The organism is Nocardiopsis sp. NPDC006198 (assembly GCF_040613895.1).
Taxonomy (GTDB): Bacteria; Actinomycetota; Actinomycetes; order Streptosporangiales; family Streptosporangiaceae; genus Nocardiopsis; species Nocardiopsis tropica.
The window spans coordinates 171,541-270,667 of record NZ_JBEXSY010000002.1 but is presented as its reverse complement, the minus strand read 5'-3'; the positions used below and the strand labels follow the sequence as shown (position 1 = coordinate 270,667).

Sequence of the window (99,127 nt, the reverse complement as noted above, 5' to 3'; positions counted from 1 at the left end):
GGCGGGGGGGTCGCGCGCGGGTTCCACCGCGGGCGCGACGTCCCCGGTCAGGCCCTCAGCGGCGTGAAGTCGCGCGAGGCGACGAACCCGGGCCGGCGCTCCCGCGCGGCGAACGGCTCGACCAGAGCGTTCTCCACACTGTTGAACACCACGAAGATGTTCGAGCGCGGGTACGGGGTGATGTTGTTCCCTGATCCGTGCATGCTGTTGCAGTCGAACCACAGCGCCGACCCGCTCGGGCCGGTGAACTGCTCGATCCCGTGGCGCCGGGCCAGCTCGGCGATGTCCTCCTCCTGCGGGACACCGACCTTCTGGGCCTTCAGCGAGGACCTGTAGTTGTCGTCCGGCGTGCGGCCCAGGCACGGGACGAACGTCCGGTGGGCGCCCGGCATGAGCATCAGCCCGCCGTTGAACGGGTGGTTGTCGGTCAACCCGATGGACATGCTGACGGCCGCCATGTCGGCCATGCCGTCCTCGGCGTGCCAGGTCTCGAAGTCCGAGTGCCAGTAGAAGCCGGTGCCCCGGAAGCCGGGCATGAAGTTGACCCGGCTCTGGTGCACGTAGACCTCGGAGCCGAGGATCTGGCGCGCCCTGTCGAGGATCCGGGGTTCCCGGATCAGACGGGCGATGCGATCGCTCAACAAGTGGGCGTCGAACACCGAGCGGACCTCCTCGGAGGCGGGCTCGATGATCGTGCGCTCGTCGGAGCGGATCGCCGGGTCGTCGGTCATCGCCTTGAGCTCGTCCATGCAGGCGCCGACCTCCTGGTCGGACAGCAGGTCCCGCTGGATGTGGAATCCGTTGCGGGCGTGTTCGGCGAGCTCTTCGGCGGAGGCCGGCCCCTCCTGTGCGCTGCCTCGGACGGTCGGTTCGTCGCTGGTGATCCACTTCCGGTCGGAACCGGACTCGACGCGTGTCGGATATCGATCTTGGATGTGGACGTCTACCAGGGTCATGGGACGCCTCTCCTTTCTCGGTGCCCGTCGTTTTCCTCGTCGGCGGACGGTTGCGGTCCGGGGCGCCTCGCGCCCGGCCACGGCCCCCGGGCCCGGCGGAACCGGATTCCGCCGCGGTCGGCCGGAGGCGCGCTCGGCGCGGTGTCGCGGGGCCGTCCGGGACTCCTGCGCGGTGCGGTTCCTCGTGGGGCGCCGACGCCGGCCTGGGCCGTCGACACCGTCGACCCCCTTCGGAGCCGGCGGTGGACGGTCCGTGGCCGTCGGCGCCCCGCAACGGGAACCGGGCCGCGCGGGCGCCCTCCGCCGGTCCGCAGTTCCACCCGCCGGATCAGGCCATGCCCGCCGGGAACGCCGATAATCATGCCGGAGGGTGTCGGTGGTTTCTCCCAGGGTGACCGGAAGATCCGATCACGGTGTCATGCCGCCTCTGCCGTATCGGCCCTGTTCGCGGGTGCCGTCCGGCACTGCCTGCGAATTCCTTCCCGGTGCCCGTCCGGACAGGCGCGCGGGGCCCGGCGCGCCCCTCGGGGCTGTGCCGATCCGTGTCCGGGGAGGGGGCGGGGCCGTGGGAAGGCCTGCCCGCCGTGCCGCCGGTGTCGGCGGGTCAGTTGACGGCGCGCTCGATGACGAGGTCGGCGTCGCGTCGCAGCTTGTCCACGGCCCGGGACAGGGTGCTCTTCACGGTGCCGAGCGTGACGCCCATCCGGGCGGCGATCTGCGCCTCGGTGAGGTCGTCGTAGTAGCGGAGGACGACCGTGGTGCGCTGGCGGTCGGGGAGGCGTTCGATGGCCCGCCCGACCACGTCGGCGAGGTCGCTGCGCCAGGTGGGGTCGTCCACGCGCTGCTCGGGGATGTCGTCGGTGGGGTAGACGTCCAGCCGTTTGCGGCGCCACTCGGAGATCTGCGTGTTGACCATCGCCCGGCGCACGTACCCGTCGCGGGCCTTCGGGTCGGCGATCCGCTCCCAGGAGAGGAAGGTCTTCACGAGGGCGGCCTGGAGCAGGTCCTCGGCGTCGGCGAGGTTGTTCGTGAGGGAGCGGGCCATCCGCAGCAGGGCGGGGCCGCGCTCGGCCACGTAGCGGCTGAACTCGTCGTACCTGGGGGTCCGGGTAGTTCCTGTCACGCCGACCACCGACTCTCACAGGTGCTGCGTGCTGCTTTGTCATGCTTTCTTCCCCTCACTGTCACACAGCGAACGCAAATCTCCGGGCACCTGTGCCCCATGTGCCGGCCAACGGCACGCCATGGAGGGCCGGTCCCGTCGGGCGGCGGCCCCGGGCCGGACCCCCGACACGCCGGGGCGCGGGGCCGGGGAAGGGCGGGACGGTGCGCAGACTCTTGGTCATTTTTGTGGATCTATCGGTGTGTATCGGGTCTATCTGCGACTTTGCAGCCACAAGCTGTACTCAAGCGGCTGCATGCGGTCATCATGGTGGATGGTCCGCATGGGGCACTGCCCCGGACGTACCGGCTTCCGGAAGGTCGCCGCGAGCAAGGTCCGGGACATGCGGACCACCCGAACAGGTGCGTGTCGGCGTGTGGCCGGTGGCCGGTGGTTCCGACCGGGACAATGGGCAGAGAGTGACGAGTCGGGTGACAAGGGGGCGCAGACGACATGTCAGTGATGACGGACAGCGGAAGGGACCGCAGAAGGTTCACCGCGGCGGTGCTCGGCCCCGAGACCGCGCTCGAACCCACACCGGTGGGCGACCGCGTCGTGCGCGGCGTGGTCGTCGGCGCCACCACGCACATGCTCTGCCTGGCCACACCCCGGGGCGAGGAGCGGTTCCTGTACGACCGCGCCACCGTGTTCTGGCGCGGGGGAGAGGTCCGGCCCGACGACCTGAGGGACGGCGACGACGCCGTGGTGCTCTGCTCACAGGACGGCCGCCTCGTCGCCGAACGCGTGTGGGCCCAGGCCGCCCGGGCGACCGGCGTCATCGTCGGCCGCGAGGGCGAGACCCTGGAGATCGACCCCGGCCACGGCCGTCCCCGCACGACCGTGGTCCTTCCCTACCGCACCTCGGGCCGCATCGCCGTCCGCCACCCGCGCCTGGAACCCGGCTACGTCTTCGACGCCGTCGGGGTCTGGCGCGAGGGGGCCGTGTGGGCCGCCCGACCGGCCACGACGCAGCCGCCCTACCCGCTCAGCGCCACACCGCCGAGGCCGCCCACACCCCGCCACTCCACCACGCTCAGCGGCATCGCCACCTGGTACGACCCCGCCTGGGGGCGCTCGTCCCACCTGGACCCGCGCGCCCGCGTCGACGGCGTCGCCTATCCGGCCCTCGACCCCGTCGGCCACGACGCGGACTGCGACCGGCGCACCTCCTGCGTGCCGCTTCCGCTGCTGTCCGCCGGTGCGACGCCGAACCTGCGCAACGACTGCACGAGGGACACGGCCGTGCTCCCCGTCGTGGACTGCGCCGCCGCCGACAGCTGGCTGTGCGACCTGTGCCCCGCCTGCGGGGGGCAGGGGGCGGGGCGGATCGCCTCCCTCACCATGACCGCGTTCGTCGCGCTCGGGGGGCTTCTGGAGGACGGCTGCTTCAACGCGACCATGACGGTCCACAACGGGGAGGGATGACCATGCTGCCGGAGATCGTGGAGGCGTTCCGCGAGGTCCAGCTGCCGCTGCTGGCGGTGCTGCTCCTGCTCGGCGCCGCGAGCAAGACCACCGGGCAGGCCGCCGGCTCGGGACTGGCCGTCCTGGTGCCCGAGCGCCTGCGACGCCCGGCCACCGTCGGGACCGGGCTCCTGGAGGTCGCGCTCGCCGTCGGGCTGCTGGCCCTCACCGGCCTCCCGGGCGACGCCGTGCGCCTGCTCACCGCCGTCGTGTTCGCCGCGTCGGTGGTGGTCCTGGTCCTGGCGCGCAGGCGCGACCCGGAGGCGGGCTGCGGCTGCTTCGGCGGGCTGAGCCGCGCGCCCATCGGTTGGCGCACGCTCACCCGGGCCGGGCTCCTGTCCGCCGCCGCCCTGGCCACGCCGGGCCTGGAGCCCGCCGGGTGGCAGGTGGCCCTCGCCCCCACCGCGCTGCACGGCTGGGTCCTGGGCGCGGAACTGCTGCTCCTCGCGGCTCTCAGCCCCGAGCTGCGCGAGGTGGCGGCCCGGACCCTCCACCGGGAGCCGTGCGAGCTGCGCGAGGTCCCGATGCGCCGTACGGTGCGCAGACTGCGCCGCAGCGACGTGTGGCGCACCAACGAGAACGTGATGATCAAGGCCGAGCCCGACGACGTGTGGAGGCACGGCTGCTGGCGGTTCCTGCGCTACGACGGGATGCGCCACGGGCGGCGTGTGGACGTCGTGTACGCGGTCAGGATCGGCGGGCGCCGCCGTACCGGCGTGCGCGCGGTGCTCGTCGACCGGGGGAGCGGTGCGGTGGTCGCCTCCTTCGGCGCCGTGACCGGCCTCGAACTGGTCGGGCCGCCGCGCAGGCTTCCCCGGCCGCGCCAGGCGGCCAGGCGGGACGCCGAGCGGCACGACGCGGCCCGGGCCGCGGAGACGCTCCGGGCGGCGCGTGAGCACCCGGCCAGGATGATGCCCGACCACTCGCGCGACGCCGACACCGGCCAGCCGGTGTGACGGGTTCCCGCACGGGACCGGCCCCCGCCGGACCGGTTCCGTGCGGCCCCGCGGGGAACCGGGTGTCCGGGCGCCGGCGCGCCGCCCGCCGGGGCCGGGCCGGACAACGGGATCCCGGGCGGGCCGCCGCGGTGCGGCCGGGGCCCTCAGCCCAGCATCCGGTCCTGGCGTTCCACGGCGGCCTCGCTGAACTCGACGAGCATCTCCTCGTAGTCCTCCAGCGCGCCCTGGCCGAGGATCGACGTGGTGCCCACCAGGCCGCCGTTGCGGTACATGATGCTGAACATGCGGCTGTCCTCCTCCGCGGAGCTCACCTCGATGGCGTAGGCGCGGGACTCGTCGCCGATCTCCGGGACCTCCTCCAGGTCGCTCACCCCGTAGTCGGACGTGGTCCCGTCCTCGTAGGTGGCGGTGTACGCGGCGCAGCTCTCCGGCGGCCTCGCGGCGAGCGCCTCGGCGGCGGTGCCCTCGTCCAGCTGGACCAGCATGTGCGACACCGCGCCCTCGGACCACTCGTAGGCGGCCACGGAGGCGGGCGCCCCCTGCACCCCGTCCAGGTCCCCCCAGCGGTTCGAGGCGTCCAGGCACTCGGGCTTGTCCAGCTCGGTGGTGGCCCGGACCTCGGCGCTGTACCGCACTGTGACAAGCTCGGAGTAGGTGCCGCTCTCACTGCCCTCGGGCACGAGGGTGGCGTCGCGGACGTGCAGCGGGTGCGCGTCGTACAGGGCGGCGGCGGCCTCGGCGTTGGGATCGTCTCCCCCCTCGGCCCCGCCGCCGCACGCACTGAGCATGACCACCACGGGTAGGACCATGGGAAGAGCCAATGGCCGGACGTGTGCCCGCCCTCCCCGCGGGCGGGGGTTCTGACCAGCCGGAATCCGAGCTGAGCCGGCGGGACAGGGACGCAAACGCATGGTGCTATCTCCTCGTTTGTGCGATATTTCCGCTGGGTGCGGTGATCGGCCCGGGCGCGAGATCGCTGAGCGTGTCGCGGGGTTAGCACAAAGTATTGAGGAAGGACAATGGTGTCGGAGTCGAAATCGCCATATCTGCGGTCGGTGCTGGAGAGCATCCCCCCGTACAAGCCGGGCAGGAAGGTCGTCGGCCCCGAAGGCCGGTCCGTCAAGCTCTCCTCCAACGAGAGCCCCTACGGCCCCCTCCCCTCGGTGCGTGAGGCCGTCGCGCGGGCGGCCGCCGAGCTGAACCGCTACCCCGACCCGGGCGCCGAGGAGCTCACCTCCCGTCTCGCGCGGCGCCTGAACGTCCCCGAGGAGCACCTCGCCCTCGGCGCGGGCTCCGTCGGCATGCTCCAGCAGCTCCTGGAGGCGGTCGGCGAGCCCGGGGCCGAGGTCGTCTACGCCTGGCGGTCCTTCGAGGCCTACCCGCTGCTCGCCGGGCTCGCCGGGGTCACCCCCGTGCAGGTTCCGCTGAAGGACGAGGCGCACGACCTCGACGCCATGGCGGACGCGGTCACCCCGGCCACCCGCATGGTGATCGTCTGCAACCCCAACAACCCGACCGGCACCACGGTCCGCGAGGACGAGCTGACCGCCTTCCTGGACCGGATCCCGGACAGCGTGCTGGTGATCCTGGACGAGGCGTACCTGGAGTACGTGCGCGACCCCCGCGTGCCCGACGGCGTCGACCTCTACCGGGACCGGCCCAACGTCGCCGTGCTGCGCACGTTCTCCAAGGCCTACGGCCTGGCCGCGGTGCGCCTGGGCTACCTGGTCGGCCACCCGCCGGTGGTCGACGCGGTCCGCAAGACCCTCGTCCCGTTCGCCGTGAACCACATCGCCCAGGCCGCGGGGATCGCCTCCCTCGACGCCGAGGACGAGCTCATGGAGCGGGTGGCGGCCACCGTCGCGGAGCGCGACCGCGTCCGCGACGCGCTCGTCGCCTCCGGGTGGACCGTGCCGCCGACCGAGGCCAACTTCGTGTGGCTGCGGCTGGACGGGGACACGCTCGACTTCGCCGCCGCGTGCGCGGAGGCGGGCGTCTCGGTGCGCCCGTTCGCGGGCGAGGGCGCCCGCGTGAGCCTCGGCACCCCTGAGGAGAACGACGCGTTCCTGGCCGTGGCCACCTCCTACGCCGAGCGCCGCTAGGGAACGCGCGGGGGTGCCCGGGCGGCGGTGCCCGTCCGGCCGGTCGGGGTGTCCGGCGCACCGGCCGCACGGGCGCCCGGCTGGCCGGTGCGCGGCCCCCGGGAGCGGGGGCCGCCTCGTCGTCCATGCGCGGGAGTCTGGCAGCGGGGAGCGGGGTTGTCACCGGATTATCCACAGGCTGTGGACGGGGGTGGCGGGGGCGGGCCGGAGAGGGATAGCGTCGATTCGGGGGACCCGCGGTTCCCCGTGGCCGCTGTGCGGCGCCCCCGTGTTCCACGCTCCCACCGGGCCGTTCCGCGGGCAACGCCCCTCCACGGCCTGTGGAGAACCCGGCCGGGCCGCTTCCGGCGGATCCCGTACGCGGTCCGCCACGTCTCCGGAAAACCTGGTCGGCCCGCTGTCTGTCACCGCGAACCTGGCCGCCCGGTCGCCCCAGAGGCCTTCACAGGCCCCGACCGGCTCGCCCCGGGGCTTGTTCCCCACAGGCCCCCGCGGACACCCCACAGAGTGGTCCCGGACTGCTCCGCAGCCCCTCGCGGCTGGGGCCGGACCCTCACACGGTCGCCCCCGCAGTACCGGGCCCTCGCCCGGTCGCCCGTCCCCGCCCCCCGAGTGGTCGCCCCCGCAGCACCTCGGCAGCACGCGGCGGGGGCGGTCCCGTTGGGAACCGCCCCCGCCCGCGTACGTGTGGCGCCTGTCCGCCCACCGCCTACTTGCCCGCCGCGTCCTTGTCCAGCTTCTCCACGATCAGCCTGTAGAGCTGGCGCGGGCGGCCGGGCTGGAGGGTGCGGTTGGGGGGCAGCGGCCATGCCAGCCCCTCCTCGACGAGGGTGCGCAGCAGCCGGCGCGCGGTCCGGGAGGTGACGCCGAGCATGCGCCCGGCGTTCTCCGCGTCGACGACCAGCGGGCCGTCCTCCTCGGCGATCTTCTCCGAGAGCCGAATCAACGTCTCGCGGCCCTTGGTGCGCAGCGGTTCGGAGGACTGCCGTGCGGGCGCGCGCTGGGCGGGGACCAGGGAACGACCCTCGCGGTCCACCGCGAAGCTCTGACGGGACGCCTGGGCGCGGTTCAGGGCGGCCCGGGCGTGCGCCTCGGCGTCCTGGGTGGTGCGCCCCATGCCGATCCCGACCTCGATCGCGATCCCCAGCTCCGCCTTGATGCGCTCCACGAACGGCGGCTGCCGGAACCCCTCGGTCGCGGTCACGAGCGATCCCCGCGTGGCGGTCACCATGAACGAATGGTCGTCCAGGCGGTGGGCCGTGGCGTTGATCCGGTGGGCCTCCTGGAGGAGGAGCCGGTGCAGCGACAGCCGCAGCTCCTCGCGCCAGTACCGGGGGGTCGACCGCCGGGACGAGTCCCGCAGCGTGGGCACGTCCACCACCACGACGCCCAGCTGGGCCTCCTCCAGCCGGTGGTGCGCCCCCAGCAGACCCGCGGTCTGGAGGGCGCTGCGCACGCCGGCGTTGGTGGGCCGCAACCGGATCACGGGGACGCCGATGGCCTCCAGCCGCTCGGCGACGCCGCGCACGCAGGTGATCGCCATGCGGGTGGCCTTGCGCCGCCACAGCCCCTCGTGGAAGGACGTGAGCTGCGCGGTGTTCGTGAGCTCCTCGTGCACGTGGATGCCGTCCACGGGCAGGTCGACCTCGGAGTAGGCCTCGACCACGTCGGCGCGGCTGAGCACGTCGAGGCTGGCTCTGGTCGGGTCGTACCGGTCGTCCAGGGTCGCCCGGAGCAGGGCCTCGTGCAGGCTGGCCCCGCCGAGCGGCACGAAGGTGGCGGGCATCGTGAGAACCCCGGCCTTGCGCGCGAACTCGTACGGGACAGGGCTGGCGAACAGGTAGGCGTCGATCGCCGAACCCAGCCTGACGACCTTGTCCGTCGCCTCTTGCTCATCTCGGTACGCGGCTGCGATGAGTCTGGCGTTGAGGGGCCCGGTGGACCCCGGGCCCATGAGCATGACCCGTTCGACCACCTCATGGGGCCCTATGACGCCGATCGTCAAATCGCCAGTACGCTGGGCACTCACCTCGGGTTGCTCCCCGCTACCATTCCACGCTCTTCACTATGTGCGCCCACTGGTTTCCCGACCCGATCTCTGTCACGGCATGATTGCCGAGATCGTACCCATTGTGCGGGGCCAAAGAAGATCGTTTTCGATATCAACGCCGAAAGCCCGGGTGGGAGGCAAGCCCCCACCCCGGCTTGAACTGCGCTTTCGGCTCCCTACGAGACGACGACGCGCTCCACGTCCGCGCCGAGAGCAGCGAGCCTCGCCGCGAACTGGGAGTGACCGCGGTCAACCAGGTATCCGGGCGCCACGATTGTCTCACCTTCCGCGACCAGTCCGGCGAGGACCAGGGCCGCACCGGTGCGCAGGTCGTGGGCGATGACCTCGGCCCCGCGCAGGTTGGTCGGCCCGTGCACGATGGCGCGGGTGCCCTCGACCTCGATCTTCGCGCCCATCTTGTTGAGCTCGTCGGCCAGGGCGAACCGGCCGTCGTAGATGGCCTCGTGGATGTAGCTCTCGCCCTCGGCCAGGGTGGCCAGGGCCATCAGCGGCGACTGGAGGTCGGTCGCGAAGCCCGGGAACGGCGAGGTGACGGCGTTGATCGGGCGCAGCGGCACGGAGGGGTCCCTCTGCACGTGCAGGACCGCGCCCTCCTGGGAGAAGCCCACGCCCATCTGCTCGAGCTTCCAGCGGGCCACGCCCAGGTGGTCCAGGTGGGCGCCCACCAGGCTGACCTCGCCACCGGTGGCGGCGACGGTCATCGCGAACACGCCGGCGTCGATGCGGTCCGACATGATCGTGTGCTCGACAGCCGTGAGCTCCTCGACGCCCTCGACCGTGATGAGCCCGGTGCCGCCACCGCTGATCCTGGCGCCCATGGCGCTCAGGAAGTTGATGACGTCGATGACCTCGGGCTCGAGGGCCGCGTGCTCGATCACCGTGGTGCCCGGCGCCAGGACGGCGGCCATGAGCAGGTTCTCGGTACCGGTGTGGGACGGCGTGTCCAGGTAGAGGCGGCCACCGCGGAGGTTGCTGGCCTCCACGTTGATGTGGTTGCGCTCGAGGTCCTCGGTGACCTCCGCGCCCAGGCGCGCGAAGCCCCGGTAGTGGAAGTCGAGGTTGCGGCTGCCCAGGTTGCAACCGCCGACGCCCTCGATGCGGGCGCGGCCGGTGCGGTGCATCAGCGCGGGAACGAAGAGCACGGAGCCGCGGAAGCGGGCCGCGATCTCGGCGGGCAGGACGGCGCGCTCGGGGTCGTTGAGACGGGACGCGTCGATGACGACGGTGCGCTCGGCCTCGTGGAACTCGACCTTGGCGCCCACGTGTTCGGCGAGCTCAAGCGCGCGGTAGACGTCCTCGATGACGGGCACGTTCCGCAGCACGGTACGGCCCTTGGCCGCGAGTAGAGCGGCCCCGATCATCGGCAGGACGGCGTTCTTCGCGCCTTGGATGAACGCCGTTCCACTGAGGGGGCGTCCGCCGCGGACGCGGTAACGAACCTCCTGGCCCATGCTCATGTGCTCCTTTGTGAGGCAGATGTGAAAAAAGGTCACCCTCGTCGGGTTTCGCCTGTATGCGTTTTAGACGCGGGTTTCCCCTGGAACGTTGCGACCATCTTGCGCGTGACCTGCGCGGCCGGTGAAGCCGGTGCTCGCGACGACTCTATAGCACCCACCCGCGTGTACCGGCACAGAACGTGGTATACCCGCCGGACGTGGATGGGGACCGGTCAAACAGCCAAAGAGGTATTCGGCCCAAGGGAAAGACCAGGGATGCCGCGCGCGTGGCAGGACGCCGGCGGGACGCCGCGCACAACGTGACCACCATACGTGGTCCCCGACGCGAAACGACTGCCCCGTGCGCCGAATCACTACCGGTTCCCGGCGTGGAGACCGGGCTTCCGGCCGGTCAGGCGCTCATGGATCTCCGTGTAGCGGTCCAGCGTGCGTTCCACCACGTGCTCCGGAAGCGCGGGCGGCGGGGTCTCCGAGGCCCGGTCCCAGCCCGACTCGGGCGAGGCCAGCCAGTCCCGCAGGACCTGCTTGTCGAAGGAGGTCTGCGGGCGTCCGGGGGCCCACTCGTCCGCCGGCCAGTACCGGGAGGAGTCGGGGGTGAACACCTCGTCGGCCAGCACCAGGGCGCCGTCGGCGTCCCGGCCGAACTCGAACTTGGTGTCGGCGAGGATGACGCCGCGCTCCCGCGCCAGCTCCCGGCCGCGCCGGTACACGCGCAGGGTGAGGTCGCGCAGCTCGGCGGCGAGGGCGGCTCCGTGCCGGTCGGCCACGACCTCGAACGACACGTTCTCGTCGTGGTCGCCGACCTCGGCCTTGGTGGCCGGGGTGAAGACCGGCTCGGGAAGCTCGGAGCCGTCGACGAGGCCGTCGGGGAGGGCGACGCCGCACACCGTGCCGTCGACCCGGTACTCGGCGAGGCCGGAACCGGTCAGGTAGCCGCGCGCCACGCACTCCACCGGCACCATGTCCAACCGACGGCACACCAGTGTCCTCCCGTCCCAGTCGGCGGGCGCTCCCGCCGGTGGGACGTCGGACAGGACGTGGTTGGGCACCAGGTCCCCCAGCTGGTCGAACCACCACAGGGACAGCTGGGTGAGCAGGCGCCCCTTGCCCGGGATCTCGGTGGGCAGCACCCAGTCGTACGCCGACACGCGGTCGCTGGCCACCATCACCAGGCTGCCGTCCGCCGCCGCGTACAGGTCGCGCACCTTGCCGGTGTGCAGGTGGGTGAGCCCCTCGACCCGGACGGGCTCGGGGGTGACGACGAAGCCGCTCATGTGGGTTCTCCGGTCCTTGCTACAGCTCGGCGGCGGCGCGCTCGGCGATGTCGGTGCGGTGGAACGAGCCGCGGAGCTCGATCCGCGACGCGGCCTCGTACGCCCGCTCGCGCGCCTGGCGGAGGTCGGCGCCGGTGCCGACCACGTTGAGGACACGGCCCCCGCTCGCCTTGACGCCGTCGGTGCCCTCCCACGCGGTGCCGGCGTGCAGCACGTACGCGCCCTCCAGCGCGTTGGCCGCGTCCAGGCCGCCGATCAGGTCGCCCTTGACCGGGTCGCCCGGGTAGTTCTCCGCGGCGACCACGACGGTGACCGCCGCGCCCGGCTTCCACTGGAGGGAGCCGATGCCGCCCAGCCCGGCCGTGTCGGTGGCCTGGAGGACCGCGCCGATCGGGGTGGCGAGCCGGTCCAGGACCACCTGCGTCTCCGGGTCGCCGAACCGCGCGTTGAACTCGACCACGCGCGGGCCGCCCGACGTGAGCGCCAGACCCACGTAGAGGAGGCCCTGGTAGCGCGTGCCGCGCCGGTTCATCTCCGCGAGGGTCGGCCGCACGACCGACTCCATCACCTCGTCCACGAGGCCCTGCGGCGCCCACGGCAGCGGGGCGTAGGCGCCCATGCCGCCGGTGTTGGGGCCCCGGTCGCCGTCGTAGGCGCGCTTGAAGTCCTGCGCGGGCAGCAGCGGCAGCGCGTGCACACCGTCGCTCAGCACGAAGAGGGACACCTCGGGGCCGTCGAGGAACTCCTCGATGACCACGCGGCCGCACTCCCGGGCGTGCCGCTCGGCGAGGGCGCGGTCGTCCGTCACCACGACGCCCTTGCCCGCGGCGAGGCCGTCGTCCTTGACCACGTACGGGGCGCCGAACTCGTCGAGGGCGTCGGAGACCTGGCCCGCGGACCGGCACACGCGCGCCTTGGCGGTGGGCACCCCCGCCGCCTCCATGACCTCCTTGGCGAACGCCTTGGAGCCTTCCAGCTTCGCGGCCGCCCGGTCGGGCCCGAACACGGGGATGCCGCGGTCGCGCAGGGCGTCGGCCACACCGGCGACCAGCGGGGCCTCCGGGCCGATGACGACCAGCTCGGCGCGGATGCGCGCGGCCAGCTCCGTCACGGCGAGACCGTCGGTCACGTTGATGACGTGGTTCTCGGCCAGCTCGGAGATGCCCGGGTTGCCGGGCGCACTGTGGATGCCGGTGACACCCGGGTCCAGGGAGAGGGCGCGGACGAGGGCGTGCTCGCGGCCTCCGCCGCCGAGAACGAGGGCTTTCACTGCAGGGGGCCTCTTCGTGTTGAAGGCGGACGGGCGGGGGTCAGACCAGGGAGCGCAGCTGGAGGGTCTCGTCGCGTCCGGGACCGACGCCGATGGCGGAGACGGGTGCTCCGGCCATCTCCTCCAGGGTACGCACGTAGACCTGTGCGTTCTTGGGGAGTTCGTCGAACTCGCGGACTCCGGTGATGTCCTCGGACCAGCCGTCGAGGTACTCGTAGACCGGCACCGCGTGGTGGAAGTCGGTCTGGGTCATCGGGATCTCGTCGTGGCGGACCCCGTCGACCTCGTAGGCGACGCACACGGGGATGCGCTCCAGACCGGTGAGCACGTCGAGCTTGGTGAGGAAGAAGTCGGTGATGCCGTTGATGCGGGTGGCGTAGCGCGCGATGGGGGCGTCGAACCAGCCGCAGCGGCGGTTGCGCCCGGTGGTCACGCCGTACTCGCCGCCCTGGGTCCGCAGCCACTCGCCCTGCTCGTCGAGCAGCTCCGTGGGGAAGGGGCCCGAGCCGACACGGGTCGTGTAGGCCTTGAGGATGCCCACGACCTTGGTGATGCGGGTGGGGCCGATGCCCGAACCGGCGGCCGCGCCGCCCGAGGTGGGGGAGGAGGAGGTCACGAAGGGGTAGGTGCCGTGGTCGATGTCCAGCAGCGTGCCCTGGGAGCCCTCCAGGTAGACGGTCTTGCCCTCGTCGAGCGCCTTGTTGAGGATCAGCGAGGTGTCGGCGACGTACGGGCGCAGCCGCTCGGCGTAGCCGAGGTACTCCTCGATGATCGGCTCGGCCTCCAGGCCGCGCCGGTTGTACACCTTGGTGAGCAGCTGGTTCTTGTCGTGCAGGGCCAGCTCGATCTTCTTGCGCAGGATCGAGGGGTCGAACATGTCCTGGACGCGCACGCCCTGGCGGGAGACCTTGTCGGCGTAGGTCGGGCCGATGCCGCGACCGGTGGTGCCGATCTTGCCCTTGCCGAGGAAGCGCTCGCTGACCTTGTCGAGGGCCCGGTGGTAGGGCATGATCAGGTGCGCGTTGGCGGAGATGAGCAGGCGGGACGTGTCCACGCCGCGCTCGTCGAGGCCGCGGAGCTCCTCCAGGAGGACGCCCGGGTCGATGACGACGCCGTTGGCGATGACCGGCACCACGTTGGGGGAGAGGATCCCGGACGGGAGCAGGTGGAGGGCGTACTTCTTGTCGCCGATGACCACCGTGTGGCCGGCGTTGTTGCCGCCCTGGTACCGCACCACGTAGTCCACGCGGTCGCCGACGAGGTCGGTCGCCTTGCCCTTGCCCTCGTCGCCCCACTGGGCACCCACGAGCGTGATCGCCGGCATCTGGATCTCTACCTTTTCGCTCGACACCTGACCGGGGTTCCCACCCCGAACATGGATGAACCCCTGGCGCAAGGCAGCGACAGGGGCCGTTGCGTATTGAGCGTACACGACCTGCGCATCCGGGTTAAGTGGGGCGCCGGGGCGTCTGTGCCACACCGGCCCGGGGCGCTCGGGGAGAGGGCGGGAGCCGTCCGGGACCCGGTCCCGGGCTCGCGCGTGGAGGGCGGCAGGTCCGGCCCGCGTCGGGGAGCGGGCCGGACCCCTGTGCGGGACCCGGGGCAGGCCGGGGCCCGCGGGGCCCTCAGCCGGAGGCGGGCACCGAGAGGACCCGCGGCAGGCTGGTGAAGCTCTCCGACCCCTGTCCGCCGGCCGGCCCCCGGCGGGAGATCTCCAGGAGCGCCGACGGCAGGGTGGCGTCCACCCCCGACTCCTTCGAGGTGGCCACGACGTGCTCGACGCCTGCCGCCGCCATGGAGAGCCGATCGGCGTCGCCGGTGTGCCGGTCCTCGTCGATCCGGGGGGAGCAGAAGCGGAACACGGCCTCCGGGGAGGCCGTGGTCGCGACGGATCGGGGCAGGAACTCCTCGGCGGTGATCCCGACTGGCGCCGGCTGGTGTTCGAGAGGCTGCGGGACCACGGCATCGCCGGGGACGACGCAGCGGATCTGGCGTACACCGTGATCAGCGCCGTGGAGGGCGCCGAGATGGCGGCGCAGGTGGCGCGGGACGAGGCTCCGCCGCGGATCGCCTGAGCCCGTCTGGCCCGGCTGATCGGCCTCTACGCGTCCGGCCCGCGGGCCTGAGCGGGGTGTGGCCGACGGCCCCGGGGCCCGCGCGCGGAACCCGGGACCGTCGGGGCGTCAGCCGTTGAGGACCTTGTCGGCCTCGGCGCTGGAGTCGCGCAGGAAGTCGGCGCAGCGCTCCGCCTCCTCGGCGTCCCCGATCTGCTCGGAGGCCTTGCCCAGGGCGTGCAGGGCGCGCAGGAAGCCCTGGTTGGGCTCGTGCTCCCACGGGACGGGGCCGTGGCCCTTCCAGCCCGAGCGGCGCAGCTGGTCCAGCCCCCGGTGGTAGCCGGTGCGGGCGTACGCGTAGGCGGCCACGGGCTGCCCGTCGGCCAGGGCCAGCTCGGCCAGGCGCGCCCACGCGGCCGAGTACTCGGGGAAGCGTCCGGCGACCGGCGTGGGGTCGTCGGCTCCGGCCAGGGCCTCACGGGCCTCGGGGTTGTCGGCCAGACGGGTCTCGGGCGGCTCGTTGAGCAGGTTCCGGTGCAGGTTCATGACCCCATCCTGCCACCGGGTCCGCACCCCTCACGGTGCCTCCCGCGACATCGCGCGTCCGTCCCCCGGCCCCCGCCCTTCGGGGGCGCCCCGGCCGCCGGGGCGCCCGGGGCCGTCCGCGGGCTGGACCCCCCGGGGCGGCGGGACCGGAGCCGCAGGGGTCCGGGCGGACCGCGGACGCCGTACCGCCGGATCCGGGGGAGGGGCGCGGCGCCCGGCGGTCGTGCGGCCGCCGGGAACCGCGCGCGGGCGCGCCCGCCGCAGCGGCGGGCGCCGGGTCCCCTACTTCATCTTGTTGCCGGCGGACTTCAGCTGCCGCGCGGCCTCGGCGACGCGGTCGGCCATGCCGGCCTCGCCCGCCTTGCCGTAGGAGCGCGGGTCGTAGGCCTTCTTGTTGCCGATCTCGCCGTCGATCTTCAGCACGCCGTCGTAGTTCTTGAGGATGTGGTCGACCACCGGACGCGTGTACGCGTACTGGGTGTCGGTGTCGATGTTCATCTTGACGACGCCGTAGCCGATGGCCTCGTGGATCTCCTCGATGGTGGAGCCCGAGCCGCCGTGGAAGACGAAGTCGAAGGCCTTGTCCTTGCCGTGCTTCTCGGCGACGGCCTCCTGCGCCTTCTTGAGCACCTCCGGGCGCAGCTTGACGAAGCCGGGCTTGTAGGAGCCGTGCACGTTGCCGAAGGTCAGGGCGGTCAGGTAGTAGCCCTTCTCGCCCAGGCCCAGCACCTCGGCGGTGCGCAGGGCGTCGGCCGGCGTGGTGTAGAGCTTCTCGTTGATCTCGCCGACGATGCCGTCCTCCTCGCCGCCGACGACGCCGACCTCGATCTCCAGGATCGTGCGGGCCGCCTCGGACGACGCCAGCAGCTCCTCGGCGATCCGGAGGTTCTCCTCCAGTTCGACGGCCGACCCGTCCCACATGTGGGACTGGAACAGCGGCTCCTGGCCCTTGGCGACGCGCTCCTTGGAGATCTCCAGGAGCGGGCGGACGAAGCCGTCGAGCTTGTTCTCGGGGCAGTGGTCGGTGTGCAGGGCGACGTTCACCGGGTACTTGTCGGCCACGACGCGGGCGAACTCGGCGAAGGCGACCGAACCGGTGACCATGTCCTTGATCGAGGCGCCGGAGAGGAACTCCGCTCCGCCCGTGGAAATCTGGACGATGCCGTCGCTCTCCGCCTCGGCGAAGCCGCGCAGGGCGGCGTGCAGCGTCTGGCTGGAGGTCACGTTGATCGCCGGGTAGGCGAAGCCCTGGGACTTCGCGCGGCTCAGCATCTCGGTGTAGACCTCGGGACTGGCGATGGGCATGGCTTGACTCTCCCTGGATTCGGCCTGGAGCGAGCGGCCGCCGGTATCGCTCCGGCGGCACCCCACGTGCGTTCCCGGTGGAGGCCGGCGAGCGGGGGAAGGCCCATGGGGCGGGCCGCGCTTCCGGACGTGTCCACCAGGTGTCACCCAAGTATCCCGAATCCACGGAGCCCTTGAAAAGGTCTAGACCAAATTGTCCGGAGTTCCCGGTGTCGTCGCAGCTGACGGCGCAGGCGTTCCCGGTTCTCCGGCCCCGGTGTGAAAAGTTGTGCATTTCGCGGGCGAACGTGAACGCATCATGGGAACCCCTGGGCAGAGGGCCGATCACTGTCGCTTTTTGTCGTGATACGCGCTACATTCAACGCCGTGGGAAGGCATAGGAATGACCCTCGCGGCGTTGGCCAGGTGATGGCCATCGTCGGGGCTGTCCTGCTCCTGGTCACGCTCCTGGCCCTCGGCGGATTCTTCTTGTACCGCTCCCTCCCGGGCAACGGCGCCAGTGTGAGCGCCAACGCCTCGGGAACGGCGGCGGAGTCGGAGGAACCGGAGAACATGGGTGTGCTGCACATCCGTGTGACCGGTGAGTCCAGCGACGTCTTCGTCCGCATCCCCGGAGGCGACGTCCTCCTCGACCAGGAGGTCACCCAGGGCCAGTCGGTCAACTACGCGAGCGCCGAGGGCGGCCTGGAGGTCACCATCGGCGACCCCTCCGCCGTCGAGGTCTTCGTCCACGGGAACCGGCGCGACATCGCCGACCGCGAACCCGGCCACAGCTTCACGATCGACGGTTAGACGGCCGCGCGCCGCACCGGCGCGGAGTGACGGGCCCGACCGGGCCCCGCCCCCGCGGAGGCGGCCCCGGCCGGAACCGCGCCCACGGGCCGGACCGCTACACGTCCAGGTCGGACACGCCGTACACGGCCCGGTAGTCCAGGCCCTCCTCCGTGATCCGCCCGCGGGCGCCCCGGTCCAGGATCAGCGCGACCGCGACCACCTCGGCGCCCTCCTCGCGCAGGGCCTCCACCGCGGTCATCACCGAGCCGCCCGTGGTCGAGGTGTCCTCCAGGGCGAGCACGCGCCGCCCCCGCACGTCGGGGCCCTCGATCCGCTTCTGCAGGCCGTGCGCCTTGCCCGCCTTGCGGACCACGAACGCGTCCAGCCTGCGGCCGCGCGCGTGCGCGGCGTGCACCATCGCCGCGGCGACCGGGTCCGCGCCCAGCGTCAGGCCGCCCACCGCGTCGAACTCCAGGTCCGCGACGTTGTCCAGCATGACCGAGCCGACCAGCGGCGCGGCCTCCCCGTCCAGGGTGATCCGCCGCAGGTCGACGTAGTAGTCCGCCTCCAGGCCCGAGGACAGGGTCACCTTCCCGCGCACGACCGCCTTATCGTTGATCAGACGCAGGAGTTCATCACGTTCGCTCATGACCAGTGAGCCTAGAACACCCGGTCGGGCGGTCCGGACCGCGGCGGCCGGGACGGAGGGACGACCATGCCACAGCACGAGACCGTCCGGGTCGAGACGACGGTCGACACGAGGGACGGCGCCGAACGGCTGGCACGGTCGGTGGTCGACCGCCGGCTCGCCGCGTGCGCGCAGGTGGGCGGGCCCGTCACCAGCTTCTACCGCTGGGAGGGCGAGGTCCGGAGCGACGAGGAGTGGACCGTGGTCGCCAAGACCTCGGCGGACCGGCTCGACGAGCTCACCGCCCACATCGTCGGCGTCCACCCCTACGACGTCCCCGAGGTGGTCGCCGTGCCGGTGGCGGGCGGCAACCCCTCCTACCTGGCGTGGGTGCGCGACGAGACCGCGGGCCGCACCGCGTGATCGCCGTCCTCCTCCCCCCGACCCTCGGCGCCGCCACCCGGCTGCCCGACCTCCACCGGCGGCTGCCCGAGGTCGGGGCGGGCGCCGTCCGCCCCGAGGTGGGCGGGGACGAACTGCCGCCGCACGCGGCGCGCTACGTCGCGCGGGCCAGCCTGGAGATCAACCGGCTGGTCGCGACGGACGCGCCGACCGCCCTCGTCGCCGAGGGGGACGCCGGGCCCCTGCTGGGCGCGGTGGGAGCGGCGCAGCGGGCCGCCCACCGGCCGGTGTTCGGCTACGTGCTGGTGGACGCGTTCCTGCCCCAGCCGGGCAGCGCCGACAGGGCCGGCCTCATGCGCTCGCAGAGCCCCGAGGGCGGCGCGGTCCCGCCCGGCGCCGACTCCGGCGCTCCCCTGCCCGGCGAGCCGCCCGCCTACCGGACCGAGCTGCTGCCGGTGGCGGCCGACTGGCCGGACGCCCCGTGCGCCTACCTGCTCACCGACCCGGCCTTCGCGCACGTGGCGCGGCTCGCGGGCATGCGCGGCTGGACCGTGCGCGAGACGGACCCCGACGGGGCCGCCGCGGCCCTGGCGGAACTCCTCGTCGGGCTGCGCGGCATGTCCTGAGGCCGTGCCCGCTGTGACCGCCGCGCCCCCGCCGGGACCCCGGGACCGGGGCCGGCGGAAGGCCGGGCGGCACGGCCGGAGCACGGGCCGGACACGCCCTCCGGCGGGGCTCCGGTCAGGTGCCGACGGCCGCGGCCGCCCGCAGGTCGGCGGCGAGCGAGGCCACGATCCCGGTGAGCATGCCCGCGCCGGTGACCGCACCGCTCACGAGGGGCACCCACCCCGGGTACCCGGCGAACACCATCGCCAGCCCGGCGAGGCCGAGGACCGACATGTAGGCGGCGGTGAACACGAGGGACCGGGCCCGCCAGCGGCGGGCCAGCGGGAAGAAGTGCAGTCCGACCACGAGGGCGATCCAGGCCACGTTGGCCTGCATCGGCGCGTCCAGGGCCCTCAGCGCCTGGATCCCGCCGACCAGCGCGACGGCCTCGACGGCCAGGACGGCGCCGAAGAACCCGTCGAACCGCATCCGCGGCGCGTCGGGGCCCGGGTCGGCGGCCGGCCGTCGGCCGATCGCGACGACCAGGGCGAGGACGGCGACCACCGCGGCCACGGCGAGGACGCGGAGGACGAGCGCCACCGCGGGGGGCAGCGGCGGCCCGGTGTTCGCGAGGACGAACGCCAGCCCGAATCCGGCACCGATGAGGGGCCCTGCGAATCGTGTCATTGCGAGAACCTACAGCGCTGGACGGCGGCAGCTCCTCCCTTTTCGCCCATGGAGGAGCGAAACGGGTGCTAACCCCCCCAGGGAGCGGGACCGCCGCGCGGGAACGCCGCGGCCGGGCAGGGAAGCGTGCTCCCGACCCGGCCGCGGCGTTCCCGCGCCGGGGGCGTCAGGCCCGGTCCGGGATCGGCGCCTCCCGCACCGCCGTCTGGATCAGCCGCCCCGTGTCGCCGCGGGTCACCCACTTGCCGCGGCCGGGGGGCTGGGGCGCGGCGTACACCCGGGGCAGCAGCTGGCCCTCGCTCCGGTCGCCCGACATCACCAGGGCGCTCGTCCCGATCTCGCGCATCGCCTGCACCAGCGGGTCGTACATGCCGCGTCCGGCGCCCGCCACCCGGCGCGCCACCACGAAGTGCAGGCCGATGTCGCGGCCGTTCGGCACGAACGGCACGAACGGGGCCAGCGGCTTCTGGCCCGCCGTGGTGAGCACGTCGTAGTCGTCCGCGAGCACCACGATGCGCGGCCCCTTGAACGACCCCGGCTCGAGGGAGTCGACGTCCCCGTCCTCGGGCAGACGGCCCTCCACCTCCTTGGCCACGCCGCCCGCCAGGCCGGCGCACACGCGCGGGCTGCTCGCGTAGCCGCCCATGTACTCCTCGGGGACCACGTTGCGCAGGGTGCGGCGCGGGTCCATGACCGCGAACACGACCTCGTCCGACGAGTACCTCTCCACCAGGCTCTCGGCGATGAGCCGCAGGAGGTTGGTCTTGCCGCACTCGCCGTCGCCCAGGACGAGCAGGTTCTGGTCGCGGTCGAACAGGTCCAGCAGGACCGGCTCCAGGGCGCGCTCGTCCACGCCGATCGGCACCAGGCGGGGCTCCGACTCGACCGTCGGCAGCGTGCGGGCCGACAGCCGGTGCGGCAGGATGCGCACCTTGGGCGCCCGCTTGCCGCGCCAGGCCTGGTCGACGGCCCGGACGGTCTTCTCCACGACCTCGCCCAGGTTGTCGCCGTCCGCCACCCCGTCGATGCGGGGGAGCGCCACCTGGCCGAAGAGCTCGGCGTCCGTGAGGACGCGCCCGGGGGTCTTCGCGCTGATCGTCTCCGAGAGCTTGCGGTCGATCGTGGAGTCCGACGAGTCGTTCAGGTGCAGCTCCACCTTCTGCCCGAAGTTGGACTGGGCGGCGATCCGGACGTCGTTCCAGCGCAGCATGCCCGCGACCACGTGGACGCCGAACCCGCCGCCGCGCTGCAGCAGGTCGGTGACCTTCGGGTCGATGTCCTCGAAGTCCTTGCGCAGCGCCCCGAAACCGTCGATGCAGAACACCACGTCGGCGCTGGCCAGTTCCGGCACCTCGCCCCGGGCGTGCATGCGGCGCAGCTGGGCGACGGAGTCGATCCCCCGGTCGCGGAACACCGCCTGCCGGTGCTCCAGCATCCCCTGGATCTCCTCGACGGTACGGCGGACGCGCTCGCTGTCGGTGCGCACCGCCACCCCGCCCACGTGCGGGAGCGACGCCAGGGACTGGAGGCCGCCGCCCATCAGGTCCAGGCAGTACACGGCCACCTGGTCCGGCGTGTGGGTGAGCGCGAGCGACAGCACGAGGGTGCGCAGCAGGGTCGTCTTGCCGCTCTGCGGGCCCCCGATGACGGCCGCGTGGCCGCCGGACGCCGTCAGGTCGAGCTTCCACACGCCCTGCCACTGCTTGGTGGCGTCGTCCAGGACGCCGACCGGGACGTGCATCGGCTCGTGGGTCCCGGGCAGCCGCAGCCCCCGCTCGCCCTCCACCGGAGCGCCCGCCACCGTGTCCAGCGTGGTCGCGGACGGCAGCGGGGGCAGCCAGATCTCCCGGGTCCGCTCCCCGTGGCGGCCGAACTGTCCGACCATCACGTCCAGCAGGGTCGGCCCGACCGTCCGGGACGGCATCGGCGTGTCCTCGCCGGGGGCCTGGGCCGCCGCCGGGTCCTGCCCGCCGTCGCTGTTGTACGCCGTGTACGGGCGCACCGACGGGGTGCCCTCCGAGACCTCCTCCTCGGCGACCGGCCCCCGGTAGGCGCCGGACACGTATCCGGCCTTGAACCGCTGGTAGACGCTGGTGTCGACCTTCAGGTAGCCGAACCCCGGCAGCGAGGGCAGGTGGAACGCGTCCGGGGTGTTGAGGACGGTGCGGCTCTCCTCCTCGGAGAAGGTGCGCAGCCCCAGGCGGTAGGACAGGTAGGTGTCCAGGCCGCGCAGCTTGCCGCCCTCGATGCGCTGGCTGGACAGCAGCAGGTGCACGCCGATGCTCCGGCCGATCCGGCCGATGGACAGGAACAGCTCGATGAAGTCGGGGCGCGCGGTCAGCAGCTCGCCGAACTCGTCGATGATCACCAGCAGGTGCGGCAGCGGCGGCAAGCTCGGGTCGTGCTCCCGCTTGTACGTGTAGTCGCCGATGTTGGACACGTTCCCGGCGTCGCGGAGCATCTGCTGGCGGCGCTGCACCTCGCCGGACAGGCTCGCGTACACGCGCTCGATGAGCGCCGCGTCGTCCTCCAGGTTGGTGATCACCCCGGCGACGTGCGGCATGTCCTCGAACGGGGCGAACGTGGCGCCGCCCTTGTAGTCGACCAGGACCATGCTCACCCGCTCGGGCGGGTGGGAGGCGGCCAGCGCCAGCACGAGGGTGCGGAGCATCTCGCTCTTGCCGGAGCCGGTGGCGCCCACGCACAGCCCGTGCGGGCCCATGCCCAGCTGCGCGGACTCCTTGAGGTCGAGGATCACGGGCTGGCCCATGTCGTCCACGCCGATCGGGACGCGCAGGAACGCCCGCTCGCTGCGCGGCGCCCACAGGCGCTGCACGTCGACGGCGCCGGGGTCCTGCACGCCCATCATCGCGGGGAAGTCGACGCTGCCGCCCTCCTGGGCGGTCTCCTCGATCGACTCCGGGGACAGGCGGAGCGGGGCCAGCATGCGGGCCAGGCCCGTCAGGGTCGCGGCGGAGACGTCGTCGACGGTGCCGCTGGTGACCACGGGGTCGGCGCCGCGCAGCTCCTCGATCCGGACCTGGTCGCCGTCGACGCTGATCCTCAGGTTCACGTCGCCGGGCTCGTCGACCTGGCGGGACACCAGGTGCAGGACGGTGACGCCGAGGTCGGCCGGGTCCACGGCCTCGTCCGGCCGCACGAGCTCGGCGGCCACCTCGCCGTGGGTGTCGTGGACGACCAGCAGGCGCCGCATCATCCGGTACGCCTCGCGCTTGCCCATGCCCCTGCGGACCTCCGACGCGAAGTCGGTGCGCGAGCGCAGCTCGTCGGCGATGAGGCCGCCGAGCTTGGCGGGGGTCGGGGCGATGAGGCGGACGGCGGCGCCGCCCTCGCGCCGCCGCGGGTCCAGGACCTGGGGCAGCCACGGCAGCCAGGACCAGTCGTCGGCGTTCTCGGCCGGGTAGGACACGGCGAGTCCGGCGTCCTCGGGGGCGTGGAACGCCCCGAACTGGGCGGCGAGCGCTCTGACCAGGCGCATCACGTCCTCGCGCTCCCCGATGACACTGACGTTCCCGGCCATGTCCAGGGGCAGGGTGAGCGGCATCTCGGGGACGGACTCGAACCGGCGGATGGCCGCCTGCGCCTCGGAGAGCATGAACGGGTCGGTGGGGGTGAGGGCGGTCCCCTGCTCGGCGAGGCGGAGGGGGCGGCCCTCCGTCAGCCCGCTGCCCACGCGCACCCGGAGGAAGTCGCGGTGCCTGCGGCGGCGCTCCCACAGCCGGGTGGGGTCGCGGACGACGTCGTACAGGGCCTCGGGGGGCGGGTCGAGAAGGCGGGCGTGCGCGCGGGTGCGCTGCTCCCATCCGCCGAGCTCCTCCCGCAGTTCCTCCAGGTACTGGAGGTACAGCTCGCGCTGGTTGCGGCGCTGCCGGGCGACCTGCCCGCGCCGGGAGAACAGCATGGCCAGGGCGGCGAGGAGGGCGACGACCAGGACGACGCCGCCCAGCGCCATGAACGCCGGGTTGCGCATGACCATCATGATCGTCAGCGACGCCATCATGCCGACCATGGGCAGGATGGTCATGAGCGGGTTGCCCTGGGCCTTGCCGTCGGGGAGGGTCGGCGGGGCCTCCACCTCGTGAGGGTCCTGGGCCGGAGTGGGATGGACGGTCCGTGTCGGCCGGTGGACGACGCGAAGGCTCATCGGCTTTCCTCTCGGCGCAGGGGTGGGAGGACGAGGGCGCGGGGGAGGGGTGCCCGTTCCCGGGAGAACCCTACCGAAGCCGGACCTCGGGGGGCCTTGCGGTGCGCACGGGCACGAAGCGCCCCCCGGGCCGGGTGTCGCACACCGACCCCCGGGAGGGGAACCGGACGGCCGACGGCCGCCCCGGGAGCCCCCCGGAGGACGCGTCCCGGTGGACCGGGCGCCACTGGGTGGGATACCGGGGGCGCCCGCATGGTTCACGCCCCGCGGCCTCCGGGCGCCGCCGGCCCCGTACGCGGCCCCGGGGAGGGGAGCGCGCGGAGCCGCGCCCGTCACGCGTGCGGCGCGCACCGGCCGGGTCAGGAGGAGGGTGCGTCGGACGGGCGGAGGTGGTCCATGAGGGCGCGGAAGCGGTCCCACGAGTCGGGCTCGGTGCCGTCCCCGATCCGGTACCAGACGGCGGGCGTCATCGGCGGACCGAAGGGCACGCCCCTGACGGGGGCGGAGAGGGCCCGGTCCGTGCCCATCGAGGAGACGCCGTCGACGCCGACGGCCAGCCCCACCGGGACCGGCAGGCCGGACCAGCGGGGGGCGTAGGTGAGGTCCGCGCGCCCGAGGAGCCGCTGCACGGTCAGGCTGCGCAGTGCCTCGTTCGCGGACAGCTCCTTGACCATGGCGTTCAGGGCGGAGAAGTCCGGCTCCTCTCCGCCGGGCCGGCCCACCGCGAGGGTGACGCTCTCCCGGACCCCGTCGGGGACCGTGCTCACGCGCAGGGTCCCGGTGAACGGGAGGGCGCCCTCCTCGCGCACGCTCTCCGGCCGGCCCGTGAAGGTCAGCCAGGTGGCGCCGGGGGCGCGCCGGCGGCACAGGTCGGTGACGCGGCCCCGGTCCCAGGCGTGCGCGAGGGGCTCGCTGGTGCCCCAGAGGGCGGGGGAGGACGAGGCGAGGTGTCCGGCGACCAGTTCGACGGCCCCGCCCAGCCGGAGGCTCACGGTGGCGGGGTGGACCATCTGGAAGTCGACCAGCAGCTGCGTGCCCGGGACGCCGTCGGCCTCGGACCAGCGGAAGTCCGCATGGGGCAGGGGAGCGGTACCGGGGTCGGCGGGACCGTCCACGACGAACGCCGACACCGGGTCCCACACGAGGGGGACCCCGGAGAAGCCGTCGTGGTGGCCCCCGTCGCCGTTGCGCACCACCCAGCGCGCGGTGCGGTCGGTGAGCAGGGAGCGCAGCGAGTGGGTGATGCGGCTGTGCGCGGGGGTGACGACCTGGAGGTGGCGGCCCTCGCGGCCGTGCCGGGCGGTCGCGTCGACGAGCCAACCGCTCATGGGGACCAGGGGGCGGTCCTGCACCACCACGAACGCCTTCTCCGTCAGGACGGTGACGGCGGGGTGGTCGGTGGAGCCGGTCAGGACGTCCTCGCGCCCCGGCAGCCGGGGCTCGGGGACCCACACCGCGCCGCCGTGCCGCTCGACCAGGTGCTCGGCGAACCGGCGCACCAGCGCCGCGGTGTCGACGTCCGCGAGCTCGGCGCCGCGCGCCTCCACCCAGTAGGGCTGGGCGGGCAGCTCGTCGCTGATCCCGTCGGTGAGGAGGCGGTCCGCCTCGGCGGACAGGGCCAGCCGCTGGGCGGCCTGCATGGCGGCGACGAGCCTGCCGGAGTCGTCGCGCAGCTCGATGACGGCGCCCTCGGAGACGGAGCGCACGCGCAGGTCGGGCCCGGCCGCGACCAGGGCGTCGATGAGGCTGCGCCGGGCGGGGGCCTCGGCCAGCAGGGCGACCACGTCGTGACTCAAGAGGGCTCCTTCGGGAGTGTCACCTGGCGCGGGAAACCCTACCGAACCGGGTGCGGGGCACCGGTCGAGGCCGTTCCGGGGCCGGTGCGGCACGGCGGGCGGGTCCCGGGGCGGTCGCCGGGCCGCCGGGCGGGGACCGGCGCGCACCCGGGGCCGGGGCGCGGGACCACGGGTGACGGCTCCGACGGCGGCGGTTCCGCCGGACGGGGACCGGCCCCGGAGAGGGGGCGGGCCCCGTCCCGGAGAGGGGAGGCGGGGGAGCCGCGGCACGGGGCGCTGGCCGGTTGTGGCCACGCGCCGCCGGTGGGCCCCCGGGCGGTGCCCGGGCGGGGCGCCCCGGGTGCCCGGCCCCGGGCGTCCCGGCCGTTCACCGCGGACGGAGGGGACGGACCCGGCCTCCCCCGGGCCGCGGCGGCGACCCGCACCGCCCCGCGGGGTCCGGGGGACGGGAGGGGTTTTCCCGAGGCGGAATTCGCGGCGGACGTATCCGCTCCGACCTGCGGCCCCGGCCATCCCCCGTTCGGAGCGGAGCCGGTGGCCGCGCCGGGGGCGGGTCAGGCCCCCGACCCGCCCGGGACGCCCGCCACCTGCCCGGACCCCTCCGGCGCGACCGCTTCCGCGCACACGGCCCGCGCGGCCCGGAGGCCCAGGACGGGGCTTCCCGTCCACAGGTCGCGGAGTACGCCTATTTCTTCGTCAGGGGTCGCTTGTACTATTCAGATTCCCCCCACAGGGGTGATCGAGTCCATTGTCCGGTTCCGGGACTCTCCCTCCGAACCACGGGCACTCCGCGTGCATCCTCCCCTTCGGGAGGCGACCGCCTCGCGAGGTCCCCCGAGGAAAGCAGGTGAACAGTTGTCACGCTGGGAAGTCGGCGAAAGCACTCTGAACACGCTGGCCCAGAACACCGGCGGCGCCGGTGACGAGCTGAGCAGCCTCATCCAGCAGCTCATCCAGGCCGCGGAACCGCTCGCAGGAAAGTTCGACGGCGCGGGCAAGGCGGCCTTCGACTCCTTCAAGTTGCAGGCCGACAGCATCACCGCCGACCTGCGCGCCGGCCTCGGCTCCATCCAGGAGGGGCAGGGCGGCATGAACACGGCCTTCACCACCGGTGCCGACACCATGGCCGACGACGCCAACCAGAACATGGGCGCGGCCAACTTCGACGCGGCCAAGTTCCGCTGACCGTCCCCGAGGAGTCCGCATGAGCAACAACGCCTACGACATCGGAGCCTCCCAGGAGGCCCAGACCAACATCACCACCATCACCAACCGGCTCGAAACGCTGATCGGCGAGCGCGACACCGACGTCAGCGCGGCCATGGCCGAGTTCGAGGCCACCGGGGTCTCCGAGGAGTACAGCGCCAAGGAACTCAAGTGGCACAACGCCGGCAACGAGGTCCGTGAGATCATCCGGCTGGTGCGCACCACGCTGGAGACCAACGACGGCACCGCACAGGAGACCCTGAGCCGCGCCAACGCCGCGGTGCAGAACATCTGACCGGTCCCGGGCGGGGCGGGAATCACACGAGAGGCAACGGGGGGCACGGTTGGCACGCGACTACGACAGTCAGCTGCTGGAGTCCGTCGCCGTGCGCCGACAGCGCCTCCGGGAGGCGGTCCTCTTCGGGGGGCAGCGCACCCGGCGCCGCCTGGACGAGAACTTCGGCAAGGTGGCGATCAGTGCCTGCCTCGCCGCCGTCATCTGCGGCGGCACCGTCGGCTGGTCGTTCGTCAGCACCCAGCTCAGCACCCAGAGGGTCGAGCAGGAGCAGGAGGCGTCCGGCCCGGCGAACAACGCCGTCCCTCCCGTCCCCGGCGACTGGGTCGGCGCCCAGGTCACCCTCGACCGGGCCCGGGAGGAGCTGGACGCCGCCGGGGTCCCCCGGAGCCTGTACGTGCTCCCCGGGGACCCCCGCCCCGAGCCCGAGACCGTCGACAGCTACTACGTGATCACCCAGGACGAGGAGGGCTACCTGGCCGCGGCCGTCATCGACTTCGACCAGGGCCGTCCCGGCATGGAGTTCACGACCGAGGACCAGGCGGCGCGCTGGCTCTACCAGGAGCTGGCCACCACCGAGCCCGATCCCGCCCCCCTCACGCAGGCGGAGGAGGCCGAGACGGCGGAGGCCACGGCGGAGCTGGTCACCGAGGTCCGCGAGAGCCTGGAGGAGCGCAGCGGCGGCTCCTACCTGCACGGCCTGGAGGTCGGCGACGTGGTCGACGCCTTCGGCCAGGAGAGCGGGCGGTACCTGTTCCCCGACGGGACGCCGTTCGAGGAGCGCGGCCTGCCCGCGTACGCCCGCACCGGCGCGGACGGCGGGGAGCTGTACCACCGCTACCGGGTCATCCACCCCTTCCAGGTGAGCGCCACCGCCGCGCCGGCGCACGAGGGCCTGCCCGGCGGCGGGATCCGCTTCACGCTCGACACGGCCGGTTTCTCCGAGGTCCCCCCCGCGCCCACGGTCCGCTGGCTCGTCGGCAACGGCTACCTCGAACGCATCGCCGTGGACGACGTACCCGCCTGACCCCGGAAGGCCCGGGCCCTCCCCGGACCCGGGCCCGAAAACGGTGGCGGACCGCCACCCGAGACGCGAGAGCAGGATTGGAAGGCAATGACCGCTTGGAGCCGGGTGACGCTCGTCGGTGAGGAGCGCAGGGTCGACGCCGTCCTACCCGCCGGCGAACCGGTGGGCGCGCTCATGCCGGAAGTCCTCGACCTCCTCGGCGACCAGGTGGAGAACCCCGCGAAGCTGCGCCACCTCGTCACCGCCTCCGGGATCGTCCTGGACGGCGACACCACCCTCGCCGACCGGCAGGTCGCGGACGGGGCGGTGCTGCGGCTCGTCCGGGCGGAGGAGCCGGTGCCCGCGCCCGTGGTGCACGAGGTCCCCGAGGCGGTGTCCATGGCACTGGACGGCCACCAGGGGCGCTGGAGCCCCGAGGCGGCCCGGTGGACCGCGACGCTGGCGCTGGTCGTCCTCTCCCTCGGGGCGGGATGGGTGCTCCAGGGGTACTTCTCCGGGGCCGGCGGCATCACCGGACTGGCTGTGGTCGCCGCACTCCTCGTCGCGGTCGGCGCGGCGGTCGGCCCCACGTGGCGCGAACCCCTGGGCACGGCGCTGGCGATCAGCGGCGCGGCGGTCGGCGGCCTGGCCCTGTGGCTGGCCTGCGACGCGTTCGGATGGCCCGAGTGGGCCCGCTGGGGCGGCGCCGCCGCCCTGCTGGCGGGCCTGGTCCTGCTCCTCGGACTCACCTCCTCCCTGGGCCGCGGCGGGCTGACCGGCGGCGGGGTCGGGCTCGCCCTGGCCGCCGTGTGGTCGGCGGGGGCCGCGTTCGGGCTGCCCGCCCACCAGGTCGCCGCGATCATGACCGTGGCCTGCGTGGTCCTGCTGAGCCTGCTCCTGCGGCTGGCGCTGACGTTCTCCGGGCTCGCCGTGCTGGACGACCGGCGCAGCTCCGGTGACGCGGTGGCGCGCGGCGACGTCCTCACCTCGGTGGCCGGGGCCCACCGGAGCCTGGTGATCGCCACCGTCTCGGTCGCGGCGGCCACGGCGACGGCGGGCGTCGGGCTGGCCACCAGCTTCGACTGGTGGACGGCCGGACTGTCGGTGGTCCTGGCGCTGGTGGTGGCCAGCCGTGCCCGGCTGTTCCCCCTGGTGGCCCAGAAGTCGGCACTCATCGGCGCGAGCCTGGTGGTACTGGTGAGTTTCCTGTTCGCGTGGGCCGACGCCGTGCCGTGGGGCGTGTGGCCCGCGCTGGGCATCGCAGTCGCGGTCGCGGCGATTCCGGCCGTGGTCCTGTCCGTCGAGCAGCCCGAGCACGTTCGCGCCAGACTCCGCGGGGTCACGAGCAGGTTCGAGGCGATCGCCGTCGTCGTCCTGGTGCCGTTGGCGATCGGCGCGTTCGGCACCTACCAGCGACTCCTCACGACCTTCTGAGCGGGGGACGATGAACGCTTCACAGACCCACCTCGCGGGGAACCCCGCCGCGCCCCCCGTCCCGGCGGCCGGCGCGGGGCGCGCGGCCCCGGCCCGGCCCGTGCCCGCCGACGGCCTGGTGCGCAGGATCGGACGCACGGTCCTGCGGCCGTTCCGGCCGGTGGACGAGGTCGCGGAGGCCATCGAGCTGGGACGGCGGTTGCAGCGCGCCACCTCGACGGGGCGCCGCATCCTCGTCGACGACCTCGGGACGGGCGCGGACGCGGCGGTGGTCACCGCCCTCGTCGCCCGCGCGCTGGCCCACTTCCGCCACGACCGGGTGCTGGCGGTGGACGCCACCGGGCGGGCGCCGTCCATGGCCGACCGCCTGGGAGCGGGCGAGCCGGGCGACCTGGAGGGGGTCGACCCCGCCACCTTCGAGTCGGTGTGCGCCAGCCTCGGCGAGGTCGGCGAGAACCTGTGGACGGTGGGCGCAGCGCCGGACCGGGCGGACGCCTACTCCTCGGGGCTCCTGCCGATCTCCCGGTTCTTCGGGGTGACACTCGTGGCGGGCCGTGCCGACGGCGCCTTCCCGGCGGCCGTCGGCGCGGGCGCCCACTCCCGGGTGCGGGTGGTCCGGGCCACGCGCGAGTCCGCGCTGAGGGTCGGACGCGAACTCGACTCGCTGGCCGCGACCAGGCCGGACGAGGTGGGGCGCACCGTGGTGGTCGTCTTCGACGAGCGCAGGCGCGAGGACCCGGCGTTCGACGTGGCGCGCACGACCGGGATCATCGCCGAGAGCGGCGCCGCCGTGGTGGTCGTGCCGCACGACCGGCACCTCGCGCAGGGAGCGGCGGTGCTCCCGCGGCTGATCGGCGAGGCCACCCACCGGACGGTCCAGCTCGTCGCCGCCGAGGCCCTGGGCCGCGCCGTCGACGGGGCCGCGCCCGCCCGCGCACGCACGGAAGGGGAGTAGGCCGTGAACCAGCACCACGGGTCCGATCCCGGACAGGACACCCCTCCCCGGGGGAATCCGGGCCGGGACGACCCGCGTCCGGCACCGCACGAAGGAGCGGACGGCCCCCCGGACGCCCCGCCGCACCACCCCGACCGGGACGCCCCGCCGCACGGCGCCCCCTCCCGGGGGGACGCGCCCGCGGGCGCCGCCGCGCCGCCCCCGCAGGAAGGGCCCGGACAGCAGGGCGGCGGCGGTGCGCAGCCGCCCCGGCCCGCTCCGTGGTTCCCCGAGGAACCCGGACAGGACCCGCCGCACGGAGGCGTGTACCCGCCGCCGGGGCCGTTCCCCCCGACCCCCTACGCGGTGGAGGCGCCGCGTCCCCACGAACCCACCGGTCCCAACCGGACGCCGTGGGCGGACCCCTCCGGCCCGCAGGTCCCTCCGGCCCCGCCGCAGCAGCCGCGGGCCTTCGCCCAGGACTCGATGGCCGAGGCGTTCCTGTCGGGCGCCCCGATACCCACCCCTCCGGCGCAGCCGCCGCCCGCGCCCCCGCAGGGGCCCGGGCCGCGGCCCGACGCGGTTCCGGGGCCCGGTTCCGGTCCGCAGCGCCCCTGGGAGGGCCCGCCCCCGGGGCCGCAGCAGCCGCCGTCCGGGCCCCAGCAGCCGGTGCGCCCGCAGTCCGGGCCCCAGCAGCCGGCGGGTCGGCCGACGTCGGGTCCGCAGCGGCCGTATCCCGGTCCGCAGGCTCCTTCAGGGCCGCAGTCGCCGTATCCCGGTGCGGGGGCGCCCTCGGGTCCGCAGCAGCCGGCGGGTCGGCCGACGTCGGGTCCGCAGCGGCCTTATCCCGGTGCGGGGATGCCCTCGGGTCCTCAGCCCCCGGCCCGGGAGCGTCCGACCTCGGGGCCGCAGTCTCCGTATCCCGGTGCGGGGGCGCCCTCGGGTCCGCAGCGGCCGGTGGAGCGACCGCTCTCGGGTCCGCAGCAGCCGTACTCCGAACCGCAGGCCCCCTCAGGTCCTCAGCAGCCGGTGGAGCGACCGCTGTCGGGTCCGCAGCGGCCGTATCCCGGGCCGCAGGCCCCCTCGGGTCCGCAGCCGCCGATGTGGCCGCAGCCCCACCGGGGCCCGGTCCCGGGCGGTCCCGCGCACCACGCGTCGGCTCCGGCCCGGACCCCGCCTGTCCGGACCCCGCCCGACAAGACCCCGCCTGCCCAGACCCCGGAGCCGCCCCGGCACGCACCCCCCGGGGGCCGCCAGGAGGTGCCCCCGGCCCGTGCCTGGTTCGGCACGCGGGAACCCGCGGAGGCGCCGGTTCCCCGGCCCGACGCCGGAGGCTCCCGCGCGCCCCGCGAGGTCGGGCCGCCGCGCCCCGCCGACCCGCCGACCGTCGTCGGCGAGGACTCGGAGGGGACCGACCCCGACGCGGAGGAGACGGACGTCTTCCTCATCCTCGGAGCCGACCGCCGTGCCCGCAAGGAGAAGGACGAGGAGCCCGCCGGAACCCCCTCCGGCCCCGGCACGGCGTCCCCGGAACGCGGTCCGCGGGCGCGGACCGAGCCGTCCTCCGACGCGCCCCCCGCCCCCGCGGGCCCGGTGCCCGCGGAGGAGACCCTCCTGTACCGGGGCGCCTCCCTGCTCGGCGAGGACGGACCCTTTTCCGCCCCGGCGCGGACCGACGGCCCCGGAGAGGCCGCCGGTCCCGCCTCCGCCGCTCCGGAGGAGCCCTCGGCCCCGGCCCCCGCAGGCGTGGCCGGTGCCGGCGCCGACCAGGTCGGCGCCCGGGATCGGGACGGCACCGGGGCAGCAGCCGATCCCGTGCGGGACCCGGAACGGCCCGGGGGCGGAGCCGCCGCGGAGGCCGCCCGCGCTCCGGAGGGCACCGGTGACGGATCCGCCGTGGCGGCCCCCGCCCAGGCTCCGACCGCGGACCCGGCGGCTCCCGCGGCCCCGGCCGTCCCCGAGTCCTTCGACCCCGCTCCGCCGTTCCCCGTGACCGAGGTCCGCCCGGGGGCCGCCGGCCCCCTGGAGGTGACCGGCTTCCTGGACATCCCGGCCGCCCCCTACACGGAGGGCTGGCGGTCCGAACCGCTCGAACGCCCCGATCCCTCCGAGCGGTTCGAGGGGCTGGCGGGGTTCGAGCAGGCGCACGAACCCGCGACGCCCGAACGGTCCGCGTGGTCCACGGTCGCCGAGGCACCCGCACAGGAGGGGCCGCCGGAGGCCCGTCCCGCGGACGTCCTTCCGGAGGAGGCACGTCCGGGCCCGGCGGCCGGGTCCGAGCAGCCCGCGGCGGCCGGTCCCACGGGCCTCGAGTCCTGGATCGAGGCGGCGGGCACGGCAGGCGCCGTGGGACCCACGGTGACCGAGGTGGCCGCGATGGCGGCCGTGGCCGCGAGCGACGGGCACGTCCCCGTCCCCGGTGGGTTCGAGCAGCGGATCGCCGCCGTGAGGCCCGTTCCCGCGTCCGCCTGGAAGCGCGCTGTCTTCGGTGCGACGGGGGGACGCCTCAACCTCGGGTGAGCGCGGTGCCGGACGGGCGCGGGGCCGGACGCCCACGGCGAGGGGGCGCGTCCGCCTCCCCTTGCGGACGCGCCCCCGGGGAGGCCGGAACACGGCGCTCCCCCTTCCGCCGAGCGGTCCCGGCCGGCTCTCCCGTGTACCGGGGAACCCGGGACCGTCGCCCGGCGGGCGGCCGGCCGGTCGCGTTCGTCCCCTCGGCGAATCCGCGCCCCGTCCGGCCACCGTCCGGCGCCGGGCCCTCCGCTCGGGGGCCTCACGGCGCCGGACGGCGTCACCCGGTCATCCGGGCCTCCCCAGACCCTCGACCAGCGCCAGTGCCTCCCGGTGCGTGGGCGGCAGTGCCACCGACCACACGCCGGCGCCGTGCTCCCAGCCGATGCCCCGGCGCAGCTCGTCCAACCGCGGGTCCAGGTCGTCGGCCTCGGCCGCGACGACCCCGATCCGGCCCCGGCCGATCAGGCACACGGACTCGCCCCGGGTGAAGAACCGGGACAGCTCGTAACCGAGGACGATCAGCCGGGCGGCGCGTCGCCACGGGTCGATCCCGGGGTCCAGCGACACGACCGCCAGCCGGTGGCCCGAGGCGGGGGACGGGCCGCCGTCCGCTCCCCGGTACAGCTCGCCGAGCCTGGTCCGCAGGTACTCCTGGGTGGCCAGACCGGTCAGCGGGTCCTGACAGGTCTCCCGCCCCCGTCCCGCGTCGGCCCACCCCTCGGCCATGGCGCGCACCAGTTCGATCGGCGGGCTCCGCCACCCCGCCAGCGCCGTGAACGCCGCGAGGTCGTCCAGGCTCTGGCCGATCCCCACCCCGGAGCGTGCGCGGGCCTCGCCCAGCCGGGCGCACGGTCCGGCCAGGTCCGTCCCGGTGGCGAAGGCCTCGCAGACGGCGTCGACGGCGGGGGTCCACCAGTCGTCCGGCGGCTCCCAGCCCGCCTCCCGGCTCCGGCGCCCCCACGGGGCGCGCAGGCGCCGGGTGCCGACACCGCGGTCCCACGTCCCGGTTCCCGTTTCGGCATCACCCATGGTGTGTGGCTCCTGATCCTCGGTCCGCCCGGGTGAGCGGCGGGGGCCCGTGCCCCCGCACCGGGTCCCCGCCGCTCGCCCTCACCCTGATTACCGGGATCGGTGGCGGCCATGACGCGGATGCGGGATATTTTTTTCGAGTACGTGTTCTTCCGACGCCGAACCAGCGTTCTTCCTGGCTTGTGGCGGGATCAGATGAGAGGACGTTCGGTGTCCGACGCCGACAGAAATCACACAGAGACACTCGTCGGTGACGCTGAGATCATCAGGCGGGTGCGTGGCGGCGACACCGCCGCCTACGCGACTCTGTACGAGCGGCACGCGGCGTCGGCGCGCGGACTGGCCAGGCAGCTGTTGCGCGGGGAGGCCGAGGCGGAGGACGCCGTCGCCGAGGCGTTCACCCGGGTGCTCAGCGTCATCCGGAGGGGCAAGGGCCCCGAGGACTCCTTCCGCCCCTACCTGCTCACCGCGGTGCGCAACGCCGCGTACGACCGGGGGCGGGGGGAGAAGCGCCAGGTCGTCACGGACGACATGGAGAGCCTCGTCCCGGGCCAGCCGTTCGTGGATCCGGCGCTGGAGGGGCTGGAGAGATCACTGATCGCCCGTGCCTTCCTCTCCCTGCCGGAGCGGTGGCAGGCCGTCCTCTGGCACACCGAGATCGAGGGCACCAAGCCGGCCGAGGCCGCGCCCCTGCTCGGCATGAACCCGAACGGGGTCGCCGCCCTCGCCTACCGGGCCCGGGAGGGGCTCCGGCAGGCCTACCTCCAGATGCACCTGGCCGGCGGCGCGGCCGCGGAGGCGTGCCGCCCGACCCTGGGGCTCCTCGGCGGTTACGTCCGGGGCGGCCTGTCCAAACGGGACACCGCCAAGGTCGACACGCACATGGACGGCTGCGCGGACTGCCGTGAAGTGTACGCGGAGCTGATGGACGTCAACGTCGGCCTGCGCGGGGTCGTCCTCCCGCTGGTGGTCGGCTCCGGGGCGGCGGGCTACCTCGCCCTCACCCCGGGCGGCGCGGCCACGGGAGCCTGGTGGGGCCGGATGTCGCGCCGCCAGCAGCAGGCGGCGGCCGGCGGCGCCGCCGCCGCGGGCATGGCGGTCGCGGTCGCGCTCGCCCTGACCGGCGGGGAGGTTCCGATGGGTCCCGAGGACCCGCCCCCGGTGGCGGCCCCGCAGGAGGAACCCGTTCCCGCGCCCGCGCCGGGGGACCCGGCCGCCCCCGACACGCCTCCGGGCCCGCCCCCCGCCGCCCCGCCCGCGGACGCCCCGCCCCCCGCCGCGCCGGGGGGGACGGCGGCCCCGGACCGGCCCGCGCCCCCGGAGGTCCCGGAGTCCCCGGCGGAGCCGGCCGTGCCCCCGGCGGACGTCCCCGAGGAGGAGGTGGCCGAGGACGCCCCCGAACCGCTGTTCGCGGCGGGCATCGACCCCGTCGGCGCGCTCCTCCCGGGCAGCGAGGGGATCGTGGTCCTGGACGTCCGCAACATCGGCGCGTCCACGGTCGAGGACGTCATCGCGGTGATCACGCTGCCGCCGGGGGTCGAGATGGTCTCCTCCGGCGGCGCCGGCAGCTCCGTCCCCATGGCGACCGGGAACGGCGACTGGAGCTGCTCGTCGGGCAGCGGCGGCGGCCGCTGCGCGCAACCGCGGATGGCGTCCGGGCAGAACAGCACCCAGTTCCTGGACGTGCGCGTGGACGCCGGGGCCGACGTCGGCGTGCCCGCGTCCGTGACGGTGTCCTCCGGAGGCGTGGCCGCCAGTGCGACCGGGGAGCGCGGGGTCTCCTCCGAGGGGGTGGCCGCGCGCTACGCGACGGCCGGGCGGGTGCGGACCGAGAGCGTCGGCAACGCGCTGATGACCTGTGTCGAGCCGGAGCGGGACCACGGGGGGCACTGGCCGTGGCCGTGGCCCTGGCGGCCCGGGAACCCCGGCGTCCCCGGCGCCGGCCCCGGGACAGGGGGGACCCCGGGCGCCGACGGGCGCACCGCTCCGGAGGCCGACGCGGACCTGGCCCGCGCACCGCGGGGGCCGCTGCCCGCGGAGCCCGGCACGGAGGCGTCCCCGGGGGAAGAGGGGTCCCGGGGGGAGGAGGAGACCTCCGAGGACGATGCGGAGGGAGAGGACGGCGGCGCCCCTGACGGAGCCGGCGCCCTGCCGGACGGCGTGTCGCCCACGGCCCCGGAGCGGGACCCGAATCCGGAGGACGCGGACCCGGAGGTCGCGGACCCGGAGGACCCGGACGGCGGCCCCGGGCCCGTCCCGGAACCGGAACCGGGTCCGGACCCGTCCTCCGGGGCCGGGCCGGAGGCGCCGGACGGCCCCTGTGCCGACGCCCGCCTGAGGGAGGGGGAGCACCGCGACAACGACAACTGGGTGATGGCTCCCCTCGAGGGCGATCCGGACGCCACCACCTCGGCGAGCGCCGCGACCTGGGAACTCCCCGAGGGCGGCGCGGTCCGCTGGGCGGGGCTGTACTTCTCGGCCGCGGGCGCCCCCGACGCCCCCGCGGCCCGGGTCAGGGGGCCGGGCATGACGTCCTACCGGACCGTGGCCGCCACCGACACGAAGGTCGCGGACCTGCCCGGATACCCCGCCTACCAGGCGTTCGCCGAGGTCACCGACCTGGTGAGGGCCCAGGGCGGCGGCGAGTGGTGGGTGGGCGACGTGCCGGCCCGGGAGGGCCGGGGCGTCTACGCCGGGTGGAGCCTGGTGGTGGTCCTGGAGGACCCGGGCATCGGCTCCTACAACCAGGCGATGGTGCTCGACGACACCGGGGCGGTCTTCCGGAGCCGCACGGGGATGTCGTTCCCGGTGTCGGGTCTGCTCCCCGCCGCGGTGCCCTCCCACGTGGACGTGGTGGCCTGGGAGGGCGACGCCGACCTGCGGGGGGACCGGGTGACGGTGGACGGCCGCGCGGTCGCCCCGAGCGGCGGGTACGGGGAGGAGGACAACGCCTTCGCGAGTTCCGCGCGCGGAGCCGTGGGGGACCCCTTCACCTTCGGTACCGACGTCGTACGATTCGACCCAGTACTCGGCAGGGAAACGGATATCCGAATCCTCTCCGAACAGGACGCGGTGCTGGTCGGCGTCGTGGCGCTGACCGCCCCGATGCGTACCTGAAGTCCGGTATTCGCGACGGGTTTCCCGGCAGGCCCGGGCGGCCGGAAAAGCCCGCCCCTCAACGGGATCTCGCCTGTGTGTAGTGGGTCCATAACTTTCCGTATTCAAAGAGGGCACGCAAAACCAGACAGACTTGGCTAGGCTGTGCCCCGGTCATGGATATGGCCCCAGAGTCAAAAGGGAAGGGGGCGGTGTCACGTGGACCGCTGCGCGTTGTTCGTTGACGCGGGATACCTTCTCGCGGACGGCGCGATGGCCGTGCACGGAACCCGCAACCGGGACTCCGTCTCCTGGGACTACTCCGGACTCGTCCAGTTCCTCAACGAGGTCGCACGGGACCGCACCGGTCTTCCGCTGCTGCGTTGCTACTGGTACGAGGCCGTCGCCGACGAGCGGCGCTCCCAGGAGCAGGACGGCATCGCCGACATCCCCGGCGTCAAGTTCCGTGCCGCGAGGATACGGCCCGGCCGCCGCGAGGGCGTGGAGAGCTATGTCCAGCGCGACATCACCACGCTGGCACGCACCGGCGTCCTGTGCGACGCAGTCCTGGTCAGCGGTGACGAGGACATGGCTTCCGTCGTCGCCGACGTCCAGGACATGGGCGTGCGCGTCACCGTCGTGCACGTGTCCGTCGAGGGCAACTGGACCATCTCCCGGGCCCTGCGCCGGGAGTGCGACGACCTCATCGAGATCGGGGCGGGCCACCTGCGCCCGCACGTCAACCTCCTCTCCAGCAGCGGCTCCTCCCAGGAGACCGCGGCCAAGACCACGACGCCGTTCGCCAACGGCCGGGCCCGTTCCGCGCCCGAGACGCCGCGGCAGCCCGTCGCGGCCCAGCCCGGCGGCGCCCGGGTCGACCCGGTGGGATCCTCCAGCGGCGGCCTGGAGGCGATGTTCGCGGGGACCGGGGGCCAGCCCGTCCCCCAGGGCAGCGCCATGGACCAGCTGCGCGCCATGCGGAGGTCCCTCGCGCAGCAGCGCGGCGGGGACCACCTCGTCGGACCGGGGGGCGACGGCGGCCAGCAGCCGGGCGGCATCGACGCCAACGGATTCCCGTCCGGCGGGCAGACCCCGCCCGGCACGGGCGGCGGCTCCTACCCCGGCCATTCGGTGACCGGGGGCCACCCCGCCCACAACGGGCAGCAGGGCTATCCCGTCACCGACGGGCACCCGTCGATGCGCGGCGCGGACCCGAGCGGCTACGGCATGCCCGGGAGGCCGGCCTCCGGATCGGGGCCGATGACCGGAGCGCAGCCCTCCTTCAACGGCACGGGACCCCAGCAGTCCTTCGCCGCGGGGACGGGGCCGCAGCGCTCCTTCGCGTCGGACGGCCAACCCGGCCACGCGCCACCTCCGAGAAGCGCCCCACCCCAGGACCCACGGCAGGACCCGCGCCAGGACCCGCGCTACGGGGGTGGGGACGGCTCCGGGTTCGGGGGAGCGGCCGACGCAAACCCTACCTATGGGACCAGTACGGAAACTGACACCGCTCACCGCGGTGGGGCAGCCTCCCCCTACGGGGGGCCGCCACCTACTGGTCCCGAACCCGCCAGCCGGTTCAGCGCCGGCGGCTACCAGGAATCCCGTCCCAGTCCTGGATATCCACAGCAGACACGTCCCGCCGCGCATACCGTTGACGAAGCGGTGCATGTCGCGCACAAGGAAGGGAACGACTTCGCGGAGTCGATCGCTCGCGAGGCGCCCGCCCTGTGGGTTGAGGCCGTACTCGCCCGCAGGCCCAGGATGCCCTCCGACCTGGAGGCGCGCCTGCTCCAGGGCTCCTCGCTGCCGATCGACCACCTGTTGCGTGACGAGGTCCGTGACGGACTGCGCCAGGGGTTCTGGCAGGCCCTGGAGCGGGCCAGGTCCTGACAGGGCGCGCGGGAGTGCGAGTAGGGGATGGGGGCGATGCGGTTGACCCACGTGACGACGGCAGAACTCGACCGTTGGGAATTCCACGCTGTCCGGTCCGGTGAGCACGGACGGGTCGCCGCCCAACTCCTGGACCTGGCCAACCGGGTCGACGCGGGGAGCGAGGTCTCGCGCGCGGAGCTGTTCGTGCGCGCGGGGGAGCAGTGGGAGATCGCCCAGGAGTTCGAGCGCGCCTGCTCGGCCTACCAGAGGGCGATCGACGACGGCGGGGCCACGGTGATCGACGCCCGCGCGCTCAGCGCCGGGGCACTCCTGCAACTGGACGAGGTCGACCAGGCCTACGCCCACCTCAAACGCCTGGAGGGCGAGGATCCGCCCGGACTCCAGACGTTCATCCACGTCGCGGAGGCACTGTACGCGCACGACGACCTGGAGGGCGCCGAGCGGTGGGCGACGGTCGGCGCGCACCGGTTCCTCGACCGGGCCTCCTCGCCCTACGTCCGCGACCTCCTGGTGGAGCTCCTGCGCATCCGGTTCCGCATCCGCACCGACCTGGGGCTGTCCGAGGACCGGCTGGACCGCAGACTCGACGAGGAGTGACCCCGGCCGTCCGGGCCGGGGCGCTCCGGCCCGGACCCGGAGGAGTGAGCTTTCCGACGTGCGGGCGCGCCGCCGACACGCCCGGGGCGGTGGAGGCACGGATCTCCGCCCGGCCGCTCCGGTCCGGGGTCGGCCGCCGCGGACACGGCCGTGTGGTCAGCGGCACCGGTTCGCCGGGCGCCGCCCGAACCGCCTCGGAAGCGGCGTTCCGGGCGTTCGGCCGCCCCTCGGGGGGCGCTCCCGGTCCCGGGGAGCCCCGGCGACGATCTAGGCTGTGTCCGGTCGCCTCCCAGCTGCCCCGACGAGGCGCGACATCCCCCCGAACCGGGTGCCCGAGGCCCTCTCATACCACGGCCCACGCGTGTGTTCGACGATCGTCGAAGAATCCGAGAAATCGATGACACGCCATCATCTTGCGGTGTTCCAACGCAGGGCCCCCTAGATGTAGTATCTGTCCCGCTGGTGGTTCACCCCTCGGGGTGAGGCAAGAGGGAACCCGGTGCGAAGCCGGGGCTGCCCCGCAGCGGTAAGTGGGAACGAAGCCGTCACAGGCACTGGGGACCCCCGAAGGCCCCGGGAAGCGACGGTGCGTAGGCCGCCCACGAGCCCGAAGACCTGCCACCGGTGCGCACGTGAACGTGCGCCGACGACGGGGCTTCGAGGGTGAGCCGCCGCGACCCACCGGTCGGACGACCGCACGCACCCGGTGCGTCGGTCCCCCGGTGCGTGCCGCGCACCTTGCCCATCGTGTCCCCTCCCCGCCGGGACTCTTCTACCGAGGTTGGAGCCGCTGTATGACCCTTGACGTCGAGGCCGTGCCCGTATCCGTTCGGCCCGAGCCGACCAACGAGGGCGCGCCCCCCGCCGCCGTCGACCGGATCGAGCACGTCGTGACCGAGGCCTGTGCGAGGCTCACCGGTGTTTCGGCGGAGAAGGTCCTCACCGAGGCCCGCCGCGGCTTCTACCCCGGCATCCCCGACTCCGAGGTCGAGCTCGCCCTGGTCATGGCCGCCCGCAGCTTCGTGGAGGTCGACCCGGACTACTCGTTCGTGGCCGCCCGCCTGCTGCTGGACAAGCTGCGCCGCGAGGCCCTCACCTTCATCAGCGGCGCCCCCGACGCCGCCGGGCAGTCCGAGATGGGCGAGCGCTACGCCGCCTACCTGGCCGCCTACGTCAGCCGCGGCATCGACCTGGGCCAGCTCGACCCGGCGCTCGCCGGGTTCGACCTGGAGCGACTGGGCGCCGCCCTGCGCCCCGAGCGCGACGAGCAGTTCACCTTCCTCGGCATCCAGACCCTCTACGACCGCTACTTCCTGCACAGCGACGAGGTCCGCTACGAGCTGCCGCAGGCGTTCTTCATGCGCGTCGCCATGGGGCTGGCCCTCAACGAGGACGACCGCGAGGCCCGCGCCATCGAGTTCTACGAGCTGCTGTCCTCGTTCGACTTCATGGCCTCCACGCCCACCCTGTTCAACGCCGGCACGGTGCGCGCGCAGCTGTCCTCCTGCTTCCTCACCACCGTCGGCGACGACCTCCAGGCCATCTTCCACGGCATCAGCAACAACGCGATGCTGTCCAAGTACTCGGGCGGGCTCGGCAACGACTGGACCCCGGTGCGCGGCCTCGGCTCGCACATCCGCGGCACCAACGGCAAGAGCCAGGGCGTCGTCCCGTTCCTGAAGATCGCCAACGACACCGCCGTCGCGGTCAACCAGGGCGGCAAGCGCAAGGGCGCCGTGTGCGCCTACCTGGAGACCTGGCACATCGACATCGAGGAGTTCCTCGACCTCCGCAAGAACACCGGCGACGACCGCCGCCGCACCCACGACATGAACACCGCGAACTGGGTTCCGGACCTGTTCATGCAGCGTGTGGAGCAGGGCGGCAGCTGGACCCTGTTCTCGCCGGACGAGGTCCCCGACCTGCACGACAAGTACGGCACCGACTTCGCCGAGGCCTACGAGAAGTACGAGGCCGCCGCCGAGGAGGGCCGGATCAAGGTCGCCAAGAAGATCCCCGCGGTCGACCTCTGGCGTCGCATGCTGACCATGCTGTTCGAGACCGGGCACCCCTGGATCACCTTCAAGGACCCGTCCAACCTGCGCTCGCCGCAGCAGCACGTCGGCGTCGTGCACTCCTCCAACCTGTGCACCGAGATCACGCTGAACACCAGCGCCGACGAGGTCGCCGTCTGCAACCTGGGCTCGGTCAACCTGGCCCAGCACGTGGGCCCCGACGGCCTGGACGCCGAGCGCCTGCGCCGCACCGTCCGCACCGCCGTGCGCATGCTCGACAACGTCATCGACGTGAACTTCTACACGATCCCCGAGGCGCGCCGCGCGAACATGCGCCACCGCCCCGTGGGCCTCGGCCTGATGGGCTTCCAGGACGCCCTGTTCAAGCTGCGCACCCCGTTCGCCTCCGAGGGCGCGGTGACGTTCGCCGACGAGAGCATGGAGCTGATCAGCTACTACGCCATCGAGGCGTCCATGGAGCTGGCCTCCGAGCGCGGCGCCTACGAGTCCTTCGAGGGCTCGCTGTGGAGCCGGGGCGTCCTGCCGATCGACTCGCTGCGCCTCCTCGCCGACTCCCGCGGCGGCGACCTGGACATGGACCGGGGCGAGACCCTCGACTGGGACTCGCTGCGCGAGCGCGTGAGGTCCACCGGGATGCGCAACTCCAACGTGATGGCGATCGCGCCCACCGCGACCATCGCCAACATCACCGGTGTCGGCCAGTCGATCGAGCCGCTCTACCGGAACCTGTACGTCAAGTCGAACATGTCCGGCGACTTCACCGTCGTCAACCCGTACCTGGTCCGGGACCTCAAGGCGCGCGGCCTGTGGGACGACGACATGGTCTCGGCGCTGAAGATGCACGACGGCAGCCTCGGCGCCATCGACCGCGTCCCGGACGACCTCAAGGCGCTGTACGCGACCGCGTTCGAGGTCGACCCCGAGTGGCTGGTGGACGCGGGATCGCGCCGCCAGAAGTGGATCGACCAGGCCCAGTCCCTGAACCTGTACATGGCGGCCCCGAGCGGCAGGAAGCTCGACACCCTGTACCGCCGCGCGTGGCGCTCCGGTCTCAAGACCACCTACTACCTGCGTTCGCAGAGCGCCACGCACGTGGAGAAGAGCACGCTCAAGGGCACCGACGGCCGCCTCAACTCGGTCGCCGCGACCCCGAGCGCCCCGGCGCCCGCCCCCGTCCCCGTCCCCGAGCCGGTCGCGGCGCCCGCCGCCGTGAACACCGAGATCGAGGACGAGTTCGAGATCGTCGACGGCCAGGCCTGCTCCATCGACGACCCCGAGTGCGAGGCCTGCCAGTAGGGCGTGAGGCCCGGGGCCGCCCGCCGGCGGCCCCGGGCCGGTCCGGCCGCCCCGCCGGACCGTGCCCGCGGCGACGCCGCGTCCCGCTCCCGACAACGACTTTCCGGCCCGGCCGGAGAACGGAAGAACCCCAGCATGACCGCAGTCTCCGAGAACAACGCCGGCGCCACCAGCGGCCTCGGTGAGATCGAGCGCGACGCCGAGCGCGTCAACGTCGACGACAAGGCGATGATCAACGCCCGCGCCGACGTCAACCAGCTGCTCCCGCTCAAGTACACGTGGGCGTGGGAGAAGTACCTCGCGGGCTGCAACAACCACTGGATGCCCACCGAGGTCGCCATGCAGGCCGACATCGCGCTGTGGAAGTCCAAGGACGGGCTGACCGAGGACGAGCGCCTGATGCTCAAGCGCAACCTCGGCTTCTTCGCGACCGCCGAGTCGCTGGTGGCCAACAACATCGTCCTGGCCGTGTACCGCCAGCTCACCAACCCGGAGTGCCGCCAGTACCTGCTGCGCCAGGCCTTCGAGGAGGCGGTGCACACCCACACCTTCCAGTACATCTGCGAGAGCCTGGGTCTGGACGAGGGCGAGCTCTTCAACATGTACCGGGAGGTCCCGTCGATCACGGCGAAGGACGCCTGGGCGCTCAAGTACACCCAGAACCTGGAGAACCCGGAGTTCCGCACCGGCACGCCGGAGGCCGACCAGGCGTTCCTGCGCGACCTGGTGGCGTTCTACGTGATCTTCGAGGGCATGTGGTTCTACACCGGCTTCGCGCAGATCCTGTCGCTGGGCCGCCGCAACAAGATGATCGGCATCGCGGAGCAGTACCAGTACATCCTGCGCGACGAGTCGATCCACCTGAACTTCGGCATCGACGTGATCAACCAGATCAAGATCGAGAACCCGCACCTGTGGAGCGAGGAGTTCCAGGGCGAGGTCCGGCGGATGCTGGCGGAGGCGTGCGAGCTGGAGGTGGCGTACGGCCGCGAGACCATGCCGCGCGGCGTGCTCGGCCTCAACTCGGAGCTGTGCGAGAAGTACATGCACTTCATCACCGACCGCCGCGCCGAGCAGATCGGCCTGGCCCCCATCTTCGGGGAGACGGAGAACCCGTTCCCGTGGATGAGCGAGATGATGGACCTCCAGAAGGAGAAGAACTTCTTCGAGACCCGCGTCATCGAGTACCAGACCGGCAGCGGCCTGGACTGGGACTGACGGTGTCCCGGCCCGCGTGAGGCGGGCCGGACGGGGCTCTCCTCCCGGGAGGCGGACACGGCCTCCCCCCGGGGCGGCCCGGATCGAGGCGCGCGATCCGGGCCGCTTTCGCGTGCGGGGGGTGTGTCCCGGGCCCCGGCCGGAGGCGCCGGGACCCGGCCCTCAGCCCTTGGCGGTCCAGGTCATCCGGACGTTGAAGGTGGCCTCGCCGGTCCCCTTGACCACCACGACGTCCGCCTCGGCGCTCACGGTCACACCGAATTCGACCTCCGTCTCCGAGGGCGCCAGCGAGGAGGAGGAGAGCTCCTCCAGTTGCGCCGACACGGCCTCGGCGATCTTCCTGATGCGGAGCAGGACGGAGTCGAGCCTTTTGTCCCCGGTGGCCTTTCCCGGGGTCCGTGAGACGGGGGCGGCCCCCTCCTTGCGGACGGGGGCGGACTCGATGCTGATCACGGTGCCGTCGTCGGTGACGAAGTCGATCACTTTGTTCACATTGGCCTCACGCATTCTCCGAAGGGGCTTGCCATTCCTCTTGATGTCCACAGAAAGTAAAATAAGAGGAGATGTCCGGCAACGATGATATTCCGCTGCCGTCCGCGCGGAGGAAACGGTGGGACGTACCAGTTATGACCGGGCGAAACGACGCAAGCGCCACCTGGCGGGACGGGCGTGACGGCACCGGATGGCGCAAGTCGTCGAGGTCGGGACCCGGCGCCGACTGCTGCGAGGCCTCCCTGGGGGAACCGGGCCGCGTGTGCCTCCGCGACTCCCACCGCCCCGGCGGGGACGTCCTGCGGTTCCGGTCCCGCGAGTGGCTGTCCCTGGTCTCGTCCGTGCGCTGAGCGGCCCCCTGCGCCCCGCGGCCCCGGGCGTGTGCCGGGGCCGCCCCCTCCTCAGTCCCGCACGGGGAAGATGTCGGTGTCCAGCCGGGTGAAGGACGCCATCGTGGCCACGAAGCGGTGCTCGGGCCCGAACCGCGAGGTGTAGTGCTCGCGCAGGGCCTCCCACTCCTCCCCGACGTCCTCGCCCAGCGCCCGCCGGCTGATCAGCAGGTTGCGCCGGGCCGTGGTCAGGAAGACGTGGTGCTCCCCCAGGGCCTCCCGGCACAGCTCCACGCTCGCGGCGTCCTGGGCGCGGGCCTCCTTGAGCCTGCCCAGGGCGAACAGGTCGTTGCCCAGGTTGACCTCGACGGCGGTGAGGGTGACGTCCGCGTCGGGGAAGCGCTCGCGGATCTCTGCCATGGCGGTGCGGTCCAGCTCGTACGCCCGCTCGTACTCGCCCAGCACGCGGAACACGATCGCCGCGTTGGCCCTGGAGGCCCAGGGGAAGAGGTGGCGTGAGGGGAACCTGTCGTCCATGTGTACCAGGAGGTCCTCGACCAGCCGGCGGGCCTCCTCCAGGCGGTTGGCGAAGGCCAGGTTCACCATGTGGATGCTGTTGAGGTGCAGCGTCGGCGGGGCGTGCGGCCCGTAGCGCGCGACGTTGACCTCGCGCGCCTGCTCGGTCAGCTCCAGCGCCAGGGTGTGGTCGCCGAGCCGGCGGTGGATGACGGAGAGGAAGACCGGTATCTCCGAGGTGTGGGTGCTGGCGTTGGCCTCGGTGACCTCGAACCGCCTCCGGCAGTCCACCAGCGTCTCCCGGGCCTCCTCCAGGTACCCGAGGGCCATGAGGCCGAGGCCGATCGACAACCGCGTCCGCAGCGTCGGGATGCCGTCCGGCCCGAACACGTACTTGCGCTGTTCGAGGGTGCGCCGGTCCAGCTCCAGGGCCTGCCGGAAGCGGCCGAGGCGGCGCAGGCAGCCGCCGATGTCGTGGGCGATGACCAGGGTGTTCTCGTCGTCCTCGGCGAAGAGCATGGTCCTCGTCCGGTGGATGTCCTCGAACATGGCCAGGGCCCTGGCGTAGTGCCCGAGGTTGCTGAGCGCGATGGCCCGCGCCCGGTGGGCCTCCAGGGCCTCCTCGCTCTCCGGGCCCTCCAGCTGGGCCTGCTCCGCGTACATCCGCTCCGCCTCGGCGAGGGCGATCTCGTTGTCGCCGCGGATCCGGAGGATCCTGGTGCGCAGCAGCTGGATCTGGAACCTCTGCGCGGTGTCGTCGTACCAGGCCTCGATGGCCCGGTCCGCCAGGGCGAGCGCGGCGTCGCCGTTCCCGGTCTCCACCAGGTAGACGATCACGTTGCCCACCAGGCCGCGGACCTGCGGGTCGTGGCTGCGCCACGCCTCGGAGGCGTCCACGTGGGTGTACAGCAGCTGGTACTCGGGCCAGTTCTGCGGGAGCTCGGGGCCGAGGGGGTCGCTCTGCGCCAGCAGCCGGTGGGCCAGGTCGCGGTAGCGCACCCGCTCCTCGTCGCCGAGGGTGCTCTGCACGACGGTCTGGAAGGTGACGTGCAGCTGGAACGTGTGGTTGGTCCGGTCGAACTCGGCGAGGCTGTGCCTGCTCACGTAGCGCAGGACCCTCGTCAGGACCATCTCGTTGCCGAGGATCTGTGACAGGTCCGGGTTGGGGCTCAGCCCGCGGGCGCGGTGGAACAGCGTGCGCGAGAGGGAGCGCGGGGCGAAGAACGAGCAGAGCTGGACGAACTCCCTGACCATCCGCTTGAGGGCGCGGTCGGGCCCCGTGCCGCGCCGGAGGTCGTCGAGCTGCATGTTCCAGGCCGCCGCCAGGGGCAGGGGGTACAGGTCCTCCGGCTCCACGTGGGTGACGAGTTCGTCGAACTTGTCCTGGAGCAGGTGGAGGAACTCCTCCACGCTCATCAGGGAGTCGCGCAGGTAGGCGCCGACCTGCGCGAGCGCGAGGGGGAGGTGCTCCAGCCGCTCGGCGATGCGCAGGGCCGTCGCGTCGTCGTCCAGGCCGTGGGGGCAGACCTTGCGGAGCAGGGCGACGCTCTCCCGCGCGCTCAGGCTGGGGACGATCGAGCCCTCGCTGCGCCCGCTGGGGATCCAGCTCTGGTCGCGGGAGGTGATGATGACGTCCCCGGGGCCGTTCGAGGGGAGGACCTCCTCCCCCAGCTGGTCGAGCTCGGAGACGTCGTCGAAGACGAGGAGCCAGCGCCCCACCCCGGGGTCGCCCTCCAGGACCTCCCGTACCTGCTGGGCGACCTGCTCCAGGTTCCCGGTGTCGTCGCCCAGGCCCAGGTACCGGGCCAGGCGCAGGTAGGACTGCTGGACGTCCGAGGCGCTGTTGGCGGCGAACCACCAGATCAGGTCGTACTCGTCCCGGTGCCGGTGCACGTACTCGGTGGCGATCTGGGTCTTGCCGATGCCGCCGCCGCCCGCCAGCAGGTAGACCCCGCCGACGGAGTCCTCCAACAGGTCGTGGACGTGTTCGAGGATCTTCTCCCGCCCGGTGAAGTTCAGGTTGTGCGGCGGGACGCCGCGGAGCTTGGCGAGCGGCTTCTGCCGCGAACGGCGCAGCCTCGAACTGCCCAGGGCCAGGGGCTCCGAGCCGGCGGACTCCGTCGCGGGGGTGTGGGGGTCGGTCACGGTCGGGCTCGGTTCCTCTCGGGGGGCGGTGGTCTGCGGGCGGGGCGCGTCCCCGTGCCGGGGGGCGGGGCCGCCGGGGGAGCGCGCCCCGTCCGGGGGTGTGCTGCGGGCCGCCGGGGCGCCCGTCGGAGCGGCCTCGCGGGCGGGCTCCTCCCCCAGGGCGACGCGGAGCTGGTCCGCGAACCTGCGGTACTCGCCCGGCATCTCGGAGAGCGCGGGCAGCACGGCGCGGGCCAGGTCCTCCTCGCCGTCGAGCGGGGGGTCCTGGGGGGCGCCGGTCTCGATCCGGGACAGCCACTGGTAGAGCCTGGCCGCGTCCTTGAACTCGATCCCGAGGGAGTAGAACACCGACCGCATCACGCTGAGGTCGCCGAAGCCGCCCAGGAGGTCCCTGCGGACCCCCGGAAGGAACTCCAGGGCCGCGGCGGCGGGGTCGTCGAGGTCCCCCAGGGGCACGGCCGGGTCCATCAGCTCGCTGCCGAAAACCTCGGCGATCTCGGTGACGGCCGCGCGCGGGTCGCGGGGCGCGTGCGGGATGTTGTTCTGGATCAGCTCGGCCACCCTGAGGTTGACCGGGGCCTGGGCCAGCCGCACGGCGAGGTCGCGTGCTCCGCGCGAGGCGTGGGAGAGGAAGCGCGACACGGGATCGGGGTCCCAGGGGGCGGAGCCCGGGGGCCGGGCGCCGTCGGCGGGGAGCACGGCCGCGTCGGCCTCCCAGGCGCCGGCCCCGCCGCTCACGACCGCGCTCCACGCGGTGAGGGCGTCCGGGCCGAACTCCAGCACGGGGAGCACGGCGGCGTCCGCGGGGAGGCCGCCGTCCCCGGCGCCGGCCGCCGCCCCCGTGAACTCCCAGGAGGAGGGCGGGACGGGGGACGGCCCGGTCATGCGCATCGGCCCGGGCGCGAGCGGCCCCCCGGACCAGACGGAGCGGTCCAGGAGGTGGAGGAGGACGGTCGGCAGGCGGGAGGCGAGCGAGGCGGCCCAGGAGCGCAGCCTCGGGCCGCGCCATCCGCGGTCCTGCGTGTCGGTGACGAGGACGGCGACCGCGGCGTCCGGGGGGAGGTGGGACTCCAGGGGCCACGGTGGATCGTGTTCACCCCTGGTGTGCGTGGGGTTGCCGGGGTGGAAGCGGACGACCGTGCACCCGGCCCGCCCGGCGCCCTCGACCAGCGCGGCCACGCTGTCGCGGTGCAGCTCCATGAGGGGGGACGAGTCGACGAGAACGACCGGGCGGGACGAGCCACCTGTCAGAGTGCTGAGTGCGTTCTGGTACCTGTGGGACAAATCGTCCATTATGTCGTCTTTTTCCCCTTGTGGGGAACTTCAAAGGAGGGGTCGGCGGGCCCCTCTTCTGAACTCCTCCTGGAAATGTCCTTCCTCCGATTCTGCCACGCCGCCGTCGGGGGCGGTGCCGTGCGGCGCGTCCCGATCGCCCGGGAAATCGGAACGGACCCCCGATGTGCGTGTTCGGGAGGGTTCACGGGTCGGTATCGCCTCCGCTTCCAGACGATTTCGGCCGAACGGCACGGGCATAAAGGATGGAGTGGAATGGTCGGCACGGTGGCTCTCCCCGGCTCGGTCAGTCCGGCACGTCACGGGAGGCCGCCGCCCGCGGGGACGGCACCGCGCCCGTCCCGTCCCCTCCCGCCCGGGGGAGCGCCGAACCCCCGTCGAGGACGGCCCGCGCGAGCACGTCCCCGTAGTCGTCCTGGAACAGGGAGACGTCGCGGAAGTCGGGGTAGTCCTGCGACTTGTCGCGGAGGAGACGGGGGAGGGCGGTGATCCTCACCCGGGACCGGGGCTCCCGTTCGAGCAGCTCGTTCACGAAGTCGAACACGGCCTTCTTGGGGCCCTTGACGATGGTGGGGACCCCCATGTTGACGGCGGAGTCGTAGACGTGTTCGGCGTCGCCGGTCTCGGAGTCCACGGCGCACACGGTCAGGTGCGACCTCGACAGGGCGTCCGCGACCTCGCTCACCTTCTTCTCCCACGTGAGGAGGACGTTGCGGTCCCCCACCAGGGCCTCCTCCCGCTGCTTCTCCGAGCGCAGGAGCCACCGGCCGGGAGGGGTCCCCAGGTAGCTCGGGTCCACGTGCCGCTCGCGTATGTGGTAGACGATCTCGTACCTCGACGCCAGCCGGGAGGGGAACTGCACCTCGCTGGTGCCGGTGGCCTGTCCCAGGCGCAGGTACAGCAGGTTCCTCGGGAGGAAGACGCGCAGCCGCAGGGACTCCTCGTTCGGGGTGACCAGCCTGCGCATGACCACGTCGCTCATGAGGTCGCCGATCTCGTCGCAGATCTCCGGCTCGCTGACCAGCCTCGTGTCCTGGTGCAGCGGACGGCCGTCCGCCTCGCCCCGCCGGGCGAAGCCGTGCGAGAGCTTGAAGCCGCCGGTCACCGGCTCCAGGTCGAAGAACACCATCGTGTCGGGCTCGTCGGGGACGGGCTCGGGGGCGGGGCGTTCCGCGGGGGAGGGCTCCTCGGGCCCGCGCAGGCGCTCGCCCCGGTCCGCGGCCAGGGCCTCCGCCCACTCACGGCCCAGGACGGAGGCCTCGTCCCGGATCCACTGCCAGACCATCGGCGGGACCGGCCTGTGAGGGGAGACCTCCCGGTAGACGTGGTGGACCCAGGCCACCCGTAACGGCGGTCTCCCCGCCCCCGGCACCAGGTCCCACAGCGCGGTGAGGACCCGCCAGGCGGTGGTGGCGGCCCCCTGCTGCCTGACCCGGCGCATCTCCCGGGGCTCCAGCAGCCTCTCCGGCGGGACCGCCTCCAGGGGGATCGAGTCCAGGAGGTCGTGCAGGCGGTCGTAGGTCCGCCTCCCGCACAGCGACTCGTCCGCGAGGCGCTGGGCCGATACGGTCTCGCCCCCGGCCCGCTCCCCCGCGATCTCCTCCACGGGCAGGATGAAGGCGATCCCCGAGGGCTCGCCGGGGCGCCCCCACTCGTAGTGGTGGTTCATCTGCACGAGTCCCACCAGCTCACCGGTCTCGGTCCGGACGGCGCATCCGCTGAACCCGCCGATGATCCGGGACGACCGCGAGGGAGGCGTCTCCACCTGGTGCGTGACGCCGTTGGGGCCGCCCCTGCCGTGGTAGGTCACCGAGGCCTGGAGCGACCGCATGTCCGCCGGGTACCCCGTCGTGTACAGGGCCTGCCCCGGCTCCAGGCCCCCGCAGCCGCTGAGCACCGGGAAGTCGGTGTCCGGCAGCCCCGGGCCGCTCAGGCGCAGCAGGGCCAGGTCGCGGCTCTGCGGCCCCGCCGCCCACAGGTCGGTCGCGACCTCCGCCTCCCACACCCGCCCGTCGAACGAGCGCAGGCGCACCGTGGTGCCCGCTCCCGGGTGGTCCTCCGGGTCCCCGTCGCGGCCGAGCGCCGTGTTGACGACGTGCGCGCACGTCACCAGCAGGCCGGGGGACAGCAGGACGGCGCCGCCCACGGCCTCGTCCTCGTAGAGCACCCGCATCTGCCAGGCCGGTTCGTTCGGCTGGAGGCCGCGGGGTGAAAGGGGGGTGTCCACTGTCGGGGGGACCTCTCTCGAATTCCGTTGTGCCCGGAACCGTTCCCCCGAGGGGCGACTGTGAACCAGGGGGCGAAGGCCCGGAGCCGGGCGCCGCCCGGGCCCCGCCGGCGGGCCGGACACGCGGACGACCGCCCGCGGGGAGGCGCCCCGCGAGCAGGGGCGCGGGCCGGACCCGGCACGGCTGCCGGAGAGCGGCCGGCGCCGCGGGCGGCGCCCCCCCCCGGCGGTCGCGGACCCTGAAGGACCGGGGACAAGCCTAAGCTGACCGTGTGGACCCTCCCACCGATCCCGCGGCCGAGGCGGTCTTCCGCCCGGTGCCGTCGGGCAGAGCCCTGGAGGCCACCGTCGACCGGCTGCTGTGTGCGATCCGGCTCGGCGTGGTCCCCGCCGGAGCCCGCTTCCCCGCCGAGCGCGACCTCGCCGCCAGGCTGGGCGTCGGCCGCGTCACCCTGCGCGAGGCCCTGCGCCTGCTCCAGGACCGGGGGTACGTCGAGGCGCGCAGGGGGCGCAGCGGCGGAACGTTCGTCCGCGGTGTCCCGCCCCGCCCCACGCCCGGCCAGGCCCTGCGCGGCCTCGCGGCCACGGGCGCCGGGCTGGACGACCTGCTCGCCCTCCGCCGGGTGGTGGAGACCGGGGTCGTGGTCCGGCTCGCCGAGACCGGCCTGACCGCCGAGCAGGAGCGCCTGCTGTCGGTCGGCCTCGCCGCCGCGGAGCGGGCCGACCGGGCCGACTACCGCCGCCTCGACACCGTCCTGCACGTCACCCTGGCCCGCCTGACCGGTTCCGAGGAGCTCACCGCCGTCCTGACGGACGTGCGGATGCGGGTCAACGGGCTCATGGACACGGCACCGCCCACAGAGGAGGGGATCGCGCTCAGCAACGCCCAGCACGGGGAGATCGCGCGCGCCGTCCGCACCCGCGACCCGGAGGCGGCCCGGCGCGCCCTGGGCGAGCACCTCGCCGCCGTGGAGTCGGGGCTCCGCACGCGGTTCAGTTGAACCCGCCGGGGCGGCCTCGAACCCCCGCGGGTCCCCGGACGGCCCCGCCGCCCCACGGTGGCTCGCGCTCCTCCTGTCCGATCGGACAAACGGCGGGCGTCCCGCATGGCCGCTCGGACAAACAGCGCCCTCCGAGGACTCGGCGCGGTCTCGAAGCGGTGTGGTTCACCGCACAGCCGTTGTGACCCGTGCAACGGGGGGTAGTGATCGCGAGCAATGTCCGTAAACAGCGCGTAAAGGCAACAGTCGCGCGCGCAAGGGAAGGGAGGAGCCGGTCTTGAGCGAATCGATGCTCTGGTCGATCGGAACCTTCGCGGTCTACCTCGCCGGCATGGTCGCCATCGGCCTCTGGGCCTACAAGCGGACCGTCTCGCAGTCCGACTTCGTGCTCGGGGGCCGCCAGCTCAACAGCTGGGTGGCCGCCCTCAGCGCCAACGCCAGCGACTTCAGCGGATGGCTGCTGCTCGGCCTGCCGGGCGCCATCTACGTCTCCGGCCTGGGGGAGGCGTGGATCGCCGTGGGCCTGGCCTGCGGTTTCGCGGGGAGCTGGGTCCTCCTCGCCCCCCGGCTCCGGGTGTACACGGAGCGGGTCACCGACGCCCGCGCGGGCGGCGACTCCGACTCGCTGACGCTGTCCTCGTTCCTGGAGAACCGCTTCAACGACCCCACCCGCCTGCTGCGCGGGGTCTCGGCGATCCTCATCATCGTCTTCTACTTCTTCTACGTCGCCTCCGGCCTGGTCGCCATGGCTGCCCTGTTCGACCAGGTCTTCGGCCTCTCCCCGGCCCCCGGCATCGCCATCGGCGTCGGCATCGTGGTGCTCTACACCGTCCTCGGCGGCTTCCTCGCGGTCTCCTACACCGACGTCGTGCAGGCCGCGATGATGTGGCTGGCGCTGCTGGTGGTCCCCGTCATGGCGGTCACCGCGCTCGGCGGTCTCGGCGGCCTGGCCGAAGGCGTGTCCGCCAGGAGCGACGGCCTCCTGTCCGCCGTCGGCGGGGTCTCCCTCGACGCCGACCTCGGCCGGTGGGCCTCCACGGAGACCCTCGGCTGGGTCGTCATCCTCTCCGGGCTCGCCTGGGGCCTGGGCTACTTCGGACAGCCCCACATCCTCTCCCGCTACATGGGCATCCGGTCGGTCAGGGACATCCCGAAGGCCGCCGCCATCAGCGTCACCTGGGCGGTCAGCGCCATGGCCATGGCCGTGGCGATCGGCTTCATCGGCATCGCCTACTTCGACACCCCCCTCGGCAACCCCGAGCAGGTCTTCCCGCTCCTCATCGAGTCGCTGAGCCACCCGCTGGTCGCCGGACTCCTGCTCGCCGCCATCCTCGCCGCCGTCATGAGCACGGCCGACTCGCAGCTGCTGGTCGCGGCGTCCGCGCTCACCGAGGACGGCTACAAGGCCTTCGTGAACAGGGACGCCGACCCGAGGGCGCTGCTGTGGATCAGCCGCGTCACCGTCGTGGTCGTCGCCCTGGCCGCCGCGGCGATCGCGCTGTGGGGCAACCAGTCGGTGATGGACCTGGTCGGCTACGCGTGGGCCGGTTTCGGCGCCGGCTTCGGGCCGATCCTCGTGCTCTCCGTTTTCTGGAAGAGGATGACCTGGGCCGGGGCGCTCGCGGGGATGATCGCGGGCGGCGTCACCGCGATCCTCTGGGACGTCGTCGACACCGCCTACCTCGGCATCGGCCTGTACGCGATGGTTCCCGCCGTCGCCCTCAGCCTCGTCGCGATCTTCGTGTTCAACGGACTGGCGAAGGTCAGCACGCAGATGGAGGAGGACTTCGACCGGGTCGAGGCCGAACTCCGCGCGGCCGGGTCCGGCCCCGGGGCCGAGAAGGCCGCCGGGGTCTGACCCCCCTCCGCGCCGGGGCCGCACCCCGGCGCGGAGGGCCCGCGCCGGGGGCACGGGCCCGCGCCGCACCCGGTGCGGGCCCGCCCTGCCTGGCGCACCGGACCCGGAGAGCGGTAGAACGGTGACATGTCGTCACCGACGGAACATCCAGCCGCATGGGCTCGGACCGACGTCCCCGAGGGGCTCGGTCTGGGCACACTCCTCCCCGAGCCCGACGGCTACCGCCTGGAGGCGGGGGAGACCGTGGTCGAGGGCGAGGAGCGGTTCTTCACCCGCTTCACCGTCCGCACCGACCTCGCCTGGGCGACCCGGGAGGTGCGCACCGAGGTCGTGAGCGGCCGGGGCACGGCCGCGGTCGCCCTCGCCGCCCAGGGCGGCCACTGGTTCGACGACAAGGGGAACCCCCTCCCCGGCCTGGTCGGCTGCCTGGACGTGGACGTCGCCGCCACACCGCTGACCAACACCCTCCCGATCCGCAGGCTGGGCCTGCGGCCCGGCGAGTACCGGGACATCCAGGTCGTCTGGATCGACATCCCCTCCCTGCGTGTGCGCCGGGTCCGGCAGCGCTACACGCGCCACGCGGCCGAGGGGGGACTGGAGCGCTACACCTACCGGGACCCCCTGCACGGCGAGTACCGCCTCTCGGTGGACGGGCACGGCGTGGTGGTCGACTACGAGCGCTTCGCCCGGCGGCTGCGCGCGGACGACTGAGCCCGCGCGGCTCCCGCAGGCCCTCCCCGCCCCGGTCCTCCGCCCCGGTCCTCCGCCGCGGGCGCCGCCGCGATCGCGGCGGCCCGGGGCCGGTTCCTTCCGCGGTCGGCGAGGCCCCGGCTGCGCGGCCCGCCGCCCCGCGCGCGATAATCGGCGGGAACACGCACGAGACCCACGGGGGAGAGCTGTGACCGACACCGAGCTGAGCCGGGCCCGCCGCGAGATCATCCTCGACCTGGACGTGCCCGAGGACTTCGACGTGCGCGCCGAGATCGAACGGCGCGTGACCTTCCTCTCCGAACTGCTGGCCACCACCGGCGCCACCGCCCTCGTCCTGGGCATCAGCGGCGGCGTCGACTCGCTGACGGCCGGTCTTCTGTGCCGCCTGGCCGTGGACCGTGCGCGGGAGGCCGGGCACACCGCCGAGTACGTCGCCATGCGCCTCCCCTACGGCGCGCAGAAGGACGAGGAGGACGCCGCGCGCTCCGTCGACCTCACCGCGCCGGACCGCTGCCTCACCGTGGACGTCAAGCCCGCCAGCGACGCCATGGCGGCCTCCCTCGCCGGGTCCGGGCTCGCCTACACCGAGGCCTCCGAGGACTTCGTCCTGGGCAACGTCAAGGCCAGGCAGAGGATGATCGCCCAGTACGCCGTCGCCGGCGGCCTGCGCGGCCTGGTGATCGGCACCGACCACGCGGCCGAGGCCGTCACGGGGTTCTTCACCAAGTACGGCGACGGCGGCGTGGACGTCGTCCCGCTGACCGGTCTGACCAAGCGCCGGGTGCGCGCGGTCGCCGCGGAGCTCGGCGCCCCGGACGACCTGGTGTCGAAGGTCCCCACCGCCGACCTGGAGACCCTGTCGCCGCAGAAGCCGGACGAGGAGGCGCTAGGTCTGACCTACGACCAGATCGACGACTTCCTGGAGGGGCTGCCGGTGCCCGAGCACGTGGAGACCACGCTGGTCGACCGGTACCGCGCCACCGCGCACAAGCGCGCGCTGCCCACCGCTCCCCAGGGGCGCTGACCACGGAGGTCGGTGACACCCGCCCCTCCCGTCACAGGCGAAGAGGGCCTCCGGCGCCGGTGAGGACGGCGACGTCCACGACCGGGCCGGAAGGCCCTCGACGCCCCACGCCGCCCACGCCGACGCCCGCCCCCGCACCAGCGGGGCCGGACACGCTGAGGCGTTCACGGGGTGGCCGCACCACGAGAACCACCACCGGTTCCACACCGCCCTCGCCGGCCCTCCCGCTTTCCGTGTCCCCGACCTCTCGGGTCGGTACGCCCGGGACGCGGGCCGCGGGTGCTCCCGGTGGTCTCGGCGCCCGCGCCGATCGCCGCGAGCGGCCGCCGGACGCGGTCCCTCGCGTCCGGGCTCCACTACCCTGCCGGGCGCTCCCGCGCGGTGGTGCGGGCACCACCTTTTCGGGGAGTGCGAACCGCCGGTTCAAAAGGGGCGTCAGATCCATCGCGACCACCCGCCTGTTCCGCCTAAGGTCGTAACAACGCGCGTCACCGATCTGCCGACACCGACGCGGGCCCGCCGTAGGGCGCGTTGGAGAACGCGTTGCCACCCCCTGATCCCGGTCGACTCCGACCACTGGGAACACGCTGTGCCCAGGGGGTCCGTGCACGGGAAGACCTAGGAGCGACATGACCGTGACCGTCGAGAACGAGGGCGGGGGCTTGCTGTCCGCGCCCCCGCCCGGCACCGTCCACGCGGCCTCACCCGCCGCCGACCAGCGGGTCCCCCGGCCCGGAGCGGGGCGTGACAGGTTTCTCGACGTCATCAGGCTCCTCGTCATGGCCCTCGTGGTCATGCAGCACTGGTGGCTCCCGGTCCTGGCCCAAGACCAGGGCGTCCTGGAGGCGGGAAGCGTCCTGGAGACCGAGGGCGGCTTCGCCCTCACGTGGGTCGTCCAGGTCATGCCGCTGATCTTCTTCGTCGGCGGGGCCGCGAACCTCATCAGCTGGCGCTCGGCCTCGGACAAGGGGGTCCCGGCCTCGACCTGGTACGCGCGCAGACTGCGCCGCCTCGCCTGGCCCGTGGTGCCGCTCGCGATCGTGTGGATCACCGCCTCCCACCTGCTGGTGCTGAGCGGCGCCCCCGCGGAGTCGGTCCTGGTGGGCTCGGGCGCGGCGGGCATGGTCCTGTGGTTCCTGGCGGTGTACGTGCTGGTCGTGGTGGCGACCCCGGTGCTGTTCGCCGCGCAGGAGAGGTTCGGGTGGTGGGTGCCGGCGGCGCTGCTCGCCGGCGCGGTCGCCGTCGACGCCGTCCGGTACGGGACCGGTGCGGACTGGGTCGGTTACCTGAACATCGCGTTCGTGTGGCTGGGCATCCACCAGCTCGGCTTCCGCTACGCGACGGGGGCGATCCGCCTCCGCTACGCGGCGATGATGGCCGTGGGCGGCGGCGTCGCCGCGCTGGCCCTGGTGCTGTTCGGGCCGTACTCGGTGAACATGACGGGCGTGTTCGCCGCCGAGACCTCGAACGTGTCCCCGCCGACCCTGGTGCTCGGCTCCCTGGGCGTCCTCCAGATCGGCGTCGCGGTGCTGCTGCGGGAGAGGATCAGCGCGTGGTCGGACCGCCCCGGGCCCGCGCGGATGCTGGACCGGGTCTGCCCGCAGCTGATGACGGTCTACCTGTGGCACATGATCCCGGTCAGCGTGGTCGCGGGGGTCCTGGTGTTCGGCCTGGGGATCGACACCCCGGCGCCGCTGACGGGCACGTGGCTGCTGTGGGGCGTGCTGGGCCTGGCGGTCCTGCTGCCGATGATCGCGCCGCTGGCGCACTGGGCGGTGCGGTTCGAGAACCCGCCGAAGGCGCTGAGCGGCTCCCCCGGCATGCTGCGGGTCCTGGTCGCGGCCGCGCTGATCGGCGGCGGGATGCTGATACTGACGGTGTCGGGCCTGGGCGTGGGCCTGGTGCCCCTGCTCGGGCTGCTGGCGGTCCTGTCGGGCCTGATGCTGACGCGGGCGCCCGTACGGGTCTGACGTCCTGCGCCCCTCCGGCGCGGCCCCGGTCCCCGCGCGGGGACCGGGGCCGCCGTCGTCGACGGGGACGCGGGTCCGGTCCCGTTCCCCGCCCACCCGACCGTCGGGCGCCCCGCCCCGGGCCCGGTGGGGTCGGGGCGGTCCGTCCCAGCCCCACGGCCCGCGCCGCGCCGGCGTCCGGAGCTCCCCTCCGGCGCCTCGCCCGGGCCCGGTGGTGGCGACGCGCCGGAGCGGGTAGACCGGACAGCATGGACCCGACACGCATCGCCTTCGAACGGCGCGGGCGCGGTCGCCCGCTGGTTCTGCTCCACGGCCTGGGCGACCGGCGCCAGAGCTGGAAGGTCGTCATGACCCGGCTCGCCCGGGACTACCAGGTCATCTGTGTGGACCTGCCCGGCTTCGGCTCGACCCCCGCGCCGGGGGCCGACGAGCCCTACGACGTCCTGAGCATGACCGAGGACGTCCGCGCCCTGTGCGAACTGCACGGTTGGGAGCGCCCGCACCTGGCCGGGAACTCCCTCGGGGGATCGATCGCCCTGGAACTGGGGGCCCGTGGGCTGGCGGGGTCGGTGACGGTGTTCTCCCCGGCAGGGTTCTCCGACAGCCTCGCCCGGTGGGGGATGCGCGCGGTAGGCGTCGCCGCCGACCTGGCGACCCGGATCCCGACGCCGGTCAAGGAGCGCCTCGCCAACACCGCGCCCGCCCGGGCCGCCGCGCGGATCGCCCTGCGGGGCGACCCCTCCTCGCCCGAGGCCAAGGCCACCCGCTTCAGCGTGCAGGGGCTCGAACCGGGAGCCCCCTACGTGCGGATGGTCCCGCGCATCGCCGAGTACCACTTCGCGGCGCGGCCCATCGACTGTCCCGTGACCATTGCCTGGGGGGACCGCGACCGGACCCTGCTGCCGTCCAGCGCGGTGCACGCCCACGAGCGGGTGCCGAACGCGCGCATGGTCTCCCTGATCGGCAGCGGGCACATCCCCATGGCCGACGACCCCGTCACGGTCGCCGAGCACATCCGCTGGACCTGCCGCTCGGCCGACCTGGGGGGTCGGCGGGCCGCCCGCGGGCGAGCCCTTCCGCCGTCCGCCGGCCGGTGAGCGGATCCCCGGGCGGGGACGGTCCCGGGAGCCGGATCCGCCGTCCGCCCGGGGGACCCCGCCCGTCCGGACGGAGCGCCCGGAGTCCCGCCCGTCCGGTCCGTCCCCGGCACACCGGACCCCGTGGGTACCGGGAGCCCGGCGCTCCGCGCGCGTTCGCGCCGGGCCGTCCCGGCGGCGCGCGACCGGGGCCCGGTTCGCCGGGCCCTGGGCTACCGCCGCGTCGACCTCGCGGGATAGCGTGGTCCGGCGTACCGACGAGGAGGCAGTGGATTGACAGCATCGACACACCGCGCCCCGGGGCATCCCGAGTGGCTGCGGGAGGAGGAGCGGAGGCTGTGCGCCTTCGCCGCGGGCTCCGCGGTGCCCGACGGCTTCGGCTGGTTGGACGCGCGCGGCGGGGTGGAGCGGGACCGGCCGGTCGCCACCTGGATCACCGCGCGGATGACGCACGTGTTCTCCCTGGCCCACCTCCGCGGTGACGCGGACGCCGGCCGGCTCGCCGACCACGGGGTGGCCGCACTCGCGAACGGGCCGCTGCGCGACGGGGAGCTGGGCGGGTGGTTCGACCGGGTTCCGGAGGGGCGCCCTGCCGGGGACGCGTCCCGGGAGCGCTCCCACGCAGAGGGCGGGGAGCCGGGGGCCGACCTTCCGCGCAAGTCCGCCTACGAGCACGCGTTCGTGGTCCTGGCGGCCTCCACCGCCACCGCCGCGGGCCGCCCCGGCGCCCGCGACCTGCTCGACGAGGCGCTGCGGGTCATGGACGCCCGCTTCTGGGAGGAGACGGCGGGGGCCGTCCGGGAGAGCTGGGACGCCGGGTGGAAGGCCACCGAGGAGTACCGGGGCGCCAACAGCAACATGCACTGCGTCGAGGCGTTCCTCGCCGCCGCCGACGCCACCGGCGACACCCTCTGGACGCGGCGCGCGCTCGCCGTCGCGGAGCGGCTGGTCCACGGTGTGGCCGCCGCCCACGACTGGCGCCTGCCCGAGCACTTCACCCCCGGCTGGGAGCCCGTCCCGGACTACAACCGGGACCGGCCGGACCACCCCTTCCGCCCCTTCGGGAGCACCACCGGCCACCTGCTCGAATGGGCGCGGCTGCTGGTCCACCTGGAGATCGCGCTCACCCGGGCGGGCGAGGACGTCCCCGACTGGCTGACCCCCGACGCCCGGAGCCTGTTCTCCCACGCCGTCCGGCGCGGGTGGGGGGTCGACGGCGAGGACGGTTTCGTCTACACCCTCGACTGGCAGGACGGCCCGGTCGTGCGCGAGCGCATGCACTGGGTGGTGGCCGAGGCGACGATGGCCGCCTGGGCGCTGGCCCGGCACACGGGCGACGGCGAGTACACCCTCCTCTACGACCGCTGGTGGGACTACGCCGCCAGGTTCCACCTGGACGGCGAGCACGGCAGCTGGCACCACGAACTCGATCCGGCCAACCGGCCGGCGGGAAGCGTCTGGGCGGGCAAGCCCGACGTCTACCACGCCTACCAGGCGACCCTTCTGCCCCAGATCGGGTTGTCGACCTCCCTCGCGGACGCGATCCCCGCGACGTCCGCCCCGGCCCCCGGAGAAGACGAGTGACCGCGCGAAGCACGGACGGCACGAGGGCGGCGGGCGCACCCGCGCGCCTCGTCGTGATCGGTGAGAACGTCATGGACCTGCTGCCCACCGGCCACGGCGCCGGCGTGCTGCGTGCCTCCCCGGGAGGGGGTCCCGCCAACACGGCCGTCGCGGCGGCCCGGCTCGGCACCCCGACCCGCCTGCTCGCCCGGATCGGCTCGGACGGCTTCGGCGCGATGATCCGTGAGCGGCTGCTCGGCGAGGGCCTGGACCCCGCCGGCCTCCTGGCGGCGGAGGAGCCGTCGGCCCTGGCCCTCGCCTCGCTCGGTCCGGACGGGTCGGCCCGCTACGACTTCCGCATGGACGACGCCGCCGACTGGCACTGGCGCGCGGGCGAACTCCCGGAGGAGCTGGAGCCGCAGGTGCGCGCCCTGCACGCCGCGTCGATCGCCCTGTTCCGCGAGCCGGGGGCCTCCCGGATCGAGTCGCTGCTGCGCCGCGAGCACGGGAGGGGGCGGGTGACGCTCACCCTGGACCCCAACATCCGGCCGGACGTCATCGGCGACCCGGCGACCGCGCGCGCCCTGGCCCTGCGGCACTGCGCGCAGGCGCACGTGGTCAAGGCCAGCGACGAGGACCTGGCGTTCCTGTACCCGGACCTGTCGCCGTCGCGGGCGGCCCTCGCCCTCGCCGCCCTCGGCCCGTCGCTGGTCGTGGCGACCCTCGGCGGCGAGGGGGCCCTCGCGGTCTCCCACGGTGTGGAGGCGGCAGTCGGGGCGCCCGAGGTCGAGGTGGTGGACACGGTCGGCGCGGGCGACTCGTTCATGGGAGCGCTGCTGACCTGGCTGGACCGCCGCGACCTGCTGGGCGACGGCCCCCGGGCCCGTCTGGCGGGGACGACCCGGGTGGATCTGGAGGAGATGCTGCGGTTCGCGGCGTCCGCCGCCGCGGTCACGGTGACCCGTGAGGGCGCCGACCCGCCGGTCCTCGCGGACCTGGCGGACCCCGCGGGGGACGCCGTCTGAACAGCGGGGCCGCCGGACGTCCGGCGGCCCCGCGCCGGGGTCAGAGGCCCTCGCGCGTCCCGCGGACGACGTGGTCGACCACGTCGGTGAGGTACCCCCGCCGGGCGTACGCGGAGCGCTGGCGGGCCGCCCCCGTCCCGGCCTCCCGGGCCCGGTCGAGCAGCGCCGACACCAGGTCGGCGTCGCCGTTGGCGCCCAGGCCGGGGAGCGCCGCGTTCCACAGCCGTTCGAGGGCGTAGGCCCCCGGCAGGCACTCGCCGGTGAGCGGGTCGGGGACACTGCCCTCCAGGCCGTCCCGGGCGGCGCGCCACATGGCGGCGCGCAGGGTCTGGTCGGTGATCTCCGGCGCGGGCCTGCCGTGGTGGACGTCGGCGAGCGCGCGGGTGGCCAGGCCGCGGGCGAGGACGGCGAACAGCAGCGCCTCCTCGGCGGTCGCGGCCACGTCCCCCACCCGGATCTCCAGGGTGGGCAGGTGGTCGGACAGGCGGACGTCCCAGTAGACCATGTGCCTGTCCAGGATCGCTCCGGCGGAGGACAGCGCCCGCACCGCCCGCTCGTGCTCGGCCAGTGAGCGCAGCATGGGGGGCGGCCCGGCGGAGGGCAGCCGGTTCCAGGTGATGGACCGCCAGCTCGCGTAGCCGGTGTCGACCCCCGCGTGGAAGGGCGAGTTCGCGGACAGCGCCACCAGGAAGGGGAGCCAGCGCCGCAGGTGGTCGCTCACCGCCACGGCGGTCTCGCGGTCGGGGATGCCCACGTGCACGTGGCAACCGCACACGATGTGGGAGGTGCGTAGTGCTCCCGCGTGCGCGGCGATGTCGGCGTAGCGGGGGCCGTCGCTCACGAGGGCGGCCGAGGTGTCGCCGATGACGGCGGTGCCCGTGGCCGCCACGGCGAGCCCGGCCTCGTCGGCGGAGCGCGCCAGTTCGCCGCGGGCCGCGCGGAGGAACCGCAGGGCGTCGTCGGCGGTCTCGCACACGGGGCTGTTGGCCTCGACCTGGACGCGGCTGAACTCCCCGGACAGGCGTTCGTCCGGCATGCGGGTGCGGGACAGGAGCTCGGGCGCCCGGGAGAGGATCCGGCGGGTGCGCGGATCGACGACGAAGAACTCCTCCTCGACACCGAACGTGGGACTTCTCGCGGTGGTGCGGGTGTGGGTGGATGCCGGTAACCACTGGCCGTGTGCTGTCGTGGAGCGGTTCTCCATGGGCGTCGGTCCCTCCTGCTGTCCGGGGGTGTCCCGGACTGGATATCCCGTGCAGGGCGGCCGCGACAGTGTCCCGAAGAAGACAAAGAGCTATCCGTTGTTTCGTTTGTCCTCTTTGTCGGGATCGCGGGTGTGGCGTTGCGCGCGCGTTACGGATTTATAACCGCCCCTGGAGTCGGTGAATCCCCGACGGGGCTCCGGACCGCCGTGCGGAGTGAGAGACATCACTCTCCCGGGGGTGTGGAAACGCAGGTGGGTGCTGGGGCACCCCCGGGAACACCCGCCCCCCGGTTCCCCGCGGGAGGCGTCCCGGGCCCGCGGGAGCCGCCGCGTGCGACTCGGTGCGGGCATCGGTGAAACGACCAGTGTGGACCTTCGCACCTGCCGTGACGGGGGGCCGCTGTGCGAATGTGAGCACGTGGAAGGCAGCGAACCCGAACCCCCGAACACCCGCCTCCGTGGCCGTGACACGGAGACGCGGGCCCTCGCCGACGCCCTGGGCGGCGCCAGGTCCGGACGGGGCACGGCCCTGCTCGTCTCCGGCGGTCCGGGCAGGGGGAAGACGGCCCTCCTCGACCACGCCCGCGGCGCCGCCGGTGGTTTCACCGTGCTCCACGCGGGGGGTATCTCCGACGAGGCGGGCCTCCCCTTCTCCGGACTCCAACGCCTGCTCCGCCCCCTCGGCGCCGAGGTCGACGGGCTCCCCGAGCCCTGGCGCCCGCTCCTCCGGGAGGCCCTCACCCGCGGCGCGGTGGCCGACGCCGACCGGCTCGCCCTCTACACGGCGCTGCCCGAACTCCTGTCCCGCACGGCCGCCGGGCGCGGCCGGCCGCTGCTGATCTGCGTGGACGACGCCGACCGGCTGGACGCCCCCTCGCTGGACGCGCTGTCCTTCACGGCCCGCCGGCTCGGCGGCACCCCGGTCGCCGCCCTGTTCACCGCGCGCGAGGGACACGGCAAGCCCGCGGGGGCGCGCCTGCCCGAGACCATGGGCGAGCCCACCCCCGACGCGCTCGTGCCCGGCATCGCCGAACTCCTCCTCGCCCCTCTGGAGGAGCGGGCGGTGCACGACATCCTCACCGACAGCGCCCCCGTCACCCTCGCCTCCGCCGTCCGCTCCTCCCTCGTCCGCGCCGCCCACGGCAACCCGGCCGCCGTCCTCGGCTACCTGCGCGGACTGGCCCCGGCGCAGCTCCTCGGCGAGGAGCCGCTGCCCGACCCGCCCCGCCTGCCCGGCCGCCTGCGCGGCGACTTCCTCGCCCCCTACCGCGACCTGCCCGAGCGGGCCCGCCACCTCCTCCTGCTCGCCGCGCTCAGCACCGCGCCCCGCGTCCACCTGCTGCTCACCGCCTCCGGCGGGGCCGACACGACCATCACCGACCTCGAACCCGCGGAGGAGCGGGGCCTGGTCCGGGTGGAGGGCGACGCCGTCGTCTTCACGGACCCCCTGACCCGCGAGGCGATCGCCCAGGACACCCCCGCCGGGCGGCTGCGCGACGCCCACCGGGCGCTGGCCGGGGCGGTGGACCCGGAGCGGGCGCCCGTGGAGTTCTCCCTGCACGCCGCCGCGGGTACGAGCGCCCCCGACGCGGACCTGTTCGAGGCGGTGTCCGCCGCCGCCCGCCGGGCCAAGCGCCTGGAGGGCCGCCTCGCCGCCTCCCACGCGTTCGAGCGCGCCGCCTGGCTGTCACCGGACTCCGACGAGCGCGCCTGCCGCCTGACCACCGCCTCCTACGAGGCCTACATGGCGGGCCGCACCGAACGCGCCACCCGCCTGCTGTCGCAGGCGCGCCCCCTCGCGGTCTCCGACCGGCGCCGCGTCACCGTCGACTTCATCGACGCCCAGATCGCCATGCGCGGCGAGAACGCCCTCGACGTGGCCGAGCGGCTGTACACCGTCGGGCGCGAGCTCATCCCGCACGACCGCTTCCTGGCCCTGCGGGCGCTGGTCCGCTCCGCCGACTCCGCCTCCCTGGCCGGCGACGCCGGACGCCACGCCCGCGCCGCCGAGCTGGCGGTCTCCCTGGTCCGCACCGACGACCCGGCGCCGATGCGCCTGCTGTCGGCCTTCCTGGAGGGGTGCGTGATCTCCTTCCGGGGCGACTACCCGGGGTCCACGCCCCTGCTGCGCGAGGCCACCGGGCTGGCGGAGATCGCCAAGCCCTCCGAGCTGATCTGGGCGGGCATCACCGGGCTCCGGCTGGCCGACGCGCCCTTCGTGCGCGCGGCGACCTCCCGGGCGGCGGAGGTCGGCCGGGCGCGCGGCGAACAGGCCACCCTCCCCGCCGCTCTGGGGTTCCTGGTCTTCTCCGAGTTCTGGAGCGGCCGGTTCCCGTCCGCGGCCGGTACCGCGCTCACCGGCCTCAGGGTGTCCCGCGAGAGCGGGCAGACCATCTGGGCCACCCAGCACCTGGCGTCGCTGGCCATGATCGCGGCCATCCAGGGCGACGTGGACACCTGCCGGATCCGCGCCCGCGCGGTCGCCTCCCAGGCGGGCGAGAACAGCCTCGGGCTGGCGGCGGCCCTGGCGGCGTGGGCGCTCGCCGTACTGGAGCTGTCCCGGGGCAACGCGGCGGAGGCGTTCTTCCGGCTGCGCTCCCTCGTGCACTCCGCCCCCGGCCACGGCCACCCCACCATGCGGCTGCTGACCGCCCCGCACTTCGTGGAGGCCGCGGTCAGGATGGGCGAGACGGAGTGGGCCCGCACGTCCCTGGCCGGGTACCGGCGCTGGGCCGAGTCGGTGGGGAGCCCGAGCGCGCTGGCCCTGGCCGCACGCGGTTCCGGGCTCCTGGCCACGGGCGACGAGGCGGCCGACCACTTCGAGAACGCCCTGGCCCTGCACCGGGCGTGCGGGGACGACGACGTCGAGCACGCCCGCACCCAGCTGCTGTTCGGCGCCTTCCTCCGCAGGGCGCGCCTGCCCGGCCGGGCCCGCGAGCACCTGAACAACGCGGTGGAGACCTTCGAGCGCTTCGGCGCGAGGCTGTGGGTACGGCAGACCCGTGCCGAGCTGCGCGCCATCGGCACCGCCGCGTCCGGACCCGACCCCGGGCCGCACGCGGCCGGCGAGCTGACCGCGCAACAGCAGCAGATCGCCCGCCTGGTCGCCGAGGGGGCCACCAACCGCGAGGTGGCCGCGCACATGTTCATCAGTCCGCGCACGGTCGAGCACCACCTGCGCGGCATCTTCCGCAAGCTCAACATCAGGTCCCGCGTGGACCTGGCCCGCCTGTTCAACTGACCCTCCGGTCCGACGGCCCCCGGGCCGCCGGACACCCCTGCCATACCAACTGGTCGGTACGGGTTTTCGGTCGGCAACCGCGAGAAAGGCAGCCATGACAACGACCGCAGCGGACCATCTCCTGAGAGCGGACGGGGTGACCGTGCGCTTCGGAGGCCTCACCGCACTCGACGACGTCGGGCTCCAGGTCGCGCCGGGGTCCGTCGTCGGCCTCATCGGCCCCAACGGCGCGGGCAAGACCACCCTGTTCAACGTCCTCTCCGGCGTGCTGCGGCCCACCGCCGGCACCATCACCTGGAAGGGGGCCCCGCCGCCCGGCCGCAGGCCCCACCACCTCGCCCGCGCCGGCATCGCCCGCACCTTCCAGGGCCTCAACCTCTTCCCGATGATGACGGTCCTGGACAACGTCGTCGCCGGAGCCGACCGCCTCGCCGCCGGAGGGGCGTTCTCCCTGATCAGCGGTCTCGGACGGCACCACCGCGACGAGAGGGAGCTGCGCGCCCGCGCCCTCGCCGCCCTGGAGGGGTTCGGGATCGCCGAGCACGCGCACCGGCTCCCCGGCACCCTCCCCTACGGCCTGCAGAAGCAGGTCGCCCTGGCCCGCGCCTGCGTCGGCGAACCCGAACTCCTCCTCCTGGACGAACCCGCCAGCGGGCTGTCCGGGACGCAGATCGACGCCCTCGCCGAGCAGATCCGCGGCTTCAGCCGGGACATGGCCGTGGTCCTGGTCGAACACCACATGGACCTGGTCATGCGCGTCTGCGACCGCATCGTCGTCCTCGACTTCGGCCGGGTCATCTCCACGGGGACGCCGGAGGAGGTCCAGGCCGACCCCCTCGTCACCCGGGCCTACCTCGGCGCCTCCGACGACGCCGCCCCCGGCCACACGAACGGAGCCCCCCGATGACCGCGGCACCCCTTCTCACCGTCGAGGGGCTCAGCGCCTCCTACGGCGCCGTCCGGGCCCTCGACGGCGTCTCCCTCGCCATCCCCGCCGGCGGCATCTGCGCCGTGCTCGGCGCCAACGGCGCGGGCAAGACCACGCTGCTGCGGACCGTCACCGGCCTCCACCCCTCCTCGTCCGGCCGGGTCCTCCTCGACGGGGGCGACATCACCCGGCTCCCCGCGGAGAAGGCCATCACCCGCGGCCTCGCCCACGTCCCCGAGGGGGGCGGCGTCATCGCCGAGCTCACCGTCGAGGAGAACCTGCGCCTGGGCGGGCTGTGGCGGTCCGACCGCCGGGACAGGAGCACGTTCACCGAGGTCATGGAGCTCTTCCCGCCCCTGGCCGAACGGCGCGGCAAGACCGCGAGCACCCTCTCCGGCGGCGAGCGCCAGATGCTCGCCATCGGCCGCGCCCTCATGGGCAGGCCGCGGATCCTGCTCCTGGACGAGCCCTCGCTCGGGCTGGCGCCCCTGGTCACGCGGCAGATCTTCGGCCTCCTGCGCGACCTCCGGGACCGCACCGGGCTCACCGTCGTCCTCGTCGAGCAGAACGCCGCCGGGGCGCTGGCGGTCACCGACACCGGGTTCGTGCTCAACCAGGGGCGGGTCGTCGCCGAGGGCGCCTCCTCCGAACTGCTCTCCGACGACCGCACGCGCCACGCCTACCTGGGCTTCTGAGGAGCACCCCCATGACCCACTTCATCAACCTGACCCTCAACGGGTTGGCGACCGGGGCGGCCTACGCGGCACTGGCGCTGTCCCTCGTGATCATCTACCAGGCCACGCGCCTGGTGAACTTCGCCCAGCCCGCGCTCGCCCTGGTCGCGGTCTACACCGCCTACACCGTCACCGGGATCACCGGCTCCTACTGGCTCGGGTTCGCGGCCGCGCTGACGGCCGGGCTGGTCGCCGGGGCGGCGGTCGAGCGGTTCGTCATCAGGCCCATCGCCCGCGTCTCCCAGCTCAACGCCATCATCGTCACCCTCGGACTCCTCCTGGTCGTCCAGGGCCTGGTGGGCATGGTCTGGGGCAACGAGCAGCACGGGTTCCGGTACGCGTTCAGCTACGTGGGCCGCTTCGCCCCGTCCAGCGTGTTCGCCCTCGTGTCCGTCGGCGCCGTCGCCCTCCTGCTGTTCGCCCTCTACCGGTTCACCCCGCTCGGCCTGCGCATGCGGGCCGCCGCCTTCCACCCCGAGGCCGCCCGGCTCAGCGGCGTGCGGGTCGGCCTGATGCTCACCGCGGGGTGGGCCATCGCCTCCTGCATCGGGGCCCTCGCGGGCATGCTCGCCGGACCTCCGTTCATCTCCCCGAACGTGTTCGACGTCGTGTTCGTCTACGGCATCACCGCCGCCGTCATCGGCGGCCTGGACAACCCGTTCGGCGCCGTCGTCGGCGGGCTGCTCATCGGCCTCGGCATGTCCTACGTGTCCGGGTACGCCGGCCCCGAGCTGGCCACCCTCACGGCCCTCGCCATCGTCGTCGTCGTCCTGAGCGTGCGTCCCGACGGCATCCTGTCCCGTCCGACCGCGCGGAAGGTGTAGCCATGTCCTCGCCCACCGGAAAGAGCGCGGAACGCGCCACCGGCCCCGGCGCCCACGCCGCGGGAAGCCCCGACACGCCCCGCGGCCGGAGTCGGCGGACACTGCCCTCGCCGCTGCGCCACCTCCTGTTCGCGGCGCTCGGCCTCGCTGCGGTGACGGGCCTGCTGTTCGTCACCGGGGACCTCACCGCGCTGCGCCTGGCTGCCGTCGGCTACACCATGCTCGCCGTCGCGGGCCTGCAGCTGCTCGTCGGGGGCAGCGGCCAGGTGTCGCTCGGCCACGGGGCGTTCATGATGATCGGCGCCTACACGATGACGCTGCTCGTCCTCCACCAGCCGATGCTGCCCATCGCCGCGAACCTGCTGATCATCGTCGCCGTGTCGGCGGTCGCGGGCATCGCGGTCGGCGCGGCCACCGCCCGCCTCCACGGCCCCTACCTCGCCGGGGCCACCCTGATCCTGGCGGTCGGGCTGCCCGGGCTGACCCACCGCTACCACGAGTTCCTCGGCGGCAGCAACGGGCTCAACATCCGCACCGCCGGGGCGCCCCCGTTCCTCCAGGGGGTCTTCACCGACAGCGAGTGGAAGGCGCTCGTCGTGTGGACCACCGTCGTCATCGGCCTCGCCGTGCTCGCCACCATCTCCTCCGGCCGCCTGGGCCGCCGCATGCGCTCCCTGCGCGACGACGAGACGGCCGCCGCCATGGCGGGCGTCCCCGTCGGGAAGACCAAGGTGGTCGCGTTCGTCATCGCCTCCGCCGCGGGAGGCCTCGGCGGAGGGCTGCAGGCCTACGTGCTCGGCACCGCCACCCCCAGCAGCTTCACCCTCGTGCTCTCCCTGACCCTGCTCGCCGCCCTGGTGTTCGGCGGCATCGGCAGCCTGTGGGGCGCGCTCTGGGCGGCGGTCACCGTCGTCTACCTCCAGATCTGGGCCACCGACCTGGCCCGCTCCCTCGAACTCGGCAGGAACGTCGAGAACAACCTCCCGGTCGTGTTCTTCGGGATCGTCCTCATCCTCGTCCTGCGCTTCTGGCCCCTGGGGCTCCACGGCGCGCTCACACGCCTGGGCGCCCGGCTGCGGCCCCCCACGACCCGCTGATCCCTCCACCCCCCATCGAAGGAGAACCACCATGCGAAGAGGAACACCGGGCGTACTCGCCGCCGTCCTCGCGCTGACGGTCATGGCGACCGCCTGCACGGGCGCGGGCGAGGTCGCCGACGGCGGCGAGGTCGACCTGGACGTGTCGACCGGCGTCACCGACGACAGCATCGTCCTCGGCTCCCACCAGCCCCTGACCGGACCCGCCGCCCCCGGATACCTGGCGGTCTCCCAGGGGGCGAGGGCCGTGTTCGACTACGTCAACGCCCAGGGCGGCATCCACGGGCGCCAGATCGACTACCGGGTGGAGGACGACGCCTACGACCCGGCGCAGACCATCGACGTCACCCGCCAGCTGGTCCTGGAGGACGAGATCTTCGCGATGGTGGGCGGGCTGGGCACGCCCACGCACGGCGGCGTCATCGACTACCTCAACGACGAGGGCGTCCCCGACATCTTCCCGTCGTCCGGGGCCCTGGCCTGGAACAACACCGAGGAGCACCCGCTCACGTACGGCTGGCAGACCGACTACACGAAGGAGGCGAAGATCCAGGGCCAGTACATCAGCGAGAACTTCTCCGGCCAGAGCGTCGGCTACCTGTACCAGAACGACGACATCGGGGAGGACTCCCAGGCGGGCCTGGACCAGTACCTCGCCGACGAGGTCGTCGCCCGCGAGCACTACGAGTCCGAGGTGTCCGACCTCAGCGCCCAGGTCGCCGAGTTCGAGCGCACCGAGGCCGAGGTGGTCGTCTGCTCCTGCATCCCGGCGTTCGTCGCCCTCGCCATGCTGGAGGCGGCGAGCATCGGCTACGAGCCGCAGTGGGTCATCTCCAGCATCGGCGGGGACACCGCGACCCTCCAGGGCCTGCTCGCCGAGTTCACCCAGGACACGGACGCCGAGGACGTCCCTGCCGACGCGTTCCTGGACGGCGCCCTCGTCACCAGCTACATGCCGCGCGTCGAGGACCAGGAGGACGAGTGGGCCCAGTTCTTCCTGGAGGTCTACGGGGAGTACGGCGAAGGCGAGACCGTCACCAACACCCACGTGTTCGGCATGACCCAGGCCGTCATGGTGGCCCAGGTCCTCAGGTCGGCCGGCCAGGACCTCACCCGCCAGTCGCTCGTCGACGCGATGGAGGCCCAGGAGTGGCAGGGGCCGGGCCTCCTGCCCTTCTCCTCCAGCGGCGGCGACCACGGCGGACACCAGGGCGTGTACGTCGTCCAGTACCGGGCCGGCGGCACCATCGAGATGGTCCAGGGCCCCCGCGTGACCGACCGTGAGGGCGGCGGCATCGAGGAGACCGACTTCGAGCGGCTGCCCCCGGAGGAGCTGGACTTCCACGACTGACCGCGGTCGGGACCGGTAGGACAGGGCGGTGGCCCGGAGGGAAGTCCCTCCGGGCCACCGCCTGTGTGTTCTCCGCCGTCCGGGCCACGGGCCCGGCCCGGGTCAGGACCCGTGCGGGCAGGAGTCCCGGTAGTCGGAGAAGTCCGTGCCGAACCCGGTGTCGGGCGCCGGGCACAGGAACTGCTCGTACCGCTCGTCCTCGTCCACGAACCGCTTCAGCCAGGAGATGCTGTACTTCGCGATCGCGGTGTTGGACATGTTGGGCGCGAAGTGGGAGGCGCCCCGCAGCTCCAGGTAGGCCCTGTCCAGGTTGCCGGGCAGGCTCTCGTAGAACGGGATGGAGTGGGTCCGCACCGAAGCGACGCTGTCGTTCTCGGCGCCGATGACCAGCGTCGGGACCTCCATGTCGGACCAGCTCTTCTGGGTGTGCCAGGGGGTCAGCGGGATCGCCGCACGCAGTTCGGGCCGGTCGTCGGCGACCGCGAGCGTGCCGCCGCCGCCCATGGAGTGGCCCATCACCGCCAGGCGGTCGCCGTCCACGCGGTCGGCCACGTCGCTGTCCTCGACCAGGTAGTCCAGGGCCGCGTCCAGCTGGCGGCCCCGGCTGTCGGGCTGGTCGTAGCGGGTCGTGGTGTCGATGGTGAACACCACGAACCCCTGGGAGGCGATCCGGTGCCCGTACCAGGACATCGAGGACTGCCCGGCGGTGTAGCCCGGGGCGATGACCACGCCGCCGAACGTGCCCTCGCTGGTGTCGGTCGGGTAGTAGATCGTGCCGCCGCCGAAACCGCTCACCAGGGAGGACACGGTGTCGGTGTCGGTGTCGAAGTGGCCCCGGACGGCGGTGACGCTCCGCTCGGTGGGGTCCGGGCCGCGCTCGTACTCACTGGCGGCCTGGGCGGGGGAGGCGAGACCGCCGGAGAGGCCCGCGACCAGTGCGAGGGCCATCGCCGACCGGGCGGCGAACCGGGCCGTCCGGGAGCGCGGACGGCCGGAGTCCTCCCGGAGTTCGGGGGAGGGGGGATTCATTGTCAGCACGTCGTTTTCCTTTTCTCGTGCAGCGGGAATCCGCGAGTCCTGGGGCGGACGCGGATCGGAGAACCATCAGGAAAGGAGATGTGCTCGGACGGGGGGTCCGGCCAGCTCCTACCGCGCCCTCTACGAAACCCGATAGGGGGTCGGGAAATCGAATGGGACCTGGTTCCGGGGAAATGTTTCTCCGTTAATTCACTATGAAGTCGACAGTGTGAACGTGCATCCGTTGGATCACCAGTGCCTGGGTCGGGGCAGGTCGGGCGGGGGGCGCCCGGTTCCGGGGCGCGCACGGCCGCCGCCGGGGGCGGTCCCCGGTGTTTTGCACGACCGCGTCCCGGGCAGGGCGGTGGGCACCGAGAACCAACGAGGATCGGGGAGTGAGGACAGTGCCTGGTGCGAAGGAACTCCCGGCGACCCTGAAGCGGTCACCGAAGAAGGCCCAGGACACCTGGATCAAGGCGCACGACTCCGCGGTGGAGGAGTACGGCGAAGGGGAGCGCGCCCACCGGGTGGCGATCGCGGCGCTCAAGCACAAGTTCGAGAAGCAGGGCGACCACTGGGTGCCCAAGCAGCGGTCGGGACCCTCCGACGCACAGGCCGCCAACCCGAAGGCCGGGCGCAACAGGGGCGGCAAGGACCTGCCCACCGCCGGCGGGGTGGACGCCAACGCCACGAAGGACCACCTCTACGGCCGGGCCAAGGAGCTGGGCATCCAGGGCCGCTCGTCCATGACCAAGCCCCAGCTCGTCGAGGCGCTCCGCAAGGAGAGCAACCGGCGGACCTCGGGCTCCGGGAAGAGCGGGTCCTCGAAGTCCCGCCGCTCCTGACACACCGCACCACCCGTACCACCCGCACCGCGGGCGGGCGGCCGTGCGCGCCGCGCGCCCGCGGGCCACACCTGGAGGCGAGATGGCCCAGAACGTCGCCGACCACCTGCTGCGCCGTCTGTCCGACTGGGGCGTCACCGAGATCTTCGGCTATCCCGGTGACGGCATCAACGGACTCGTGGCGCAGATGGGGCGCACGGAGGGGGCGCCGCGGTTCGTGCAGAGCAGGCACGAGGAGATGTCCGCCTTCGAGGCGGTGGGCTACGCCAAGTTCGGCGGCAGGTTCGGGGTCTGCCTGGCGACCGGGGGGCCGGGGGCGGTCCACCTGCTCAACGGGCTCTACGACGCCAAGCTCGACCACGTGCCCGTCGTGGCGATCGTGGGGCAGACGGCGCGCAGCGCCATGGGCGGCAGCTACCAGCAGGAGGTGGACCTCCACAGCCTGTTCAAGGACGTCGCCGGGGCCTACGTCCAGACGGTGACGGTGCCCGAGCAGCTGCCCAACGTGCTGGACCGCGCGATCCGCACCGCGCTCGCGGAGAGGACCCCCACGGCCGTCATCGTCCCCGCCGACGTGCAGGAGGCGGACTACTCCCCGCCCGGGCACGAGTTCAAGGAGGTGCCCTCCAGCAGGCCCGACCCGGACGCCGGACGGGGCACGGTGCTGCCGCCCGAGTCCGAGATGGACCGCGCGGCCGAGGTCGTCGAGGCCGGTGAGCGCGTGGCCCTCCTGGTGGGCCAGGGCGCCCGCGGCGCCGTCGACGAGGTCCTGCACCTGGCGGACCTCACCGGGGCGGGGATCGCCAAGGCCCTCCTGGGCAAGGACGTGCTGGACGACACGCTGCCCTTCGTCACGGGGTCCATCGGGCTCCTGGGCACCCGGCCGTCGTGGGAGCTGATGCGCGACTGCGACACCCTGGTCATCATCGGGTCCAACCTGCCCTACACCCAGTTCCTGCCGCCCTTCGGGCGGCGCGCGGTCCAGATCGACATCGATCCGAAGTTCATCGGCATGCGCTACCCGACCGAGGTCAACCTGGTGGGCGACGCCGCCGCCACCCTGCGCGCGCTGAGCGACCGGCTCTCCCCCGACGCCGGGCGCGACCGCGCGCGGAGCCGGTGGCGGGAGACCGTGGAGGACAACGTCGCCCGGTGGTGGCGTGTCCTGGACAGCCAGGCGCGGCTGGAGGCCGACCCGGTCAACCCGATGCTGGTCTTCCACGAACTCTCCCCACTGCTGCCCGACAACGCCGTGGTGACCGCGGACTCCGGGTCGGCGACCAACTGGTACGCGCGCTTCGTCCGCCTGCGGCACGGTATGCGCGGCTCCCTCTCGGGAACGCTCGCCACCATGGGCTGCGCGGTGCCCTACGCGATCGGGGCCAAGTTCGCCGCCCCGGACCGGCCCGCCGTCGCCCTGGTCGGGGACGGGGCCATGCAGATGAACGGGCTCATGGAACTGCTCACCGCACGCCGGTACCAGCACCTGTGGGAGGACCCCCGCCTGGTGGTCTGCGTGCTCCACAACAACGACCTCAACCAGGTCACCTGGGAGCTGCGGGCCATGGGGGGCTCTCCCAAGACGCCTTTCTCCCAGGACCTGCCGGACATGTCCTACGCGGACTTCGCCGAGTCCGTCGGGATGACCGGTATCGGCGTCGACCGGCCGGACCAGGTGGCGCCGGCCTGGCGCCGGGCGCTCGCCGCCGACGGGCCGGTGCTGATCGACGTCCGCTGCGACGGCAACGTCCCGCCCATCCCGCCGGAGGTGGAGTGGGACCAGCTCGTCGACACCGCGAGGGCGCTCGTGTCGGGCGACCCGGACGCGGCGGACGTCGTGCGCCGGGGGCTCGCCGCCAAGGCACGGGAGTTCCTGCCGGGCCGCGACTGAACGGGGGCCGCGGCGCGGCCGGGACGGGGCCCGGGACCGCACGGGCGGGGGCGGGGACCGCACGGTCCCCGCCCCCGCGTCCGTCGGGCCCGGGTTCAGCCGGCCTGGATCTCCCCTCCCGTGGGGGCCAGGGTCTCGCCCGAGTAGTACGACGACAGGCGGTCGCTGGCGAAGAACACGTACGACGGGGCGATCTCGTCGGGTTCGGCGGCCCGCCCCATCGGCGCCTGCTCGCCGAACCCCTCGGCGCCCTTCTCCCCGAGCGTGGCCGGGATGAGCGGCGTCCAGACGGGGCCGGGAGCGACGCAGTTCACCCGGATGCCGCGGTCGCGGAGCACCTGCGAGAGCGAGAGCGACAGGTTCATCACCGCGGACTTGCTCGCCGCGTAGTCGATGAGCGAGTCGTTGCCGCGCAGACCGTTGATCGACCCGGTGATGATGATCGAGCCGCCGTCGGGGATGTGCTCCAGCGCCTCGCGGACGGTCCAGAACACCCCCATCACGTTGACGTCGAACGTGCGGCGCAGCTGCTCCGTGGTCAGGTCGGTGAACTGCTCGACCGGCGACTGGGTGGCGGCGTGCTCCACGAGGATGTCGATCCCGCCGAGTTCCTCGACCGCGCGGCCGACCAGATGGGAGCAGAACGACTCGTCGGCCAGGTCGCCGCGGATCCCCACGGCCTTGCGGCCCTGTTCCTGGACCAGGCCCACGGTGTGCTGGGCGTCGGCGTCCTCGCTGAGGTAGCCGAAGACGACGTCGGCCCCCTCCTTGGCGAACGCCACGGCCACGGCACGGCCGATCCCGGAGTCGCCCCCCGTGATCAGGGCGCGTTTGCCCTCCAGCAGACCGCGTCCCTCGTAGTCCCTCATCTCGTCCCTGGGCTGCGGATCCATCGGCTCGGTACGCCCCGGGTACGGCTGGCTCTGCGCGGGAGGTGGGGTCTCGGACATGGGCTTCTCCTCTCTCTGGCGCCTCGCGTGGGGCTCCCCCTACCCGGCTCCGCGCCCCTCCAACGCGGAACCCGTTCCCCGGTGCGGGCATCCGCGGACACGTCCGCGCGGGGCGGTGAACTCCCCTCCAAAAGCGGGACAACCATGTTTGGGGGTGGAGCGGCCCGGTCACCGTGAGTGGAGAAACCCCTTATGCCGGCACCTGAGGTCTCACCAACGGAGGACTTCCATGGACGACGCACGCACCGAGAAGGACCGTCAGCTCGATTCGGTGAGGACCGATTCCGCGCAACCGCTGACCACGGAGACCGGCGTGCGGGTGGGCGACACGGACAACTCGCTCAGGGCCGGCGCACGCGGCCCCACGCTCCTGGAGGACTTCCACGCCCGCGAGAAGATCACCCACTTCGACCACGAGCGCATCCCCGAACGCGTCGTCCACGCGCGCGGGGCGGGGGCCTACGGCCGCTTCCAGCCCTACGAGGGGCTCTCCGACCTCACCGCGGCCCACTTCCTGAGCGGCCCGGACGTGACCACACCGGTCTTCGTGCGCTTCTCCACGGTCGCCGGGTCGCGGGGCTCGGCCGACACGGTGCGGGACGTGCGCGGGTTCGCCGTGAAGTTCTACACCGAGCAGGGGAACTACGACCTCGTCGGCAACAACATGCCGGTCTTCTTCATCCAGGACGGCATCAAGTTCCCCGACTTCGTCCACGCGGTCAAGCCCGAACCCCACAACGAGATCCCGCAGGCGCAGTCCGCGCACGACACCCTGTGGGACTTCGTCGGCCTCCAGCCCGAGACCACCCACATGATGATGTGGCTGATGTCGGACCGGGCGATCCCGCGCAGCTACCGGACCATGCAGGGGTTCGGCGTGCACACCTTCCGGTTCGTCAGCGCCGAGGGGAGGGGCACCTTCGTCAAGTTCCACTGGAAGCCGCTGCTCGGCACGCACTCCCTCGTCTGGGACGAGGCGCAGCGCATCCAGGGCAAGGACCCCGACTTCAACCGGCGCGACCTGTGGGAGGCCATCGAGCGCGGCCAGTACCCCGAGTGGGAGCTGGGCGTGCAGCTCGTGGCGGAGGAGGACGAGCACGCCTTCGACTTCGACCTGCTGGACGCCACCAAGATCATCCCGGAGGAGGAGGTGCCGGTCCGGCCCATCGGGAAGATGGTCCTGGACCGCAACCCGGACAACTTCTTCGCCGAGACCGAGCAGGTCGCCTTCCACACGGCCAACGTGGTGCCGGGGATCGACTTCACCAACGACCCGCTGCTCCAGGCCCGCAACTTCTCCTACCTCGACACCCAGCTGCTGCGCCTGGGCGGCTCCAACTTCCAGCAGATCCCCGTCAACCGGCCGGTGGCGCCGGTGAGCAACAACCAGCGCGACGGCTTCGCGCAGCACCGGGTGCACCGGGGACAGACCTCCTACTACCCGAACTCGCTGGGGGGCGGCTGCCCCGCGCTGGCCGACGAGGGCGTCTACCGCCACTACGCGGAGAAGGTCGAGGGCGGGAAGATCCGGGTGCGGAGCGAGAGCTTCGCCGACCACTACTCCCAGGCGACGCTGTTCTACAACAGCCTTGCCGACTGGGAGCGCGAGCACCTGGTCGCGGGGTTCCGCTTCGAGCTGGGCAAGTGCGAGGAGCTCGCGGTGCGCCAGCGTGTGGTCGCCAACCTCAACCACGTCGACCACGAGCTGTCGGCCCGTGTGGCCGAGGGGATCGGGGTGGAGCCCCCCGAGACGGAGGGGACGCCCAACCACGGACGCTCCTCACCGGCCGTCAGCATGGCCAACACCGCCTTCGGCTCGCTGACGGGCCGCCAGATCGCGGTACTCGTCGCCGACGGCGTGGACGCCGCCGCCGTCCACGCGTTCCGGGACGGCCTCGTCTCCGAGGGCGCGGTGGTGGAGCTCCTCGCCGCGACGGACGGCGCGGTGCGCGCCGGCGCCGGGGACCCCGTCACCGTGGACCGCGCCTACACGACCGTGTCCTCCGTCCTGTACGACGCGGTCGTGGTGCCGGGAGGGCCCTCCTCCGCCGAGACCCTGGCGCAGGACGGGGTGGCCGTCCACTTCGTCCTGGAGGCGTACAAGCACCACAAGGCGGTGGCGGCGGTGGGCGAGGGCACGCGGCTCCTCGCGTCCCTGCCGGTCCCGGAGGGGACCTTCGCACCCGCCGGGGGCACGCGCACCGAGCTGGGGGTCGTCGTGTCGGAGGCGGCGGGCGACGACTGCGTCGCGGAGTTCGCGCGGCTGGTCGGGGGACACCGGATCTGGGACCGGCCGACCGCGGCGGTGCCGGCCTGACGAGGGGAGGGACGACGACACCATGAAGGTGGGCTTCAAGCTGTTCGCCGAGGGCTTCGGGCCCCGCGAGATCGTGGAGCAGGCGGTCCGCGCGGAACAGGCCGGTTTCGACTTCGTCGAGGTCAGCGACCACTTCCACCCGTGGCTGTACAGCCACGGCCACTCGGGTTTCGTGTGGTCGATGCTGGCCGCCATCGCGGAGCGGACCGAGACCATCGGCCTGGCCACCGGGGTCACCTGCCCGATCCTGCGGGTGCACCCGGCGATCGTCGCGCAGGCCGCCGCCACCACCGCCCTCCTGTCCGAGGGGCGGTTCAGCCTCGGGCTGGGCTCGGGGGAGCGCCTCAACGAGCACGTCGTCGGCCGGGGCTGGCCCAACGTCACCACGCGCCACCGGATGCTGCGCGAGGCGATCGACATCATCCGGCTGCTCTGGTCCGGCGGCTACCACTCCTACGAGGGGAAGCACCTGGTCCTGGAGGACGCCCGCGTGTTCGACCTCCCCGACGAGCCGCCGCCGGTCATCGTGGCGGCCGGGGGCGAGCAGGCCGCCCTGCTCGCCTCGGAGCTCGGCGACGGGCTGTTCTGCACCGAGCCCGACAAGGCGCTCACCCGGGCGTACGGCGAGAGCGGCGGCGTCGGCCCGCGCTACGGCGAGGTGCCGCTGGCCTGGGCCGCCGACGAGGGCGAGGCGCTGGACTCGGCGCGCGAGGTCTTCCGCTTCGGCCTGTTGGGGTGGAAGGTGCAGGCCGAGCTGCCCAACCCGGTGAACTTCGAGGCGGCCACCGCCCTGATCGACCGGGAGGCGATGCGCGACGCGTTCGGCTACGGACCGGACCCGGAGCGCCACCTGGAGGCCGTGCGCCAGTTCACCGAGGCCGGTTTCGACCACCTGTGCCTGGTCAACGCGGGGCCGGACACGGAGGGGTTCTTCACCTTCTTCGAGGAGGAGCTGGCCGGGCCGATCCGGCGGATGGGCGGTCGGGCCGGCCCGGCGGCGTGAGCCGCGCGGCCGGGATCCGGCGGCCCCGGGGTGCGGGCCTCCCCGGGGCCGCCGCCGTGCGTCCCGCGTCGGCCCGCTCCGGGGGCGGGGCCGGCGCCCCGCGCCCGGAAGGTGCCCGGCCACGCACGAGGGGCCCGGAGGGCGGCGCGCCTACCCGCGCAGGCCCCGCCACCAGAGGAGGAGCCGGTCGAGCAGGTCGCCCTCCTGCCCGTCCTCCTCCCCGGCGGACGACCGTCGGCCGTCCCGGTGCCGGGACGCCGACTCGTCCCCGGCGGCCGGATCCGGGGCGGAGGGCTCGCCCGGGACGAAGACGACGGGCAGCTCGCGCAGTCCGCGCAGGAACGGCGAGGGCGTCCAGCGCAACTCCTCCGGGTCGACCGCCAGGCGCATGCCCGTCAGCCTCTCGTGCAGGATGGTGACGGCCGTCGCCGCGATCATCTTGGCCATCTCGCGCGCCGGGCAGGCGTGCGCACCCGCTCCGAACATCAGGTGTGCGCGGCTGCCGCTCGCCACCCCCGTGCCGTCGTCCTCGCCCCGCCGTACCGCGGGGTCGCGGTGGGCGGCGTCGAACCCGATCAGCAGGGCGTCGCCCGCCCGGACCTCGGCGTTGCCGATGCGCATGTCCTGGAGGGCGAAGCGGGCGGGGAGGATCTGGAAGGGCGTGTCCGTCCACATGACGTGGTCCAGCAGCTCTTGGACCGGCAGCCGGGCGTCGGTGTACGCCCCGCGGATGCGGTCCTCCGTGAGCAGTGTGCGCAGCGTGTTGCCGATGAGGTGCGTCGTGGGCTGGTGGCTGGCGTTGTTGATGAGGGCCGCCTGGTGGGCGACCTCGTGCCCGCTCAGGCCCGAGGGGTGCTCCAGGATCCACGACACCAGGTCCGGTCCGGGGTGCTCGCGCTTGCGGTCGACCAGCCCGGAGAAGTACTGGTGGACGCGGCCGATGGCGTCCTCGCCCCGCTTGGCGTCCTCGTCGAAGATGAGGGCGGTGAGGTCGCCGAGCATGTGCCCGTAGCTGTCGGAGAGCCCGTACAGCCGGTTGATCACCAGCACGGGCAGCGGGTTGGCGTACTGGGCGACGAGATCGGCTCTGCCCTCGGCCACGAAGGCGTCGATCAGTTCCTCGCAGAGCTGCCGGACCATGCGCGAGGTGGCGGCCATGTCCACCCTGGCCAGGGCTTCCACGACGGCTCCGCGGAGCCGCGTGTGCTCGGCCCCGTCGGCGTAGAGGACGTTGGGTCGCCAGGACAGGGCGGGCCGGGCCGAGGCGAGGTCGACGCGGCCCTCGGCCACCTCGCGCCACCGGCGGGTGTCCCGGGAGAACATGTGCGGGTTCTGGAGGACGGTGAGGTTCTCGTGGTAGCCGAGGAGCAGCCAGGCCCGTACCCCGGTCTCCAGTTCGACGGGTGCGACGGGGCCGTGCCGTTCGCGCAGCGCGGCCCAGAGCGCGTCGCGCCCGGTGTCGGGCGTGGTCCCGTACAGGCGGGTGATATCGGCCGGGCACCCCCGGGGGGGCATGGAGCCGGGGGCTCCGGGCGGGGCGGTTTCGTCGCCGGGTCGGGTGGTCGTCATCGGGGTCGCGGTACCCGGGGGTCACGGGAGCCGCTTCCCTCCCTTCGAGGAGACGTTGTGTTTCTTTGGTGTCGGGGGAGGGGGAGCGGGGACGGTCTCGGCCGCAGGCGGGAAGGGCGGGCCGTGGCCGGGTTCCGGGACCGCATTCCCCGGAGGCGTGGCGACCGGGGGCTGAGATCCTGGTCGTGGCATTCTAGGAGGGTAATAGATCTGTTTTCAACACCCTCAGAAAAATGCGCGGATCAGGACTTTCGGCACCAGGATAAAACGGCCAGAGAGAACAAATGTATTTTATATGCCGTTAATGCGTTTTCGGTGGCACACGGGGGGTTCGTGGCCGTGGGCGGGCCGGTCCGCTGCCCCATCCTTCCACGGGGCCCGGACAGTTCCGGATGTCCGGACGGCGCCCCCGGGAAAGGTCGTGCGAGGGGCTGTCGGAACACCCCGATTTGTCACTGTCGTTCCGTAGTGTTCTCCATGTGAGCGATCGATGGAGTACCGACGACGTATGGGCTCTGGCTCCGGACCCCTCCTCCCAGAAGGCCGCGATCAAGGTGGCCAAGGGCGGGTCCTGGCCGGAGCGCGGAGTGGTCGCCGCCCCCTCCGGCGGCGCCTCCGCCGTGTGGGGCGAGTGCAAGGGCAGCGGTTCCAAGCCCTACCTCGCCGCCGTCCACCTGGACGGTGACGGCGGCCCCGCCTTCAAGTGCAGCTGTCCCAGCCGCAAGATCCCCTGCAAGCACGTCCTGGCCCTGCTCGCGCTGTGGGCCCAGGACGACGTGGCGGTCCGGGCCGAGAAACCCGAATGGGTGGGCTCCTGGCTCAACGGCCGCGCGGCCCGCCGGGCCCGGGCCGAGAACGGGACCCCCGCGGCGCCCGCCGACCCCGCCAAGGCGGCGCAGACCCTCCAGAAGCGGGAGGAGGCCGTCGGCGCCGGACTGGAGGAACTCCGGACCTGGCTCTACGACCAGGTCGACGCGGGCCTGGCCGAGGTGCCCAAGCAGGGCTACGACCACTGGGACCGCATGGCCAGGCGCCTCACGGACGCCAAGGCGCGCGGAGCCTCCACCCTCGTCTCCCAGCTGCCCTCCGCCGCCAGGGGGGACCACTGGCCCGAGCGCGTGCTCGAACAGCTCGGCCTGCTCCACCTGCTGGTCGTCGGCCACCGGGCAGGGGACGCCCTCGGGGAGCGCACCCGCGGGGCGGTCCGCGCCAGGGTCGGGATCACCACCCGCGCCGAGGACGTCCTCGCGGGCGGCGAGCGGGTCCGCGACACGTGGCGGGTCCTGGGATGGCGCGACGTCGCCACCCCCGAGAACGACATGCGCGCACGCCGGGTGTGGCTGCGGGGAGCCGGGACCGGGCGCACCGCTCTGTCCCTGACCTTCGGCCGCGCCGGGGAGGCGCCCGCCACCGCCTTCCGGGTCGGCACCGAGGTCGCCGCCGAGTTCGCGTTCTACCCCGACGGCCACCGCATCGTCCCCCTGGGCGACGGTGACACCGGCCCGGCGCCGGAGCCCGGGGGCGGCACCGTCGCCGAGGCCCTCGACGCCTTCGCCGCGGTCCTGGCCGAGGACCCCTGGCAGGACGCCTGGCCGGTCGTGCTCGACCGGGCCGCCCCCGCACTCCCGGCCGGGGACGGCGACCGGTGGCACCTCGCCGACCCGACCGGCGCCGCCCTCCCCCTCGCCTCCCCCGACCCCTGGCGCCTCCTCGCGGTCACCGGCGGCCATCCGGCCACCGTCGCCGCCGAGTGGTCGCCCTCCCACGGGCTCACACCCCTCACCGTGTGGGACCGGAACGGAAAGGCGGTCTCCCTGTGACCGGCACGACCGAACCCCTCGACCCCCTGGCCCCCCTCACCGCCGTCGACTCCTGGGACCGCCTGGTCTCCGCCGCCCTCGTGGGCACCTCCCGCCGGGCCGTGCCCGACACCCCCGACCTGCCCTCCACCCCCGCCGCCGAGGGAGCCGAGACCCTCCTGGACAGGGCCGCCCTGGCCGCCGTCCGCCGCGCCGCCGGGTACACACCCGCCGAGGCGACGCCCGTCGCGCCCGACGCCCCCGACGAACGCCCCGAGGTGGGGCAGGCCGCCACGCGCCGGCTGGAGGGCATCCTCGCCGGACGCCTCCCCCTCCTGCCCGAGTGGCTCGAACTCGCCGCCGCCGGAGGGAGGCGGGCCGCCCACTCCAGCGTCCCCGCCCTCCTCGACCAGGGGGCGCGCGACAGCCGGCTGCGCCCCGCGCTCGCGGCGGCCGTCGGCGGACGCGGCCACTGGCTGGCCCGGTTCAACCCCGGTTGGGAGTACATGCTGGGCGAGTCCCTCCCGGGCGACCGGTTCGACCGGCACGAGTGGGAGCAGGGGAGCCCCGCCCGGAGGCGACGCGCCCTCGCCGCACTGCGGACCACCGACCCCGACGCGGCCCGCGAGCTCCTCCGGGGCGTCTGGTCCGACCTGGCCAAGGCCGAGCTCCGCCGCCGGCTCCTGGAGGCGCTCGCGACCGGGCTGGGCCCCGCCGACGAGGAGTTCCTCGAACACGCCCTGGACGACCGGGGCGCCAACGTTCGGGGCCTGGCCCTGTCACTCCTCACCCGGCTGCCCGACAGCGCCCACGCGCACCGCCTGCGCGGCCACGTCCGCGAGTACGCGTCGGCGGGCGACAACGGCGGACTGCGGGTGGAGACCGTCCACACCCGGCGCGACGACATCCACCGCGACCTCGCGCTCGCGGCGCCACAGCAGCAGCCCGAGGGCAAGAACGAGCGGTCCGAACGCCTCTGGGCGCTCGTCACCCACGCCCCGCTGGACGTGTGGCCCGACCTGCTCGGCACCGGCCCCTCCGGGATCCTGGACGCCGCCACCGACTCCGGCGACGCCGAACTGCGCGACGCCTTCGTCAACGCGGTCGTCGTCCAGGAGGACACCGCGTGGGCGAGGGCCGTCCTGGAGGCGATCGGCCCCCGCGTCTCCCACCGCTCCCACGCCCACACCCGCGGGGCGTTCCAGCTGGAGAAGCTCCTGGACCTGCTGCCGGTCGAGGAGCGCTGCGCGCACGTGCAGGGCGTCCTCAACCCCGGGGTGGGGCTGGAGCGCTGGGGCGAGATGCTGCGCGCCACCCGCGGTCCCTGGACCGCGGCCCTGTCCGAGCAGGTCGTCCGGCGCCTGCACCGGCCCGGACGCGGACGCGACTCCTACGGCTACCGGGAGGTCTGCGAGGCCGCGGCCGAGCACATGCCCCCCGAGCACCTCGCCGGCCTGAGCACCGAACCCCCGTTCGACGACACCGCGGACGCCTACCTCCGGCTTCGGGACACCCTCCGATTCCGACTCGACATGCACAAGGAGCTCTAGTTGACCACCTCCGCCATCAGCACCGACGCGGCCCAGGCCATCCGCCCGCACGCCGAGCAGACCTACGCCGCCGAACTGGAGGCGCTGGCCAAGGCCGACGACCGCCGGCGCCCCCCGGGCTGGCGCCTGTCCCCGTGGGCGGTCACCCAGTACCTGCTGGGCGCCACCCTCGACGACGGCACCGAGATCACCCCCAAGTACATCGGCGCCCGCCGGGTCGTCGAGGTCGCCGTCGCCACCCTGGCCACCGACCGCGCGCTGCTCCTCCTCGGTGTCCCCGGAACCGCCAAGACGTGGCTGTCCGAGCACCTGGCCGCCGCCGTCTCCGGTGACTCCACCCTCCTGGTCCAGGGCACCGCCGGGACCTCCGAGGAGGCCGTCCGCTACGGCTGGAACTACGCGCGGCTCCTCGCGGAGGGGCCCTCCGAGGCCGCCCTCGTGCCCAGTCCCGTGATGACCGCGATGGCCCGCGGCTCCATCGGGCGCATCGAGGAGCTCACCCGCATGCCCTCCGACGTCCAGGACGGCCTCATCACCGTGCTGTCCGAGAAGGCCCTGCCGGTCGCCGAACTCGGCATCGAGGTGCAGGCCCGGCGCGGGTTCAACATCATCGCCACCGCCAACGACCGCGACCGCGGCGTCAACGACCTGTCGAGCGCGCTGCGCCGCCGGTTCAACACGGTGGTGCTGCCCGTCCCGGACAGCGCGGAGGACGAGATCCGCATCGTGACCCAGCGCGTGGAGCAGCTGGGACGCTCGCTGGAGCTGCCCGAGGTCCCCACCAGCCTCACCGAGATCCAGCGGGTCGTCACGGTCTTCCGCGAACTGCGCTCCGGGGTCACCGAGGACAACGGCACCAAGGTCAAGTCGCCCAGCGGCACCCTGAGCACGGCCGAGGCCATCTCGGTGATCACCAACGGCATCGCCCTGGCCGCGCACTTCGGCGACGGGAAGCTGCGCGCCGCCGACGTCGCCGCGGGCATCCAGGGCGCCGTCGTCCAGGACCGCGTGTCCGACGGCGTGGTGTGGCGCGAGTACCTGGAGACCGTCGCGCGCGGCCGCGACGGCTGGGGCGAGTTCTACCGCGCGTGCCGTGAGGTGGGCGCCTGATGGGCCGACCCCGACTGGACACGAGCGGGCTGCACGTCCTCGGCGTGCGGCACCACGGCCCAGGTTCGGCCCGGGCCGTCCGGGCGGCCCTGGAGGAGATCAAGCCGGACGCCGTGCTGATCGAGGGGCCGCCGGAGGCGGACGCGCTCACCGCCCTCGTCGGTGAGCTGGAGCCGCCGGTGGCGCTGCTGGCCTACGTGGCCGATGCCCCCGCGAGGGGCGGGAAGGCCCCGGCCGGGGGCGGCGGGGAGGAGAGGGCCGCGGTCGAGGACCGCCGGTCGAGGGACGGGTGGGCTTTCTGGCCGTTCGCGAGCTTCTCCCCCGAGTGGGAGGCCCTGCGCTACGCGGTGGCCAACGACGTCCCGGTGCGCTTCTGCGACCTGCCCGCCGCACACACCCTCGCCGAGCGTATGGCAGAGGCGGAGGACCACGGCGCCGGGACGGACACGGAGGCCGGCGCCGGGGAGCCGGGTGAGGGCGCCGACGGCGCCGGGGTCGAGGAGGCCGTCGGCGAGCCCGAGCGGGTCCGCCTGGACCCGCTCGGCGTCCTCGCCGAGGCCGCGGGCTACGACGACGCCGAACGCTGGTGGGACGACGTCGTCGAGCAGCGCGGCGACGGGGAGCCCTCCCCGTTCCCCGCGATCGCCGACGCCATGGCCGCCGTCCGCGCGGAGTCGGGCCCCGAGGAGCCGCGCAACGCCCGCCGCGAGGCGTACATGCGCCAGACCCTGCGCGCCACCCTCAAACAGGGCCACGAGCGCGTCGCCGTGGTCTGCGGCGCCTGGCACGCCCCCGCCCTGCGCGACCTGGCCGACCACCCGGTCAAGGACGACGCCGCCCTGCTCAAGGGCCTGCCCAAGGTCAAGGTCACCGCGACCTGGGTGCCGTGGACCCACGGTCGCCTGGCCTCGGACAGCGGCTACGGCGCGGGCGTGTCCGCGCCCGGCTGGTACCACCACCTGTTCACCGTCGCGGACCGGCCGGTGCACCGCTGGCTCACCGACGCCGCCCGCATGCTGCGCGACGAGGGGCAGGGGGTGTCGTCCTCGCACGTCATCGAGGGCGTGCGGCTCGCCGAGAGCCTCGCCGTGCTGCGGGGCCGACCCCTCGCCGGACTCGACGAGGTGTCCGAGGCGCTCACCGCCGTCCTGTGCGAGGGCGAGCCCACCCGGGCCGCCCTCGTCCACCGGCGGATGGCGATCGGCGAGCGGATGGGCGCGGTGCCCCCGTCCACGCCCATGGTCCCGCTCCAGCGGGACCTGGTCGCCGCCCAGAAGCGGCTGCGGCTCAAACCGGAGCCCTTCGACCGCGACCTCGACCTCGACCTGCGCAAGGACAACGAGCGCCGGCGCGGCGTGCTGCTGCACCGGCTGCGGATGCTCGGCGTGGAGTGGGGCGTTCCGCGCACGCCCGACGGCGGACACAAGGGGACCTTCCGGGAGTCGTGGCGGCTGCGCTGGGAACCGGAGATGGACGTGGCGCTGATCGAGGCCAGCCGGTGGGGGACCACCGTGGCCTCGGCCGCCGCCGCCCGGGCGGTCGACCTCGCCGGGGAGGCGACGCTGCCGGAGCTGACCTCGCTCACCGAGCAGTGCCTGTTCGCGGAGCTGGGCGAGGCCCTGCCCCGGGTCCTGGCCCTGCTCACCGACCGGGCGGCCACCGACAGCGACGTCACCCACCTGATGGGCGCGCTGCCCCCGCTCGCCCGGTCGGCCCGCTACGGCGACGTGCGCGGGACCGAGAGCGGACACCTGCGCACCGTCGCCGAGCAGATCCTGCGCCGCGTCTGCGTCGGGCTGGCCCCCGCCGTGCACGGCCTGGACGACGACGCGGCGGAGCGGTTCGTCGGGCGGATCGACGAGACGCACACGGCGGCGACCCTGCTGGGAGGGGAGGGCGCCGCCGCCTGGACGGCGGCCCTCGTCGCCCTCGCGCGGCGGGACACCCTGCCCGGCCGGATCGCCGGCCGCGTCAACCGGATGCTGTCGGACGCCGGGCTGGTGGACGACGACGAGCTGCGCCGCCGCCTCGGACGGGCGATGTCCCCGGGCGAGGAGCCCGCGACGGCCGCCGCGTGGCTGGAGGGGTTCCTCCGGGGCAGCGGCCTGATCCTGGTGCACGACGACCACCTGCTGGGGCTGATCGACACCTGGCTGCTCGGCCTGCCCGAGGAGCGCTTCACCGTCGTGCTGCCGCTGCTGAGGCGCACCTTCGGGTCCTTCCAGGGGCCGGAGCGGCGGGAGATCGGGGCCGCCGCCGCCCGGATCGGCAGGGCGGCCCCGGCCGCCGGCCCCGCGGCGGTCCGCGCGGACGTGGACGTCGAACGCGCCGCCCCCGCCCTGGCCGCGGCCCTGGCCATCCTCACCACCGGAAGGAGCCACACGTGAGCGTCACGGATGAGCGGGAGCGCCGCTGGCGGCTGGTCCTCGGCCGCGAGGCGCAGTGCGCGGGCGGCCTGAGCGCCGCCGACCAGGGCATGGACGGCGCGCTGGAGGCGCTGTACAACCGGGGCGACGCGGACCGGGGGGCCGGGGACGGCCGGCGCAGCGCCGGCCTCGGCGGCTCGGCGCCCCGGGTCGCACGGTGGCTCGGCGACATCCGGGAGTACTTCCCGACCTCCGTCGTGCAGGTGATGCAGAAGGACGCCATGGACCGGCTGGGCCTGCACCAGCTGCTCCTGGAGCCGGAGATGATGGAGGCCGTCGAACCCGACGTGCACCTGGTGGGCACCCTGCTGTCCCTCAACCGGGTCATGCCCGACGAGGCGCGCGAGTCCGCCCGCGCCGTGGTGCGCCGGGTGGTGGACGACCTGGAGCGCCGGGTCGCGCAGAAGACCCGCTCCGTGGTGCAGGGGGCGATCGACCGGTCGGCGCGCACCCACCGGCCGCGCCGGGTGGCGGACATCGACTGGAACGCCACGATCCGCCGCAACCTCGCCAACTACCTGCCCGAGCACAACACGATCGTGCCGGAGACCCTGGTGGGGTACGGGCGCCGCAGCCGGGGCGTGCAGAAGGACGTCGTCCTGGCGATCGACCAGAGCGGGTCGATGGCCTCCTCGGTGGTGTACGCGAGCGTGTTCGGCGCCGTCCTGGCCTCCATGAGCACCCTGCGCACGTCGCTGGTCGTGTTCGACACCGCCGTGGTCGACCTGACCGAACAGCTCACCGACCCGGTGGAGGTGCTCTTCGGCACGCAGCTCGGCGGCGGCACGCACATCAACAAGGCGATCGCGTACTGCCAGGGGCTCATCACCAAGCCCGCGGACTCGATCTTCGTGCTGATCAGCGACCTGTACGAGGGCGGTGTCCGAGCGGAGATGTTGAAGAGGGTGGCCGCCATGCAGGCCGCCGGGGTCCAGGTGGTCGTCCTCCTGGCCCTGTCGGACGAGGGCGCGCCGTTCTACGATCGCGAGAACGCGTCGGCGCTCGCGGAGATGGGCGTTCCCGCGTTCGCCTGCACGCCGGACGTGTTCCCGGAGCTGATGGCGGCCGCGATCCAGGGACAACCCCTCACGTCCTGGGTAGAGAAGCACCAGGACGCCTGATCCGGGCGGGCGGGGCCGTGGCGGTCCCCGCCCGCCTGTCACCCGTCCGGGGTGGGGAGCGGTGACCCGATCGTCACAGGCAGTCGCGCTATTGCGGAGTATTCCTTTACAAGGCCCATTTATGGGAATACTCTCCGTGTATCGGCTCCCTTCGAACGAGGAGACCCCCTTGAAGTTCACGAGGATCAGCGGTGACTGCTGGGATGGAGACTGCCCGGCCGTCTATGAGACGGATCGAGGCACGTACATCGTGCAGGGGTACTCGATCATCGACCCAGGCACTCTCGCCGGTCTCGGGTTGCCCATAGGAGAGAGCGCGGTAGAGGTGCCCGCGGACCTGTTGAAGGGAACCCGATTTGTCACTGAGTAAAGCGGGCTTCGACGAACTGTTCGACGGGACGACCAAGAGTGTCTTCAGGTTGGAGACCCTGCCGGTCTACAACCCGGTGTCGGAGGCGTCGTCCCTGAAGTCCTATCTTGACGGAGAGCCCTGCCCCAGGGTGGGCGTCACCACTCCCTACATGCAGGAGATCAAGGACCAGACGAGCCGTGGCATCCGGCGTTACCGGGTCCATGTCGTCCACAGCCCCCTGACGGACTACCTCCGCTACGAGATGGAGTGGGGGTACACCTTCACCTCCCAGGCCGGCGAGGAGATCCTCATCCTCGATACGGCCGAACACGGTCGTCCCGAAGGGCTGTTCGACGAGGACTTCTGGTTCTTCGACGAGACCCATGTGGTCCGCATGGACTACCGCGAGGACGGAGAGATCCTCGGCAAGGAGCTTCTCGCGGACCCGGATCTGGGACACTACCGAGCCCAGCGTGATCTCGCGTTGGCGCAGGCCGTACCCTTCAACGAGTATTGGAGTGCGCATCCGCAGTACCACCGGGACTGATGGCCATACCTGAATCGTTCGAGCGGGACCGTGCGGAGCTGGCTGAGGGTATTCGCCAGCTCCGTGCGGTTTCTGGCATGTCCGGGGTGGCCGTCGCCGGGCGGTTGGGGTGGAGTCAGGCCAAGGTCTCCAAAATCGAGACCGGCAAGGTGGTTCCTTCCAGCGAGGATGTAGGGGCGTTGCTCGACCTCTACCAGCCGCCCACTGAGGTGCGGGAAAGGCTGGAGGAGCGGGCGGAAACGCTGAACGACCGGTACGCCACCTTGCGCATGCTGCGCAAACGAGGGCTACACCGTGTTCAGGAGGACATCGGGCGCAACGCCCAATCCACATCGGTGATCCGGTCTTTCCAGCCCAGTCTGGTGCCGGGGCTGCTCCAGACCCCGGAGTACGCACGCGCGGTGTTCGGACAGCCACTGACGATGGAGACCACTGACGTCGCCCGGGCCGTACGCGCCCGCCTCGATCGGCAGACACTGCTGTTCGACCCTGAGCGGCAGTTCCACTTCGTCATCACGGAAGCCGCTCTTCGCTGGCGCATGGGCGATTCTGCCACCATGAGGGCGCAATTGGACAGGCTGGCGAATCTGTCCACGTTGGAGAACGTGCGCCTTGGAGTCCTGCCGTGGAACGTCTTCGTGCCGCAGGTGCCGAAAAACGGCTTCACCGTGCTCGATGAGCGCGAGGTGTCCGTGGAGAGCTTCACGACCCACAGGTCGATCTCGGAGCCCCGGGACATCCGATTCCACCTGGAAGTTTTCCAGCTGTTCGCGGACGCCGCGATCTATGACGACGAGGCGCGTGCCTTCCTCGCCGAGCTGACCCGAGAGCACGCCTGACCCCTGCCTCTTCCCCGGCGCCGCTTCGGGTTCCCTTGCTTCGTGGTCACAGAACTATTCCTTGAAGTGATCAGTTTCTAGGAATAGTCTCTTGTTTGGTTCCACTGACCGTGAAGCACGGAGGAGCCACCATCGTGAGCATGACGACTCTGACCGAGAAGGGAGTCCGCATGGCCGACGAACCCGGGCCCGGGGACCTGGCGGCGCTCGCGCCCGCAGCCTGGGAAGAGGTGTTCCGGAGGGTCCCCCGGGAGTTCTTCATCCCGGACGCCGTCCAGGCGAGCCCGATGGGCGACGAACCGTCGTACTGGGTGGACCGCACCGAGGACCCGGACCGGTGGCGGGTCGCCGTCTACGCGGACACGACCCTGCTCACCCAGGTCGCGGACGGGACCGTGGAGCTGTCCGAGGACACGGTGCGAACCGGTGCGCCGAGCAGTTCGAGCACCGCGCCCAGCCTGGTCGGGGAGTTCCTCGACCTGCTCGACCCCTCCCCGGGGGACCGGGCCCTGGAGGTCGGCACCGGGACCGGATGGACCGCCGCACTGCTCTCCGAGCGTCTGGGCGCGAGCAGCGTCACCTCGGTCGAGGTGGACGAGCGGGTCTCCAAGGTCGCGGCCGACCACCTCGAAGCCGCCGGGTACCGGCCGAACCTGGTGGTGAGTGACGGGCTCGCCGGGTTTCCCGAGGGTGCTCCCTACGACCGCGTGCACGTGACGTGCGCCGTGCGCGAGGTGCCGTTCGCCTGGGTGGAGCAGACCCGTCCAGGGGGAGTGATCGTCGCGCCGTGGTCACCCGTGCAGGTCCGGGGCCACAAGCTCAGGCTCAGGACCACGGGAGACCGGGCGATCGGCCGGCTCCACGGAGGGACGGCGTTCATGATGGCGCGTTCCCAGCGTCCCGGATACGCCTCTCTGGAGGGGGCGCCTCGTGAGACGGAGGCGCGGCTGGACCCGATGGTGGTGACGAGTGCGGGCCCGGGGCTGGAAATGGTGGTGGCCGCGCTTCTGCCGGGGGTCGTGGTGAGCGGTTTGGGCGAGGACTCCGACCGGGTGAGCCTGCACGACCCCGTGACTGGTGCATATGCCCTGGCGATTCGCCCGGAGGACGGGGGCGCGGCGGAGGTCACCGAGTACGGGCCGCGCGATCTGTGGTCGGAGATGGAGGCGGCCTACCTGGCCTGGGTGGGTCTCGGTGAGCCGGAGCTGGAGCGGTTCGGGCTCACCGTGGACGCCGAAGGCCAGCAGGTGTGGTTGGACCAGCCGCGCAACCGGGTGCGGTGAGGAAGGAGATCCCCGTGGGTGACCACAGCAAAGAGGTGAACTGCTCCAACTGCGATGGGCGAAAGACCATCACGCAGTCCCAGGACGGGAAGGTCGACCGGATTCCGTGCCCGCTCTGCAACGGGACCGGCAAGCAGCCGTAGGGCGCCGGACCGATGGGGCCTTGGCCATGTCTTCAGAAGACCGAAGGGTCGTGCCCTGTGGCGCGGCCCTTCGGCACTGGATCAGCTCTTCGCGCTGCCGAGGAACGCGTGCCATTCGGCGGAGTTGAAGGTGAGCGTACCCTGGTCGCGGTTCTGGGTGTCGCGAACGCCTGTGGATGACCCCTCGGAAACCTCAACGCAGTTGTTGGCTCCGGAGCTGTAGCTGCTCTTGTGCCACGGAACAGACGCTCGGTTCTGCTGAGACATCAGTGTTTCCCCTTTTCCAAGGTTCTGATGCGGTCCTCTATGAGCAGTATGCTCTCACGCTTGCCGAGCGCCGCCACTTGGAGCTTGTTGAAGACGAGTTCGTAGACTCCGGTGTGCTGCGGCCGATCCCAGAAGTCGGAGCTGGTGAGATCCTCCAGATAGACGTAGGTCGCTTCTACCTCGTCCAAGTTCAGGAGAGTGAAGCCGGTCCCCATCGCTGCGTGTTCTCCAGAGCTGTACGGAAGGATCTGGAGGTCGATATGGGGTTGTTGGGCGATGTCCCGCAGATGGCGTAGCTGTTCCTCCAGCACGGAGAGACCGCCGACAGCTCGGTGAAGTGCACCCTCTCCCAAGACGAGCGCCACGTTCGGCGGAGATGCCTGGACCAGGATTGATGCTCGTTGCAACCTGCCCCCGACCACGCGCTCGATGTCGGCGGGCGCGATCGTGACTGAGGTGGAGCAGACAGCCGCGGCATAGGCAGGCGTTTGGAACAAGGCGGGGATCAGCTCTTCGTAGAAGATTTTCAATGCGCTCGCATCGGCCTCCACGCTCACGTATCCACGTGCGAAGTCCAGGACCTTGCCGTAGGACCCGCGCTTGCGGGCAGACGCAGCCAGGTCGCGGAAGGTCGCAGCCTCGTCGGCACTGAGCCGGAAGAGCTTCACGAGCTTGCTCGTCTCGGTGGAAGTCACCGTGCTGAAACCTGACTCGATCTTGCTCACCTTGGATGCGCTGCATGCCAAGGCTCGGGCGAGGTCATCCCGCGTCAGGTCGGCGCCTTCCCGAAGTCGTCGGATCTCCCTGCCCAGTTGAAGGCGGAGAACGCGTGGTCCGGGAGTCGTCAAGGCCGCTCACCTGTCCTTTTTGATGTCTAAGGTCCGCTTTGGTTTGCCCTGCCACCAGGCTTTTTGTGCTTAAGTGGAAATTCTACTTGACTTTCTCCTGGCAAGCAGGTCTCCTGTTCACAGTGAGTATTCCACCTGTTGCGCTTCGGTGTGAGTGTTCGGGAGATTCTCGGTAGCTCCGAACGTCCCTTGCGCATTCGAGTGGGCCTGTACGTCTCTTCCAGGAGGGCTGTCATGGCTGGTGAACGACGGATACATGCTCGTACGGACGTGGGTGGGGAGGCTCCTGACCCGTGGGAGCGCTTCGGTGCCCGGGTCCGGGCGGCCCGCGAGAAGACAGGGGTATCGCCGGAGGAGGTGACCGAGCACAGCCTCTTCTCCGTCCGAACCCTGCACCTGATCGAGGAGGGCTCCCACGTCCCCGACCTCGGCGCGGCGGTCGTCCTGGACGAGAAGCTCGACGCGGAGGGCGTCCTGCTCGACGCCTGGGCGCAGACCCGCATCACGACCTTCCTCCAGGCCGGGGCGGACATCTTCGCCCTGACGGAGCATGTCGACCAGATGCGCTACTACGCACCGCTCGTCCTCCCCGACCCCTTCCTCACCGAGGAGTACGCGCGAGCCCTGACCCGCGTCGAGCGCCCCATGGAGGCCCGGCTGGTGCTCAGGGACCGGCCGCGTATCCGCCGGGTGTCCTCCACCTCGTACGGCCCCCCGTTCCACTGCCTGGTGGTGGACGAAGCGGCGCTGACCCGGGTCGTCTCCGACGCCAGGACCACGCGCGACCAGCTCCAGCACATGCGCATGCTCGCCACCTCCGAGGCGGTGACCATCCAGGTGGTCCCCGACGACCTCCCCCACCACCCCGGACTGCGCGGCGCGTTCTGGACCCTCTCCTTCTCGCCCCGCCACACGCTCGCCTACACCCCGCACCCGCGCGGGCCGGGCCACACCGTCACCGACGCCAAGCAGATCAAGGGCTACACGGACCTCTTCGCCACCCTCCAGAGCGTGGCCCTCTCCGCGCAGGCGTCCCTGCGCCTCATCGAGGAAGCCGCGAAGCGCTTCGAGGAACCGCCCAAGCGGCAGGCCATCACCGCCGGGTCCGGCATGGACGGCCTGCCCTCGCTGATCACCGAACCGGTCGCGAGCCGGAACCACTGATCCACGCACACGTGCCCCGGCCGGGCACGCGAAAGCCCTGGCGGGTGCAATCACACCCCCAGGGCACGGCCGACGACCCACACCCCTGAACAAGGAGATCGTGGCATGTTCATTCTGCCGCCCCGCCCCACCCCAGAAGTCCCCGCCGGGGACGCCCTGGAGCACCGGTGGGAACCCCGCCTGTACCCCGGAACCCTGGGCACCACCGCCCGTGTCCGCGCTGAGCTGCGCCTGGACCTCTCCCGGCTCCCGGACCTGGACCCGGACCAGACGGACTCGATCGTCCTGTGCGCCAGCGAGATGTTCGCCAACGCCTGTGACCACTCCAGGTCCGGCGAGGAGGACGGCCGGGTCATCCGCACCCTGTCCAGCCCCGGCGACCACACCGTTCGGCTGTCGGTCATCGACGACGGCTACCGCGACACCGGCACCCGTCCCCGCATCCCCCGTCAGCGCACCGCCCAGGAGTGGCGGGACGCCGAACGCGGCCGGGGCCTGCTGATCGTCCACCACCTCACCATCCGGTGGGGGACCCGCCGAGTGGTCGACTTCCCGTTCTGCGAGGGCCTCGGAACCGTCCTGTGGGCCGACTTCCGGCTCTCCTTCCCTCAGGGAGCCGACCGATGACCGCATCCTCGCCCCATCCCGGAGCACGTCGCCACGGCCCACGCCGAGCCCTTCACGCACCCCGGGACCACCGTTCCGCCCACGGTCGTGACGCCGTCGAGCCCCCGCTCGCGTCCCTGGGGCGGACCCCGCGAGAGCGGGCCGTCCTCGCCCAGATGGGGGAGAACCCCCGGGTCCGCTACAGCCTCGTCCACGGCGCGGTGCCCCCGTGGATGGACCTGGCGATCGCCGCCCAGGAGGCCGGGCAGCCGTCTCTTCCCATGTCCGAGCCCGCTCCTCCGCTCACCTCGGCTCCCCGAACCCGGGCACGCCCCCTGCCGCGCCGCCCGGCGAGCCACCGCAAACCCCGCCGCCGCATCGGCTGGACAGCGGCCTGCCATGTCCTCGCCGCCACCTCCGGAGCCCTCGCCCACCACTTCATCCAGTTACTGGTCTGACCCTTCCCGGGTCGCTCCGACCACCCAGGAGGCCGCACCGGTGTCGGGCCCGGTGCGGCCGCATACGGGCAGGGCCCGGCGTGGTGGGGAGACGCGAAAACGGGTGGCGGGGATCCTCGCGGCTCGGCTAGTGTCCGGCCCGTGCCCGAATCGGTTGACGTGGCCGCCTAGCGGCGGCCGACCCCAGAGTCCTCCGCCGCATCAGCGACCACGCCGGTGCGGCCCTCCGTGCTGCCCCGGCTCCGTTCCTGAACGCCCGGAGCCTCCGACTTGTCCACACCACCCGCACGCGGCGGGGTAGTCCTCCTCGCCGTCCTCCTCTCCACCCTCACGTTCCCCCTGGCCATCACCGGCGCCTCGGTGGCGCTGCCCGCCGTCGGCGCCGAGCTCGGCGGCGGCCCGACCGCGCTCCAGTGGGTCGTCAACTCCTACAACGCGTGCTTCGCCGCGTTCCTCGTGTGCGCCGGGTCCGTGGCCGACGCGGTCGGCCGTCGGCGCGTCTACGCCGCGGGGGTCCTCCTCTTCTGCGCGGCCGGCCTGCTGTGCCTGTTCGCGCGGGACGTCGCCGTACTGAACCTGTTCCGCGCGGTCGGCGGCGTCGGCGCCGCGGCGGCGGTCGCCGGGGGCGGTGCGATGCTCGCCGCGACCTTCGAGGGGCCCGCGCGTGCGCGGGCCTTCGGCCTCCTCGGCACGGTGCTGGGCGCGGGCACCGCCTTCGGCCCCGCCGTCGCCGGGCTGCTGGTGGACACCCTGGGCTGGCGGGCCGCGTTCGCCGCCCCGGCCGTGGTCGCCGGTCTCGCCCTGGCGCTGGTCCCGCTGCTGCCCGCCGCGCGCGGCACCGGGAGGCCGGTCGACCGGCCGGGCGCGGTCCTGTTCACCTCGGCGCTGGCGGTCCTGATCGCCGCCCTGGTCGAGGGCCCCGCACGGGGCCTGCCGGTGGTGCTGGCGGGGCTCGCGGTGTCTGCACTGCTGCTGGCCGCCTTCGTCCTGGTCGAACGGCGCAGCCCCGAACCGCTGGTCGACGTGGCGCTGCTCGGCAACCGGAGGTTCGTCGCGTACGCCCTGGCGGCGGCCGCGTTCATGGCGGTCCTCGTTCCCCTGCTCGTCTACCTGCCCTCGTACCTGATCGCGGTGGTGGGCCTGGGCGCGGCGCAGGCCGGACTGTGGCTGCTGATGCTCACGGGGCCGACGCTGTTCCTGCCCGCGCTGGGGGCGGAGCTGGCCGCCCGGCTGCCCCACACCGCTGTCGTGGTGGGCGCCCTGGTCCTGTGCGGGGCGGGCTCCGCGGGCCTTCTGGTGCTCGGTCCGGACGCCACGCCGTGGACGCTCCTGCTCCCGTTCCTGCTGATCGCGGTGGGCGTGGGCCTCACCAACGGCACCGTCGACGGCATGGCGATGGGGGTGGTGGGCGTCGAGCGGACCGGGGTCGCCGCCGGGGTGTTCAACGCGACCCGCATCACCGTGGAGACGGTCGCCCTCGCCTGCGCGGGAGCCGTTCTCGCGGCACTCACCGGGGGCCGGCTGGAGGGGGAGGGGTTCACGGACGCGTTCCACGTCGTGGCCCTCGCCCTGGCCGGGGTCGCCGCCCTGGCGGTGGCGGGGGTCCTCGCCCTGGGCCGGCGCGGGGAGGCGGAACCGGAGAAATCACCCCTCTCCTGAGAGGCGGGCGGGCATCATGGGTCCTGGGAGGAGCCACGATGACGACGAACCACTGGCCTGCCGGGACATTTATGGCGAGGGTGGGGGCCGACACGGCGACCAGGCTGCTGGCTCTGGCCCCGCCCCGCCGCCTGTCCGCCGACGACGTGCTGATCGGTCAGGGCGAGAACAGGGAGATGATCCTGCTCCTGAGCCCTCCCGAGGCCGGCGAGCCCGCCTTTGCCAAGGTCACCTCGGTACTGCGCAACGGTACCGAGGTGATGCTCGGCATTCGGGTGCACGGCGACGTCGTGGGCGAGATGGGCATGTTCCGCGCCAGCGGGGCCAGCGCCACCGTCATGGCGTGCACGCCGATGACCGTCCGTTCCTACACGTACAAGGTCTTCCGGGACTTCTTGGAGGGGCACCGCGACGCCTGGGAGGCGGTCGGTGCGGTCATGGGCGACCGTCTGGAATCCGCTGACCGGCACCGCGCCGAGTTCGTCGGCTACGAGGTGGACGCCCGCCTCGCCCGCGTTCTCGTGGACCTGGGCGGGCGGCACGGCATCCGCTCCCCCGAGGGCGTCGAGTTGGGGGTGCGGCTGTCGCAGACCGACCTGGGCAAGCTCATCGGGGCCCGCACGGACGCCGTCGGCAACGCCATGAGGCGGTTCCGCGACGAGGGGTTGCTGCTGACGCGTTACCGCCACGTCGTGATTATCGATATGGACAGACTGCACGCGGTGTACGAAAAGGGATGAAGCGCATCAGGGGGTGAGTCTTCCCGCCAGACCATTCGCCACGACCAGGACGAGCATGAACGCCAGCCACGGGATGCACCTCCGGATGTGCTGGTTCTTGGCCCTGGAAATGGTGGAGAAGACCTCTGCCATGCGCCACACCTCGTCCGCGGTCAACGGGCGCTCGGAGTTCGGGCGGGGAAAACCGATGACCATCCTCCCGCCACCGCGGAAAAGCGTTCTCGGACGCAGTGCCAAAACCAGGTGATAGCCCGATGCCAGGAAGGCGAACGCGCAGGCCAGGAGAGATAAAGCCGAGGTGATCGGATGTCCTTCGGACACGCCCTCGCCGTTCACGAGCGCCATGGCGAACCCCGCCTGGGCGGCGCACAGGAAACCGATCTTCGTGTCGGCCTGGGAGACGTTGTTCTGGAAAAACGCCACTGCGGCCAGGGCTGAGTCGATAACGTCCTCCCTGCGAGATTCCATTGCCATCCCTTCTTCGGTGCGAGAAACGACCTCCATTGCACTCCCCCCTGGTGGTTCGGATGGCCGACTGGTCCGTGTTCCGCTGTGTGCCGGTTCTCACGCCGGTGGAGCGGGTGGATTGCCGACTGGTCAGGGATTCGCCTGCGCGCTGCGGACCACACTGGCAGCGTTCCGCGATTTCACATGAGGAAGTAGTGAGGAAATGACACAGACACCCGATTTCGGTCGGCGTCTCATCGTCACGGTCGACGCCAAGGGCTACGGGAGTTCGGACGAGCTCACCCAGCACCAGATCCAGGAGGCCATCCCCGTCCTGCTCACCGCGGCGGCCGAGCGCGTGGGCCTCGATCGGGGGACATGGCACGTCTCGACCACGGGCGACGGAGAGATGGCGGTCCTGCCGACCACGGTGGAGGAGCCCCGCCTGCTCGACCTCTACGTTCCCGAGGTCGCTTACGTCCTGCGCCGCCACAACCACAACCGGACCGAGGCGGGGCGCCTGCGACTGCGCATGGTCATCCACCACGGGTCCGCCGTGTCCTCGCCGACCGCCGGCTACTCCGGCAACGGGATCGTCACCGCTGCCCGGGTCGTGGACAGCGACGCCCTGCGCGACGTCCTCTCGGGCTCGGGCGCCGACCTCGTCGTCGCTGTGACCGCCCCCGTCCACCAGGACGTCGTCGCCCAGGGCCACACACGCCTGCGCCCCGAGGACTTCGTCCTCACGACCGTCCGCAACAAGGAGTACGAGGAGCCGGTCTGGGTGCACGTGCCCGGTCACCACCCGCGCAGGCCCGGGGCCTTCGGGGGCGGCGCCACCGCCCTCTCCCCGACCACCTCCGGAGCGGGCCCGGCTCCCTCCCCGGCCCCGGAGGCGGAGCGGTCCGCCCGGCCCGGGGAGCCGGGGGCCGGACCGGAGCGACGAGACTCCCCAGCGGTCACCAACGTCATGCACGGCAACGTCGACGCCTCCAACGCCGTCTTCGGCGTCCGCCACTAGGGGGGGCACGTGGACGAGCACCCCGACGAGGCCCCCCGACGACGGCCGGACGGTGCGGCGGAGCGGCCGCGCGAAGAGCGTCGGGCCGCCCGCTCCGCCGGGGCCGGGCGTTCACCGCGCGGGAAGGGCCCCGAGCGCGAGAAAGAGGCGGCCGACCGGAGGCGGCAGGGGGAGGCGGACCGGGAGCCCGGTGCCTCCGAGACCCCGGGCAAGGCGCCTCCCGGTGACGGTCCCCCCGGCGACGCCCCGTCGGGCCCCGGAGAGCGTGAGGGAACCGGGCCCGACGACGG

77 protein-coding genes, 1 pseudogene and 1 riboswitch are annotated in these 99,127 nt (G+C 73.3%); of the genes and pseudogenes, 52 read left to right on the top strand and 26 right to left on the bottom strand.

All coding sequences use genetic code 11. The annotated features are described in order from the left end of the window. Positions 1–47: 47 nt before the first annotated feature. Together thpD and ABZ234_RS02935 are read right to left on the bottom strand one after the other, a co-directional pair. Entirely contained in the window at positions 48–956 is a 909-nt protein-coding gene (thpD, locus tag ABZ234_RS02940) for an ectoine hydroxylase (protein ID WP_344181032.1), read from the bottom strand. A 604-nt stretch (positions 957–1,560) separates the two neighbouring features. Further along, positions 1,561–2,088, bottom strand: coding sequence for a SigE family RNA polymerase sigma factor (locus ABZ234_RS02935; protein ID WP_267947173.1), 528 nt, complete (start codon positions 2,086–2,088; stop codon positions 1,561–1,563). A gap of 483 nt (positions 2,089–2,571) precedes the next feature. On the opposite strand from ABZ234_RS02935, the gene ABZ234_RS02930 reads away from it, so the two are divergent. Then, positions 2,572–3,543, top strand: a complete 972-nt coding sequence (locus ABZ234_RS02930; RefSeq protein ID WP_267947172.1) for a hypothetical protein — start codon at positions 2,572–2,574, stop codon at positions 3,541–3,543. Positions 3,544–3,545: 2 nt separating this feature from the next. Then, complete coding sequence (locus ABZ234_RS02925) at positions 3,546–4,538, top strand: MauE/DoxX family redox-associated membrane protein (RefSeq protein WP_267950570.1); 993 nt, start codon at positions 3,546–3,548, stop codon at positions 4,536–4,538. 146 nt (positions 4,539–4,684) lie between these two features. Here the strand turns inward: ABZ234_RS02925 and ABZ234_RS02920 are convergent, their stop codons facing one another. Next, positions 4,685–5,350, bottom strand: a complete 666-nt coding sequence (locus ABZ234_RS02920) for a hypothetical protein (RefSeq protein ID WP_267947171.1) — start codon at positions 5,348–5,350, stop codon at positions 4,685–4,687. A 210-nt stretch (positions 5,351–5,560) separates the two neighbouring features. On the opposite strand from ABZ234_RS02920, the gene hisC reads away from it, so the two are divergent. Further along, entirely contained in the window at positions 5,561–6,643 is a 1,083-nt protein-coding gene (gene hisC, locus ABZ234_RS02915; protein ID WP_355010750.1) for a histidinol-phosphate transaminase, read from the top strand. A gap of 709 nt (positions 6,644–7,352) precedes the next feature. Here hisC and ABZ234_RS02910 read toward each other — a convergent pair. The 6 genes from ABZ234_RS02910 to ABZ234_RS02885 all read right to left on the bottom strand — a co-directional run bounded on the left by ABZ234_RS02910 (position 7,353) and on the right by ABZ234_RS02885 (position 14,676). Then, the gene (locus tag ABZ234_RS02910; RefSeq protein ID WP_267950569.1) at positions 7,353–8,603 is read right to left on the bottom strand and encodes a transcriptional regulator; all 1,251 of its coding nucleotides are present in this window, start codon (positions 8,601–8,603) and stop codon (positions 7,353–7,355) included. A 266-nt stretch (positions 8,604–8,869) separates the two neighbouring features. Next, positions 8,870–10,165, bottom strand: a complete 1,296-nt coding sequence (gene murA, locus ABZ234_RS02905; protein ID WP_267950568.1) for a UDP-N-acetylglucosamine 1-carboxyvinyltransferase — start codon at positions 10,163–10,165, stop codon at positions 8,870–8,872. Positions 10,166–10,524: 359 nt separating this feature from the next. Continuing rightward, a complete protein-coding gene (locus tag ABZ234_RS02900; RefSeq protein ID WP_355010749.1) occupies positions 10,525–11,445 on the bottom strand; it encodes a phosphoribosylaminoimidazolesuccinocarboxamide synthase in 921 nt (306 codons plus the stop codon). Between the two features lie 19 nt (positions 11,446–11,464). After that, a complete protein-coding gene (gene purD, locus ABZ234_RS02895) occupies positions 11,465–12,715 on the bottom strand; it encodes a phosphoribosylamine--glycine ligase (protein WP_344181039.1) in 1,251 nt (416 codons plus the stop codon). A gap of 40 nt (positions 12,716–12,755) precedes the next feature. Next, complete coding sequence (locus tag ABZ234_RS02890; RefSeq protein WP_267947167.1) at positions 12,756–14,039, bottom strand: adenylosuccinate synthase; 1,284 nt, start codon at positions 14,037–14,039, stop codon at positions 12,756–12,758. Between the two features lie 301 nt (positions 14,040–14,340). Further along, positions 14,341–14,676, bottom strand: coding sequence for a hypothetical protein (locus ABZ234_RS02885; RefSeq protein ID WP_355010748.1), 336 nt, complete (start codon positions 14,674–14,676; stop codon positions 14,341–14,343). On the opposite strand from ABZ234_RS02885, the gene ABZ234_RS02880 reads away from it, so the two are divergent. After that, positions 14,653–14,790 (top strand): hypothetical protein, encoded by a 138-nt coding sequence (locus tag ABZ234_RS02880; RefSeq protein ID WP_355010747.1) that lies wholly within the window; start codon positions 14,653–14,655, stop codon positions 14,788–14,790. The genes ABZ234_RS02885 and ABZ234_RS02880 overlap by 24 nt on opposite strands. A gap of 108 nt (positions 14,791–14,898) precedes the next feature. On the opposite strand, the gene ABZ234_RS02875 is transcribed toward ABZ234_RS02880, so the two are convergent. Both ABZ234_RS02875 and fbaA read right to left on the bottom strand, forming a co-directional pair. Then, a complete protein-coding gene (locus tag ABZ234_RS02875; protein WP_267947164.1) occupies positions 14,899–15,315 on the bottom strand; it encodes a DUF3151 domain-containing protein in 417 nt (138 codons plus the stop codon). 282 nt (positions 15,316–15,597) lie between these two features. Next, the gene (gene fbaA / locus ABZ234_RS02870; protein ID WP_267947163.1) at positions 15,598–16,620 is read right to left on the bottom strand and encodes a class II fructose-bisphosphate aldolase; all 1,023 of its coding nucleotides are present in this window, start codon (positions 16,618–16,620) and stop codon (positions 15,598–15,600) included. Positions 16,621–17,028: 408 nt separating this feature from the next. On the opposite strand from fbaA, the gene ABZ234_RS02865 reads away from it, so the two are divergent. Beyond that, positions 17,029–17,412 carry a RodZ domain-containing protein gene (locus tag ABZ234_RS02865; protein ID WP_267947162.1) on the top strand — a complete coding sequence of 128 codons (384 nt, stop codon included), beginning with the start codon at positions 17,029–17,031 and terminating at the stop codon, positions 17,410–17,412. A gap of 97 nt (positions 17,413–17,509) precedes the next feature. Here ABZ234_RS02865 and pyrE read toward each other — a convergent pair whose 3' ends face one another. Continuing rightward, the gene (gene pyrE, locus ABZ234_RS02860; protein ID WP_267947161.1) at positions 17,510–18,043 is read right to left on the bottom strand and encodes an orotate phosphoribosyltransferase; all 534 of its coding nucleotides are present in this window, start codon (positions 18,041–18,043) and stop codon (positions 17,510–17,512) included. Positions 18,044–18,109: 66 nt separating this feature from the next. Between pyrE and cutA the strand changes: the two genes are divergently transcribed. Further along, positions 18,110–18,445, top strand: coding sequence for a divalent-cation tolerance protein CutA (gene cutA / locus ABZ234_RS02855; protein WP_267947160.1), 336 nt, complete (start codon positions 18,110–18,112; stop codon positions 18,443–18,445). Continuing rightward, positions 18,442–19,050 carry a hypothetical protein gene (locus tag ABZ234_RS02850; protein WP_355010759.1) on the top strand — a complete coding sequence of 203 codons (609 nt, stop codon included), beginning with the start codon at positions 18,442–18,444 and terminating at the stop codon, positions 19,048–19,050. The genes cutA and ABZ234_RS02850 overlap by 4 nt, the downstream gene beginning before the upstream one ends. A 115-nt stretch (positions 19,051–19,165) precedes the next feature. On the opposite strand, the gene ABZ234_RS02845 is transcribed toward ABZ234_RS02850, so the two are convergent. The 3 genes from ABZ234_RS02845 to ABZ234_RS02835 all read right to left on the bottom strand — a co-directional run bounded on the left by ABZ234_RS02845 (position 19,166) and on the right by ABZ234_RS02835 (position 25,678). Then, positions 19,166–19,717, bottom strand: a complete 552-nt coding sequence (locus ABZ234_RS02845; RefSeq protein WP_355010746.1) for a hypothetical protein — start codon at positions 19,715–19,717, stop codon at positions 19,166–19,168. A 166-nt stretch (positions 19,718–19,883) separates the two neighbouring features. Beyond that, the gene (gene eccCa, locus ABZ234_RS02840) at positions 19,884–23,882 is read right to left on the bottom strand and encodes a type VII secretion protein EccCa (protein ID WP_355010745.1); all 3,999 of its coding nucleotides are present in this window, start codon (positions 23,880–23,882) and stop codon (positions 19,884–19,886) included. A 359-nt stretch (positions 23,883–24,241) separates the two neighbouring features. After that, positions 24,242–25,678: a DUF6177 family protein gene (locus ABZ234_RS02835; RefSeq protein ID WP_267947157.1), complete on the bottom strand. Its 1,437-nt coding sequence runs from the start codon at positions 25,676–25,678 to the stop codon at positions 24,242–24,244. Positions 25,679–26,533: 855 nt separating this feature from the next. On the opposite strand from ABZ234_RS02835, the gene ABZ234_RS02830 reads away from it, so the two are divergent. From ABZ234_RS02830 to ABZ234_RS02805, 6 genes are all read left to right on the top strand, one after another. Beyond that, complete coding sequence (locus tag ABZ234_RS02830; protein ID WP_267947156.1) at positions 26,534–26,863, top strand: hypothetical protein; 330 nt, start codon at positions 26,534–26,536, stop codon at positions 26,861–26,863. Positions 26,864–26,882: 19 nt separating this feature from the next. Beyond that, positions 26,883–27,179, top strand: coding sequence for a pore-forming ESAT-6 family protein (locus ABZ234_RS02825; RefSeq protein ID WP_267947155.1), 297 nt, complete (start codon positions 26,883–26,885; stop codon positions 27,177–27,179). A gap of 49 nt (positions 27,180–27,228) precedes the next feature. Then, the gene (locus ABZ234_RS02820) at positions 27,229–28,206 is read left to right on the top strand and encodes a TNT domain-containing protein (protein ID WP_355010744.1); all 978 of its coding nucleotides are present in this window, start codon (positions 27,229–27,231) and stop codon (positions 28,204–28,206) included. Between the two features lie 87 nt (positions 28,207–28,293). Next, on the top strand, positions 28,294–29,619 hold the full coding sequence (eccD, locus tag ABZ234_RS02815) for a type VII secretion integral membrane protein EccD (RefSeq protein WP_355010743.1): 1,326 nt from the start codon (positions 28,294–28,296) through the stop codon (positions 29,617–29,619). A gap of 10 nt (positions 29,620–29,629) precedes the next feature. Then, positions 29,630–30,574: an ATPase gene (locus tag ABZ234_RS02810; protein WP_267947152.1), complete on the top strand. Its 945-nt coding sequence runs from the start codon at positions 29,630–29,632 to the stop codon at positions 30,572–30,574. Between the two features lie 1,239 nt (positions 30,575–31,813). Beyond that, on the top strand, positions 31,814–33,073 hold the full coding sequence (locus tag ABZ234_RS02805; protein WP_355010742.1) for a hypothetical protein: 1,260 nt from the start codon (positions 31,814–31,816) through the stop codon (positions 33,071–33,073). Between the two features lie 279 nt (positions 33,074–33,352). On the opposite strand, the gene ABZ234_RS02800 is transcribed toward ABZ234_RS02805, so the two are convergent. After that, positions 33,353–34,096: a hypothetical protein gene (locus ABZ234_RS02800; RefSeq protein WP_344185644.1), complete on the bottom strand. Its 744-nt coding sequence runs from the start codon at positions 34,094–34,096 to the stop codon at positions 33,353–33,355. A 210-nt stretch (positions 34,097–34,306) separates the two neighbouring features. On the opposite strand from ABZ234_RS02800, the gene ABZ234_RS02795 reads away from it, so the two are divergent. The 5 genes from ABZ234_RS02795 to ABZ234_RS02775 all read left to right on the top strand — a co-directional run bounded on the left by ABZ234_RS02795 (position 34,307) and on the right by ABZ234_RS02775 (position 44,235). After that, positions 34,307–37,213: a sigma-70 family RNA polymerase sigma factor gene (locus ABZ234_RS02795; RefSeq protein WP_355010741.1), complete on the top strand. Its 2,907-nt coding sequence runs from the start codon at positions 34,307–34,309 to the stop codon at positions 37,211–37,213. Between the two features lie 198 nt (positions 37,214–37,411). Continuing rightward, on the top strand, positions 37,412–39,085 hold the full coding sequence (locus ABZ234_RS02790; RefSeq protein ID WP_355010740.1) for an NYN domain-containing protein: 1,674 nt from the start codon (positions 37,412–37,414) through the stop codon (positions 39,083–39,085). A 27-nt stretch (positions 39,086–39,112) separates the two neighbouring features. After that, positions 39,113–39,685 carry a hypothetical protein gene (locus ABZ234_RS02785; RefSeq protein ID WP_267947147.1) on the top strand — a complete coding sequence of 191 codons (573 nt, stop codon included), beginning with the start codon at positions 39,113–39,115 and terminating at the stop codon, positions 39,683–39,685. A 446-nt stretch (positions 39,686–40,131) separates the two neighbouring features. After that, positions 40,132–40,323, top strand: a riboswitch (cobalamin riboswitch). Positions 40,324–40,479: 156 nt separating this feature from the next. Next, on the top strand, positions 40,480–43,017 hold the full coding sequence (locus ABZ234_RS02780) for a ribonucleoside-diphosphate reductase subunit alpha (RefSeq protein ID WP_355010739.1): 2,538 nt from the start codon (positions 40,480–40,482) through the stop codon (positions 43,015–43,017). 135 nt (positions 43,018–43,152) lie between these two features. Further along, positions 43,153–44,235 carry a ribonucleotide-diphosphate reductase subunit beta gene (locus ABZ234_RS02775; RefSeq protein ID WP_267947145.1) on the top strand — a complete coding sequence of 361 codons (1,083 nt, stop codon included), beginning with the start codon at positions 43,153–43,155 and terminating at the stop codon, positions 44,233–44,235. Positions 44,236–44,397: 162 nt separating this feature from the next. Here the strand turns inward: ABZ234_RS02775 and ABZ234_RS02770 are convergent, their stop codons facing one another. Continuing rightward, positions 44,398–44,718, bottom strand: coding sequence for a CU044_2847 family protein (locus ABZ234_RS02770; RefSeq protein WP_267947144.1), 321 nt, complete (start codon positions 44,716–44,718; stop codon positions 44,398–44,400). A 143-nt stretch (positions 44,719–44,861) separates the two neighbouring features. Here ABZ234_RS02770 and ABZ234_RS02765 point away from each other — a divergent pair, with 143 nt between their 5' ends. Beyond that, positions 44,862–45,077 (top strand): DUF397 domain-containing protein, encoded by a 216-nt coding sequence (locus ABZ234_RS02765; protein ID WP_355010738.1) that lies wholly within the window; start codon positions 44,862–44,864, stop codon positions 45,075–45,077. A 51-nt stretch (positions 45,078–45,128) separates the two neighbouring features. Here the strand turns inward: ABZ234_RS02765 and fxsT are convergent, their stop codons facing one another. Continuing rightward, positions 45,129–49,010, bottom strand: a complete 3,882-nt coding sequence (gene fxsT / locus ABZ234_RS02760) for an FxSxx-COOH system tetratricopeptide repeat protein (protein WP_355010737.1) — start codon at positions 49,008–49,010, stop codon at positions 45,129–45,131. Positions 49,011–49,296: 286 nt separating this feature from the next. Continuing rightward, positions 49,297–51,237: a serine protease gene (locus ABZ234_RS02755; RefSeq protein ID WP_355010736.1), complete on the bottom strand. Its 1,941-nt coding sequence runs from the start codon at positions 51,235–51,237 to the stop codon at positions 49,297–49,299. Positions 51,238–51,509: 272 nt separating this feature from the next. Between ABZ234_RS02755 and ABZ234_RS02750 the strand changes: the two genes are divergently transcribed. The 9 genes and pseudogenes from ABZ234_RS02750 (at position 51,510) to ABZ234_RS02710 (ending at position 61,486) form a co-directional block, all read left to right on the top strand. Further along, positions 51,510–52,238 (top strand): FCD domain-containing protein, encoded by a 729-nt coding sequence (locus tag ABZ234_RS02750; protein ID WP_355010735.1) that lies wholly within the window; start codon positions 51,510–51,512, stop codon positions 52,236–52,238. 289 nt (positions 52,239–52,527) lie between these two features. Continuing rightward, positions 52,528–54,096: a sodium/proline symporter PutP gene (gene putP, locus ABZ234_RS02745; RefSeq protein WP_355010758.1), complete on the top strand. Its 1,569-nt coding sequence runs from the start codon at positions 52,528–52,530 to the stop codon at positions 54,094–54,096. A 126-nt stretch (positions 54,097–54,222) separates the two neighbouring features. Continuing rightward, the gene (locus ABZ234_RS02740) at positions 54,223–54,807 is read left to right on the top strand and encodes a putative glycolipid-binding domain-containing protein (RefSeq protein WP_355010734.1); all 585 of its coding nucleotides are present in this window, start codon (positions 54,223–54,225) and stop codon (positions 54,805–54,807) included. 187 nt (positions 54,808–54,994) lie between these two features. Further along, complete coding sequence (gene nadE / locus ABZ234_RS02735; protein WP_355010733.1) at positions 54,995–55,831, top strand: ammonia-dependent NAD(+) synthetase; 837 nt, start codon at positions 54,995–54,997, stop codon at positions 55,829–55,831. Between the two features lie 157 nt (positions 55,832–55,988). Beyond that, positions 55,989–56,090 (top strand): annotated as a pseudogene (locus ABZ234_RS02730) (IS481 family transposase); the annotation flags it as partial. 370 nt (positions 56,091–56,460) lie between these two features. Next, the gene (locus tag ABZ234_RS02725) at positions 56,461–57,801 is read left to right on the top strand and encodes an acyltransferase (RefSeq protein WP_344179525.1); all 1,341 of its coding nucleotides are present in this window, start codon (positions 56,461–56,463) and stop codon (positions 57,799–57,801) included. 248 nt (positions 57,802–58,049) lie between these two features. Beyond that, positions 58,050–58,898: an alpha/beta hydrolase gene (locus ABZ234_RS02720; RefSeq protein WP_352982273.1), complete on the top strand. Its 849-nt coding sequence runs from the start codon at positions 58,050–58,052 to the stop codon at positions 58,896–58,898. A 273-nt stretch (positions 58,899–59,171) separates the two neighbouring features. Further along, a complete protein-coding gene (locus ABZ234_RS02715) occupies positions 59,172–60,482 on the top strand; it encodes an AGE family epimerase/isomerase (protein WP_355010732.1) in 1,311 nt (436 codons plus the stop codon). Then, positions 60,479–61,486 (top strand): carbohydrate kinase, encoded by a 1,008-nt coding sequence (locus tag ABZ234_RS02710; protein ID WP_355010731.1) that lies wholly within the window; start codon positions 60,479–60,481, stop codon positions 61,484–61,486. Before ABZ234_RS02715 ends, ABZ234_RS02710 begins: the two co-directional genes overlap by 4 nt. A 40-nt stretch (positions 61,487–61,526) precedes the next feature. On the opposite strand, the gene ABZ234_RS02705 is transcribed toward ABZ234_RS02710, so the two are convergent. After that, the gene (locus ABZ234_RS02705; RefSeq protein ID WP_344179533.1) at positions 61,527–62,690 is read right to left on the bottom strand and encodes a glutamate--cysteine ligase; all 1,164 of its coding nucleotides are present in this window, start codon (positions 62,688–62,690) and stop codon (positions 61,527–61,529) included. Positions 62,691–63,108: 418 nt separating this feature from the next. Between ABZ234_RS02705 and ABZ234_RS02700 the strand changes: the two genes are divergently transcribed. The 6 genes from ABZ234_RS02700 to ABZ234_RS02675 all read left to right on the top strand — a co-directional run bounded on the left by ABZ234_RS02700 (position 63,109) and on the right by ABZ234_RS02675 (position 70,865). Beyond that, positions 63,109–65,931 carry an AAA family ATPase gene (locus ABZ234_RS02700; protein WP_355010730.1) on the top strand — a complete coding sequence of 941 codons (2,823 nt, stop codon included), beginning with the start codon at positions 63,109–63,111 and terminating at the stop codon, positions 65,929–65,931. Between the two features lie 94 nt (positions 65,932–66,025). Beyond that, positions 66,026–66,838 carry an ABC transporter ATP-binding protein gene (locus tag ABZ234_RS02695; protein WP_267947131.1) on the top strand — a complete coding sequence of 271 codons (813 nt, stop codon included), beginning with the start codon at positions 66,026–66,028 and terminating at the stop codon, positions 66,836–66,838. After that, positions 66,835–67,554, top strand: a complete 720-nt coding sequence (locus tag ABZ234_RS02690) for an ABC transporter ATP-binding protein (protein WP_355010729.1) — start codon at positions 66,835–66,837, stop codon at positions 67,552–67,554. Before ABZ234_RS02695 ends, ABZ234_RS02690 begins: the two co-directional genes overlap by 4 nt. Before the next feature lie 11 nt (positions 67,555–67,565). After that, positions 67,566–68,417, top strand: coding sequence for a branched-chain amino acid ABC transporter permease (locus ABZ234_RS02685; protein WP_267947129.1), 852 nt, complete (start codon positions 67,566–67,568; stop codon positions 68,415–68,417). A gap of 2 nt (positions 68,418–68,419) precedes the next feature. After that, entirely contained in the window at positions 68,420–69,514 is a 1,095-nt protein-coding gene (locus ABZ234_RS02680) for a branched-chain amino acid ABC transporter permease (protein ID WP_355010728.1), read from the top strand. 31 nt (positions 69,515–69,545) lie between these two features. Beyond that, positions 69,546–70,865, top strand: a complete 1,320-nt coding sequence (locus ABZ234_RS02675) for an ABC transporter substrate-binding protein (protein ID WP_355010727.1) — start codon at positions 69,546–69,548, stop codon at positions 70,863–70,865. A 102-nt stretch (positions 70,866–70,967) separates the two neighbouring features. Here ABZ234_RS02675 and ABZ234_RS02670 read toward each other — a convergent pair whose 3' ends face one another. Beyond that, complete coding sequence (locus ABZ234_RS02670) at positions 70,968–71,894, bottom strand: dienelactone hydrolase family protein (RefSeq protein ID WP_355010757.1); 927 nt, start codon at positions 71,892–71,894, stop codon at positions 70,968–70,970. Positions 71,895–72,286: 392 nt separating this feature from the next. Between ABZ234_RS02670 and ABZ234_RS02665 the strand changes: the two genes are divergently transcribed. Together ABZ234_RS02665 and ABZ234_RS02660 are read left to right on the top strand one after the other, a co-directional pair. Further along, positions 72,287–72,727 (top strand): ChaB family protein, encoded by a 441-nt coding sequence (locus ABZ234_RS02665; protein WP_355010756.1) that lies wholly within the window; start codon positions 72,287–72,289, stop codon positions 72,725–72,727. An 82-nt stretch (positions 72,728–72,809) separates the two neighbouring features. Continuing rightward, positions 72,810–74,618: a thiamine pyrophosphate-requiring protein gene (locus ABZ234_RS02660; protein ID WP_355010726.1), complete on the top strand. Its 1,809-nt coding sequence runs from the start codon at positions 72,810–72,812 to the stop codon at positions 74,616–74,618. Positions 74,619–74,713: 95 nt separating this feature from the next. On the opposite strand, the gene ABZ234_RS02655 is transcribed toward ABZ234_RS02660, so the two are convergent. Beyond that, positions 74,714–75,568 (bottom strand): SDR family oxidoreductase, encoded by an 855-nt coding sequence (locus tag ABZ234_RS02655; protein WP_355010725.1) that lies wholly within the window; start codon positions 75,566–75,568, stop codon positions 74,714–74,716. A 229-nt stretch (positions 75,569–75,797) separates the two neighbouring features. On the opposite strand from ABZ234_RS02655, the gene ABZ234_RS02650 reads away from it, so the two are divergent. After that, a complete protein-coding gene (locus ABZ234_RS02650; protein WP_355010724.1) occupies positions 75,798–77,885 on the top strand; it encodes a catalase in 2,088 nt (695 codons plus the stop codon). Between the two features lie 22 nt (positions 77,886–77,907). Next, entirely contained in the window at positions 77,908–78,888 is a 981-nt protein-coding gene (locus tag ABZ234_RS02645) for a TIGR03557 family F420-dependent LLM class oxidoreductase (protein WP_355010723.1), read from the top strand. A 150-nt stretch (positions 78,889–79,038) separates the two neighbouring features. Here the strand turns inward: ABZ234_RS02645 and ABZ234_RS02640 are convergent, their stop codons facing one another. Next, on the bottom strand, positions 79,039–80,457 hold the full coding sequence (locus ABZ234_RS02640; RefSeq protein WP_267947122.1) for a cytochrome P450: 1,419 nt from the start codon (positions 80,455–80,457) through the stop codon (positions 79,039–79,041). A 554-nt stretch (positions 80,458–81,011) separates the two neighbouring features. On the opposite strand from ABZ234_RS02640, the gene ABZ234_RS02635 reads away from it, so the two are divergent. The 8 genes from ABZ234_RS02635 to ABZ234_RS02600 all read left to right on the top strand — a co-directional run bounded on the left by ABZ234_RS02635 (position 81,012) and on the right by ABZ234_RS02600 (position 91,484). Continuing rightward, a complete protein-coding gene (locus tag ABZ234_RS02635; protein ID WP_355010755.1) occupies positions 81,012–82,277 on the top strand; it encodes an SWIM zinc finger family protein in 1,266 nt (421 codons plus the stop codon). Then, positions 82,274–83,806 carry a DUF5691 domain-containing protein gene (locus ABZ234_RS02630; protein WP_355010722.1) on the top strand — a complete coding sequence of 511 codons (1,533 nt, stop codon included), beginning with the start codon at positions 82,274–82,276 and terminating at the stop codon, positions 83,804–83,806. Before ABZ234_RS02635 ends, ABZ234_RS02630 begins: the two co-directional genes overlap by 4 nt. Continuing rightward, on the top strand, positions 83,807–84,916 hold the full coding sequence (locus tag ABZ234_RS02625) for an AAA family ATPase (protein WP_267947120.1): 1,110 nt from the start codon (positions 83,807–83,809) through the stop codon (positions 84,914–84,916). It abuts the gene before it with no gap. Then, on the top strand, positions 84,916–87,303 hold the full coding sequence (locus tag ABZ234_RS02620) for a DUF5682 family protein (protein WP_355010721.1): 2,388 nt from the start codon (positions 84,916–84,918) through the stop codon (positions 87,301–87,303). The genes ABZ234_RS02625 and ABZ234_RS02620 overlap by 1 nt, the downstream gene beginning before the upstream one ends. Next, positions 87,300–88,463 carry a VWA domain-containing protein gene (locus tag ABZ234_RS02615; protein ID WP_267947118.1) on the top strand — a complete coding sequence of 388 codons (1,164 nt, stop codon included), beginning with the start codon at positions 87,300–87,302 and terminating at the stop codon, positions 88,461–88,463. Before ABZ234_RS02620 ends, ABZ234_RS02615 begins: the two co-directional genes overlap by 4 nt. Before the next feature lie 356 nt (positions 88,464–88,819). Further along, a complete protein-coding gene (locus tag ABZ234_RS02610) occupies positions 88,820–89,362 on the top strand; it encodes a DUF6879 family protein (RefSeq protein ID WP_355010720.1) in 543 nt (180 codons plus the stop codon). Next, positions 89,362–90,201 (top strand): helix-turn-helix transcriptional regulator, encoded by an 840-nt coding sequence (locus tag ABZ234_RS02605; RefSeq protein WP_355010719.1) that lies wholly within the window; start codon positions 89,362–89,364, stop codon positions 90,199–90,201. The genes ABZ234_RS02610 and ABZ234_RS02605 overlap by 1 nt, the downstream gene beginning before the upstream one ends. 140 nt (positions 90,202–90,341) lie before the next feature. Then, positions 90,342–91,484 (top strand): methyltransferase domain-containing protein, encoded by a 1,143-nt coding sequence (locus ABZ234_RS02600; RefSeq protein WP_355010718.1) that lies wholly within the window; start codon positions 90,342–90,344, stop codon positions 91,482–91,484. A gap of 224 nt (positions 91,485–91,708) precedes the next feature. On the opposite strand, the gene ABZ234_RS02595 is transcribed toward ABZ234_RS02600, so the two are convergent. After that, on the bottom strand, positions 91,709–91,894 hold the full coding sequence (locus tag ABZ234_RS02595; RefSeq protein ID WP_355010717.1) for a DUF397 domain-containing protein: 186 nt from the start codon (positions 91,892–91,894) through the stop codon (positions 91,709–91,711). Beyond that, the gene (locus ABZ234_RS02590; RefSeq protein WP_355010716.1) at positions 91,894–92,742 is read right to left on the bottom strand and encodes a helix-turn-helix transcriptional regulator; all 849 of its coding nucleotides are present in this window, start codon (positions 92,740–92,742) and stop codon (positions 91,894–91,896) included. The genes ABZ234_RS02595 and ABZ234_RS02590 overlap by 1 nt, the downstream gene beginning before the upstream one ends. A gap of 234 nt (positions 92,743–92,976) precedes the next feature. Here ABZ234_RS02590 and ABZ234_RS02585 point away from each other — a divergent pair, with 234 nt between their 5' ends. The 5 genes from ABZ234_RS02585 to ABZ234_RS02565 all read left to right on the top strand — a co-directional run bounded on the left by ABZ234_RS02585 (position 92,977) and on the right by ABZ234_RS02565 (position 97,369). Beyond that, positions 92,977–93,906, top strand: a complete 930-nt coding sequence (locus tag ABZ234_RS02585; protein WP_355010715.1) for a helix-turn-helix transcriptional regulator — start codon at positions 92,977–92,979, stop codon at positions 93,904–93,906. A 105-nt stretch (positions 93,907–94,011) separates the two neighbouring features. Next, positions 94,012–94,533 (top strand): ATP-binding protein, encoded by a 522-nt coding sequence (locus ABZ234_RS02580; RefSeq protein ID WP_355010714.1) that lies wholly within the window; start codon positions 94,012–94,014, stop codon positions 94,531–94,533. A 155-nt stretch (positions 94,534–94,688) separates the two neighbouring features. Then, positions 94,689–94,970 (top strand): hypothetical protein, encoded by a 282-nt coding sequence (locus ABZ234_RS02575; RefSeq protein ID WP_355010713.1) that lies wholly within the window; start codon positions 94,689–94,691, stop codon positions 94,968–94,970. Positions 94,971–95,240: 270 nt separating this feature from the next. Further along, positions 95,241–96,629: an MFS transporter gene (locus ABZ234_RS02570; RefSeq protein ID WP_355010712.1), complete on the top strand. Its 1,389-nt coding sequence runs from the start codon at positions 95,241–95,243 to the stop codon at positions 96,627–96,629. Positions 96,630–96,700: 71 nt separating this feature from the next. Continuing rightward, a complete protein-coding gene (locus tag ABZ234_RS02565) occupies positions 96,701–97,369 on the top strand; it encodes a Crp/Fnr family transcriptional regulator (RefSeq protein WP_355010711.1) in 669 nt (222 codons plus the stop codon). A gap of 6 nt (positions 97,370–97,375) precedes the next feature. On the opposite strand, the gene ABZ234_RS02560 is transcribed toward ABZ234_RS02565, so the two are convergent. Next, positions 97,376–97,873: a hypothetical protein gene (locus ABZ234_RS02560; protein ID WP_344179565.1), complete on the bottom strand. Its 498-nt coding sequence runs from the start codon at positions 97,871–97,873 to the stop codon at positions 97,376–97,378. A gap of 166 nt (positions 97,874–98,039) precedes the next feature. On the opposite strand from ABZ234_RS02560, the gene ABZ234_RS02555 reads away from it, so the two are divergent. After that, the gene (locus ABZ234_RS02555; protein ID WP_267947104.1) at positions 98,040–98,837 is read left to right on the top strand and encodes a hypothetical protein; all 798 of its coding nucleotides are present in this window, start codon (positions 98,040–98,042) and stop codon (positions 98,835–98,837) included. Positions 98,838–99,127 lie beyond the last annotated feature (290 nt).

Bases quoted from the DNA above. Each gene is read 5' to 3' on its own strand.
- ABZ234_RS02800 (WP_344185644.1), bottom strand. From the start codon at position 34,096: ATGGGTGATGCCGAAACGGGAACCGGGACGTGGGACCGCGGTGTCGGC.
- ABZ234_RS02600 (WP_355010718.1), top strand. From the start codon at position 90,342: ATGACGACTCTGACCGAGAAGGGAGTCCGCATGGCCGACGAACCCGGG.
- ABZ234_RS02910 (WP_267950569.1), bottom strand. From the start codon at position 8,603: ATGCTCATGGGCCCGGGGTCCACCGGGCCCCTCAACGCCAGACTCATC.
- ABZ234_RS02675 (WP_355010727.1), top strand. From the start codon at position 69,546: ATGCGAAGAGGAACACCGGGCGTACTCGCCGCCGTCCTCGCGCTGACG.
- ABZ234_RS02875 (WP_267947164.1), bottom strand. From the start codon at position 15,315: ATGAACCTGCACCGGAACCTGCTCAACGAGCCGCCCGAGACCCGTCTG.
- ABZ234_RS02640 (WP_267947122.1), bottom strand. From the start codon at position 80,457: ATGACGACCACCCGACCCGGCGACGAAACCGCCCCGCCCGGAGCCCCC.
- ABZ234_RS02725 (WP_344179525.1), top strand. From the start codon at position 56,461: ATGACCGTGACCGTCGAGAACGAGGGCGGGGGCTTGCTGTCCGCGCCC.
- murA (WP_267950568.1), bottom strand. From the start codon at position 10,165: ATGGGCCAGGAGGTTCGTTACCGCGTCCGCGGCGGACGCCCCCTCAGT.
- ABZ234_RS02785 (WP_267947147.1), top strand. From the start codon at position 39,113: ATGGGGGCGATGCGGTTGACCCACGTGACGACGGCAGAACTCGACCGT.
- ABZ234_RS02765 (WP_355010738.1), top strand. From the start codon at position 44,862: ATGACCGGGCGAAACGACGCAAGCGCCACCTGGCGGGACGGGCGTGAC.
- ABZ234_RS02825 (WP_267947155.1), top strand. From the start codon at position 26,883: ATGAGCAACAACGCCTACGACATCGGAGCCTCCCAGGAGGCCCAGACC.
- ABZ234_RS02575 (WP_355010713.1), top strand. From the start codon at position 94,689: ATGGGGGAGAACCCCCGGGTCCGCTACAGCCTCGTCCACGGCGCGGTG.
- eccCa (WP_355010745.1), bottom strand. From the start codon at position 23,882: ATGAGCCTTCGCGTCGTCCACCGGCCGACACGGACCGTCCATCCCACT.
- ABZ234_RS02605 (WP_355010719.1), top strand. From the start codon at position 89,362: ATGGCCATACCTGAATCGTTCGAGCGGGACCGTGCGGAGCTGGCTGAG.
- cutA (WP_267947160.1), top strand. From the start codon at position 18,110: ATGCCACAGCACGAGACCGTCCGGGTCGAGACGACGGTCGACACGAGG.
- fbaA (WP_267947163.1), bottom strand. From the start codon at position 16,620: ATGCCCATCGCCAGTCCCGAGGTCTACACCGAGATGCTGAGCCGCGCG.
- ABZ234_RS02775 (WP_267947145.1), top strand. From the start codon at position 43,153: ATGACCGCAGTCTCCGAGAACAACGCCGGCGCCACCAGCGGCCTCGGT.
- ABZ234_RS02690 (WP_355010729.1), top strand. From the start codon at position 66,835: ATGACCGCGGCACCCCTTCTCACCGTCGAGGGGCTCAGCGCCTCCTAC.
- ABZ234_RS02660 (WP_355010726.1), top strand. From the start codon at position 72,810: ATGGCCCAGAACGTCGCCGACCACCTGCTGCGCCGTCTGTCCGACTGG.
- ABZ234_RS02560 (WP_344179565.1), bottom strand. From the start codon at position 97,873: ATGGAGGTCGTTTCTCGCACCGAAGAAGGGATGGCAATGGAATCTCGC.
- ABZ234_RS02655 (WP_355010725.1), bottom strand. From the start codon at position 75,568: ATGTCCGAGACCCCACCTCCCGCGCAGAGCCAGCCGTACCCGGGGCGT.
- ABZ234_RS02705 (WP_344179533.1), bottom strand. From the start codon at position 62,690: ATGGAGAACCGCTCCACGACAGCACACGGCCAGTGGTTACCGGCATCC.
- ABZ234_RS02925 (WP_267950570.1), top strand. From the start codon at position 3,546: ATGCTGCCGGAGATCGTGGAGGCGTTCCGCGAGGTCCAGCTGCCGCTG.
- ABZ234_RS02565 (WP_355010711.1), top strand. From the start codon at position 96,701: ATGGCGAGGGTGGGGGCCGACACGGCGACCAGGCTGCTGGCTCTGGCC.
- ABZ234_RS02595 (WP_355010717.1), bottom strand. From the start codon at position 91,894: ATGTCTCAGCAGAACCGAGCGTCTGTTCCGTGGCACAAGAGCAGCTAC.
- ABZ234_RS02845 (WP_355010746.1), bottom strand. From the start codon at position 19,717: ATGACACGATTCGCAGGGCCCCTCATCGGTGCCGGATTCGGGCTGGCG.
- ABZ234_RS02685 (WP_267947129.1), top strand. From the start codon at position 67,566: ATGACCCACTTCATCAACCTGACCCTCAACGGGTTGGCGACCGGGGCG.
- ABZ234_RS02670 (WP_355010757.1), bottom strand. From the start codon at position 71,894: ATGAATCCCCCCTCCCCCGAACTCCGGGAGGACTCCGGCCGTCCGCGC.
- thpD (WP_344181032.1), bottom strand. From the start codon at position 956: ATGACCCTGGTAGACGTCCACATCCAAGATCGATATCCGACACGCGTC.
- hisC (WP_355010750.1), top strand. From the start codon at position 5,561: ATGGTGTCGGAGTCGAAATCGCCATATCTGCGGTCGGTGCTGGAGAGC.
- ABZ234_RS02740 (WP_355010734.1), top strand. From the start codon at position 54,223: ATGTCGTCACCGACGGAACATCCAGCCGCATGGGCTCGGACCGACGTC.
- ABZ234_RS02695 (WP_267947131.1), top strand. From the start codon at position 66,026: ATGACAACGACCGCAGCGGACCATCTCCTGAGAGCGGACGGGGTGACC.
- ABZ234_RS02900 (WP_355010749.1), bottom strand. From the start codon at position 11,445: ATGAGCGGCTTCGTCGTCACCCCCGAGCCCGTCCGGGTCGAGGGGCTC.
- ABZ234_RS02620 (WP_355010721.1), top strand. From the start codon at position 84,916: ATGGGCCGACCCCGACTGGACACGAGCGGGCTGCACGTCCTCGGCGTG.
- ABZ234_RS02865 (WP_267947162.1), top strand. From the start codon at position 17,029: ATGGCCATCGTCGGGGCTGTCCTGCTCCTGGTCACGCTCCTGGCCCTC.
- ABZ234_RS02930 (WP_267947172.1), top strand. From the start codon at position 2,572: ATGTCAGTGATGACGGACAGCGGAAGGGACCGCAGAAGGTTCACCGCG.
- ABZ234_RS02680 (WP_355010728.1), top strand. From the start codon at position 68,420: ATGTCCTCGCCCACCGGAAAGAGCGCGGAACGCGCCACCGGCCCCGGC.
- ABZ234_RS02890 (WP_267947167.1), bottom strand. From the start codon at position 14,039: ATGCCGGCGATCACGCTCGTGGGTGCCCAGTGGGGCGACGAGGGCAAG.
- putP (WP_355010758.1), top strand. From the start codon at position 52,528: ATGCTCTGGTCGATCGGAACCTTCGCGGTCTACCTCGCCGGCATGGTC.
- eccD (WP_355010743.1), top strand. From the start codon at position 28,294: ATGACCGCTTGGAGCCGGGTGACGCTCGTCGGTGAGGAGCGCAGGGTC.
- ABZ234_RS02645 (WP_355010723.1), top strand. From the start codon at position 77,908: ATGAAGGTGGGCTTCAAGCTGTTCGCCGAGGGCTTCGGGCCCCGCGAG.
- pyrE (WP_267947161.1), bottom strand. From the start codon at position 18,043: ATGAGCGAACGTGATGAACTCCTGCGTCTGATCAACGATAAGGCGGTC.
- ABZ234_RS02580 (WP_355010714.1), top strand. From the start codon at position 94,012: ATGTTCATTCTGCCGCCCCGCCCCACCCCAGAAGTCCCCGCCGGGGAC.
- ABZ234_RS02780 (WP_355010739.1), top strand. From the start codon at position 40,480: ATGACCCTTGACGTCGAGGCCGTGCCCGTATCCGTTCGGCCCGAGCCG.
- ABZ234_RS02555 (WP_267947104.1), top strand. From the start codon at position 98,040: ATGACACAGACACCCGATTTCGGTCGGCGTCTCATCGTCACGGTCGAC.
- ABZ234_RS02585 (WP_355010715.1), top strand. From the start codon at position 92,977: ATGGCTGGTGAACGACGGATACATGCTCGTACGGACGTGGGTGGGGAG.
- ABZ234_RS02720 (WP_352982273.1), top strand. From the start codon at position 58,050: ATGGACCCGACACGCATCGCCTTCGAACGGCGCGGGCGCGGTCGCCCG.
- ABZ234_RS02810 (WP_267947152.1), top strand. From the start codon at position 29,630: ATGAACGCTTCACAGACCCACCTCGCGGGGAACCCCGCCGCGCCCCCC.
- ABZ234_RS02650 (WP_355010724.1), top strand. From the start codon at position 75,798: ATGGACGACGCACGCACCGAGAAGGACCGTCAGCTCGATTCGGTGAGG.
- fxsT (WP_355010737.1), bottom strand. From the start codon at position 49,010: ATGGACGATTTGTCCCACAGGTACCAGAACGCACTCAGCACTCTGACA.
- ABZ234_RS02920 (WP_267947171.1), bottom strand. From the start codon at position 5,350: ATGGTCCTACCCGTGGTGGTCATGCTCAGTGCGTGCGGCGGCGGGGCC.